The following is a 112,519-nucleotide window of genomic DNA, read 5'->3' on the forward strand; positions in this document are numbered from 1 at the left end:
AGCACGCCTTCGCACGCATGCACGCGGGCGATGTCCTGCGCTCGGTGGTGACGCTCTGATGACGGCCCGTATCGACCACCTCGTCACCTCGGGGACGTTCTCACTCGACGGCGGCACCTGGGACGTCGACAACAACGTGTGGATCGTCGGCGACGACGTCGAGGCGGTCGTCATCGACGCCGCGCACGACGCCGACGCCATCCTGGCGGCCCTCGGGGGCCGCGCACTGCGCGCCATCATCTGCACCCACGCGCACAACGACCACATCGACGCCGCCCCGGCCCTGGCCGCCCGTACCGGCGCCCTGATCCACCTGCACCCCGACGACCTGCCGCTGTGGAAGCAGACCCACGCCGACCACGCCCCGGACGCCCACCTGGCCGACGGTCAGGTACTGACCATCGCCGGTACGGATCTGACCGTGCTGCACACCCCGGGGCACGCGCCGGGCGCGGTCTGCCTGCACGCCCCCGAACTGGGCACGGTCTTCACCGGTGACACCCTCTTCCAGGGCGGCCCCGGCGCCACCGGCCGGTCGTTCTCACACTTCCCGACGATCATCGACTCGATCCGGGACCGGCTGCTGACCCTGCCGCCCCGGACCGTGGCCCGCCCCGGCCACGGCGAGAGCACCACCATCGGGGACGAGGCCCCGCACCTGGCGGAGTGGATCAGCAGAGGCCACTGAGCCGTCACGCCTCGCCGGCCGCCCGCTCCAGGATGCGGGCGGCCACCGCGGGGGAGTCCACCAGCGGATGCAGCGCGAGCGCCCGCAGCGCCGCGCGCCGGTCCTTGAACGTCGCGGCCTCCACGGTCGCCCGCTCCACCGCCTTGACCTGGAGCATCAGCCCCAGCTGGTCCTCCTGCAACGGTGCGCAGGGCAGCGGGCGGGCCCCCTGGGACGTCACCTCGCACACCGTCTCCACGATCGCGTCCGGTGCCAGCTGAGGCACCGTCGAGCCGTTGCGGACGTTGAGGATGAGCCGGCTGCCCCGGTCGGCCGTGATGGCGTGCATCAGGGCCAGCGCGACCCGGTCGTAGCCGCCGCCCTCCAGGTCGTGGCTGTCGCGCTGCCAACCGCCGCTCGCCTCCCGGCTGTGCGCCAGGTACGTCTCCTCGCGCTGCAGCCGGGTCCGCTCCCACAGCTCGTACACCGCCTGCGGCCCGTCCGCGGTGGCGGCCCGCTCGAAGAAGCCGCCCTGCTGCTGGTCGAGGTACTCGCCGCGGGTCTCGCGGGTGTCCCGTATCGAGGCCAGGCTCTCGCGTCGGAAGTAGTAGTAGTGCAGGTACTCGTTGGGGAGCGCGCCCAGCGTGCGCAGCCACTCGGCGCCGAACAGCCGGCCCTCCTCGAAGGAGCCGAGCGCGGCCTCGTCCGCCAGCAGCCCGGGCAGCAGCTCGGTGCCGTCCACGGTCAACGACCGCAGCCAGCCCAGGTGGTTGAGCCCCACGTAGTCGTACGTCGCCCGGCCCGGGTCGGTGAGCGCCGCAGGGTCCGCGCCGGCCGCGCGGATCGCCCGGCGCACCAGCCCCACCGGTGAGTCGCAGATCCCGATGACGCGGTCGCCCAGCACCTGCGACATCGCCTCGGTGACCGTGCCCGCGGGGTTGGTGAAGTTGATGACCCAGGCCTGCGGGGCGAGCGCGGCGACCCGCTCGGCGATGTGCAGCGCCACCGGGACGGTCCGCAGGCCGTAGAGGACGCCGCCCGCGCCGACCGTCTCCTGGCCCAGCACGCCCTCGGAGAGCGGGATCCGCTCGTCGCGCACCCGGCCCGCCGTACCGCCCACCCGGATCGCGGAGAAGATGAAGTCGGCGCCCGCCACGGCCTTGTCCAGGTCCGTCTCGACACGTACGGTCACCGGCCTCGGGTGACCCTGCGCCTGCCGCGCCAGAACGTCGGCGATCACCGCTGTCCGGCGTGGGTCGGTGTCGTACAGCGTCACTTCGGAGACGGAGCGTGCCGGGTCGTCCAGCAGCGCGCGGTGGACCAGCGGCACCCGGAAACCGCCACCGCCGAGAATCGTGAGCCTCATGGGGCGGAACGTACCGCAGCATCGGGCAGACTGGCGGCACGTGCCCAGAGGAGAGGGGAGAGCGCGGTGAGCAGTGGCCGACGCGATGTCCAACCGCCGGCGGGCCCGGCCGGTGTGCCCACGGACCTCGACCCGCTGGCCGAGGTGCGCCACGCGGGCGATCCGCGCACGGACGTCTATCTGACCGGCACGGTCTTCCTCGACATCATCTTCACCGGCCTGGATTCCGCGCCGGTGCGCGGCACCGAGTCCTGGGCCCGCGGCATGGGCTCCAGCCCCGGCGGCGTCGCCAACATGGCCACCGCGCTGGCCCGGCTCGGGCTGCGCACCTCACTGGCCGCCGCGTTCGGCGACGACATGTACGGCGAGTACTGCTGGGAGGCGCTCTCCCAGGGCGAGGGCATCGACCTGTCGATGTCCCGCACGGTCCCCGGCTGGCACTCCCCGGTGACGGTCTCCATGGCGTACGAGGGCGAGCGCACGATGGTCTCGCACGGCCACGAGGCCCCGCCGCCCGAATCCGCCTTCGACGGCGCGCACGCGCCGGGCTGCCCGCCGCCGTCGCGCGCCTGCGTCGCCTCGCTGGTGCCCGGCCGCCGGGAGGGCTGGCTCGGCTGCGCGGCCGGCCGCGGCAGCCGGATCTTCGCGGACGTGGGCTGGGACGACAGCGGCCGCTGGGACCCGGCCGACCTCGCCGACCTCGAACACTGCGAGGCCTTCCTGCCCAACGCCGAGGAGGCGATGCGCTACACCCGCACCGACTGCCCGCGCGCGGCTGCCCGCAAGCTCGCCGAACGGGTGCCGCTCGCGGTGGTCACCATGGGTGCGCAGGGCGCCTGCGCCGCGGACGGGCGCACCGGCGAGACCGCCGAGGTCCCCGCGATCGCGGTGGAGGCGCTGGACCCGACCGGCGCGGGCGACGTCTTCGTCGCCGGATTCGTCACCGGCACCCTCGCCGATTGGCCGCTCGCCGACCGGCTGGCCTTCGCGGGTCTGAGCGCCGCCCTGTCGGTGCAGGAGTTCGGCGGCTCGCTCTCCGCGCCCGGCTGGGCCGAGATCGCGGCCTGGTGGCAGGGGGTGCGGACCTGCCAGGCGGCGGACCCGGCCGTGCTGAGCCGCCGGTACGCGTTCCTGGACGACGTGCTGCCCGCCGCCTACCGGCCCGCGCCGCTGGCCCGCGCGGTCCCCACGATCGGCTTCCGGCGCCCGGCCTGACCGCGGGCCTCGTCTCACGGCGAACCGGCGCCGGACGCCGGCCCGGCGTCCGGCCCCGGCCCGGCGCCCGGCCTCTGCCGCCCGGCCTCTGCCTTCCGGCTTGCTCCGGGCCGGACGGCAGGGGCCGGGGAAAAGCCCTCGGACCTGTCAGTGGGCCGTCGTACTCTGGTATTCCAGGGAGAGACAGGCCGCAGGCACCCCTTCAGGGGCTGCCGGCACCTCTTGACGAGCAAAGGATGGGGGTTGAGCAGGCCACCGAGCCGGCCCATGACGCAGACACCCACGCACCCGCAGGCGAGCGCCCAGTTCACCGTCCCGGCCAAGCACCCGATGGTGACGGTGCTGGGATCCGGGGACTCGCTGCTGCGGGTGATCGAGAAGGCCTTCCCGGCGACCGACATCCATGTCCGGGGCAACGAAGTCAGCGCTGTCGGCGACGCCCGGGAAGTGGCCCTCGTCCAGCGCCTGTTCGACGAAATGATGCTGGTGCTCCGCACCGGACAACCGATGACGGAGGACGCAGTGGAACGCTCCATCGCCATGCTGCGCGCGGCAGAGGACGGCGAGGGCGCGGGGGGCGAGACACCCGCCGAGGTGCTGACCCAGAACATCCTGTCCAACCGCGGGCGGACGATCCGGCCCAAGACCCTCAACCAGAAGCGCTACGTCGACGCCATCGACGAGCACACCATCGTCTTCGGCATCGGCCCCGCCGGCACCGGCAAGACGTATCTGGCGATGGCCAAGGCCGTCCAGGCGCTGCAGGCCAAGCGGGTCAACCGCATCATCCTGACCCGCCCCGCGGTCGAGGCCGGCGAGCGGCTGGGCTTCCTGCCCGGCACCCTCTACGAGAAGATCGACCCGTATCTGCGCCCGCTCTACGACGCGCTGCACGACATGCTCGACCCCGACTCCATCCCGCGCCTGATGGCCGCGGGCACGATCGAGGTGGCGCCGCTGGCGTACATGCGCGGCCGTACGCTCAATGACGCCTTCATCATTCTCGACGAGGCGCAGAACACCAACCCCGAGCAGATGAAGATGTTCCTCACCCGCCTCGGCTTCGAATCGAAGATCGTCATCACCGGTGACGTCACCCAGGTCGACCTGCCGGGCGGCACGAAGAGCGGCCTGCGCCAGGTCCGGGAGATCCTTGAGGGCGTCGACGACGTGCATTTCTCTCTGCTCACCAGCAAGGACGTCGTCCGGCACAAGCTCGTGGGCCGTATCGTCGACGCATACGAGAAGTACGACAGCCGCAACGGCCGCGACGGCCGGTAGGCCGCGAGGCCGGTAAGCCACCGCCGCACCCGACCGGCACGCACGAGAAGCGAGACGAAACCCCTCCATGTCGATCGACGTCAACAACGAGTCCGGAACGGACATCGACGAGCAGGCCGTCCTGGACGTCGCCCGCTATGCCATCGCCCGGATGCGTATCCACCCGCTCTCCGAGCTGTCCGTCATCGTCGTGGACGCCGAGGCCATGGAGCAGCTCCACATCCAGTGGATGGATCTGCCGGGTCCGACCGATGTCATGTCCTTCCCGATGGACGAACTGCGCCCGCCGGCCAAGGACGACGAGGAGCCCCCGCAGGGGCTCCTCGGTGACATCGTGCTGTGCCCCGAGGTCGCCAAGAAGCAGGGCGAGGAGGCCCCGACCGGGCACACCATGGACGAAGAGCTCCAACTGCTCACCGTCCACGGCGTCCTGCACCTGCTGGGGTACGACCACGAGGAGCCCGACGAGAAGGCCGAGATGTTCGGCCTCCAGGCGGCGATCATCGACGGCTGGCGGACCGAGCGGGGCCTGACCGGCCCCTCGCCGGCCCCCACCGTCTCCTGACCGGGACGCCTCGATGACCACGCAACTGATCGCGGTCGCCGTCCTCCTCGTCGTGATCGCCTGGCTCGCCGCCTGCGCCGAGGCGGGCCTCGCCCGGACGACGAGCTTCCGCGCCGAGGAGGCCGTCCGCTCCGGCCGCCGCGGCAGCGCCAAGCTCGCCGCCGTCGCCGCCGACCCCACCCGCTATCTCAATGTCGCCCTCCTCGTGCGGGTCGGCTGCGAGATGGCCGCCGGCGTCCTCGTCACCTACACCTGCCTGCGCTCCTTCGACCGGACCTGGCAGGCGCTGGCCGTCGCCATCGCCGTGATGGTGCTGGTCTCCTATGTCGCCGTCGGCGTCTCCCCGCGCACGATCGGCCGCCAGCACCCGCTCAACACCGCGACCGCCGCCGCGTACGTCCTGCTGCCGCTGGCCCGCATCATGGGCCCCATCCCGCAGCTGCTGATCCTGATCGGCAACGCCCTCACCCCCGGCAAGGGCTTCCGCAAGGGCCCGTTCGCCTCCGAGGCCGAGCTGCGGTCCCTGGTGGACCTCGCGGAGAAGGAGTCGCTGATCGAGGACGAGGAGCGCCGTATGGTGCACTCCGTCTTCCAGCTCGGCGACACCCTGGTGCGCGAGGTCATGGTGCCGCGTACGGACCTGGTGTCCGTCGAGCGCTTCAAGACCATCCGCCAGGCGCTGACCCTCGCGCTGCGTTCCGGCTTCTCCCGCATCCCGGTGACGGGCGAGAACGAAGACGACGTCGTCGGCATGGTCTACCTCAAGGACCTGGCCCGCAAGGTGCACATCAGCCGGGATGCGGAGACCGAGCTGGTCTCCTCGGCGATGCGCCCGGCGGTCTTCGTCCCCGACACCAAGAACGCCGGTGATCTGCTGCGCGAGATGCAGCAGGACCGCAACCACGTCGCGGTGGTGATCGACGAATACGGCGGCACGGCCGGCATCGTCACCATCGAGGACATCCTGGAGGAGATCGTCGGCGAGATCACCGACGAGTACGACCGTGAGCTGCCGCCCGTCGAGGACCTCGGCGACGGCCGCTACCGCGTCACCGCCCGGCTGGACATCGGCGACCTCGGTGAGCTCTACGGCCTGGCCGAGCTGGACGACGAGGACGTCGAGACGGTCGGCGGACTGCTCGCCAAGCTCCTGGGTCGGGTGCCGATCGCGGGCGCCACGGCCGAGGTCGATCTCTCCGACGACACCTACGACCCGGGGCTCAAGGCGCTGCGGCTGACCGCGGAGTCCCCGGCCGGCCGCCGCAACAAGATCATCACGGTGCTGTGCGAGCCGCTCCGCTCGGAGGGCGGCGGCGCCGACGAGCAGCACGTCGAAAGCTGACTCCGCGCCGCCCCCGCAGGCGCTCCCCGGCACGTCCTTTCCGCCGCCCCCGTTTTCCTTTCCCGCTACTGATCCCGAGTGCACCGCAACTTTTCTGCATTCCATGTTTTGAGATGCTGGAATCCGCCACGACCACCGTGGAAAGATCGCTCGGGCGGTTGCCGATAAACGCCGGCCGCTCCGTGCGAGAGGAAAGTTCCAGGAAATGCGTGCACTTCATGCGGCGGTGGGAGTGGTCGCCGTGGCGGCTCTGTTGACCGGTTGTTCCGGTGGCTCCGACGGCCCGGCCGACAAGAAGTCCGGCAGCTCCCGGAGCGCGGACGGTACCGCGGGGAGCGGGAACGGGAGCGGGAGCGGGGGCGGCGGGGGCGGCGGCGGAAAGGTGTCCGTCCACTTCACGGTGACCTCGAATCTGCCGCTGAACATCTCACTGTCCGGCGCCACGGGTGCGAGTGGGCACACCGAGGAATTCAAGAACGTCAAGGCGCCCTGGTCCAAGACCGTCGAGGTGGAAAAGGGCCGCTATCCGGCGATCGCGGTAGCTCCGGTGGACGCCGCACAGAAGGGGAAGGTGGCCTGCGAAATGCTGGTGGGCGCCAAGCGGGCCGCCCATGATTCCGGCAAGGGCACCGGATCCTCCCTCGTCGTGGACTGCAGCAGCGCCACCTGACGGCTGCTGCCGGCTGAAGAGCGGTTGCCCCGGCGCAGGGGAGCGGGGCAACCGCCGTCTTCAGTTTCCGGCGATCCGGACCCGCCGAGCGGCGCCGGCCGCGCGCAGCCCGGTGGCGACCAGCACCGCGACCACCGCGACCACGGCCGCGTCCACCCCCAGGGCCAGCTTGATGCCGCCGAGCGTGGCGTCCGCGAAACCGCCGCCCGCCGCGCGCAGGGCGGCGCTGTGTGCCGCGGCGACCGCGCTCAGCAGCGGAATGCCCAGGGTGATGCCCATCTGCTGCGAGCTGGTGACGAGTCCGGTCGCCAGCCCCTGTTCCGTGTCCGCGAGGCCGGACGTCGCGATCACGCCGTACGACACGATCACCCACAGGTGGAAGAGGCCGGCGAGCGTCACAGCGGCCAGCGCCAGCCACACTCCGCCGGCGCCGGCGCCCAGGCCCAGCAGCGCTGCGGTGCCTCCGGCCTGCAACGCCAGCCCGGTGACCAGGGTGTTCCGGGCGCCGAGCCGGGCGATGACCTTCGGCGCGACGATCCCGGACACCGCCGAGACCACCCCCTGCACGCCGAACACCAGCCCGGTCCACAGCGCCGACAGCCGCAGCACCTCCTGCAGGTACAGCGTCAGCAGGAAGACGACGGTGCTCATCATCGCGAAGGTCGTCAGCCCCGCCAGGTTGCCCCAGGCGACGCTGCGGCGGCGCAGCATCGGCAGCGACACCAGCGGCTGGTCGGCCCGCGACTCGACGACGACGAAGAGGGCCAGCAGCACCAGGCCGGCCACCAGGGCCGCCACCACGTCGGGGCGGCCGAAGCCCTGCTCGGCGGCGGTGGACAGGGCGTAGATCACGGACAGCAGGCCGCCGGTGACGGTGACCGCACCGGGGATGTCGATCCGGGGGCGCGCAGGGTGCCTGGACTCGGTCAGCAGCACGGGGGCGGTGACGAGGACGGCGGTCCCCGCCACGGCCAGCACCCCCATCGTCGAGCGCCAGCCCAGCAGGTCCGTCAGCACACCGCCCAGCACCATGCCGATGGTGAAGCCCATCGAGAGCAGCGTGCCGCTGATGCCCAGCGCGCGCTCGCGCTGCGGGCCCTCGGCGAAGGTGGTGGTCAGCAGCGACATCCCGGTCGGCACGATGACCGCAGCGCCGAGGCCCTGGAGGGCCCGCCCGGCCAGCAGGGCCGCCGGCCCCTGGGCCAGGGCCGCCAGCACGGAGGCGGCGGTGAACAGCGCGAGGCCCGAGAGGAACAGCCGGCGCCGCCCGTAGAGGTCGGCGATCCGGCCGAACAGCAGCAGGAAGCCGCCCGCGGGCAGCGCGAACGCGGTGACCGCCCACTGCAGATCGCCCTGGCCCATGCCGAGGTCCGTGCCGAGTGCGGGCAACGCCACGTTCAGGACGGAGAAGTCGAGCGCGACGATGAACTGCGCTGCGCACAGGAGAAGCAGGATGAGCCGGGAGCGGGTGGTCATCCGCGCGGCGGCGGGCGCGGCCGGGTGGGTACCGGCGGGAGCCGGGGTGTCGATGACTGGCATGCAACGAGCCTGCGGCGGCGGAATACACGGTGGGGAGCGGCAACTTATCGTGGTGTCCGCACCACCAGCCACGCAGACAGGGGGCAACACGTGGCCACGCCGTCATCCGCATCCGCCCGGGACACCTCGCGCCGCCGTCAGGACCTGCGCGACTTCCTGGTGAGCCGCCGGGCCCGGGTCACTCCTCTCGAGGCGGGCCTGCCCGACGGCGGCCGCCGCCGGACACCGGGCCTGCGCCGCGAAGAGGTCGCCGTGCTCGCCGGCGTCGGCGCCTCCTGGTACCAGTGGCTGGAGCAGGGCCGCGACATCACCGTCTCGCCGCAGGTGCTGGACTCGGTCGCCCGGGTGCTGCGCCTCAGCGGCGCGGAGCGGCGGCATCTGTACGCGCTGGCCGGGCTGAACCCTCCGGTGCGGCAGGGGGCCGAGGACCTGCAGCTGGGCGTCACCGACGTCTGCGCGGGCCTGCAGCGGCTGATCGACGCCTGGATGCCGTTCCCGGCGCACATCATGGACCCGTACTGGAACGCCGTGGCCCACAACGAGGCCGGCGCCCTGGTCCTGGGCCACGGTCGCGCCGGTGTCTCGCACAACTGCCTGGTCGCCTTCTTCACGGACCCCGTCTACCGCGTACGGTCCCTCAGCTGGGAGCGCAACGCCCGCTCGCTCGTCGCCCAGTACCGCGCCGCCTGCTCCGCACGCCCCGGCGACGAGGGCTTCGACGAGGTGGTCCGGGAGGCCGCCGCGGCCAGCGAGGAGTTCGCCGCACTCTGGGCGCTCGGCGACGTGCAGGACGGCGGCCAGCTCCAGAAGGAGATGGAGCACCCGCTCGCCGGGACCCTCGCCTTCGAGACCACGCAGCTCCAGGTCCCGGTCCGCCCGGACCTGAACATCGTGCTGCACAACCCGCGCCCCGGGACGGACACCGCGCAGAAGTTGGAGTGGCTCGCCTCACCCGAGGGCCGCCGCGGGGGGATGTACTCGGTGGCGGGCTGACCGGGGGCCCCGCATATGCTCGCCGGTATGACCGACTCCGCAGCACTGGACCCCGAAGACCGCAAGATCATCACGCTCGCGCGTTCGGCGCGGGCCCGTAACGGCGTGCCCGAGGGTGCGGCCGTGCGGGACGAGACCGGCCGTACCTACGTCGCCGGGACCGTCGCCCTGGACTCGCTGCAGCTCAGCGCGCTCCAGACGGCCGTGGCGATGGCCGTGGCCAGCGGCGCGGCCTCCCTGGAGGCGGCCGCGGTGGTCACCGAGGCCGAGCAGGCCGCCGACGCCGACCGCGCGGCCGTCCGGGACCTCGGCGGTCCCGCTGTGCCGGTGCTGGTCGCAGGCCCCGACGGCACGCTGCGCAGCACCGTCCCCGCGGGCGGGCCGGCTGCCTGAGCCCGCCCGATGGTCGGCGCGGCCCCGGCGATCGGGGAGAATGGGCGCCATGAGCGTTCGTACAGACTCCTCCGCCCCGCACCGCGCCGGCTTCGCGTGCTTCGTCGGCCGCCCGAACGCGGGCAAGTCCACCCTCACGAACGCTCTCGTCGGCACGAAGGTGGCCATCACCTCCAACCGGCCGCAGACCACCCGCCACACCGTGCGCGGCATTGTGCACCGCCCCGAGGCGCAGCTGGTCCTGGTGGACACCCCCGGCCTGCACAAGCCACGCACGCTGCTCGGCGAGCGGCTGAACGACGTCGTCCGGACCACCTGGTCCGAGGTGGACGTCATCGGCTTCTGCCTGCCCGCCGACCAGAAGCTCGGCCCCGGTGACCGCTACATCGCCACCGAGCTGGCCGGCATCAAGAAGACGCCCAAGGTCGCCATCGTCACCAAGACCGACCTGGTCGACTCCAAGGCGCTGGCCGGACAGCTGATCGCCATCGACCAGCTCGGCAAGGAGCTGGGCATCGAGTGGGCCGAGATCATCCCGGTGTCGGCGGTCGGTGACACCCAGGTCTCCCTCCTCGCGGACCTGCTGGTCCCGATGCTTCCCGAGAGCCCGCCGCTCTACCCGGAGGGCGACCTCACCGACGAGCCCGAGCAGGTCATGGTCGCCGAGCTGATCCGGGAGGCCGCGCTGGAGGGTGTACGGGACGAACTGCCGCACTCCATCGCGGTCGTGGTGGAGGAGATGCTGCCCCGCGAGGACCGCCCGGCCGACCGTCCGCTCCTCGACATCCACGCGAATGTCTACATCGAGCGGCCCAGTCAGAAGGGCATCATCATCGGCCCCAAGGGCAAGCGCCTGAAGGAGGTCGGGATGAAGTCCCGCAAGCACATCGAGGCGCTGCTCGGTACGCCCGTCTTCCTGGACCTGCATGTGAAGGTCGCCAAGGACTGGCAGCGCGACCCCAAGCAGCTGCGCAAGCTCGGCTTCTAGTGCCGCGTCTCGGTTCGACCTCCGGGTAATCGATCATTCGTTCGTCGCGGGGTGGGCGGCTTCCAGGTCGTGATGAATGGAGCGGGGGACGCCCCGGGGCGATCAGTGGCGGGGTGCGCGAGCACATCTGCCTGATCGCACGGACGTTCCCCGTCGACCGGCGCATCACCGCCTTCTCCACCTGGTGCCTGGACCAAGCCGGCCGGGCACCTGGTGAAACAGTCGGTCGTCCCGGCGGTCGGCCGCGAGACCCTGCGGCGGATACTGCGCGAGGGCAGCGTGTCCTGGCGGTCGACCACCACCTGGACACCCCTCCACACGGACCCGGTCGGTCATGCCGAACGAGCCCGCACATAAGGATCAATGGATGCCCCGAAAGCTACCTGACCAGGAAGAACAAGTGGTCGACCGGTTGGCAAAGCCCCCCGCCGGGCCCAGACCGCATCCCACCCCGGCCCACGCCTGAGGGCCATCCATTACCCGTCCAACGATCCGAGACGAGCCACTAGCCCCTCTTTCCAGGGCTCCGGCAGGGGCCCGGGCACCGTCTCGCCGTCTCGCCGTCAGGCCGGTCGCGGACGGCGGTGGAGGAGGTGGGTCTGTCGCGTCGGTGGGCCTGTCGCGTGGGTGGATCACGTCGCGCTCCATGGGAATACCGCCCCCGGCGCGCCGAGTTGTGGCCCCGTAGGGGGCACTCCGACCCCCTACGGGATCCGTTCCCCCGCCCCCTAGGTGTGCTCTCCGCCCCCCCCCACCCCACGGCTCACGTTCCGCCCCCCCCGCCCCGCCCCCACCGCTCACGCCACCCCGCGGATCCGTCGCACCAGCAGCGCCCCGGCCAGTCCGGTGGCCGCCGCGACCGCGTACAGCACCCGGTAGCCGCCGAGCTCGCGGACGATCGGTGCGGCCAGGGCCGGGGCCGCGACCTGGGGGAGGGCGTTGGCGATGTTGATGATGCCGAGGTCCTTGCCGCGGTGTGCCGCGGCCGGCAGGACGTCCGTCATCAGCGCGAAGTCGACGGAGGTGAAGACGCCGAAGCCGACGCCGAGCAGGGCGGCCGCGCACAGCGCCCCGGTCCAGGTCTGCCAGGCTCCCAGCAGCAGCGTGGCCGCCGCCATGATCACACCCGCGTGGACGACGAACGGCTGCCGGCGGCCCACCCGGTCCGACCAGATGCCGCTGACGACCACGGTGGCCAGCAGTGTCGCGCCGTTGACCGCGGTCAGCACCAGCACCCCGCCGTCCGGGTCCGGATGGTGCAGGGCGTCCCGCAGGTAGTACAGGAGATACAGCAGGGCCAGCGCGTTGCCGAGGTTGATCAGGAAGCGGGTCAGCCAGGCCCAGCCGAAGTCGGGGTGGCGGCGGGGGCTGAGCCAGAAGCCGGCGAGGAAGGCGCGCAGGGTCAGGGGTGGGCGGGCGACGGCGGGCAGGGCCGGGTCCCGGTGCAGCAGGGGATAGGGGAGGGCGGCCAGGACGGTGAAGGCGGCGCACACGAGGTAGCCCGCGGCGATGCCGCCGGCGGAGGTGGCCAGCCCGGTGCCGACGACGACGCCGAGGATCTGGGCGGCGCCCAGCCAGCCGCCCACCGTGCCGCGCCGGCGCTGCGGGACCCGGTCCGGGACGGCGGCGGTGATCGCCGCGAACGCCGCGTTCAGCGTCAGCTGGACCAGGCACCAGCCGGCCGCCATCAGCCAGACCGTGTGGGCCGCTGCCAGCAGCGCCAGCGCCGCCGCCCCGCCCAGCACCCCGGCCAGGATCCAGGGCGTTCGGCGCCCGTACCGCGAGGTCGTCCGGTCGGACAGGGCGCCGAACAGCGGGTTGGACAGCAGCGAGACCCCGGCTCCCAGGCCGGTCACCCAGGCCAGCACCGACTCCTTGGACGCGCCGGGCGGCGCGAGTTGGGCGGCCTGGAGGGCGAGCAGGATCTGGAGCGGGCCGTACCAGCCGGCCCAGATCGCGCCGTTCGCCAGGGAGAGGGAGAGCGTCCAGCCGCGGCCGACCGGCTCGACCGGTTCGCCCGGCTCCACCGGTTCGGCCGGCCCGGCCGTCGGTGCGGGCGTGCTCACCCCCGGGCCTGGTCCCGCAGCGCGCCTCGCAACCAGTGGTAGGACGCCTTCGGGGTGCGGGCCAGGGTGGCGTAGTCGATGTGGACGAGGCCGAAGCGCCGGGCGAAGCCCTCGGCCCATTCGAAGTTGTCCGTCAGCGACCAGACGAAGTAGCCGCGGACGTCGGCCCCGGCGGTCATCGCGTCGTGCAGTGCCCGCAGATGTCCGTCGAGGAAGGCGATCCGGTCGGTGTCCTCGGTGCCCTCGTAGGAGCAGCCGTTCTCGGTGATCATGAGGGGTGGCAGGCTCGGGCCGTAGCGCTCGCGGAAGGCGTCCAGCAGTTCGGTGAGCGCGTGGGGGACCACGGGCCAGCCGAAGTCGGTACGCGGGTAGCCCTCGATCCTCCGTGGGGAGAAGGGGAGTTCGGGGGGCAGGGCGATCCCGCCGAAGTCGGCGGGGGCGGCGGTGTCCGGCTGGGGGGCGCCGATCAGGGTGGGCTGGTAGTAGTTGATGCCGTACCAGTCCAGCGGCTGGGAGATGACCTTCAGGTCGTCGGTGACGGGTCCGGGGAGCTGCTCCGCGATGCCCTCGGGGTAGCGGCCGAGCAGGAGCGGGTCGGCGAACAGCCGGTTGAGGAGGAGGTCGTAGAAGTCGGCGGCCCCGGTGTCGGCCTCGGAGCCGGATGCCGCCCAGGTGGGGCCGTGGGAGTTGGCGATGCCGATGTCGGTGGCGCCGCGGGCGCGTAGCGCCCGGACGGCCAGACCGTGGCCGAGGAGCTGGTGGTGGGCGGCCGGCAGCGCGTCGAAGAGCAGGGTGCGGCCGGGGGCGTGCTGCCCCAGTCCGTAGCCCAGCAGGGTCAGTTCGGCCGGTTCGTTGAGGGTGATCCAGCGCTTCACCCGGTCCCCGAGCCGGGCCGCCACCGCGTCCGCGTACGCGGCGAAGTGCTCCGCGGTCTCCCGTACGAGCCAGCCGCCGGTCTCCTCCAGGGCGTGCGGGGTGTCCCAGTGGAACAGCGTCGGTACGGGCTCGATCCCGGCCGCCAGCAGCGCGTCCACCAGTCGGTCGTAGAAGTCCAGTCCGGCCGCGTTGACCGCCCCGCTGCCGTCCGGCACCACGCGCGGCCAGGCCACGGAGAAGCGGTACGCGCCGACGCCTAGGTCCGCCAGCAGTCCGACGTCCTCGCGGTAGCGGTGGTAGTGGTCGGTGGCGACCCGGGCATCGCTGCCGTCCTTGATCCGCCCGGCCTCCGCCGTGAACACGTCCCAGGCGGAGCGGCCCCGTCCGTCCTCGGCCACCGCGCCCTCGGTCTGCGCGGCGGAGGTCGACACGCCCCACAGGAAGTCGCGGGGGAAGCGGGGCAGGGGCGGCGCCGGCTCGGATGTCATGCGCCGGATCTTCTATTACCGCCGGTAACAGCGTCAAGGGGGCGGACGGGGAGGGGAGTTGAGGCGCACCGAGTGGACAACGGCTGGCCAGGTGCTCTATTTTTTGGCCATGCGGTCAAAAAATAATCCCGGTGGCCAGGACGGCGTCGGGACGGGGGAGCGGGAGCCGGGGGAACCGGAGCGCTCGTTCATCGAGAAGGCGCGGCGCGCCCAGATCATCGACGCCGCCGTCGAGACCATCGCGGCACGGGGGTTCGCGAAGGCTTCGCTGGCGCAGATCGCGGAGCGGGCGGGGATCAGCAAGGGCGTGATCTCGTACCACTTCGCGGGCAAGGGCGAGTTGATGGAGCGCCTCGTCGAGCAGGTCTACGACGACATCGGTGCCTTCGTCGGCGCCCGGCTGGCGGAGCACGCCGGGGCCTCCGGATGGCTGCGCGTCTATGTCGAGTCGGTCGCCACGTACATGCACGGCCACCGGACCCAACTCGCGGCGCTGGGCGAGATCTTCAGCAACTTCCGCACCGCCGACGGCACCCCGCGCTATGGCGTCGCATCGAGCGAACCGCTCTACACCGCACTGGAGGGCGTCCTCCTGGAGGGCCGGCGCACCGGCGAGTTCCGTGCGTTCGACGTCCGCGTCATGGCCGTCAGCCTCCAGGCGGCGATCGACAGCATGTTCGCGTACTGGAGCGCCTACCCCGAGCACGACCTGGCGGCCCATGCCCGCGAGCTCGCCGACCTCTTCGAGCACGCCACACGCGCGCCGGCCCCGCCACCCGGCACCACACCTGAACCGCACCACACCTGAACCGCACGGCACCTGAACCGCACGGCACCTGAACCGCACGGCATCGCACTGAACGGGGGAGTATTGATGACGGACGAACCGCACCGCACGGCAGTACAGGCCGGGCCCGAACGGGCCGTCGCGCGCCCGCCGCGCGCCCGGCTGCACTACGTGGACAACCTTCGGATCGCGCTGACGGCACTGGTGGTGCTGCACCACACCGCCGTCACCTACGGCAACATCCCCGCCTGGTACTACACCGAGCCCGCACGGGACGGCTCCGGGCTGCTCCTGGACGTCTTCGTCATGTTCAACCAGGCGTTCTTCATGGGCTTCTTCTTCATGATCGCCGGGTACTTCACACCGGCCTCCTACGACCGCAAGGGCACGCGGCCGTTCGTCCGGGACCGCCTCAAGCGGCTCGGCATTCCGCTGCTCGCCTTCCTGCTGCTGCTCCGTCCGCTGACGGGCTTCGGCGGGTACGCCGCCATGCGGGACTCCTTCGCCGAGCGCGGCGCGTCCCTCCCGTACTGGATCTACTACCTGCTGAGCTGGGACGCGGGCCCGCTGTGGTTCGTCGAGGTGCTCCTCGTCTTCGTCGCGCTCTACGCCCTCGTCCGCCACCGCGCCGCACGGCGTCCTCCCGCCCTCGGCACGGCAGCCGGCCACGAGCCGGCGCGGCCCCCGCGGCCCCTACGTCCGCGCGCCGTCGTCGGCTTCACCGCCGGCCTGGCCCTCGCCACCTACCTCTGGCGCTTCCTGGTACCGGACGGCAGCTATGTGCCCTTCCTCGGCCTGCCCACCCCCAGCTACCTTCCGCAGTACGCGAGCTTCTTCGTCATCGGGGTGCTCGCCCACCGCCACGGCTGGCCGGGGGCGCTCTCCCGCCGTGCGGGCCGGGTGGGCTTCGCCGTCGCCGCCGCCGCGACCCTCGCGTATCTGCCCGTCGTCCTGACCGCGCAGCAGGGGGCGCTGGACGGGCACGGCACCTGGCAGTCGCTGGTCTCGGCCGCATGGCTGTCGACGTTCGCCGTCGGTGTCGTGATCGGCCTGACCGTTCTCTTCCGCGAGCGGCTCAACCGGCAGGGGCCCGCCGCGGCGTTCCTCTCCCGCCACGCCTTCGCGGTCTACGTCCTCCACGCGCCCGTGCTCGTCGGCCTCGGTTACGCGTTCCGCTGGCTGCACGCCCCGGCGGCGGCCAAGTTCGCCCTCGTCGGCGCCCTGGCCCTGCCGCTGTGCTGGGCCGTCGCCTACGCCGTCCGCTCGCTGCCGCGCGCCGACCGCGTGCTGTGACGCCCGCCGACCGCATGGGGTGACGCGGTCCGCCCGCCGCCGGACTCGGCGGCGGGCATCGGCGGCCCCAAAGGGCGGCGCGGGAGGCGGCGAGACGGCCATATCCCCTGCACGAGCGCGGTGTTGAGGGCTGAGCCGTGGTGGGCGGAGACGTTCACGGGCCTGCGGATGCGGCGGTTTCGAGCGGTTGTCGTACCTACTTCTGGACCGGCGGGCAGTAGCCGGTCTTCTCGCCGATGGTGTTGATCTCGGCGTTGGGCCTCGGGTCGCCCGCGTAGTCGATCTGGTTCGTGCAGCTCGTCCCGGGCTTCTTGGGGGTCCCCGAGGGCTTGCCGCTCTTCTCCGGTGCCGGGCAGTGGCCGGTCTTCTCGCCGATGCTGTTGATCTCGGCGTTGGGCCTCGGGTCCCCCGCGTAGTCGACCTGATCCGTGCAGCGCACCCCGGCCTTGGTGGGGGTGTCCGTCGGCCCGCTGTCGGCGGAGCCCTGGGTGCTCTTGACGGTGGCGGTGGGGGACTGGGCGCCATGCGCGGAGGAGGCGGACGATGACGAGGAGGCGGACGATGACGAGGCGTCGGTGCCGCTGCCCTGGCAGGCGGTGAGCCCGAATGCGGCGACGGTGACGACCATGGCGGCGGCGGCCTTGCGGGCGTAGCGGAGTGAGGTGTGCGACATGTTCTTTCCGTTCTCTCCAACGAGCGTTCCGGTGCGGGAGAACCAGACTGTCGGCCGCTGCTGATGATCTGTCGCTGTACGACTAACGTCCCACTAATGTCCGAGGTGGACCGTCGGGCCATCGGGCCTGCGAGGGGGCGACGACCCGCACCACCGGCCCTCAGGCGCCCTCCTTGAGCACCCGGTTGATCAGCTCGCGCTGCGCCTCGGTGAGCCGGGGGTCGGCGCAGTGCACCGTCCGCCCGTCGACGGTGAGCTGATAGCGGAAGCCGTCCGGTACGCCGGAGGGGGGCGTGTCCTGGGCGGCGGTGACGGACTGTTCGGCCAGGGTGTGCCACTCGTCGGCATCGGACCGCCCCGAGGTGTCCACCTCGGCGCGGCGCTCGATGCCCGCGAAGCCACCTGTGCGTCGGATCTCAATACGCATGGTGGACTCCTACCCCGTCCGGCGCCGGGGACCGCCCCGGAGGGCGGCCGGTTGCGCTACGGCGTGGTGATCCCGACCTGGGTCCACGCCTTGATGACGGCCTCCTGCTCGTCGCCGGCGCCGAAGCGGGCGCGGGCGGCGGCGACGGTGAGCCCGGCGAAGTCGGTGAACTTCGCGTCCTTGGCCAGCTCGCCCCCGGTCAGCACGTCGTACCAGACCTGCCCGGCCCTCTCCCAGGCGTTGCCGCCCAGGGCCGTGGCGCAGAGGTAGAAGGCGTGGTTGGGAATGCCGGAGTTGAGGTGCACCCCGCCGTTGTCGTCCGTGGTCTCGACGTAGTCCTTCATCTTCGCGGGCTGCGGGTCCTTGCCGAGGACGTCGTCGTCGTACGCGGTCCCCGGCGCCTTCATGGAGCGCAGCGCCTTGCCGGTGACGTTCGGGCCCAGGAGGCCGGCGCCGATCAGCCAGTCGGCCTCGTCGGCGCTCTGGCCGAGGGCGTACTGCTTGATCAGGGAGCCGAAGACGTCCGAGACGGATTCGTTGAGCGCCCCGGACTGGCCCTGGTAGTCGAGGTTGGCGCTGTACTGGGTGACGCCGTGGGTGAGCTCGTGGCCGATGACGTCGACCGGGATGGTGAAGTCGAGGAACAGGTCGTTGTCGCCGTCGCCGAAGACCATCCGCTCGCCGTCCCAGAAGGCGTTGTCGTACTTGCGGCCGTAGTGGACGGTGGCGTCCAGCGGCAGCCCGGCGCCGTCGATGGACTTGCGGCCGTACACCTTGAGGTAGAGCTCGAAGGTGGCGCCGAGGGCAGCGTGGGCGCGGTTGACGGAGACGTCCTTGGAGGGGCCGTCGGACTCGGCGTGCACCTTGGTGCCGGGCACGGTCTCGTGGTGGCGGGCGTCGTAGATGGTGCGCTTCGGCTTGTCGGCGGCGGCGCCGGGCTCGCCGGGGGTCAGGCCGCGGGCGACGATGTCGCGGCGGCGGCCACGGTGGGTGTCGTCGTGCTCCAGGGTGCGGCGGGCCTGCTCGTGGGACTCGGCCAGATTGCTGAGGATGTGCGGGGGGACGATCGTGCAGAACACCGGGGTGGCGGGCGTCTCGTTGAGGTCCATGTGAGTGAGGTCCATGAACAAAATGGTGGCACGCTGTAATCGAGGTGTCACTGCCTGCCGCAGAAGTTCCGGAAAAGGTGTGGTTCGTCGCATTTTGCTCTTTACGTGCCCTCGGTCCCGCATACTGATACGCAACGGTCGGTCGTCGCGATCTTCGGTTACGCTGCTGAGCATCATGCGTTTCGGGCTGCTTCTCCTTAGCTGCCGCGGCGAGGGCCTGTAGTCGTAGGCCGACCCCCTCCCCGCGGAGTTCGGTGTTGCGGAAATCCGCCCCGTCGGCCTCTCCCGAGCTCCTCCGGAGCCGGGAGGACCCCCCAGCGGACACACGAGGAGCCCTACGCACCATGACGAATCCGTCGAGCCCCGCCGAGAACGCCGTCGGCCGCCGCACCCCCATCACGGCCGCGACGCAGCGACAGCGCCCCTCCGGGATGCCGATCCACAAGTACGGCCGCTACGAGGCCGTCGAGATCCCCGACCGCACCTGGCCCGACAACCGCATCACCGTCGCCCCGCGCTGGCTGTCGACGGACCTGCGGGACGGCAACCAGGCGCTGATCGACCCGATGTCGCCGGCGCGTAAGCGCGAGATGTTCGACCTGCTGGTGCGCATGGGCTACAAGGAGATCGAGGTCGGCTTCCCCTCGTCCGGACAGACGGACTTCGACTTCGTCCGCTCCATCATCGAAGAGGGCGCCATCCCCGAGGACGTGACGATCTCCGTCCTGACGCAGGCGCGCGAGGAGCTGATCGAGCGCACCGTCGAGTCGCTGCGCGGCGCCCGCCGGGCCACCGTGCACCTGTACAACGCCACCGCGCCGGTCTTCCGCCGGGTCGTCTTCCGCGGCTCGAAGGACCAGGTCAAGCAGATCGCGGTGGACGGCACCCGGCTGGTGATGGAGTACGCCGACAAGCTGCTGGGCGACGAGACCGCCTTCGGCTACCAGTACAGCCCGGAGATCTTCACCGACACCGAGCTGGACTTCGCGCTGGAGGTCTGCGAGGCGGTCTGCGACGTCTGGCAGCCCGAGGAGGGCCGCGAGATCATCCTGAACCTGCCGGCCACCGTCGAGCGCTCGACGCCCTCCACACACGCCGACCGCTTCGAGTGGATGTCGCGCAACCTGTCCCGCCGCGAGCACGTATGCCTGTCGGTGCACCCGCACAACGACCGCGGCACCGCCGTCGCCGCCGCCGAACTGGCGATCATGGCCGGCGCGGACCGCATCGAGGGCTGCCTGTTCGGCCAGGGCGAGCGCACCGGCAACGTCGACCTGGTCACCCTGGGCATGAACCTGTTCAGCCAGGGCGTCGACCCGCAGATCGACTTCTCGCAGATCGACGAGATCCGCCGCACGTCCGAGTACTGCAACCAGATGGAGGTCCACCCGCGCCACCCCTACGCGGGCGACCTGGTCTACACCGCCTTCTCCGGCTCCCACCAGGACGCCATCAAGAAGGGCTTCGACGCCATGGAGTCCGAGGCGAGGGCCGCCGGCAAGACCGTGGACGACATCGAGTGGGCGGTCCCGTATCTGCCCATCGACCCCAAGGACGTCGGCCGTTCCTACGAGGCCGTCATCCGCGTCAACTCGCAGTCCGGCAAGGGCGGTATCGCCTACGTCCTGAAGAACGACCACAAGCTGGACCTGCCGCGCCGGATGCAGATCGAGTTCTCCCGGATCATCCAGGAGAAGACCGACACCGAGGGCGGCGAGGTCACCCCGACCGCCATCTGGTCCGCCTTCCAGGACGAGTACCTGCCCACCCCGAACAACGCCTGGGGCCGGATCGCGCTGCGCTCCGCGCAGACCTCGTCCACCAGCGACGGCACCGACGCGCTGACCGTCGAGGCCGTGGTCGACGGCGACGACGCGGTCCTGACCGGTTCCGGCAACGGCCCGCTGGCCGCCTTCTTCGACGCGCTGCACGCCATCGACGTGGACGTCCGGCTGCTGGACTACGTCGAGCACACGATGAGCGAGGGCGCCGGCGCGCAGGCCGCCGCGTACATCGAGTGCGCGATCGGCGACAAGGTGCTGTGGGGCGTCGGCATCGACGCGAACATCGTCCGCGCCTCCCTCAAGGCGGTCGTCTCGGCGGTCAACCGCTCGGCGCGCTGACCCGAACCGGTTTTGGTACGGCGCCCCCGCAGCTCCCAAGGAGCCGCGGGGGCGCCGTGCGACCGCCGCGGACAGGCCGCGACCCGTTCGTTCCGGCCAAGCCCGCGGCTTTCTCCGCCCCCGGTGTTCCCCGCCGCCCAGGAGCCCGCACCGCGTCCCGCCGGGCACCCGGCCACCGGCGGCAACGCCCCGGGGAGCGGGGCCGGGCCCGGCCCCGACGGGCGCCCGGCGCCACCCCTTCCCAGGGGCGCGGCCCCCGGCATCCGGCCAGTTGTCGGGGTCGAGGTACTGACGGCGCATCAATGATGTGGCTAACATCACGTCCCAAGTGGCGCCGGAGCCGTGAGGGTATCTCCCGTGCCCTTGAGGCTGCGCGGGAAATACGGAGGGCTGACGTGATGCACAAGATGTGTGTGATGGGCGTGCGCACGTCCTGGCGTACCGTCGCCGACGGAGAGTTCTTCTGCCCGGACTGCGGTGGGGACCGCAACTACCTCCGCCGGTCGGGCCGCCGCCGGCTCACGCTCCTCGGCATTCCCCTCCTCGCGCGCGGCGCCGCCGGCCCCGTCCTGGAATGCTCCGCCTGCCACGGCCACTTCGGCCTGGACGCGCTGGACCACCCCACCACCGTCCGGCTCTCGGCGATGCTCCGGGACGCCGTCCACACCATGACGCTGGCCCTTCTCGCCGCCGGCGGCACCTCGTCCCGGGCCGTGCGGGACACCGCCGTCACCACGGTCCGCGCCTCCGGGTTCGCCGACTGCTCCGAGGACCAGCTGCTCACCCTGCTCGCCGCGCTTGCCGCCGACACCGGGCGGCTGACCGGCACCTACGACGCGCTGACCGGCGCCGGGTGCGGCCACCACGGCCTCGACCCGTGCGGCACGGCGCTGGCCATAGAGCTCCACGAGTCCCTGGAACCGCTGGCGCCCCATCTCGCCCCGGCCGGCCGTGAATCGCTGCTCGTCCAAGGCGCCCGGATCGCCCTCGCCGACGGCTCCTACACCCCGGCCGAACGCGAGGTCCTGACGACCGTCGGCGCGGCGCTGATGCTCCGGCCCGACGACGTCAACCGGCTGCTGGCGTCGGCCCGGACACCGTCCTGAGAGGCCCCTCCAGGCCGCGAGCGGGGCCGTGCCCGGCGCACGCCAAGCACGCCACGCACACCACGCACACCAAGGCCGGCCGCTCGGGGAAACCGAGCGGCCGGCCTTGGCGTGTGAGCTATGAGGAAGGAACTACGGGGGTGGTGACGGTGAACTTCGCGATATACGTCAGTCCGACGCGGGCGTCAGCCGGACCGGAAGGGTGCGGTAGCCGCCGGAGATGAAGCCCTCGATGGGCACCAGCTCCTCGGTCGGGACGGCCAGCTGCAGGTCCGGGAAGCGCTCGAAGAGCGCCGGCAGGGCGATGCGGGCTTCCATCCGGGCGAGGGGTGCGCCCAGGCAGTGGTGGACGCCGTAGCCGAAGGAGAGGTGGTCCTGGCCGGCGCGCTGGATGTTGAACTCGGCGGCGGTGGCGCCGTGCAGCTCGGCGTCGCGGCCGGTGGCCACGTACGACGGGAGGATCGCGTCGCCCTTGCGGATGGTGGGGCCGCCGGGGATCTCGATGTCCTCGACGGCGAAGCGCAGCGGGAGATTGGCGATGCTGGGGTCCCAGCGCAGGGTCTCCTCGATGACGTCGTTCCAGGAGGCCTTGCCGGAGCGGACGAGTTCGAGCTGGTCGGGGTGGGTCAGCAGGGCGTGCACCGCGTTGCCGATCAGGTCGACGGTGGTCTCGTGACCGGCGACGATGACCAGCAGGAGGGTGTCGATGAGCTCCTGCTCGCTCATCCGCTCGCCGTCGTCGTCCCGTGCGGTGACCAGCAGGCTGGTCAGGTCGTCGCCGGGGGTCTCCCGCTTGAGGGCGACCAGCTTGCCGAGCAGCGTGTGGACGTCGACGGCCGTCCGGCCGGCCTGCTCGGGGGTGAGCGTCGGGTCCATGATCGCGTCGGAGAGCCGGGACAGCTCGATCCGGGTCTCGTCGCCCGGCACGCCGAACAGCTCGCAGATGACCTGCATGGGCAGGGGGTGGGCGAAGCCCGCGCGCAGGTCGACGACCGAGCCGGCCGGGGTGGCGGAGAGCTCGCCCAGCAGCGCGTGGGTGATCCGCTCGACGCTGGGCAGCATCGCGTCGGTGCGGCGCGCGGTGAACGCCGGGGCGATCAGCTTGCGCAGCCGACGGTGGTCGGCGCCGTAGGCGGTGAACATGTTCGTCACGCCGACCCAGGTCTGCAGCCAACTGTCCTGGTACTCACCGCGCTGCCAGGCAGGCCAGTGCTTGCGTGGGTCCTTGGAGACCCGGGGATCGGTCAGCAGGTCCTTGAGGAGCGTGTGTTGGGTGATGGCCCAGGCGTGGACACCGGCGGGTATCTCTATGAGGACCGCGGAGCCTAGCTCGCGGAGGCGGGCTGCCTCTCCGTGGATGTCGGCTCCGGTCGGGTCGATGACGACGGGCTGCTGTCCCATGGGGTGGCTCCTGCCTGATCGGGGGTGATGGGGGTGAAACGTGCCGGAAGAGCTGCGAGTGCACGGTGGAATGCACCGGGGCGCCACACCAGTTGCTCCGGCACCACCGCGAGCTCGATGTCCGACAGCCAGGCGGTGAGCCGTTCGATCGCGGTGGTCGCGATCACCAGCGCGTGCCGCTGCACGGGGCAGGCGTGCGGTCCCGACGCCCACGCGAGGTGGGAGCCGCCGCCGGTTCGGGTCTGGTCCAGCGTCGTGACGCCGAACTGTCCGTTGGCGGCCGCGTAGGAGACGAGGACCAACTGTCCCTGCCGCACCCAGGTGCCGTGGAAGAACACATCACGGCGGGCGTAGTGCGGCGAGTAGTTGGTCATCGGCGGGTCGTTCCACAGCACCTCGTTGATGGCGTCCTGAGCGGTGAGGGCGCCGCCGGAGAGGGTGTTGTAGTAACGGTCGTCGGAGAGCATCCGCGAGAGGGCGTTGCCGACGAGGTTGGTGAGCGGTTCGTTGCCCGCGGCCATCGTCAGGATGATCTGCGGGATCACTTCCTCGTCGGACAGCCCGTTGGGGTGGTCCATGAACCACGAGGTGAGGTCCGGCCCGCGCTGGGCCTTCTTCGCCCCGATCAGTTCCATGATGTAGCTCGTGAACGCGGCGTCCGCGGTGGCGGCGTCCTCGGGGTCGGCGGCCTCCATCATCCCGCCGATCGCCGAGATCAGCCGCTCGCTGTAGGAGTCGGGCATCCCGAACAGGTCGTTGAAGATCATCAGCGGCAGCAGTCGGGCGTACTCGCCGATGAGGTCGACCTCGCCGTTCGCGCCGAACGCCTGGATGAGGGTGTCCGCCGCGTGCCGGACCTTCTGGCGCAGGATGTGCGGCTCGACGAGTTCGAAGCTGTCGGAGATGACCTGCCGGTAGCGCCGATGCGTCTCGCCGTCGTTGTAGAGGGCGTTGGGGCGGTAGCCCAGCATCGGCATGACCTGCGAGTCGGCCGGCACCGTCCGCTGCCAGTCCCGCGGGTCCTTGGACCAGGTGGCGGTGTCGTTCAGCAGGTCCAGCGCGGCCCGGTAGTCGATGACCAGCATCGCCGTCACGTCCGGCGCGATCTCGACCGGCGCCAGCGCCCCGTACTGGCGCAGGTGGTCGTAGAAGCGGTTCGGGTCGGCGGCGAACTCCGGCCCGTACAGCCGCAGGGGCGCGTAGGGGTCCGGCCGCCCGAGCGCGGGGCCGGGGTGCGGCACATCTGCGGCGTCGGGGCCGCCGTGGGCGTGTGCCGGGCAGCCCGGCGGCGGGGTGGCACCGGGAGGGTGCGGGGAAGTCACGAGTTCTCCTGGTACTGGGAGGGGGAGGTCACGGGGCGGCCGTCCCGGGCGTCACGACGTCCGTGGGCCCTGGACGGTCTTCCTGGCCCTCACTGGCTTTCCTGGGCGGTCACGGAATATGTGCGCCCTACGGGGATTCCTGTGGCGTGTGGGCCAGCACATGCGTCACGAGCGAGATCAGCGCATCGACGGACTGTTCCCGGTCCCGGGCGTCGCACAGCACGAGTGGCGTGTCCGGGTGCAGGTCGAGCGCCTCCCGGAGCTTGTCCACGTCGTAATGGGGCGCGTCCGGGAAGGCGTTGACCGCGACGGCGTAGCGCAGCCCGGCCTCCTCCACGATGTCCATCACCTCGAAGGAGTCCGCCAGCCGGCGGGTGTCCGCGAGGACGAGGGCGCCCAGGGCGCCGCGCGCGATGTCCGACCACAGGGGGCGGAAGCGCTTCTGCCCGGGGGTGCCGAACAGATACAGCACCAGGTCTCCGGGCAGCGTCAGGCGCCCGAAGTCGATCGCGACGGTGGTGGTGGTCTTGTCGCGGACCCCGGCGAGATCGTCGACGATCGCGCCGGTCTGCGTCATGACCTCTTCGGTGTGCAGCGGCGGGGTCTCGGACAACGTCCGGATGAGCGTGGTCTTGCCGACTCCGAACGGCCCCGCGACCAGGAGCTTGACGAGTGTCTGGTCGGCGCCGGACAGGTACATGCTGCCGGTGCTAGGACTTGAGAGAGCGGAGTCCATCGAGAACCCTCTCCAGGATCTGCCGGTCGAATTGCTCGGCTTCGGGAATGGGGACACGGGCGAACAGCCGCCCGGCATCGACGAGATCGGCCACCAGCACCTTCACCACGCTGACGGGCAGGTGAAGGTGGGCGGCGACCTCCGCCAGAGACAGTGCTCCCGGCTGCAACAGTTCCAGGATGCGGCGCTCTTCAGGGCGGACCTCACTGGTGACCGGCATGTCCGCGCTGTGCAGCAGGGAGAGCCGGTCGAGGGTGTTGCGGCTGGGGCGGGCGCGGCCGCCGGTGGCCAGATAGGCCGGTACGAGGCGCCTGTTGCTCTGGCGGGGGGTCATGCGGAGTTGCCGAGATCTCGCGCCGGGCTGTTCATGACCTTGCTGCCCAGGGTGGACACCTGGACCTGCATGTGGTGCGCGACCACGCCCATGTTGACCTCGGGCGCCGCGAAGACGGCCAGGCAGGTGTTCTCGCCGGCCGGGATCGCGAAGACCCAGCCTTCTTCCGACTCGATGACGGTCTGCCGCAGCTTGGCGTCGTTCTGCTCGGTGAACGCCGCGGTGACCGCTCGGCCGGCGCCCTGGAGCGCGGACATCATGGCCGCCACGCCCTCGGCGGCGTCCCGCTTCAGGCCCGGCGAGGAGCCCTCGATGAACCCGTCGCCGGAGATGACGGCGGCGTGGATAACATGCGGCAGCTCCAGGAGAGGCGCCAGCACCCAGGACTTGTCCTCGATGCTACGGCGACGAGCGGGGGTGGGGGTGTTCATTACTGGGGATTCCCTTCGGGACTGCGAGGGGGCTGTGACTGTTGTACTGCGGCCCGGCCGGACTCGGTGCCGTGCTGGAGCGCGGCCCAGCGCGAGGCGGTCTCTTCCGGGGTGCGCGCGGCCTGCGGCTCGGAGCGCGGCATGTCCTGGTCGAGCTCGGACACCGGCTTACGGCGCCGCCGGCGCGGGAGGTCGGGCTCCTCGGCGGCGGGCGCCGGAGCGGGCTCGGCGGCCGGCGCCGCACCGGTGAGGGGGCCGCTGTCGAACAGGTCCGCCGGGTCGGGGGCCGGCGGCGAGGACGGCGCGGAGGCGGCGGGTGCGGGTGTGGGTGCGGGAGCGGGGGCCGGGGTCTGGGGCGCGGCGTGACTCGGGTTGCGGGTCGGCAGCGTGCCCCGGTCCTGCGCATTGGACCGATGCGGGATCGGCGCCATCACGGACATGGGCTGTTGGCTCTCGTCGAGGATGGTGAGCAGGGGGTCGCCGGGGACGTACACGATCGCGCGCACACCGCCGTACGGTGACGCTTCGACGTGCACCCGGTAGCCGTACTGCCGGACCAGCTGGCCGGCCGCCGCGAAACCGGAGCGCGGCGGGTCGCCGAGCTGGGTGAGCAGCAGGTTCTCGTCGCCGGACAGCAGTTTGGTGGCGTTCTTGAGCTCCTCCTCGTGCATCCCGACGCCGTAGTCGTCGATGATGACCGAGGCGCCGCGGTTGCCCTGCTGGAGGGTGACGCTGACGGGCAGCTCCTGGTGGGAGTGGTGCAGCGCGTTGGCCAGCAGCTCGGTGATGGTGATCGCGATCGGTTCGACGGCGCGGGCGACGACGGCGATCGGGTCGCGCAGCTGGTTGGTGACCTGGACGCGCTCGTAGCCGCGCAGCCGGGAGGTGGCGCCGACGACCAGCTCGGCGAGGTAGGAGTCCTCACGGGTCAGGCCGGGCCAGGCGCCGCAGACGACACCGGTGGCCTGAATGCGCCGCAGCGCCTGCTCGTTGAGGAAGTCCGCCGAGAGCAGGTCCTGGGCGACGTTGGGATCGTCGTAGCGGTGCTGCATTCCCTGGAGCTGCGTCTGGAGCTGGTAGAGCAGCGCCTGGATGGTGGTGGTCGCGCCGCGCAGCGTGGACTGCGCGGCCGCGTCGACCCGCTCGCGCTCCTTGGTGACGGCCTCGGCGATCTGCTCCAGCACGGCGTTCAACGCCTGATCGGTGTCCGACCCGGCGAACCGCGAGTCCAGCAGCCCCCGTACGGGCACGTGCGGGTGTGCCAGTGCCAGGGTCAGGTCGGGTAGACGGGCCCCCGCCAGATGCCGGATCTCGGCCTCGGTCGCCCGCAGCCGGGCCGTCAGCTCGGTGTTGGCGTGCAGCGAGGCGGAGTTCTTCTCCTCAGCCGCGCCGAGGCTCTGTCTCAAGGCGGCGCTGTTCATCCTCGCGCGGATCACAAAAGCCGCGAGCACCAAGGCGGCGGCCGTTCCAGCGCTGAGGCACCACAACAGCGCCTCGGGTATGGATGTCATCGGGATCCTCGGGTGGGGAAATATGGCGACCGGCAGTTCACAGCGATGTGTTGCCGATCATCACGCGATGCTACCGGCCACCTGACGTCCTGTGAGGCCCTCGTCAATGCCGGTGTGAGAAATGTAGAAGGTCGCGTTCCGCCTGATCTGGCATGGACGAATACGTGTTGCGGCCCCGCGATCGTGGAGGCGATGGCGGGGCCGTGAAGGTTTTTTGATGAGTTGTTAACTACCGTGCAAGGTGCCCGACTTGAGTGCACTCACGAAGTCGGTCCAGCCTGTGGCCGGAATCACCAGCGCGGGTCCGTACGGGTCCTTGCTGTCCCGGACGGGGACGACGCCGGGGAGGGCGTCGGAGACCTCTACGCAACTACCACCGTTGTGGTCGCTGTAACTGCTCTTGCGCCACTGAGCGGCGCTCAGGTCGTACTCGCACATTGTCTGTAGTCCTCAGCCGCCGATTCGATCAGGGGGAGGGACGCCTCCGGGGGCAGGGCGGCGGCCCTAATCAGATCGTAGCCCTCTCGTACGCGCTTCACTATGGCTGGATCGTCCAGAAGGTTCCCGGAATACACGCCCTCTGTATAGGCGACTGGTGGTGCGTCATCGAACTCCAGAAGCGTCAGCATCTTGCCCATGAAGGGGTACGGCCCGGCCGCTAATGGGAGCACCTGCAGCAGGATCTTCCGCTCTCGCGCGAGGCGCGCGATGTGTTCCAGTTGATCAGCCATTACTGCCGAGCCGCCCACCGGCACACGCAGCACGGCCTCGTGCAGAATCGGCCAATACCCGGGGCGTGTGGCGTCTTTGAGGATGACCGCCCGGTCGAGTCGGGCGCGGACCTTCTCCTCGACGTACTCGTCCGGTGCGAACGGATTGCCCGTGAGCATGATGGCGCTCGCGTACGCCGCCGTCTGTAGCAGGCCGGGCACGATCATCGACTCGAAGTCGCAGATCTTGGTGGTCAGTGGCTCCAGCTCCGCCGTCTTCGCAAAGTAATCCGCATAGCGCCGATCATCGATCAACTTGCGCCAGGTCCGCTCGAAAAAACCCTCGGTTTGTAGTGCGTCATCGATCCGCACCGCAACATCCAACTGCGGCTTGCGGATGGCCTGCTCGAACTGGCCGATGTAGCCGCCGGAGACGAACACCATGCGCCCCAGTAATTCCTGGGTCAGTCCGGCGTCCTCCCGTCGGCGTTTGAGTTCCGTGCCCCAGAACTCCCAGGCCGCATGCCGTGAAGTATTGGCCATGGGCTACTCCCTTTCCCTGCCGGGCAGTTGCTGCGCCCGGGTCATTGCCCACTCTAGTTCCGCACCGTCACGCTGTGAATGCGAACAGTGAAAACCCCTCCCCGAAAGGCGTGACGATCATGGACCCGATCGAAGAAGTGGAAACCGTGACCGCGGAATTGCAGGCGGCTCTCACCCGGGCCGGAATCGTGCTGCCGTCGCTCTGCCCCGATCCGGTGTCGTGCGCGCATCAGGTCATGAACCCGCTCGTGGAACTGGGGCGCTGCAACATGGAGACCGCCCGGCTGCTGGCGCGGGCCCTGGACGGCGGCCGGTGACCGCCCTCGCGCCGCCGGCGTCCGGCGCGTACGTCGTCGATACGCGTACGGGGCGGGTGGGTCAGGTGCGGGGCGGCGCGGGTCCGTACCTCCGGCTGCGGCCGGTCGGCGGCGGGCGGGAGTGGGAGTGTGCGCCCGCCGCGGCCCGGCCCGCCACCGCCGTCGAGCGGCTGCGGGCGGCGACCGCGTACGTCAACACCCGCAGCCGCGGGGAGCGGGCCTGAGGGACCGGCGTCCGCGGCCATGCGGGAGAATGGCCGCATGAGTCTGTTCCGCGACGACGGCATCGTGCTGCGCACCCAGAAGCTGGGTGAGGCGGACCGGATCATCACGCTGCTCACCCGGGGCAACGGACGGGTGCGGGCCGTCGCCCGTGGCGTGCGGCGTACCAAGTCGAAGTTCGGGGCGCGGCTGGAGCCGTTCTCCCACGTCGACGTGCAGTTCTTCGCGCGGGGCGGCGAGCTGATCGGGCGCGGGCTGCCGCTGTGCACGCAGAGCGAGACGATCGCGGCGTTCGGCGGCGGCATCGTCATGGACTACGCCCGCTACACGGTCGGTACGGCGATGCTGGAGACGGCCGAGCGGTTCACCGACCACGAGGGCGAGCCGGCCGTTCAGCAGTACCTGCTGCTGGTCGGCGCGCTGCGGACGCTCTCGCGGGGCGAGCATGCGCCGCACCTGGTGCTGGACGCCTTCCTGCTGCGCTCGCTCGCGGTGAACGGCTACGCGCCGAGTTTCGACGGCTGCGCGCGGTGCGGAATGCCCGGTCCGAACCGGTTCTTCTCGGTGGCGTCCGGCGGAGTGATCTGCGGCGAGTGCCGGGTGCCCGGGAGCGTCGTACCCTCCTCGGAGGCCATCGGCCTCCTGAGCGCGCTGCTGACCGGCGACTGGGAGACGGCGGACGCCTGCGAGGCGCGGCATGTCCGGGAGGGCAGCGGCCTCGTCGCGGCATATCTCCAGTGGCATCTGGAGCGGGGCCTGCGCTCCCTCCGGTACGTGGAGAAGTGACGCGGCGCACGACCCTCGGCAGACGCAACGAACACACAGATCCACAGATGCACAGATTCACCGGTACACGGATACAAGGAGACGTGGGGCGCATGGCACGACGCGGCATTCTGGGGCGCAACCGGCGCGAGTACGAGGCGCCCGAGCCGCACCCGTCCGGTGCGCGTCCGCCGAGGATTCCCGGCGAGCTCGTCCCGAATCACGTGGCGGTCGTGATGGACGGCAACGGCCGCTGGGCCAAGGAGCGCGGCCTGCCGCGCACCGAGGGCCACAAGGTCGGCGAGGGGGTCGTCCTCGACGTCCTCAAGGGCTGCATCGAAATGGGCGTGAAGAACCTTTCCCTCTACGCCTTCTCCACGGAGAACTGGAAGCGGTCGCCCGACGAGGTCCGCTTCCTCATGAATTTCAACCGCGATGTGATCCGGCGGCGCCGCGACGAAATGGACGCGCTCGGTATCCGTATCCGCTGGGTCGGCCGGATGCCGAAACTGTGGAAGTCCGTCGTCCAGGAACTCCAGATCGCGCAGGAGCAGACCAAGAACAATGACGCCATGACGCTGTATTTCTGCGTCAATTACGGCGGCCGGGCCGAGATCGCGGATGCGGCGGCGGCGATCGCGGCGGATGTGCGGGCCGGAAAGCTGGACCCGTCGAAGGTGAACGAGAAGACCATCGCGAAGTACATGTACTACCCGGACATGCCGGATGTGGATCTCTTCGTGCGCCCGTCCGGCGAGCAGCGGACGTCGAACTACCTGATCTGGCAGAGCGCCTACGCCGAGATGGTGTTCCAGGACATTCTTTGGCCGGACTTCGACCGTCGGAACCTGTGGGAAGCCTGCCTGGAGTACGCGAAGCGGGACCGCCGCTTCGGGGGTGCACAGCTGGGGGACGGCGAGACCGCCACGTAAGCGGGACGACGACACGGCAACGGGCCGCCTCCGGGACATCGGAGGCGGCCCGCGCCGTTTTCGGGTGCCGCGGGGCCATCCTCGCGCCTGGCTACTGCTTCGGCGCCGGCTGCTCGCGCTCGGCGCACTCTCCGCACGTCCCGAAGATCTCGATCGTGTGCGCCACATCGCGGAAGCCGTGCTCGGCGGCGATCTGGTCGGCCCACTTCTCCACCGCGGGCCCTTCGACCTCCACGGCCTTGCCGCAGGCTCGGCACACCAGGTGGTGGTGGTGATCGTCCGTGCTGCACCGGCGGTAGACGGCCTCGCCCTCGCTGGTGCGCAGGACGTCGACCTCGCCCGCGTCGGCGAGTGACTGAAGCGTCCGGTAGACGGTGGTCAGACCCACCGAATCGCCCCGGTGCTTGAGCATGTCGTGGAGTTCCTGCGCACTGCGGAACTCGTCGACCTCGTCGAGTGCGGCCGACACCGCGGTCCGCTGCCGCGTCGACCGGCCGCGTACCGGAGATCCCGCGCTCGTCGCCACCGTTGCCTCCCTAGGACGTCAGGACTGTCAGGAATTTCCCCCTGCACGTGCGTCGGCCATTGTGCCAGGTGATGCCCGGAACCCCGGGTGAGCGCCGACGCCGGTATCCCTGACCGTGTCCGTGCCGGTCTCGGTGTCCCTGTCGGTCCCCGTGTCGGTGTCCCTGTCCGTGCCCCGGTCCGTCCGTCCCTCAGACGCTCACGTCGTCCGCGGTGCGGGAACGGCTGCCGGGTACCTCCAGGGTGCACCCCTTCCCGGCTTCCGTGGCCGCCCGTGCGCGTTTTTTCGCGAGCGGCGCGGCCAGGGCCGTGAAGACCACGAAGAGGGCGATGGCGAAGAGGACGATGGTCGCGCCCGAGGGGACGTCCACGTAGTACGAGGTGGCCGTGCCGGTGAGGGTGACCGTGACGCCGATCGCGACGGCCGCCACCAGTGTCACCGCGAAGCTGCGGCTGATCTGCTGGGCGGCCGCGACCGGGATCACCATCAGGGCGCTGACCAGCAGCAGGCCGACGACCCGCATCGCGACGGTGACGGTGACCGCCGCGGTGACGGCGACCAGGAGGTTCAGCAGCCGGACCGGCAGGCCCGTCACCCGGGCGAACTCCTCGTCCTGGCAGACCGCGAACAGCTGGCGGCGCAGCCCGATGGTGATCGCCAGCACCAGGGCCGCCAGCACACAGATCGTGATCATGTCCTGCTGCGAGACCGTCGTGATCGAGCCGAAGAGATAGGTGCTGAGGTTGGCGTTGGAGCCGGCGTCGGAGAGGTTCATCAGCATCACGCCGCCCGCCATACCGCCGTAGAACAGCATGGCCAGCGCGAGGTCGCCGCGGGTCCTGCCGTACCAGCGGATCAGCTCCATGACGACGGAGCCGACGACCGCGACGGCGGTGGCGACCCAGACGGGGCTGGTGTTGAGCAGGAAGCCGAGGCCGACGCCGGTCAGCGCGACGTGGCCGATGCCGTCGCCCATCAGGGCCTGGCGGCGCTGGACGAGGTAGATGCCGATGGCGGGTGCGGTGACGCCGACGATCAGCGCGGCCAGCAGGGCCCGCTGCATAAAGGCGTAGTCGAGGATTTCCATCAGGTCAGCAGCCCCGTCCGGATCGGTTCCGCGGCCGGGTCGGCGTGCGGGTGGACATGGTCATGGCCGGGCAGCGCGTGCTGGCCCACGGCCTCGGGCGGCGGGCCGTCATGGACGACGCAGCCGTCGCGCAGGACCACCGCGCGGTCGATCAGCGGCTCCAGCGGGCCCAGCTCGTGCAGGACGAGCAGGACGGTCGTGCCGCGGCCGACCTGTTCGCGCAGCGCCCCGGCGAGCACCTCCTGGCTGGCCAGGTCGACGCCGGCCATCGGCTCATCCATGATCAGCAGCTCCGGTTCGCCCGCCAGGGCGCGGGCTATCAGCACCCGCTGGTGCTGGCCGCCGGAGAGCGCGTTGACGGAGTCCTTGGCACGGTCCGCCATGCCGACCAGCTCCAGGGCGCGGTGCACGGCGGCCCGGTCGGCCTTGCGCAGGATGCCGAGCTTCGTACGGGCCAGCCGGCCGGCCGTGACGACCTCGCGGACGGTGGCGGGGACGCCGCTGGAGGCGGTCGTGCGCTGCGGGACGTAGCCGATGCGGGCCCAGTCCCGGAAGCGGCGGAAGGGCGTGCCGAAGAGCGCCAGCTCGCCGCCGGTGAGCGGGACCTGGCCGATGACGGACCGGACGGCGGTGGACTTGCCGGACCCATTGGCGCCGAGCAGGGCCACGACCTCGCCGCTGCGCACGGCGAGGTCGACGCCGCGCAGGACGGGCCGGGCACCCAGCGAGGCGGTGGCCGCGCGCAGGTCGATGACCGGTGTCCGGGTGTCGTCCGACGAGTTCGGGGCCGGCGGGGCGGTGCGTTCCGTGGCCTGCTTCATGGTGACCTCCGTCACTTGGTGCCGAGCGCCTTCTGGAGGGCGGCGAGGTTGGCCCGCATCACGCCGAAGTAGTCCTTGCCGCGGGACTTGCCCGTGATCCCCTCCAGCGGGTCGAGGACATCGGTCTTCAGGTGCAGATCGCCGGCCAGCGACTTCGCCGTGGCCGGGTTGGCGATCGTCTCGAAGAAGACCGTCGAGACGTGGTGCTCGGCGGCGAGGGCGTGCAGGTCCTTGATGCGGTGGGCGCTGGGCTCGGACTCCGGGTCGAGGCCGCTGATGGCCTCCTCGGTCAGCCCGTAGCGCTCGGCGAGGTAGCCGAAGGCCGCGTGGGTGGTGAGGAAGGTGCCGGATGCCTTGTTCCGCAGCCCGTCGCGGAATGCGTCGTTCAGCCCGTTCAGCCTCTTCACCAGGGCGTCGGTGTTCTTGCGGTAGTCGGCCTTGTGGTGCGGGTCGGCCTTGGCGAGGGTCGCGCCCACGCCCTTGGCGACCTCGGCGAACTTCACGGGGTCGAGCCAGACGTGCGGGTCGTTGCCGCCGGCCTCGTCGGAGTGGCCGGCGTGGTTGTCGCCCGTGGTGTGGTGGTGGCCGTCGACCTCGGTGCCGTGCTTCTCGAGGCGGGTGAGGGAGGCCGCGTCGGCGACGTTCTTGGCGCCGGACTGCGCGACGGCGTCGTCCACGGCGGGCTGCAGGCCCTTGAGATAGACGATCGCGCCGGATTCGCCGAGCTGGGCGGTCTGCTTCGGGGTGAGGGCCAGGTCGTGCGGCTCGGCCCCGGGCTTGGTGAGGTTGGACACCTCGACGTGCTTGCCGCCGATCTGCTCGGCGAGGAACTGCAGGGGGTAGAAGGACGCCGCCACCCGCAGCCTGCCGTCCGCCGTGCGGGCGCCGCCGGAGGTGGAGCAGGCGGAGAGGACCAGCAGGCCGAGCGCCGCGGTCGAGGCGACCGCTGCGGTGGATCTCCGACGGCGTATGTTCATGACACTCATTTTCAACAAAGGTGGAAACGATTGTCAACAGCGCCAGGGCGGGTGTGAGCGGGCCGACAGGGGGAGCCGGAACCGATTTGATCCCGGGGGTACGGCCGCCGGTACCCTGAACTATTCGCCCGCCCGTCTCTCGACCACCACCCCCCGCTGAGACGCCAGGGCGGCGCCCATTCATCGTTCGTCGTCGTAATGAAGAGAGCACCGTGGCCGCCGACAAGATCGATACCATCGTCAGCCTGAGCAAGCGCCGTGGCTTCGTTTACCCCTGCAGTGAGATCTACGGCGGCTCCCGCGCTGCCTGGGACTACGGTCCGCTGGGCGTCGAGCTCAAGGAGAACATCAAGCGCCAGTGGTGGCGCGCCATGGTCACCTCGCGCGAAGACGTCGTCGGTATCGACTCGTCCGTGATCCTGGCGCCCGAGGTGTGGCAGGCGTCCGGCCACGTCGCCACCTTCACCGACCCGCTCACCGAGTGCACCTCCTGCCACAAGCGCTTCCGTGCGGACCACCTGGAGGAGGCGTACGAGGCCAAGCACGGCAAGCTTCCCGAGAACGGCATGGCGGACATCAACTGCCCGCACTGCGGCAACAAGGGCGGCTTCACCGAGCCCAAGCAGTTCTCCGGCCTGCTCTCCACCCACCTCGGCCCGTCCCAGGACACCGCCTCGGTCGCCTACCTGCGCCCCGAGACCGCCCAGGGCATCTTCACCAACTTCGCCCAGGTGCAGCAGACCTCGCGCAAGAAGCCGCCGTTCGGCATCGCGCAGATGGGCAAGTCCTTCCGGAACGAGATCACTCCGGGCAACTTCATCTTCCGCACGCGCGAGTTCGAGCAGATGGAGATGGAGTTCTTCGTCAAGCCGGGCGAGGACGAGCAGTGGCAGGAATACTGGATGGAGCAGCGGTGGAACTGGTATCGCGACCTCGGTATCCGCGAGGAGAACATCCGCTGGTTCGAGCACCCCGCCGAGAAGCTCTCGCACTACTCCAAGCGCACCGCTGACATCGAGTACCGCTTCAACTTCGGCGGCACCGAGTTCTCCGAGCTGGAGGGCGTGGCCAACCGCACCGACTACGACCTGACCGCGCACTCCAAGGCGTCCGGCCAGGACCTCTCGTACTTCGACCAGGAGGCCGGCGAGCGCTGGACTCCGTACGTCATCGAGCCGGCTGCCGGTGTGAACCGCGCGATGCTCGCCTTCATGCTCGACGCGTACATCGAGGACGAAGCGCCCAACGCCAAGGGCAAGATGGAGAAGCGCACGGTCATGCGCCTCGACCCGCGCCTGGCGCCGGTCAAGGTCGCGGTGCTGCCGCTGTCCCGCAACCCGCAGCTCTCCCCGAAGGCCAAGGGGCTGGCCACGGACCTGCGCAAGAACTGGAACATCGAGTTCGACGACGCGGGCGCCATCGGCCGCCGCTACCGCCGCCAGGACGAGATCGGCACGCCGTTCTGCGTCACGGTCGACTTCGACACCCTCGACGACAACGCCGTCACGGTGCGCGAGCGCGACACCATGAAGCAGGAGCGGGTCAGCCTGGACCAGATCCAGTCGTACCTCGGCGGGCGACTGCTGGGCTGCTAGGCCCTCGCCTGCTGGTTGTGTGAAAGCGCCGGCCGGGCCCGATGCCACATCGGGCCCGGCCGGCGCTTTTGCATGCCGAGCGGCGTGCCGCAGGTCAGTCGGCGGTGCGCGATGCCGTGGCCGGGCGCGCCGCGAGTACCGCGCACAGCCCCGCCAGCGGCAGCTCCGCGGCGACGGCCATGGCTATGGCGGTGGCCAGTTCCACACCGGGGGCGGCGGTGGCCAGGTCGATGCAGGCGTCGGCCAGGAGGAGAACGGCCGCGGCGGCCGCGGGGGCGCGGTAGCGGGTGTCGGCGGCCAACAGGCGGGTGCCGGCGGTCAGGAGGCAGGCGGCCTCCAGGGCGTCCAGGACCACCCAGGCCGCCGCCTCGGCGGGCGGAAGGGTGCCGGCGAGGTAGCCGAGCCAGGGGAGGAGCGCGAGCCCGGCGCCGGTCAGGATCCGGCCCTGCCGGCGGCGCGCGGTACCGGTTCGTACGGCGCCTGTTCGCACGGTGCTCCCCGCGCCGCCACGGGTGACACAACTGCCTTCTGGTGCTGGTGAGTCGAAGGCGAGGAGGGTCATGTCGGATGCCTCTTTCGGCTGTCACGGGCCCGGCCTTCGGGCTCGTGATCAACACTCCTCGCCAGGGCGGTCACAGTCGGTAGTGCGGCTTTCCGACCTGGGGTGGCACCAGTTGCACCCCAGGTCCGGGCATTGCCTTCATGGTCACGTCGGCAACACCCCGCATACCGTTGGGCCATGACCCTCCCGCCCCGAACGCGCCGTGCTCTCGTGCGGCTGCGGCGCGACATCCTCTTCCTCGCCGCGGGGGCGCCACTGCACCTCGTGGTGGCGCCCCCGCTCTTCTGGGCGGCGTACCTCACGGGCCGGACCGTCGCCGGGACCTCCTCGGAGGCCCCGGTGTTCCTGGCCGCTCCGTTGGCGCTGCTGGCGCTCGCCGGATACGGGCTGACGGAGGCGCAGCGGTGGCGGTTCCGCGCGCTGTGCGGGGTGGACCTGCCCCGGCTGCGACTGACCCAGGCCAAGCGGCAGTTCGGCTACAACTGGCTGATCGGACCGCTGCTCGGCGCCCTGGAACTGCTGCTGCTCGCCCTGCTGTCGATAGGGGTCGCGGCGGCGCTGATCCTGGTGTGGATCTGGCTGGTGCCCGACGAGTGGCGGATCGCCCACCACGGCTACACCACCCAGGCCACCTACGTCACGGTGGCGGGGCTGGCCGCCCTCACGGCTGTGCCGCCGCTGGCCGCCGGCCTCGTCCGGCTGGAGAACCTCGTCGGGCGTGCGGTGCTGGGGGTGAGCCGGTCCGACGAGCTGGCGCGGCGGGTCGAGGACCTGACCGAGAGCCGGGCCGGGGCCGTGGACGCCGCCGACGCCGAACGCCGCCGCATCGAGCGCGATCTCCACGACGGCGCCCAGCAGCGGCTGGTCTCGCTCGCCCTGAACCTGGGGCTGGCCAAGGCCACGCTCACCGATCTGCCGCCGGAGGCGCGGCAGGCCATCGACGCGGCGCACCGCGAGGCGAAGGACGCGATCGAGGAGCTGAACAACCTCGTCCGCGGGCTGCACCCCGCCGTCCTCGACGAACTCGGTCTGGACGCCGCGCTGTCGGGGCTCGCTGCCCGCGCCCCGCTGCCCGTACGGCTGCGGGTCGACCTGCCGCCGGACCTTCCGCAGCGGGCCTCGCCCGCGGTGGAGGCCGTCGCCTACTTCGTCGTCTCCGAGGCGCTGACGAACCTGGCCAAGCACGCACCGGAGGCGACCCGGGCGGACGTGACCGTCACCCGGCTCGGCGGGATACTGCGGGTGGTGATCGCCGATGACGGTACGGGCGGGGCCGACCCGTCCCGGGGGACCGGACTGAAGGGGCTCGCCCAGCGCGTGCGCTCAGTGGACGGGACCTTCCGGATGAGCAGCCCTGTGGGGGGCCCGACCATGATGAGCGTGGAGCTGCCGTGCCCGATGTGAGCCCTGAGTCAAGCCCTGAGTCAAGCCCCGAGACAAGCCCCGAGCCGGGGGCCGCCGTGCGACGTGCGGTGATCGCGGAGGACTCCGTCCTGCTGCGGATCGGGCTGGTCAAGGTGCTGGAGATGGCCGGTTTCGAGGTGGTGGCCGAGGCGGGGGAGGCCCAGGGGCTGCTGGCGGCGGTCGAGGCGCACCGGCCGGACATCGCGGTGGTCGACGTCCGGATGCCGCCCGGCTTCACGGACGAGGGGGTGCGGGCGGCGCTGGCGATCCGCCGGGAACGGCCCGGGACCGCGGTGCTGCTGCTGTCCCAGTACGTCGAGGAGCGCTACGCCGCCGACCTGCTGGCGACGAACACCAGCGGTGTGGGATACCTCCTCAAGCAACGGGTCGCGGACGTCGAGGAGTTCATCGAGGCGCTGCGGCGGGTGGCGGCGGGCGGTACGGCCCTGGACCCGCAGGTCGTGGCCCAACTGCTGGTACGGCGACCGAGCGACCCGCTGGAGAGGCTCACCGCCCGCGAACGCGAGGTCCTGTCCCTGATGGCCGAGGGCCGCTCCAACGCGGGCATCGCCGCGCAGCTGGTGGTGAGCGAGAGCGCGGTGGCCAAGCACATCAACAGCATCCTGGCGAAGCTGGATCTGCCGAAGGCGGACGCGGATCACCGGCGGGTGCTGGCGGTGCTGCGGTTCCTGGGGATGGGGGAGTAAGGCGATCCGGAGAGCGCGGACGGTCCGGTCATCTCGTCCAGGAGGGGGCGTACTCCACATGGAACGGCTCTCCGTCGCGTGGGCCCAGGTCCCGCCAGTCGTCGAGGGAGCGGCAGACGTGGTAGTTGCAGCCGCCGTTGATGTAGAGGCTGCTCGCCGCGGCGGGCGGTCCGTCCTTGGTGACGGCGAACACCTGCCGGGCCGCTGTCCGGAAGGCCGCCGTACTGCCCGTCAGCAGCAGCGTCTCGGCGTGGAGGTGCCGGCGCAGCCTGTCCGTGCCCTGCGGGGCGAACCGGGCGGCCGGTGCCGCGCCGTCGCCCTCGCTCCCGTCCCGTAGGTCCGTGTCCGGCAGGCGCGCGGTGCGGAGCTCGCGGGGAGCACTCCCCGCGGCGATACGCTCCCGCAGCCGTTTCCAGCGGGAGGGCCGGAGCTGCACCGCGCGGTGCACCAGGACGAGGTCCAGCGGCTGTTCGTCACCCCGGCCGAACCAGGGCTCGGGCGCGGTGGCCCGCATGGGCAGGTGGATCAGGGAGCGGGGGAAACGCGCCGCGAGCAGCATCAGCGTGCCGATGCGACGGCCGTCCGTCCGGTCCACCAGCAGGTCGTATGGGTGGCCGGCTTGGTACAGCGCGCCGTTCTTGAGCGGTCCGGCCGGCCGGATCACCCGATACTCCGCACCGGCCAGCCGCACCCGCTGCACGATGATCTTCACCCGCAGACCGTCGCGGGTGAGGGGGGCTCTCGACGCGGTCACGCAGGTGGCTCCTGCCGGGGCGGGCCCACCGGGCCGGGCGCACCGATCACAGCTCCCACGACCTGGACCGCTCCAGCCCCTCCCACTCCTCGCGGAGCAGGGACAGCAGCGCCAGGTCGTGGCGGCGACCGCGGTGCAGGCACACCGAGCGGCGGACGCCCTCCCGGACGAAGCCCGACCGGGCCAGGACGGCCAGCGCGGCGGCGTTGTCGGTGTGGGTGTCCGCTTGGAGGCGCTGCAGCGGAAGTTCGCCGAAGGCCAGGTCGACGAGGGCGTCGAGGGTGTCCGCGCCGAGGCCGCGGTGCCGGTGCTCCGGGGCCAGCATCAGCTCGGCCTCCGCCGTGCCGTCGACGAAGTCCTGGGCGGTGAGCGCCGCATGACCCACCGGCGTGCCGTCCGGGAGCAGGACGAGGAAGTCGTCGCGGTCGTACGTGCCGATATGGGTCTCGATGCGCTCGCGGAGCGAGGACAGGGGGCGTGGCCAGTAGCCGATCTCGCGGACGGCCTTGGGGTCGGACCGCCATGCGTGCAGCAGCTCGGCATCGTCGACGTCGAGCGGGGCGAGGCGGATGTGCCGGCCCCGCCAGCATGTCTCCCGACCCGTCCTCGCGGGTCGCTGTGCCGTCGCGTCCGACTCTTCCCCCGTGTTCTCTGCCACGGGGGGATGCTACGGGCCGAGCGGGCGCCGGGCCATGGGATTTCGGCGGCGGGACGCACAACTCGGCCTGGGGGCAGAGGGTTTCAGTCAGGGCGTGGTGGGCTTGCGGGCCTGCCCGGGCCCGCCTGCCCGGGCCCGCCTGCCCGGGCCCGCCCGCACGGGCATGAACCCGCACGGGCATGAACCCGCCCGGGCATGAACCCGCCCGGGCATGAACCCGCCCGGGCATGAACCCGCCCGGGCATGAACCCGCACGGGCATGAACCCGCCCGGGCATGAACCCGCCCGGCTGCGCCCGCGGTCCCCGCCCGGCCCGCCTCGCTACGCCTGCAACCCCCGCAGCACCAGCTCCCGTACCGCCTCGAAGTCGTCCGTGATCTCCGGGCGGGACCACTCGGGGGCGTAGCAGGGATCGTGGAAGCGGCCGGTGGCGGCGAAGACGGCGTGGGCGGTGGTGGCGGGGGCGGAGGTGTGGAAGGTGCCCTGGGAGACGCCGGCTTCGATGATCGTGGTGAGCTGGGATTCGAGGTCGGTGATGTGGCGGTCGACCGCGCCGCCGCTCTCGCCGATCAAGGTCATATAGGTGGCGAAGAGTTCGGGGTCGTCGCCGGCCTTGTGCCGCTTGGCCTCGAAGAGCGCGGCGAGCCAGCGGCGCAGGCGGTCCTCGGCCGGGCCCTCGTCCGTGACGATGGCGGACAGCTCCCGGCTCGTGCGTTCCAGCCAGCGTTCCGTGACCGCCTCCCGCAGCGCCGCCTTGGTGCGGAAGTGGCGGTAGACGCTGCCGTGGCTCACCCCCAGGGCGCGTGCCACGTCCACGACCGTGGCCTTGGCCGGGCCGTAGCGGCGCAGCACCTCCTCGGTGGCTTCGAGGATGCGCTCGGGGGTCAGTGTCTCGGGGGCCATGGGACGGGGCCGGCCTTTCGGGGGAGCGGGCGGGGCGACGGGCGGGACACCTGGCCGGTGCGCACGCCGGGTGCGGGGCCGCCAGGTACTACGGACCGTACCCGGCGCGTACGCCCGTCGCCCCGGGCGGTCATCGCTCGCTGTCCAGGTGGGCCATCTGCTCGGCCGGGTAACGCTCGCCTGCGGCGGCGTCCGCCGGGACGGCGCGCTCGATCGCGGCCAGGTCGTCGGCGTCCAGCGTGAACTCCAGGGCGCCCAGCGCCTCGCCGAGGCGGTCGCGCCGCCGGGCGCCGACCAGCGGGACGATGTCCGCGCCGCGCGAGAGCACCCAGGCGATCGCGGTCTGCGCCACCGAGACGCCCTTCTGCTCGGCGATCTTGCGGAGCGCGTCCACCAGGTCGAGGTTGCGGTCGAGGTTCTCGCCCTGGAAGCGCGGCGACATCCCGCGGAAGTCGCCTGCGGCGAGCTTGCGGTCGCGGGAGAAGTGGCCGCTGATCAGGCCGCGGGACAGGACGCCGTACGCCGTGATGCCGATGCCCAGCTCGCGGGCGGTGGGCAGGATGTCGTCCTCGATGCCGCGGGAAATGAGGGAGTACTCGATCTGGAGGTCGGAGATCGGGGCGACGGCGGCGGCCCGGCGCAGGGTCTCGGCGCCCACCTCGGACAGGCCGATGTGGCGGACGTGTCCGGCCTCGACCAGCTCGGCGATGGCGCCGACGGTCTCCTCGATCGGGACGTCCGGGTCGATGCGGGCGATGCGGTAGATGTCGATGTGGTCGCGGCCCAGGCGCTGGAGGGAGTACGCGGCGAAGTTCCGCACCGCGTTCGGCCGGCCGTCGTAGCCGGTGAAGCCGCCTTCGACGGTGCGCAGGGCGCCGAACTTGACGCTGGTCAGGGCCCTGTCGCGGGCGGCGGCGGGGGCGGTCCTGAGGGCTTCGTTGATGAGGAGTTCGTTGTGGCCCATGCCGTAGAAGTCGCCGGTGTCGAGCAGGGTGATGCCCGCTTCGAGGGCGGCGTGGACGGTGGCAAGGGATTCGGCGCGGTCGGTGTCGCCGTAGAGGGCGGACATGCCCATGCAGCCGAGGCCGAGGGCCGAGGTCTGCGGGCCGGTGGTGCCGAGGGTGCGGGTCTGCACGGCGTGCTCCTGACGGGAGAGGGGGGATGGGGAGGGGTAGCGGCGGCCGTGCCTTCACTATGGCATGACGACTGACAGATATCAATATCTGTCAGTCGTCATGTGGGGGTCGAGGTGGTGAGCGGTGCGGACCGGCGTGGCCCGGGGCGGCCCGGCGTCGTCAGCGCAGGGTGCGGGGCAGTCGCAGGGCGAGCAGCGTGGTCCCCAGCACGATCACCAGCTGCGTCAGGAGCGCTGCCAGCAGTGCGTCGCGGATGCCGAGCGAGGGGAGGAGGGTCAGGAAGAGGGTGCCGAGCGTGGCCACACCGAGGGCCAGCCCCGACTGCTGGGTGGTGACCATGACGCCACCGCCCACCCCGGCCTGGGCCGCCGGCAGCTCGCTCAGGATGATGCGCAGCAGGATCGGCAGCACCATTCCCTGCCCCCACCCCAGGACGGCCATGCTCGGCGCGAGGTCGGCCACCGACACGCCGGGCCAGCCCGCGTGGACGGTCAGCGCCAGGGCCGCCAGGCCGGTGGCCTGTATCAGCGAGCCGGTCAGCACCACCCGGCGCCCGAAGCGCCGCACCAGACGCGGGCCCGCCAGGGAGGCGAGGAAGTAGGTGAGGCAGAGCGGAACGAGGGACAGGCCGCCCGTGAACGGGCCGTAGTGGAGACCGGCCTGGAGGGCCACGGCCACTACGAACATGAAGCCGCCGAAGCCGATCGAGAACGGCACGATCATGGCCAGGCCGCTGCGGACCGAGGGGATGTGCAGCAGCGAGGGCGGCACGAGCGGTGTGCGGCCCCGCCGTTCGGCGCGGCGCTCGACGACCACGAACGCGGCGGCGGCGAACGGGAAGCCGGCGAGCAGTAGCCACGACCACAGCGGCCAGCCGGCGGCCCGGCCCTCGGTCAGCGGCAGTAGCAGGGCGATCAGGGAGACGGCGAGCAGCGCGGTGCCGGGGCCGTCCACCCGGCTCGGGTGCGGGGACCGGGTCTCGGGGACGGTGCGCACGGCCAGCAGCCACGCCACGGCCGCGATCGGCACGTTCACCAGGAACACCGCGCGCCATCCGGTGCCCGCCAGGTCGACGGAGACCAGCAGCCCGCCGAGCACCTGGCCGAGCGCGCTGGAGACGCCCGCCGTACCGCCGTACAGGCTCACCGCCCTGGCCCGCCGGGAGCCGGTGGTGGCGGCCTGGATGGTGGCCAGCACCTGCGGCAGCAGCAGCGCGGATGCGGCACCCTGGGCCACCCGGGCGGCCACCAGCGTCCAGGCGTCCGGCGCCAACCCGCAGGCGAGCGAGGTCAGTCCGAAGGCGGCCAACCCCCACAGGAACAGCCGTCGGCGGCCGATCATGTCGCCCAGCCGGCCGCCGAGGACGAGCAGCATGGCGTAGGCGACGCCGTAGCCCGCCACCACCATCTCCAGCAGCGCCGGGCCCGCGTGCAGGTCGTGGTCGATGGTGGGCAGCGCGACGTTGACGATGAAGAAGTCGATCATCGGGAGGGCCGCGCCCAGGAGGACGGTCAGCAGGCCGGCCGCGGTCAGCAGCGGGGTGGCCGCGGCGGGCTGCCGGACGGCGGAGGGTGGGGCCATGGGGGCGGTGGTCTGAACTCGGGTATCGCTCACGGCATCGACGATGCTCGCTCGCTCAGACGGGTACCAGAGTGTCCTTATCCTGGTACCGGTGCTACCTGGCAACCGGCTGGGGCCTGCGGCACCCTGGAGGCATGACCGTCGACGCGACTCTGCCGCAGGCTGCCACATCCGCCGGTGCCGCCGACCGGCCGGGCGGTGTCGCGCCACGCGACGCCGCCCGGCGGGCCGAGCTGGCCGCGTTCCTGCGCAGCCGGCGGGAGCGGATCACACCGGAACAGGTCGGGCTGCCGAGGGGCGCCCGGCGGCGTACCCCGGGGCTGCGCCGCGAGGAGGTCGCCCACCTCGGGGCGGTCGGCGTCACCTGGTACACCTGGCTCGAACAGGCCCGGAACATCCATGTCTCGCCGCAGGTCCTGGACGCGGTGGCCCGCGCGCTGCTGCTGGACCGCACCGAGCGCAGCCATCTGTTCGCGCTGGCCGGAGCGGTCGACCCGCTGCCCGGCACCGAGTGCACGGGGGTGTCGCGCGCGATGCGGCAGATCCTGGACCAGCTCGCCCCGTTCCCGGCGGTCGTCCAGAACAGCCGGTTCGACATCCTCGCCTACAACCGCACCTACGGGCAGCTGATGTGCGATCTCGACGCGCTGCCCGAAGAGGACCGCAACTGCATGTGGCTGGCGTTCACCAACGCCGAGTGGCGGGCGGGGGTGGCCGACCTGGACGCCACGATGCGGGTGATGGCCGCCAAGTTCCGGGCGTCGATGGCCGAACACGTCGCCGAGCCCGCCTGGAAAGCGCTGGTCGCGCGGCTGACCGAGGCGTCGCCGGAGTTCCGCGAGATCTGGGCACAGCACGAGGTCGTCCGTCCCGTGAGCGCCGTCAAGGTCTTCCGGCACCCCCGCGTGGGCACCCTCGAACTCACCGCGAGCAATCTGTGGACGGGCCCCAACCCCGGCCCCAGGGTGCTGACCTACACCCCTGTGGACGACAGCTCACGGGAACGGCTGGAGCAGCTGGAGAAGCTGCTGCTCGCCGAGGTGTGACGGCCCCGGCCCACGCCTGCGCCCCGGCCCACGCCTGCGCCCCGGCTGCGCCCGCCCCTGCGCCCGGTCTGCCGCACCCGGTCTACGCCGTCGCCGCGGCGCGCCCGTCGTGCGGCTCGTCCTCGAAGAGCTCCGCCGTGTGCCGGGCGGTGCCCCGCGCCCACCGCCCCGTGCTCACGGCCCCCAGCAGCAGAATGGCCGCGCCGCACCCGGCGATGATCCACCAGGCCGGCCGCCCGGCCGCGAGGAACTCGTCCGCGGTGGCGCCGGCCCCCGCCCCGCTCGCCAGTACGGCTCCGATCACCGCGACGCCCAGTGACTGCCCCACCTGGCGGCTGGTCGAGGCGACCGCGGCCGCCACCCCGGCCTGGGTGCGCGGCATGCCGGACACCGCGGTGTTGGTGATCGGCGCGTTGACCAGCCCGAAGCCGATGCCGAACAGCACGTACCCGGTGAACAGCAGCGCCGTGGTCGCCTGCGCGTCGAACGCGGCGAAGAGCAGCCCGCTGGCCCCCATGAACAGGCCCGCCAGCAGCAGCGAGAGCCGGGGCCCGCGGCTGCCGACCAGCCGCCCCGACAGCGGCGCGAAGATCAGCGTCATGCTCGCCATGGGGATCATGTACAGACCCGCGTCCAGGGCGGACAGCCCGCGCACATTCTGCAGATACAGGGTGTTGAGGAAGAGGAAGCCGCCGAGCGAGGCGAAGGCGCAGACCGCCACGACCGTGGCCCCGCTGAACGGCACGCTGTGGAAGAACCGCAGGTCGATGAGGGGTTCGCGGCGGCGTCGCTCGTAGCGGATCAGGGTCCCCAACGAGACCAGTGCCACCAGCACGAACGCCAGGATCTCCGGTGACCGCCAGCCCGCCTCCGGGGCCTCGATGATCGCGTACGTCAGCGACCCGAACAGTGCGATCACCAGCAACTGGCCCACCGGGTCGACGCGGCGGGGCCGGGGGGCCCGCGACTCGGGGATGTAGCGCAGGGTGAGGAAGAGCGCCAGGGCGCCGATGGGGACGTTGATCCAGAAGATCGAGCGCCAGCCGACGGTCTGCACCAGCAGCCCGCCGATCACCGGGCCGGCCGCCATACTGACGCCCACGACCCCGCCCCACACCCCGATGGCGCGCGCCCGCTCCCGTGGCTCGGTGAAGGTGTTGGTGATGATCGACATCGCGACGGGATTGAGCATCGAACCGCCCACCGCCTGCACCATCCGGAACACCACCAGCCACTCCAGGCCGGGCGCCAGGCTGCACAGCAGCGAGCCGATCGCGAAGACCACCAGCCCGACCAGGAAGACCCGCCGCCGACCGAGCCGGTCCGCGGTCGATCCGGCCAGCATCAGCAGCGAGGCCAGGACCAGCGTGTAGGCGTCGATCGTCCACTGCATGTCGGAGACCGAGGCGCCCAGGTCGTGCTGCATCGAGGGCAGGGCGACGTTCAGGACGGTGTTGTCGAGGCTGACGATCAACAGGCTCATACAGCAGATCGCCAGCACCAGAAGACGTCGGCGACGGCTGAGCTCAGGCATGGTTGAACGCTACAACGATCCGGGACCGGGACCCTGGCAGGGGCACCCGCGCGGTGCGGGACAATGGGCTCCATGACTTCGCTGCAGATCGGACCGCATGCGGTGCAGCCCCCCGTGGTGCTCGCGCCGATGGCCGGGATCACCAACGCCCCCTTCCGGACGCTGTGCCGGGAGTTCTCCGGGGGCAAGGGCCTGTTCGTGAGCGAGATGATCACGACCCGGGCACTGGTCGAACGCAACGAGAAGACCATGCAGCTGATCCATTTCGACGCGACCGAGAAGCCGCGCTCGATCCAGCTGTACGGCGTCGACCCGGCCACCGTCGGCAAGGCCGTCCGCATGATCGCGGAGGAGGACCTGGCCGACCACATCGACCTGAACTTCGGCTGCCCGGTCCCCAAGGTCACCCGCAAGGGCGGCGGCTCCGCGCTCCCGTACAAGCGCCCCCTGCTGCGCGCCATCCTGCGCGAGGCGGTCACCGGCGCCGGCGACCTGCCCGTCACGATGAAGATGCGCAAGGGCATCGACGACGACCACATCACGTTCCTCGACGCCGGCCGGATCGCCGTCGAGGAGGGCGTGACCGCGATCGCCCTGCACGGCCGCACCGCCGCCCAGCACTACGGCGGCACCGCCGACTGGGACGCCATCGCCCGCCTCAAGGAGCACGTCCCCGAGATCCCGGTGCTCGGCAACGGCGACATCTGGTCGGCGGCCGACGCCGTCCGGATGATGCGCGAAACCGGCTGCGACGGCGTGGTCGTCGGCCGCGGCTGCCTGGGCCGCCCCTGGCTCTTCGGCGACCTGGTGGCCGCCTTCGAGGGCACCGGCGCACCCAAGGCGCCCGGCCTGCGCGAGGTCGCCGCCGTCATGCTGCGGCACGCCGCGCTCCTGGGCGAGTGGATCGGCGACGAGACCCGCGGGGTCATCGACTTCCGCAAGCACGTGGCCTGGTACCTCAAGGGCTTCTCCGTCGGCTCCGAGATGCGCAAGCGGCTGGCCATGACGGGCTCGCTGGCGGAGTTGGCGGACGGCGTCGGCGAGCTCGACCTCGATCAGCCGTGGCCGCAGGGCGCGGACGGCCCCCGCGGCCGGACCTCGGGCAACAACCGGGTGGTGCTCCCCGACGGCTGGCTCAAGGACCCCTACGACTGCGCCGGTGTGAGCGAGGACGCGGAGCTGGACACCTCCGGCGGATGACGCCCGGCGGGTGACTTCGGGCGGGTGACTTCGGGCGGGTGATCCGGCCCGGAGCGCCCCGGTCGCGGTATCGATGGGGCTCGTACGGGTCCCGTCGGCGGACCGGGCGCGAGCGAGGAGATGCCGTGGTCAGTGGGCACCGTCCCATCGGGGACACGGAAAAGGCGGTCCAGGCCAAGCTCGGCGACACCCCCGTCCGGCGCCAGCAGATGGCCGCCGTGGCCGGCATCTACCGTGCCGCGGCCACCGTCCGACAGCACTTCGAGAACTCCGTCCTGCGCACGGTCGAGCTGACCTGGACCTCCTTCGTCGTGCTGTGGGTGGTGTGGATCCGGGGCGAGACGGAGACCCGCCGGGTGGCCGAGGAGGCCGGTATCTCCAAGGGCACGCTCACCGGCGTCGCCCGTACGCTCCAGGGCCGCGGCCTGCTGGAGCGCACCACCCACCCGACCGACGGCCGCCTCGCGCTGCTCGCGCTGACACCCGCGGGCGAGACGCTGATGGCGCAGGTCTTTCCGCAGTTCAACGCCGAGGAGTCCTTCGTCACCGGCCCCCTGAGCGACGACGAGGCGCTGGACCTGGCGGATCTGCTGCGCCGCATCGTGGTGCAGGTCGAAACGCACGGCGAGGACCGCCGGCTGGAGCTGCTGGGCGGTCAGGACCCGCGGCCCCGGCGCAGCGGCCGGCGGCCGAAGGTCTGAGTTGTGGTGCCGGGCACCGTGGTCGTCGTGCCACCCGTCGCGCTGATGCCGACTTCGCCCCGTACACCGTCCGGAACGTCTTGCGGTGCGCCGGCCGGCGCACCGGCGGTGGTGCCGCCGTCGCGCGGACGGGGCCGGGACGCGGTTGCCCGGGGGGATGCCCGCACCGCCCCGGGCACTATGGCCGGATGACGACGCACGGCACCGGGTGACGTGGGCGGCACCACGGGATCGAGGCGGAAGCGACGTGGACGCATTCCTTGATCATCCAGCCGAAGTGGGTCCAAATGATGGAACCCGCTCACACATGAGCGCGTGATTCTCGCCACCCCTGATAGGGGGTGCGCTCACATGAGCATTTAGATCACGACTCCACCTCTCCAATGATGGCACTGGGTGCCAGGTGTCATGTGTTCAGTTGATCGAGGTAATCATTGCTCTGAGTGGCGCAATGCGCCGGATGTGGACACGTAGCGGAGCGGTGCGTTCAGGTATTGAAAACACTCAATGGCGGAAGATCACCTGCGATCCGCTGGCGGACGCCCGGTTACGTGCGTATGTCGACCGAGTGGACGTACCCATGTGCCTTCGATCTGGGTATGTTCCTCGCCGTCAGGGCAGCCCGTCGGCGAGGAGTAGGTCCCGTGCCGGAAACACAAGATCCCCACGTAAGCCAGTCTGCGTCCGCGTCTGCGTCGGTGAAGTTCGTCTATGACTTCACCGAGGGCAACAAGGACCTCAAGGACCTCCTCGGTGGCAAGGGCGCCAACCTCGCGGAGATGACCAACCTGGGGCTTCCCGTCCCTCCCGGCTTCGTCATCACCACCGAGGCCTGCAAGGTCTACCTCGACAGCGGCAGCGAGCCCGCGGCACTGCGTGCCGAGGTCTCCCAGCACCTCGACGCCCTCGAGCGGAAGATGGGCAAGAAGCTCGGTCAGGCCGATGACCCGCTGCTCGTATCGGTGCGTTCCGGGGCGAAGTTCTCCATGCCCGGCATGATGGACACCGTCCTCAACATCGGCCTCTCGGATGCGTCGGTTTCCGGCCTTGCCAAGCAGGCCGGCGACGAGCGGTTCGCGTGGGACTCCTACCGCCGCCTGATCCAGATGTTCGGCAAGACCGTGCTGGGTGTCGACGGCGACCTCTTCGAGGAGGCGCTGGAGGAGGCCAAGCAGGCCAAGGGCGTCCGCGTCGACATCGACCTCGACGCCGCCGACCTCAAGGACCTGGTCGCGCACTTCAAGGACGTCGTCGCCAAGGAGACCGGCCGCGACTTCCCGCAGGAGCCGCGCGAGCAGATGGACCTCGCCGTCCGCGCGGTCTTCGACTCCTGGAACACCGACCGCGCCAAGCTCTACCGCCGCCAGGAGCGCATCCCCGGCGACCTCGGCACCGCGGTCAACGTCTGCTCGATGGTCTTCGGCAACCTCGGCCCCGACTCCGGCACCGGCGTCGCCTTCACCCGCGACCCCGCCAGCGGCCAGGAGGGCGTCTACGGCGACTACCTGCAGAACGCGCAGGGCGAGGACGTCGTCGCCGGTATCCGCAACACCGTGCCGCTCGCCGACCTCGAGAACATCGACAAGGCGTCGTACGACGAGCTGATGCAGATCATGAACACGCTCGAGACGCACTACAAGGACCTGTGCGACATCGAGTTCACCATCGAGAGCGGCAAGCTCTGGATGCTGCAGACCCGGGTCGGCAAGCGCACCGCCGGTGCCGCCTTCCGGATCGCCACGCAGCTCGTCGACCAGGGCCTGATCGACGAGGCCGAGGCCCTCCAGCGGGTCAACGGCGCGCAGTTGGCGCAGCTGATGTTCCCCCGCTTCGACCTGGGCGCGCAGTCCCGGACGATCGGCCGGGGCATCGCCGCCTCCCCGGGCGCGGCGGTCGGCAAGGCCGTCTTCGACTCCTACACCGCCGTCAAGTGGTCGCGGTCCGGCGAGAAGGTCATCCTGATCCGCCGCGAGACCAACCCCGACGACCTCAACGGCATGATCGCCGCCGAGGGCATCCTCACCTCCCGCGGCGGCAAGACCTCGCACGCCGCCGTCGTCGCCCGCGGCATGGGCAAGACCTGTGTCTGCGGCGCCGAGGAGCTGGAGGTCGACACCAAGGCCCGCCGGATGACGACCCACGAGGGCACCGTCATCGAGGAGGGCGACGTCGTCTCCGTCGACGGCTCCACGGGCAAGGTCTACGCCGGAGAGGTACCCGTCGTACCGTCCCCGGTCGTGGAGTACTTCGAGGGCCGGATGCACGCCGGCGCCGAGGACGCGGACGACCTGGTCAAGTCCGTCCACCGGATCATGGCGTACGCGGACCGGATGCGCCGACTGCGCGTACGGGCCAACGCCGACAACGCCGAGGACGCCGCGCGCGCCCGCCGGTTCGGCGCCCAGGGCATCGGCCTGTGCCGCACCGAGCACATGTTCCTCGGTGAGCGCCGCGAGATGGTCGAGCGCCTCATCCTCGCCGACACCGACACCGACCGGGACGCCGCGCTCAGCCAGCTGCTGCCGCTCCAGAAGGCCGACTTCATCGAGCTGTTCGAGTCGATGGACGGGCTGCCGGTGACCGTACGGCTGCTGGACCCGCCGCTGCACGAGTTCCTGCCCGACATCACCGAGCTGTCGGTCCGGGTCGCGCTCGCCGAGGCCCGCCAGGACGCCAACGAGAACGATCTGCGGCTGCTCCAGGCCGTGCACAAGCTGCACGAGCAGAACCCGATGCTGGGTCTGCGCGGCGTGCGCCTCGGCCTGGTCATCCCCGGTCTGTTCGCCATGCAGGTGCGAGCCATCGCCGAGGCGGCCGCCGAACGCAAGAACGCCAAGGGCGACCCGCGCGCGGAGATCATGATTCCGCTGGTGGGCACCGTCCAGGAGCTGGAGATCGTCCGCGAGGAGGCCGAGCAGGTCATCGCCGAGGTCGAGAAGTCCCACGGCGTCAGCCTCAAGCTCACCCTCGGCACGATGATCGAGCTGCCCCGCGCCGCCCTCACGGCCGGCCAGATCGCCGAGTCGGCCGACTTCTTCTCCTTCGGTACGAACGACCTCACGCAGACGGTCTGGGGCTTCTCCCGCGACGACGTCGAGGCCAGCTTCTTCACCGCGTACCTGGAGAAGGGCATCTTCGGCGTCAGCCCGTTCGAGACCATCGACAAGGACGGCGTGGGCTCGCTCGTCCGCAACGCCGTCGCGGCCGGCCGGGCCACCCGCCCGGACCTCAAGCTCGGCGTCTGCGGCGAGCACGGCGGCGACCCGGAGTCGGTCCACTTCTTCCACGAGGTCGGCCTGGACTACGTCTCCTGCTCCCCGTTCCGGATTCCGGTCGCGCGGCTGGAGGCCGGCCGCGCGGCAGCCGAGTCCCAGGGCAGCGACAGCCGCTGACCCCACGGGTGCCGCGGACACGGGCGCGTCCGTGCCCGCGGCACCACCGGAGCCGGTACGCCCGGCACCCCAACCCTCAGCCGCCCGGCTGTCGGCTCCGGCACCCCGAAGAGGGCGGCACCTTGTGCGGAGGTGCCGCCCTCGCCCCTTGCCGCCGTCAGGCGCTGCCCTCCCTCCTGTCCTCCCTCCTGTCCTCCCTCGGCTGCACCGGACGGGCCGGCGGCCACGGAACCTCGGCCAGGAGGGGCAGAATCGACGCTTCCTCGTAGTCGAGGTGCGCGTTCAGCTCCGCCGACATCGCTTCCAGGTCGGTACGGAAGCGCTGAGGATCGGCGATGTCGATGTCGGCCAGCAGAGCCACCAGCGCGCTCTGGATGCGCGCGACCGTGCGGTGTTCCTCGCCGAGCCGGTCGAAGGTCTCGACCAGGTGGGGGTGATAGCGGGCCATGCCGGGGAAGACGTGCGCGTCCTCACTGGTGTGGTGGAACTCCAGGGCCTGGCAGAAAGCCAGGCAGCGCTGCCGGATCTGCAGTCCGAGACTCGGGGCCGGCGGCTCACCGGGCCCTTGGTGGGCCGCGCGGGCGGCGAAGTGGGCATCGACCTCCGCGGTCACCTGACGCAACTGGCCGCGCAGCCAGGTATGGACCTCCATGATCTTGTCGGCCAGGGTGCCGACCTCGCGGGGACCCTCCCAGCCGTCGGGCTCCGCGCGCTCCAGCACGACGACCGGCAGGAGTCGGGTGGTCCGGGCCTGGTGGTCGCCGTAGCCGGGAGCCACCTGCACGATGTGCGCGAACAGCTCCTCGCGCCGGGCGCCCTCGGCGGGGACCGCGAGAGCCGGGAAGGTCTCGGTGCCGACCTCCACCTGCACCACGGGGTGGGCGAGCAGGTTGTGGTACCAGCCGGGGTGCCGCGGGGCACCGAGGTGGGACCCGACGAGCAGGAGTGCCTCGCCGTGCCGGACGTATCCGAGGGGCGTGGTCCGCGCGGTACCCGACTTCGCGCCGGTGGTCGTCAGCAGGAGCAGGTTCCCGCCTTCGAAGGGGCCACCGACCTTGCCGCCGTTGGCGCGGAACTCCTCGATGACGGACTGATGGAAAGACGTGGACATACGGTTCTGTGTCTCCGGAAGAGGCAGTGCGTCCGCAGCGGCTGCGGACGGGACATGACGGATGGTGAGGTGCGCAGGGCGGAGCGAGGGCACGGCTCTCGCCGGACACGGGCCGCGGACGGGTGGATGCCCGCGGCCGCCGAACTCGCCGCGGTGCACGAGCGGTTGGGCAAGGCGACGCGGACGGCATGCGGACGGCATGCGGGACGGTGCCGGGAGGTGTGGAGGGCGAGAGGCGACGTGCGGCTGCGCTACGTCATGTACAGGGCGCGGAGGATGAACTCATGGCGGGCCCCTCGAGTGAAGGGTGTTCGCCCGATCGCCGACCGGCCCACTGCTCTTTGGTCGGCGTCACGCGACACCGCGTCCATTACAGGCACCGGGCGGCCGCCTGTCAACGCGGCGCCTCACGCACCTGCGGCGGGCTGCCTTCGTGCGTTCTCGCGAACGGCCCGTTGCCCGAGCGGATCACGCGGCCGCCGGACCGGCCGGCGGCGGGCAAGGGCGGCACCTGTGCGGAGGCACCGCCCTTGCTCTTTCTCCGGGCTCCCCCCTCGGGAGCTGCCGCCACCCCGGTCGGCGCGGGAAGGCGGCTCCTCAACGGGATCGCAGAACGGCCGGTTGTGTTGCCCATCACCCCCCACGGGATCGAGCAATCCGTTCCGTTCGCTTCGCCGTTGAATTGAGTACAGCATTCACGTTGCCCGCCCGGTGGCGCGACACTTTTCAACTCTGGCCAAAAGGGCATGGTGACCGCGCGTGTTGGCGTGCATACTCAGGGCGTACCGGGGGGTCGACCGTGGAAACCAAGGTGGGGGTTCGGTGTTACGCGTCCATTTCAGTGGCCTCGATCTGGCCCGGGTACGCATAGCTGCACGCCCTGACGCGCTGTGGGAGACCGTTCTGAGCTTTCACCGGCTACGCGACCGACGTGACGATTCGGCATTCGGCAGATGGCGATCGGAAACACGTGGAAGGTTGAATGGCGAAGCGCGTCTGCTGGCACCACTGGTGCCCACCCGGGGCTATTTCCCCGATTTTCTGACGCCCGCCGAAGGGCTCCTCGGCATGGACGAGGCGCTCGCCGCGCTGCGGGAGACCCCCGACGCCCGGCTGCACGACGAGCTCGCGCGGCTGTCCACCGCCGCCCGCCCGCTCCCGTCCTGGATATCCGACATGGCCCAGGGCGGCACCCGCTCGCTGGGCCGCCTCGCCGGCGTCCTGCAGCGCTACTACGAGGCCGCCGTCGCCCCGTACTGGCCGCGCGTCCAGGGCCGTATCGAGGCCGACCGGGCCGCCCGGGGCCGGGCCATCCTGGACGGCGGCGCGGACCGCCTGCTCGCTTCGCTGCCGCCGATGATCCGCTGGCGGGCGCCCGTCCTGGAGGCCGACTACCCGGTGGACCGCGACCTCCATCTGAACGGCCGCGGCCTCCTGCTGCTGCCGTCGTACTTCTGTCGCCGCACCCCGGTGACCTTCCGCAATCCGGACCTGACGCCCGTTCTGGTCTATCCCGTCGAGCACCCGGCCCCGCGCCCGGACCCGCCCGTGCCGTCCGAACGCTCCCTGGGCCGGCTCGTCGGGCAGACCCGTTCCGCGATCCTCCAGGGCATCGGCGTCGGCTGCACCACCAGCGAACTCGCCCGCCGCGTCGATGTCTCGCTGGCCTCCGCCAGCCAGCACGCGACTGTACTGCGCGACGCCGGGCTGCTGCTCACCCTGCGTCAGGGCAACGCCGTACTGCACACCCTCACCCCACTGGGCGCGGCACTGCTGAGAGGAGCGCACCCGGCGGGGCTCCAGGGGTGAGACGGCGAGGCGCGGCGGCGGCCCGCCGGATCAGTGCGGCCGATCGCCCGCGATGGCCACACGTTCGGCGACCCTGCGGTGCGTGCCGTAGTCGTTCACCGCGTAGTGCTGGGTGGCCCGGTTGTCCCAGAAGGCGATGTCGCCCGCCTGCCACCGCCACCGCACCTGGAACTCGGGCACCTGAGCCTGCTGGAACAGCACCCGCAACAGCCGGTCGCTCGCCGCCTCCGCGAGCCCCGCGATCCGGGTGGTGAACGATGCGTTGACGAACAGCATCCGCCGCCCGGTCTCCGGGTGCCGCCGCACCACCGGATGTTCCACGGGCGGGAACTCCGCCTGGAATGGCGCCAGTTGGGCGGGAGAGTAGAAGCGGGCGAAGCCCGGGAGATAGTCGTGCACCGCCCGCGCCGAATTGATACGTGCCCGGATTTCCGCCGGCAAATTGTCGTATGCGGCAGCCATATCGGCCCACATCGTGTCCCCGCCCGACGGCGGTACCTCGCGCAGCTGCAACACCGCGCCCATCGCCGGACGTTCGCGGAAAGTTACATCCGTGTGCCATACATTTTCGAACGTCGGGACCGCACCGGCCGCCTTGTCGAACCGCACCACATCCTTCGCATCGCCCCGCGCCAGCAACGGATTGGTCTCCAGCTCTCCCCAATTCCGCGCGAATTCCCGTTGCGCCGCCGAGGAGAGATGCTGCCCGCGGAAGAACAGCACCTTCCACTCCAGCAACGCCCGGTTCAGCTCCGCCCGCAGCGTCCCGGCGAGCGGCCTGGACAGGTCGAGCCCGCGGATTTCGGCCCCGATGGTGGCGGCCTGCGGAACCACCTCGAAGAGCTCGTACGGCCGGTCCGCCCAGCCGTCGGGGGTCCGGCGCAGGATGCGCTGCCCCTCGTAGAGGCCGTCGGCGGGGATCCGGTGGGGGCGCAGGGCGGGGGCGGCGGTCGTGGTGTGGTCGGCGATGGCCGTCAACTGGTCCTCCTGAAAGGGGAGAAGGGGAGAAGGGGAGAGGGCAGGGCAGCGGGGGCGGCGGGGGCGGCAGCGGCAGCGGCAGTGGACGTACGGCGAAGCGCGGTGCGGCTGCCCCGGGGCGGAAGCGGGAAGGAGACGTCACCGGCCGGCGGCCGGACGGACGCCGAGGACCGCTGCGGGCCGCCTACGGACATCCCACGGGCGCACCCGTACGGACGTGTCCGTCAGGCGCGCTGCGGGCAGCCCGTCAGGACGTACAGGAACAACAGGCCGGGGGAGACCCCACCCGGCCGCGGCGGCGCAGGAAGCTCAGGCCGCGGGGCGCGCACTCGCCGTGGGGGCCGCCGTAGGGCGGCTCCGTCACACGGAGGAACGAGTACCTGCTCATGCCTCGCACCGTACCGCATGCCTCCCGCCACCGGCCATGGGCGGCCTCAGTCGTCGATGCCGCTGCGCTCCACACCCGCCACGATGTACCGCTGGAGCAGCAGGAACACCACCACCAGGGGCACGATCGACACCCCCGCTGCCACGAACAGCTCGTGCAGATTGAGGTTCTGCGCCGTGGTGAACGTCGACAGCGCGACCTGCACCGTCCAGGACTCCTGGTCCTGCCCGATCACCAGCGGCCACAGGAACGCGTTCCACGCCCCGATGAAGACGATGGTGCCGACCGCCGCGAAGACCGGCCGGGCGTTGGGCACCACGATCCGCCAGTACGTCCGCCAGTACCCGAGGCCGTCGACCCGCGCCGCGTCCTCCAGCTCCCGGGGAAAGCCGAGGAAGTACTGCCGGAAGACGAAGCAGGCGAAAGCGCTGAACAGCGTCGGAACGACCAGCCCGCGCAGCGTCGAGATCCACCCGAGCGACGACACCAGGACGAAGCTCGGCACGAACGTCACGGCCGCCGGCACCATCAGCGTGCCCAGGACGGCGTAGAAGACGGCATTGGCGTGCTTGTACGGGATCCGCGCCAGCCCGTACCCCGCCAGTGAGGCCAGTACCACCGTGCCGGCGGTCGTGGACACCGCGATGAGCGTCGAGTTGAGGAGCGCCCGTCCCATGGGCAGGGCGGGATCCCGGAACACCTCGGTCAGGTTCGACCACTGGAGCTCCTGGGGCAGGAGCGTCCAGTCGGGCGACGTGATCTCCCGCTCGGTCGCCAGACCGTTGCGCAGCAGCAGATAGAACGGGACGAGGAAGACCAGGGCGAGGACGACGAGCAGCACCACCCGCAGTGCCCGCCCGGCCCGCGTCAGGGCATCGTGCATACGCTCAGTCCTCCTTGCGGCCCAGGCCGAACCAGCGGGCCTGGACGACCGTCGCCAGCGCGATGATCACGGCCAGGATCACCGCCCCCGCACTGCCCAGCCCGAGATTCTGATCCCGCCCGAGGGCCGTGTAGTAGAGATAGACCAACGGCGGCCGGGCGTACGGCGGATAGCCCCGGGCATCGCTCAGCAGGTTGTAGAACTCGTCGAACGCCTGGAACGCATTGATCACCAGCAGCAGCACCACCGCCACCGACGTGGCCCGCAGCTGCGGAAAGGTGATGTAGCGGAAGACCTGCCACCCCGGCCGTGCCCCGTCCACCGCGGCCGCCTCGTACAACTGCGGGGAGATTCTCTGCAGCCCGGCAAGGAAGAGGATCATGTAGAAACCGGCCTGCAGCCACAGCCGTACGGTCACGATGACCAGCCAGTACCACGGCGGGTGCGTCGTCGACAGCCAGGCCGTCTGATCCGCGCCGAACCAGCCGAGCACGGTGTTGGCCAGCCCGAACCGGACCCCGTTGAAGATCGACAGCTTCCAGATCAGCGCCGCCACGACATACGAGCAAGCCGTCGGCAGGAAGAACACCGACCGGAAGAACGCCTGGGCGAAGCGCAGCCGGTTGACCATCAGCGCCAGCGCGAGCGAGAGCGCGTAGGTGGCCGGCACGATGAAGAGGGTGAACACCGCGAACGTCCCCAGGCTGCCGAGGAACGCATCGTCGCCCAGCATCGAGGTGTAGTTGCCCAGCCCCACGAAGTCCGTGGAGCGGGGCGTCACGGTGTTGTGGGCGTCGAAGAAGCTGAGGTAGAGGCTCCAGGCCAGCGGCACGTACGTGAACAGCCCCAGCCCGATCGCGAACGGCCCGACGAAGACCCAGAACCACAGGTTCCGCCGCTGCGGCCCGAGCAGCCGGGCGACCCGTCCGGGGGTGGCGCGCCCGGCGGCGGCAGGTGCCCGGGTGGCATCTACGGGGGTCGCGCTCCCCGGGGCCCGTACGCTCACGCCCCGGACTTCTTCCTGACCCGCCGCAGCTCGGCGTTGACCTTGCGCACCACGCTCTTCAGCTCACTCTCCGGATTCGCGCCGTCCTTGATGATCCGGCTCAGCGCGTCCTGATAGGCGGTACGGTCCGCGCTGGTCCACAACAACGGCTCGGCATGCCCGTACTCCGTCGCGAACCGCACCGCGTCCGCCGCGACACCCTGCTGCAACTCCTTGGCCTTCTTCGCGAGCGAGAGCCGCGCCGGGATGTGGAAGCCGTACGACAGCGCGAAGTCCTGCTGGAAGTCGCTGCGGTCCACCCACAGCCACTTCGCGAAGGCCTTCGCCTCCTCCTTGCGCCTGCTGTGTGCACTGACGGCGGAGCCGTAGGCACCGACCGGCACGGCAGGCTTCCCGCCCGACCCGTCCTTCGGGAACGGCAGTACCCCGAAGTCGTCCCCCAGCGCCTTCTTGATCCCCGGCAGCGCCCACAGCCCCGACCACTGCATGGCGGTCAGGCCCTGGACGAAGGCGGCCGGATCGGACCAGTCCGTCGGCGCACCGAGCAGCAACGACTTGTCCGCGTACAACTGCCGGATCTTGCCGAACGTACGCGCCGCAGCCGGGTCGTCGAACCCGACCTTGCCGTCGTCATCGATCAGACTCAGCCCCGCCGCGTGCAGCGGGGTCGCGCTGAGCACCCCGACCCCGCCGTCGTTCCCGAGGAACAGCCCCTTGGTCCTGCGGTCGGTCAGCTTCTTCGCCGCGTCCACCAACTCGTCGAGCGTTCGCGGCGGTTGGACTCCCGCGTCCTTCAGCAGACTCTTGCGGTAGTACAGCATCTGCATGTCAACGACCTGCGGGATGCCCCAGATCTTGTCCTGCCAGATCTTCGGAGCCAGCGCCGCCTGGTGGAAGTCGTCCTTGACCGGCTCGACCTCGGCCGTGAGATCCACGACCTGCCCGCCCTGGATCTGCTCCAGCAACGGCCCGTTGACCTCGAACACATCGGGCCCGGAGTCGGTCAGCAGCGCGGCCGCCGTCTGCCGGTCGTAGTCGCCCGGCCGCCACTGCACCCGTACCTGGGCCTTGCGGTACGCGGCGGCATACCGCTGTACGGCCCGCTCGGTCCCGGGCTCGCCGTACTGGTGGTACCACTGGCTGATCGCCGGCCCCGAACCGCCGCCGCCACGCCCGGTGTTGGACCCACAGGCGGCCAGCGCCCCGGCTGCCGCGATGCCGCCGGTGGCGGCCAGCAGCCGCCGCCTGCCGATGCCGCTGCCGGTTTCGGCGCTGCTGCTGCTGCCGTCGCTGCCGCCGCTCCCGCTGCCGCTGTCGTTCGCCCTGGAGTTGGCCATGGCCGTATCCGCCCCCTGTGGTCGTAGCCCCGCAGTGATCGTTGATCAACGGTGGTGCGCCCGACCACTGTGCCCCACGCACGTGAAGAACGCATTGCACCTTCACGAATCGACCCGCCGAAGCCCCCCCGGCCGCACGGTTGCGGCTCACGCGGCACGGCCCACCCGGTTCCGGCTGCGGCTGCGGCTACGGTTGCGGATAGGCGACCGCCACCTGCATCCCGCATGCGTCACACCAAAACGCCCAGCCGTTGGCGTCCACGGCGTGCGAGCCGCACCCCATGCACGGGTCGGACACGAAGTTGGCCATCTGCGTCCCCTGCCCCGTCCGCCGCGGAGCCGCCTGGCGCTCCAGCGCGTAGCACGGAATGCACAGTCCCCCGGCCGTGCCCGGCAGCTTCATGGTCCGCAGATCGCAGTGCGTACAGCGCACCCTGTCGACGTACTCCGTGGGCAGCGCCCGCAACCGGTTGCCCTCACGCGGGGTCGTCACGTCCTCGTCCGCCTCCTACGCCGGGATCGTCCCGGTGCCCATGCACCGGGTGCACTGCGTTGTGGTGGTGTTGCCGCCCTGGGTCTCCCACTCGACGGTGCCGGTCCCCCGGCACTCCGCGCACGGCACTTCGGGAGGCATCGTCATACGCCAAGAATTCCACGGGTGGTTACCCCCCGTCAGCGCATTGTCACTACCGGACCAAGCTCTGTGGGAACGGACAAGGGAGGTCGACCCGCCACCTGCGCCGCGCCCCGGAATCCCGTGCACGACAAAGAGGTTGAATGCCCTCATGCCCCCCGAGCCGCCCACATCCTCCACATCCCCCACACCCGCCACCTCCCCCTCGCACGCCATGGGGAAGCTCCGCGGCTCGGTCGTCACGCTCCGACCGACGACCGATGCCGACACCGCGCCACTCGACCGCATCGTCCGCGAACCGGCGGTCGCCGCTTGGTGGTCCGCACCGGACGACTACGCGGACATGCTCGCCATCACCCCCGCCGACGAGCCCGACGAGGTCATCGGCGCCATCCAGTTCTCCGAAGAGACCGACCCCGAATTCCGCCACGCCGGCATGGACATCTTCCTCACCACAGCCCGGCATGGGCAGGGCCTGGGCACCGACGCCGTCCGCACCCTCGCCCACTGGCTCATCCACGACCGCGGCCACCACCGCCTCACCATCGACCCCGCCGCAGCCAACACCGCCGCCATCGCCAGCTACCGCAAGGTCGGTTTCAAGCCAGTCGGCATCATGCGGGCGTACGGACGCGACCCGCGCACGGGGCAGTGGGCGGACGGGCTGCTGATGGATCTGCTGGCGGACGAGCTGACGTGAGGGCGAGGGCCGGCCGACAGGGAAGCGGATATCCGGAACCCCGGAGTTTACAAGATTCCCGTGATCGGTTCCGTTCGATGGTGGTTAGAAAATCTCAGGGTTGTCCCACGCGCCAAGGAAGATGGCCCCCAGTGCGAGTGGTTCAGACTGGCCGAACAGATCTGCCCACACCAGTGACGCAGGCTTCGCCTGGCGTCTCGAGATTCCTCAGGAAGAGTAAAATCGCTGCGACGTACGAGCCAGTAAAGAGCAAGCATCGTAAGCTGGTCCTGTACCGATGGGGATGAGTTCACGGTCGGCTTCCGGTCGGCATCACGAGGGTCCTACGACGGCTGACGGTTTCCCGGATTCTGCTTTCGAGACCGGGCTCTGATCCCCCTGGCCTGTTTCTCGTTGACTGCCGCGCCTCAAATGGTTATTCCGCGCCCCATGAATCGAGGTCACCGTTGAGTACGTGCTCCCAATGGTCAGCGTCTTCCACTAGGGAATCGACCTGTTCGGCCCATATTCTTACGCTGTTCCGGGCGTCCCTGTGCTCGTGTGGCGTGTTGAAATTGCTGATCAGAAGCTCGTGGTACAGGCGAAGCAGGGTGCAGAACTGTCGAAGGCTGTTAGCCAGCGCGACGGATCGGTAACCGGTGTTGTAGTCCTGAAGTACGGTCCCTGTAGCGCCGTCCAGAAAAATGGTGCCGCCCGTCCATTCTCCCAGGAGGTAAAACGGGCCGTCGCTGTCGGGCTTCCACGACTCCTCGGGCCAGGAGGTCTCGACAAGTCCCATTTCTCGCAGGTCCACGGTGGACATGAAAGGGAGCTGATCGGACAGCGCTGGTAGTCCTGTCGTAGCGAGGAATCGCCGTGCGTCGGCGTCGCGGAGTCCGTCAGACAAATCGGCCTCCGATAGCGTTCGGCAGCTATGGGGTCCGAATGTAGCCTCCAGCCACGATTGTGAAGGCGCGTCATGAGCGAGTGCCGGAGTGGGAATCTCCCACTCGGCCGCTGTGGTGATCGGGCCGACGAAATGATCTGTCATCGCCTCAAGGTGGGCGCTTTCCCCTTGGTTTGTGTCCATGGCCACGGCAAAGGACCCCGTGGGTCCCGCAATGAGCCACTCCCCATCGGCCTTCCGTTTGGCTCTGAAAGGGTGGGCTGCTCCGAGGGCATTTCGGACAGGAGGTGCGGTTTCGCCGTGCGGCCATGACCGGCTGACTGGGATTCCCTCAGAATCTTCTTCGTACGGCGGCGCTGAGAAGCCGAATGCGCCGAAGGGGCGACAGCGTGACCAGACTGTCCGCCACGGCAGACCGACACTCGCTGCGGCCATCGGCCCGGCGAGCGCCTCGTTGCCGCGGCTGACCGTGGCCTGGTGCAGCCACGCCACCCATTCCTGATGTGGTGCTGAGGCCAGGCCCAACTCCCCCAAGTAGTGGGCATCGATCGCGATACCACCCTGAGGGACACCACGCGGCCAGGCGAGGGCCATGCCCTGAAGCAGCCCATATGCGTTGAGGTTCGCCAGCGCTGCGCCGTCACTCAGCACTGACTCCAGCACTCCCGCATGAGCGGCGTGGAGAGGCAATGCCCTTGTCGTGTAGTGGCCGAGCGGACCCAGCGCATCCCAGGCCTGCATCGTTCGGCCGGACATTCGTTGTCTCAAGTAGCCGACGATGGCCTCGTGGTCGACGGGGTGCAGAGCCCGTATCCGATGGCGGGTCGACTCGGCCCGGAAGGCGACGCGTCGGTCAACACCAACGCCATCCGACACACTCAGCACATCGCCGAGCGAGTCCGTCAGTTCGGCCAGCTCGTGCAGCGAACATGGCACATCCAGGGCACGGCACAGTTCCGCCCACACGGACAACGGCACGCTCCGGGTTTCCGCTGCCGCCAGAGCCTGCAGTGCCGTGTGCGTCTCGAGCAGCTCTGCGAGAAGCGCAGCATGCTCTGATGAATCGAAGCCCTCTGAAAGAACGAGTTCGTTCCGGGTCGGGGCGAGCACCCAGCTCTTGGCTGTGGATCGCTCCACGACGAAGCGGACGTCTGGCCGGGCGGCCATTTTGAGGGTCCGCAGCACGTTTTGTGTGATCCGGCTGGATTCGTTCGAGGAGACGAGTCGGCCGGCCCACTGAACGTTGGCGAGCAACGCCACACCGCCATCTTTGATCCTGCGTGCGGCATGGAAGAGGGACTCCGATCCGCACTCCACCTGCCATGCCTTCAGCAGGCGCAGTGCCACACTCTCTGCTGTCAGGCCCTGGCAGTCGATGAAGACGGAATTCGGAATTCGGACCGCCAGGGCCTGCAGCAGTTGCGTCTTCCCACTGCCTGCAGCGCCGCGGATCGCGAAGGTTTCGTACAGCCGGTGCGGCTCGTCCAGCCATGACTCGATGCGAGCCATGGCGTTGTCCGTCGTCATCGCACTCGATCATCGATTGGTGGAGCGTTGCTTGTCGGTCGTCAGTGGTCAGACTGTAGTGGGCTCGGATGCGGGGACGCGTGGGTGGGGTCGACCGCGTTCATCAACGTAGATGTGTCCTGATGCTCCGTCCAGGAGCAAGTCGACACTGGTCCAGTGGCCCAGACGGAAGAACGGGCCGGAACCGGCAGAGGACGGCAAGGCGGGCGGGCGACTTCTGCAAGCGCCTCTGGACGGACGAAGGAGACGTAGGGGAGTTCCTCATCAAGGTCGGGAAGTCCGACCTCGGCGAGGAATTGGATGGACTCGGCGTGCGTGATGCCGGCCGGAAGTTCGCTGGGGGACGCGACGTGACAGGAATCGGAGCCGAACACTGCCTCGTACCAGGACTGTCCAGGTGAGGCGCTCCCCTGCAGTGCCTCTGGCAGCGGCCACTCCGCAGAGCTGAGGCGTGCGTTGAGCAATGGACGCTTAAGCCATTGCGGGCTTGACGTCACGCGTGCCGGATCGAATACATGGAGGGCGAGGATACCTCCGATGCCGCCGTAGACCAGAGTTCCATCCGGTGCCTCGATGCGGCATGTAGCGGTGGACGGTACTCTCGGCGCAGGCGTCCGCTGCGCGGCATCGGGCTCCTCCACAGGCTCGAAGGCCCGGCCGCTTGCCCGGACGGTGACACCGGCGTCCAAGTAGAGCTGCACCTGAGCGGCGCCGCCGAGTGGTGTTCCGTCATCGAGGCGCCACAGACTTTCCAGGACACACAAGTTGGACTCGGGGTCCACATCGCCGTCCATCTCGCTGTCTTCGATTTCCCGCGCACTGACGACGACATCGACCCCGTTCGCGACTCCGATTTCGAGCCAGTCGGGGACCGAAGATGCCGTACGGGCGCCAGCGCGACCAGCGGGTGAGCCACGGCAGTTCGCCGGCCGAACGCGCCAGCTCCTCGGCGAAATCGGTGGCGCCACGGTTCATCGATGCCCAGTGGAGCCAGCAGATCCACTCTTCGTGGGTAGCGGGTTCGACGCCTGCTGCCTCTAGGTAGTGGACATCGGATGCGGGATTTCCGGTAGGAATACCGTGGGGATGGGAGAGTTTGAGCCCGGTGACCAGGGCGTGCCGGTCTACGTTCGCGAGAAATCGAGGGTTCTGCGAAAGAGCAATCAGCATATCGGCCGCGGCGCTGTGAATGGGGAGCGCGTGGAATGCGTACTCCGCGGCCGGGCCCTGCGTGCGCCATGGGCCGGTGGTTCCGAGGTGAAGCGACTCGGCCAGCAGGGCATGGGTGATGTTGCTGTGTTCCTGCAGGCTGAGCGGCAGTTGGGCGCGCAGGAGATGACGCACGCCTTCCACGCGGAACCTTACGTATTCAGCTCCCGCGCTGTCGGTCCGCATCGACAACATCTGCGGCAGGGCGTTCACCGTCCTGTGCAGATCGGCAGGAGCCCTTTGAAGTCCGAGGGCCGTGCAGAGGACCGACCAGGCCGGCAAGGGAACTTCCCGGGTCTCGGCAGCGGCGAGCGCCCGCAACTGCGGGAAATGTGCGAGGTGCTCGGTTGAAGAAGGTCGTGAGAACTCGGGGGACTCGGGCAGAGAGAGGGCTTTCTCCTGCAGGTCCGACGTCAGGCGGACCCGTTCCTGTTCCTGATCGACTTCGAATGCCACGGCAACTGGGTATTTGTTTTTCCTGAGCATGCGGGTGATGACATACGGCAGTAGACGCTCGGGTTCCTTCGACGTAGCCGTTCTTCCCGCCCATTGCACGTTGGTGAAAAGGATGATTGCCCTTTCCCTGTCAGCGCTCCAGTATGCGAATGCTTCGCCAGGGCGGTGCTGCCGTGGGTGTGCAGAAAGCGCGCGTCGAAACCCCAGTTGCCGATCAACTGGATGGCCACCTCGTCGGCGGTGAGGCCAGTACAGTCGATATACGTGGAAATGCCTTCAAGTGTCTCTGCTGCTTGCCTGAGGCAACGCGTCTTACCGGAACCAACCGGCCCGGTAACGGGAAGCTTAATGCGACGCTGATCCGGCGCTTGGGGCCACTCGGTCAGCTTGCTGGCGAGAGTATCGCGGGACACGTTACTTCGCTCCGATCGTTCGCGAGTTTCTCCGGGGGCACGTGGGCGGCAAGATTACTACGTGGTTGGCTAGGCGTGCACCTTGAGCCAAATGCGCAGCAATTCACCCCGAACGCGGTCCATCTCGTCATGCCAGGCCTTCTTACGAGCTTCTTGTGCCTCCTTGGTGAGTTCTGGCCTATCCTCTTCCGGAGCTGCATCTATTTCGTCCTAGTGTTGGAGCCATCGGCGAACGGCCCGTAGCGATAAGTAGTTCCGTACGAGACCTCCATTTCCGATTTGCTCTCCGGGGCGGCCAGTCCAGCCTTCATTTCGCCGTGGGATTTGCGCTCTATGACGTCTTTCGGGCGATCCAGGTGCTCGCCGGGGTAGTGGGCGCAGGCGGCGCCTCCTAGGGCGCCAGTGTTACCGCACGGTTCGTACTCGGTGAACATCGCCGTGCGTTTGAATTTTTTGTCATCGAGCTTCCTGAGGTCTTCTCCGGCGCCGGGTTCTGAGTGATCTTGGCCCGAAACGGAGGTGCCGATGGCAAAATGTATCGACTTTACATTTCCATGGTCGTCGAGTTCCGCCACTTCGTAAACTGCGTAATTGCGGCCCGAAAATTCGGGAAGGGTCGATAATGGAGGGTGCTGACAGGTCGACAGGTGCTACCACCTGCGGCGGCCGCCGCACCGACAGGCGACCGGAAGCCGGCAGTCGCCGCCTCTCCTTCCCCCTCGGGAGTGTGGGCGAGGGCTCCCTCGGCGGAGGGGCGGCCCCGAACGGCCTGCAGTCGTTCCCGCCCCCGCGGACCTCTTATCGCGTCACGCGAAAATGACCCGCGACAGCCAGAAGTCCAGTAGTTCCGCGTCACCGTCGATCTCGAAGGCGTCGGTGTCGGCGGGCCGGCGGCCGTAGACCAGCAGCAGGAGTTCGGTCAGGGGTGCGTCGACCCTCACGGCCGCCGGCTCGGCGGAGCGGCGCCAGGCCAGGGAATCGCCGGTGAGGTCGACGAGCCAGTCGGCGGCGGCCTCGGGTGGGGTGTCCGTGGCGTGGAAGTGGAGGGTGCGGCCGGGGCCGAGGAGGTCGCGGCGCTCGGGGTGGTGGTCGAACATCTCGGGCAGGGAGCCCAGTTCCATCCACTCGTCGAGGGCGTCGAGGGCGACCCGGTGCTCGACGGTGAAGTCCCTGCCGAGGGCCAGGGCCGCGTCGGCGCGGTGGACGACCGTCTCGTGGGCCATCCGGCGGGCGAAGAAGCGGGGGGACCCGGAGGGGAGCGGGGTCCAGATTTCGGCGTCGGGGCCCGCGGCGCGGAGGGTGTCGGCGAGCAGTCGGGCGCCTTCGGTGAGCCAGTCGGCGAGCTCGGCGGGGGTGTCGGGGGTGTCGCGGGGCAGGGCGCGCAGCGCGGTGTCCGGCGGGGGCTGGGTGGCCCGGGTGCGGACGATCTCCGCCACCCAGCGGTGCGCCTCGCCCAGATGCCGCAGCAGCTGGGCGAGGCTCCAGTCCGGGCAGGAGGGCACGGAGATGGCGAGGTCGGCGCCGTCCGTGAGCGAGGACGCCAGCAGGGCGGCCTGATGGGGGATCTCGGTGCAGTGGTCGTCGTAGCTCAGTGTGAGGCCCATGACGTCACGGTAGAGCGCGTCACTGACAACGGCCCGTCATCACGTCCGGGACGCCCGTGCGAGACGGAACCGCAGTCGGCAGATGACCGCGTCGGTGTCGCGGCGCACCGCGTGGGCGACGACCGCGCCCCGTTGGTTCTGGAGCAGGCGCTGCCACAGGTGGGCGGGTTCGGCCTCGGGTATGAGGACGGTGATGCGGGTGCCGGTCCGGCGGGCGGCCAGGGCGCGTACGTAGTCGGCCACGGGGCGGCCGACGGAGCGGGTCGCGGAGGGGAGTTCGAGGAGTTCCACGCCGGGGTTCCACAGTTCCCAGTCGCGGCGCAGGGCCTCGGCGGCGGGGCGGTCCTCGGGGTCGCCGTGGGTGACGGTGACCGCCACCACCTCGTCGCCCAGGGACACCGCGGCGTTCAGGGCCTCGGCGGTCAGCAGGGAGAGGTGCGACACCGGGACGACGACGAGGGAGCGGGCGGCCTGGGGCGGTTCGGGGACGCGTCCCAGGCCCAGACGTTCGCCGATCCGGCCGTAGGCGCGGTGGACCGCCTCGAAGGCGACCACGAGGAGCGGCAGCGCGACGACGATCAGCCAGGCGCCGGCGGTGAACTTCGTGGCCGTGACGACCACGGCCGAGACCCCGGTGAGCAGGGCGCCGAGGCCGTTGAGGGCGGCCCTGGCGCGCCAGCCGGCACCGCGTGCGCGGCGCCAGTGCCGGACCATGCCGGCCTGGCAGAGGGTGAAGCCGACGAAGACGCCGATGGCGAAGAGCGGGACGAGGGCGTTGACGTCGCCGCCGGAGAGGACGAGCAGGGCCGCGGCAGCGGCGGCCAGCGCCAGTACGCCGTGCCGGTGGACCTGGCGGTCCGCCTTCAGGCCGAAGACGTGCGGCAGGTGGTTGTCCCGGGCGAGCAGGCCCATCAGGACGGGCAGGCCGCCGAAGGAGGTGTTCGCGGCGAGGGCCAGCAGCACCATGGTGGCGAACTGCACCACGTAGAAGGCCCAGTTGTGGCCGAGGGAGGCGTCCGCCAGCTGGGCGAGGACGGTGACGCCCTCGACCGGCCGGAGGTGGAAGCGGCCGATGAGGACGGACAGGCCGATCAGCATCACGCCGAGCAGGGCGCCGAGCGCGACCTCGGTGCGCTGGGCGCGCCGGGCGGCCGGGGCCCGGAAGGAGGGCACCGCGTTGGCGACGGCTTCGACGCCGGTCAGCGCCGAGCAGCCGGACGCGAACGCCTTGAGCAGGAGCAGCGCGCCGACGGCCGTCGCGTTCCCGGCGAGGACGGAGGGGTGGCCGTCGGCGGTGGCCGTGGAGGCGGGGGCGTCACGGAGGAGCCCGACCACGATCATGGCCAGGATGGCGCCGATGAAGACCGCGGTGGGGACGAGGAACGCCTTCGCCGAGTCGGCGATGCCCCGCAGGTTGATGACCGTGATGAGGACGAGGACCGCCAGGCAGATGGCGACGCGGTCCGCGTAGAGCGCGGGGAAGGCGGAGGTGAGCGCGGCCGTGCCGGCCGTCACGGAGACGGCGACGTTCAGGACGTAGTCGAGGACGAGCGAGGCCGCCGCGACCAGGGCGGGGCGCCGGCCCAGGTGGGTCTTGGCCACTGCGTAGGAACCGCCGCCGTCGGGGAAGGCGGCGATCACCTGGCGGTACGACGCGACCAGTACGGCCAGCAGCGCGGCGATGGCGAGGGTGACCGGGAGGGTGAAGCCGAGGCCGTAGCCGCCCGCCGCCGCCAGGACCAGCACGATCGACTCGGGGCCGTAGGCGACGGAGGCCATGGCGTCGAGGGAGAGGGCGGCCAGGCCCTGGAGGGCGGTGAGCCGGTGGCGGGCGTCGGGTCCGGAGTCGGGTCCGGAGTCGGTGGGCGTCGTCCGGGCCGCGGGCGGCTCGCCGGCCCGACCTGCGGTATCGGGTGGCTCTTCGGGGCGGCTGTCGGGCCGGGACACCATCGACATCGTTCTGCGTACCTCCGTGCGGCACTGGGGTGGGACCACCTCAGGGTGTGGGGCGTGCCGCCCGGCCGCTCACCGCCCTGGCGTCCTCTTGGCGGTGCGAGGGGAGATCTTCACGGAATCCTGACGCCCGCACCCCGCACCCCGCACCCCGTCCCCGCGCCCGTCCCCGCGCGGCCCCGGTGGCGCTGCGCCCCGATGCCCGGCCCGTCAGCCCGCCGCGGGGCTCTCCTCGAACGCGAAGCGCACTCCGGTGCACTCCTCCGAGACGTTCCACAGCCGCTCGGCGTTGGCGTCGTTCCTGGTCCACGGGGCGCGGAAGCACGGTGCCGGAGCGCCGCGCAGGCCGCTGCGCGGACCGATGAAGGAGTCGGGGCGCATGTGCGGTGCGGTGGCCGCGCAGAGGCTGCCCAGCGCGCCGCCGTCCGCGGGCTGGGCGATGAGGCGGCTGCCGATGTCGGCGAAGCGTTCGGCGCCGGAGCGGCCCTCCATCCGAGGGCCCGTGGTCTGCAGGTTGGTGGCGGCGTAGCCGGGATGCGAGGCGACCGCGAGGGCCCCCGAGCCGGCCGCCGCCAGGCGCCGGGACAGCTCGCGGGTGAAGAGGAGGTTGGCGCTCTTGGAGCGGGCGTAGGCGATCCAGCGGCGGTAGGAGCGCTCGCCGTTGAGGTCGGCGAAGTCGAGGTCGGAGAGGGCGTGCAGCATGCTGGAGACGGTGACGACGCGCGCTCCCGGAGTGGCGAGGAGCCGGGGCAGCAGCAGCCCGGTCAGCGCGAAGTGGCCCAGGTGGTTGGTGCCGAACTGCATCTCGAAGCCGTCGGCGGTGGTGCGGTACGGCAGCGCCATCACGCCCGCGTTGTTGACGAGCAGGTCGAGGCGTGCACTGTCGAAGGTGTCGAGGCCGGCCGCGAAGTCCTGTACGGAGCCGAGGTCGGCCAGGTCCAGTGGTCGGAACTCGGCCTCGGCGGTGGGGACTTCGCCGCGCAGCCGGTCCAGCGCCGCAATGCCGCGTGCTTCGTTGCGGCAGGCCAGCAGCACGCGGGCGCCACGCCGCGCCAGTTCGCGCGCCGTGACGTACCCGATGCCGCTGTTGGCGCCTGTCACGACCACCGAGCGGCCGGTCTGGTCGGGGATGTGGCTGGTGTTCCACCGGGTCACGCCGTACTCCTCGGTAGGGGAGCACCAGCGTACGCCCCGGGCGTCACTTCCCTTCCGCCAGGCGCTTGATGGCCGCCAGCCGGGAGTCCCAGTCCGCGGCGATCCGGTCCATCCACCGGGCGGTGGTCCCCAGTCGCTCGGGTATCACCCGGTAGCGGGACTCGCGGCCCTCCCGGCGGCCGGCCACCAGACCGGCCCGGTCGAGGATGCCCAGGTGCTTGACGATGGCCTGGCGGCTGACCGGCAGTTGTGCCGCCAGGGCCGTGGCGGTCGCCTCGCCGCGGTCGGCGAGGGCGTCGAGTATCCGGCGGCGGGTCGGGTCCGCCAGTGCGGACAGCACCTCCGCCACGGCGTCCGCGTGGCCCTCGGGCTCCCGCGTCATGCCGCCAGCCGCTCCGCGTACCGCTGGATGTTCTCGACCTGGCCGGACCAGCCCTCGCTGTGGCTCTCGTAGGAGGCGGTCTTTCTGCGCTCCTCGGGGATGGTGAGGGCGGCGAATCCGGTCTCCACCACGCGCAGGCGGGTGCCGTCGCCCTCCGGGGTGAGGGTGAACTCCACGAGGGTGGAGTTGCGCTCGGTCGCCACGTCGCCGGGGTACGCGCTGGCCCAGCGGTACGCGAAGTGGTGCGGCGGGTCCACCTTCACGACGACCGTGGGGAACTGGCCGTGCTCGCCGTGGTCGAGGTGCATGATGCCGCCCGGCCGCAGGTCGACCGGGGTCGGCTCGCCCTGGCCGAACCACGAGCCGACGTGCTCGGGCTCGGTCAGTACCGCCCAGACGCGTTCGACGGGTGCGGCGATGCTGATCTCCCGCTCGATGCGGTCCTTGTTGCTGTCGCTGGTCATGGGGGCCTCCTGCCCGTTGCGTGCCATTGCGCGCCATTGCGTGTGGAGCGTCCTTACGTGCTACTCGATGGTTGCACGTACGGACAGGAGGTGCAACCCGGCGGTTGCGTGAACGAGAGGGGAGTCAGGCGCCCCGCTCCCCCCGGGTGCGCACGCGAAAGGCCGGTACGGACACCGCCGGGTCGTCCAGGCAGTCCCCCGTGATGAGGTCGAAACGCTGCTTGAGCAGCGGCGACGCCACGAACGGCCGGTCTGCGGCGGAGCCCGTCAGGCCCCGGGAGAGGACCTGGGCGCCGGTGAACGGGTCCCGGTTGCCGATGGCGTACGCCCGGCCGCCGCGGTCGACGAAGAGAGCGGCCTGGGAGCCGTCGGGGAGGAGCGCGGCGACACCGCGGCCCGGGGTGAGGTCGTCCAGGGTGCAGACGGCGAGCCAGCCGTCGGGGCCGAGGATCTCGACGGTGGTGGTGGCGGTGTGGGTGGGAGCGAGGGCAGTGGCGGTGGTCATCGTGCGGAGGTCCCTTCCAGGGTGCGAACGGGCAGGGTCGGGCCGGCCAGCAGCGTCAGGTCCGGCTTGACCTGGTCGCGCTCGGGCACGAAGCGGACGGAGGGGTCCGGTGCGTCGGGCGCGTTGACGAAGGAGACGAAGCGGGCCAGCCGCTCGGGGTCGTCGAGGGTCTCGGCCCATTCGTCGCGGTAGTGGGAGACATGGGCGGCCATCAGGGCCTCCAGCTCGTCGCAGAGGCCGAGGGAGTCGTGCACGACGACGTCGCGGACGTGGTCCAGGCCGCCCTCGATGCGCTCCAGCCAGGCCGAGGTGCGCTCCAGACGGTCGGCGGTGCGGATGTAGAACATCAGGAAGCGGTCGATGAGGCGCACGAGTTCGGCGTCGCTGAGGTCCTGCGCGAGGAGGTCGGCGTGGCGCGGATCGGCGCCGCCGTTGCCGCCGACGTACAGGTTCCAGCCGTTGGAGGTGGCGATGATGCCGAAGTCCTTGCCGCGCGCCTCCGCGCACTCCCGCGCGCACCCGGAGACCGCGGACTTGAGCTTGTGCGGGGAGCGCAGCCCCCGGTAGCGCAGCTCCAGATCGATGGCCATCCGGACCGAGTCCTGGACCCCGTAGCGGCACCAGGTCTGCCCGACACAGGACTTCACGGTGCGCAGCGCCTTGCCGTAGGCGTGCCCGGACTCGAAGCCGGCGGCCACCAGCCGGGCCCAGACCTGCGGCAGCTGGTCGACGCGGGCACCGAAGAGGTCGATCCGCTGGCCGCCGGTGATCTTCGTGTACAGGCCGAAGTCGCGGGCGACCTCGCCGATGACGATCAGCTTCTCCGGGGTGACCTCACCGCCGGGGATGCGCGGCACGATCGAGTAGGAGCCGTTGCGCTGGAGGTTGGCGAGGAAGTGGTCGTTGGTGTCCTGGAGCGCGGCCTGTTCGCCGTCCAGGACGTAGCCGTCGGCGCCGACGGAAGGGGCCAGGGAGGCGATGATGGAGCCGACGGTGGGCTTGCAGATCTCGCATCCGTCGCGGTGGCGGGCCGACGGGCGGCCGTGCGAGTCCAGCAGTTCTGCGAAGGTCGTCAGGCCCAGCGTGCGGACGATCTCGTAGAGCTCGGCGCGGGTGTGCGGGAAGCAGCCGCACAGGCCCGTCTCGACGCTGACGCCGCTCGCCTCCAGCTCGTCGTTGACGAGGGTGGTCAGCACCTTGACGCAGGAGCCGCAGCCGGTGCCGGCCTTGGTGCACTTCTTGACCTCGGGGACGGTGCCGCAGGAGTGCTCGGTGACCGCGGAACGGATCGCGCCCTTGGTGACGTTGTGGCAGTTGCAGACGACCGCTTCATCGGGGAGCGCGCCGGGGCCGAGCGCTGCCGGGGCCCCCGCCCCGGCGGGCAGCACCAGTTCCTCGGGCGCCAGCGGCGGGACGCTGCCGGTCAGCGGTCGCAGCATGCCGTACGCCTCGGCGTCGCCCACCAGGACCCCGCCCAGCAGCTCGCCGCCCTGCCCGATCACCAGCTTCTTGTAGACGCCGCTGCGCGCATCGGAGTAGACGACGTCCAGGGAGCCCTCCGTGGCGCCCTGCGCATCGCCGAAGGACGCGACGTCCACGCCCAGCAGCTTGAGCTTGGTGGACAGGTCGGCGCCGGTGAAGCCGGCGGGCTGCCCGTGCCCCCCGCCGAGCTGCCGGGCGATGCCGTCGGCCGCCACCCGGGCCATGTCGTAGCCGGGCGCGACCAGCCCGTAGACCCGGCCGTCGCCGGCCAGCGCGCACTCGCCGACGGCGTACACGGCGGGGTCGTCGGTGCGGCACCACTCGTCGACGACGATGCCGCCGCGCTCGCCGACCGGCAGCCCGCAGTCCCGGGCGAGCTGGTCGCGGGGGCGGACACCGGCCGAGAAGACGACCAGGTCGGTGTCGATACGGGAGCCGTCGGACAGCCCCATGGCGGTGAGGGCTCCGGCGCCGTCCGCGACGATCTCCGTGCCGCCGACGCCGGTGTGCACCTCCAGCCCCATCCCCTCGACGGTACGGCGCAGCGCCCGGCCACCGCCCTCGTCGACCTGGAGCCCCATCAGCCGCGGGCCGAACTCCACGATGTGGGTGCGCAGCCCGAGCCCCTTGAGCGCACCGGCCGCCTCCAGGCCGAGCAGCCCGCCGCCGACCACCACACCGGTGCGGGCGTCCTTGGCGTACTCCTCGATGGCGAGCAGGTCCTCGATGGTGCGGTAGACGAAGCAGCCCGCGCTGTCCTTGCCCGGCACCGGAGGAACGAACGGGTACGAGCCGGTGGCCAGCACCAGGGTGTCGTAGCGGACGGTCCGGCCGGAGCGGGCGGTGACCGTGCGGGCGGCGCGGTCGACGGCGGTGGCCGGGTCGCCGAGGAGCAGTTCGATGCCGTGCCGGGCCATGAAGTCCGGTTCGACCAGGCTCAGCTCGTCCGGGGTGCGCCCGGCGAAGTACGACGTCAGCCGGACCCGGTCATAGGCCGGGCGGGGCTCCTCGCACAGCACGACCACCCGCACCCGCTCGGTGACACCGCGGTCGGCCAGCTCCTCCAGGAAGCGCTGGCCGACCATGCCGTGGCCGATGAGGGCGAGGGTGGGGATGCTGCCTGGCGCGGGCTCGGGGTGCGGCGGTGTGGAGGTCATGCCGGTCAGCCTGCTTCCCGGCTGTTACCCGCCCGCATCTGCTCTGTTTCCCGGGCGGAACGCTGCCCTCAGTGCGCGGGCGGGCACCGTGTGAGGGGCGCCGGCCCGGCCGGGCGGCCGGTCCGGCGCCGCCCCGCCGTCAGCCGTTCGGCTGCGCCGGGCACAGCCGGCGCGGCTGCTCGTCGCCGCGCAGCCGGGCGTCGACACAGCCGCCGGGCAGGCCGTCGTGGGCCTTGGTGCCGAAGTTGGCGGTGACGGTCAGGGCGCCCTTGCCGAAGACCGTGTGCTGGACGGTACGGTCGCCGGTCAGGTACCGGAACGAGGTCATCTGCTCGGTGCCGGCGGCGCGGTGCAGCGGCGCGAAGTACTTCTGCAGCGCGGCGAGTTCGGGACCGTCCTTGGTCAGCGTGGCACCGTCGAGGACGTAGTTGAGCGGGGTGTTGTAGAGCATGGCGAGCAGGGCGCGGGTGGTCTTCTGGGCCGGCAGCTTCTCGTACGACAGCTCCCAGCGCTCGGCGTTGACCAGCGAGCCGTGCAGCGCGGTCTCGTAGAGGGGCGCCCGGTACTTCGGGTCGTACATGGCGGTGGCCAGGCCGGCGGGCAGCCGCACCGGCTTGAAGAAGATCTTCGGCGCGTTCTCCGGGAAGTAGCCGCCCCACTTCTCCCGGTCGCGCTGCAGCTTCCACAGGCCGTCGGCGACCGGGGTGCCCGAGCCGTGGTCGTAGGCGATCACCTTGTTGGCCCAGGGCTGGGCGGACTCCGAGCCGAGGACGAGGTTCTTCGACAGCCGCCGCATCCGGGCCAGCCGCGCCGCGCGGTCGCCGTCCTTGGTCATCTCGTGGCCCTTGGCGTGGTCGCGGAACACCTCACCGGTCGCGTCGACGTCGAGGAAGTAGCTGTCCGCGCCGTTGGCGACCATCGAACGGGTGCGGTCGGCGAGATAGTGCTTGTTCGGCTCGGCCTTTTCGAAGGCGCGCGAGCTGAGGTAGCAGCCGCGGCCCCCGAAGCCGGTCTCGGCGGTGCCGTCGGCCCTGCGTATGCAGAAGTCGGGGTAGACCCGGCCGGGCCAGGCCGAGGTGGGGCTGTCGGCGGTCTTGGGGTCCTGCCCGTTGGCGAAGGAGTCGTACGGGCCGACGAGGTAGCCCGCCTTCTTGGCGGCACGCACCGCCCCGGCGCTCATGGGGTCGGGCCCGGAGTCGTAGCCGAGCCACATCCGGTCCACCCCGAGCTTCTTGAGCTCGGCGATCCCGGCCGCGGTCCGGGCCTCGCCCCACACATAGGCGTGGAAGGCGCCGAGCAGCTTGCCGTTGGCCGGGTTCTGCTCGATCTTCTTCCGCAGGCTGCCGAGCTGCCCGTGCTGGGAGAGGTAGGAGCGGTAGTCGGCGGCGGGGGCGACGGGGTTGCCGTCGGTCAGCGCGAACGAGACGTCGTAGTCGCGGGTGCCCTCCCCGGCGTCGAAGGCGTGCGCGGCGGTCGCGCGCAGCCGGCCTCCGGTGGAGGCGAAGCGCAGCGAGGTGCCGATGTCGGTCGGGGTGAGGTAGCTGACGCCGTGCCCGCCGCCGGACCCGTTGGCCCCGCCCAGCGAGTAGCCCCACAGGGGGAGCGCGAGTTCGGCGCCCACGTCCACGGTGCTGCCGTCCAGGCCGCCCTTCTCGGACCCGGCATTCCAGAACGCGTCGCGTACGGGGATGTCCAGGCCCTCGCCGCGCGGCAGCTGGACGGCGGAGGCGGCCCGGTCGGTGCCGGTCACCGGCCAGCTCACCGAACCGTCGCGGTCCGACCGCAGCCTGATCCGCAGCCGTCCGTGCTCCGAACTCGCGGTCACGTTCAGCCCCTTGGCGGGGTAGCTCCAGCGCGCGCCGTCCGCCGTACGCGTCACCGGGCCGGGCTTGCCGAGCCCGCCCCCGGCCGCCGCCTCGGACAGCACCAGGCGCCGCCCGTCGCCGGTGCGTGCGCTCACCGCGAGGGAGGCGGTGTCGACGACGGCGGTGCCGCCGCTGACGGGCAGTTCCAGCTTGCTGCCCTCCAGGGTGCCCGCGGCGGCGCTGTCGCATCCGGCGACGCCGAGGCCGGTCGCGGTGAGCGCGAGGGACGCGGCGAGCATGCGGGTGGCGCGGCGACGGCCGGTGCGCCGGGGGGTTTTGGGGAGCGGGGGGATGGTGGATGTCATGGGGACTGGATATGTGGGCGGCTTAAGAACGTTCTAAGAACCGACCGGTGAAGCGGCACCCACGAGCATGCTCAGGCGGCGAACTGCCCCTGCTTCACTGCGGAGATGAAGGTGGCCCAGCCGCCCGCGGGGAAGACCAGCACCGGGCCGTCCGGATCCTTGCTGTCCCGAACGGGGACCGCGCCGTGCGCCTCGGTCAGAGCCCGGGAGAATTCGAGGCACTGGCCGCCGTCGCCATCGCTGTGGGATGACTTGGTCCATGCGAAGTCGCGGGAGAATTCCACGCAGTTCCCGCCGCTGGCGTCGCTGTGGGACGACTTGATCCAGGCGAAGTCGGGGGAGAATTCGACGCAGTCGCCGCCGTTGGCGTCGCTGTAGGAGGACTTGATCCATGTGGCGTTGGCGAGATCCAAGTCGGAGCTCATGCGCGGTACTCCTTCAGCAGCTTCTTGATCAGGGAGACGGACCGATCAGGGGACAGTGCGTGTGCCCTGAGCAGATCGTAATCGTCCAAGGCGGCGTCGACCGTTTGTGCGGAGTCGTGCATTCTGCCTCCTACCCGGGTCTCGGTGTAGAGCACCGTGGGGGAGTTCGTGAAACGCAGCACAGTGAAGGGCCTCGTAGATGCGGCCGGTGCACCTGCCGCAAAAGGCATGACCTGAAGCTTGATGTGAGGCGACGCGGCGGCCGACAGTAAGTACTCAAGCTGCCCGACCATGACTTCGGAGCCCCCTACGACGGTCCGTAGGCACGCCTCATGCACGATGGTCCATAGATACGGCGGGGTGACCAGCTCGAACACTTCGCGTCGCCGCAGACGTACCGCCACCTTGCCTTCGATCACCTCTGCATCTTCCCGGGAGAAGTACGCCTGGAAAATGGCTCGTGCGTAACCCTCCGTCTGGAGGAGACCTTTCACGATATTCGTCGAGTAGTCGAGTATCCGCGACGCCTTCCGCTCCAGGTTGAGATATGGAACGAACCACGACGGGTGGTCGCCTTCGTCGATCCTCCGCAGCAGCTCCGTGAACAGCTCACCGGTCCCGAATGCGGTGTCGCAGCCCTTCGCGAACCTCTCGGCGGGACGGGGCAGCATCTTTCCGGCCTCGACCCTGCTGACGTACGCCTCGGAGTAGCCCGCCGCCTTGCCCAGGTGCTTCTGCGTCATCTTCCGCGCGAGCCGGACCTGTTTGACGTCGCTGCCGAAGCGCTCGAGTGGGTTCAAGTGCTGGGGTGGGGTTGTCTCGTCCAACGCTGTGACCTCTCGCCATGTGATCGCGGCCGGCATCACGGCAGGCAGGAGACTTGTGCGCTGCCGCTAAAGTCCCCCGATCCTATTGCCCGTCGGCGCTTCCGCGTGACCGAATGACTACATCCGGTCACCCCGGGAGACCTCAAGGAGGCGGACGACATGACGGACGCGACGGACACCACGCGGCTCCTGCCGTGGGCGAGTGTGGACGGCAAACCGTGCTTTCTCGCAGGCGACGGCACCGGCTTCGTGTCCCGCGTCGCCGACACGGTCGAGGCGGCACAACTGGGCCTGGCCGCCGAGCTGATCGCGGAGGCGCGGCGCGTGCTGGCGGGGCGGCGGTGGGTGTCCGGTGAACTGCATCTGCTGACCGTCGAACTGGCCGAATCGCTCGCCGAGGTGTACCGGGTCGCGGAGAGCCGGGGCGTGCGTCTGGCCGCGCGGGACCACGAAGACGACGGGCCCGGCACGCATGACGAGTGAGCGGGGCGCCGCCGCTGCGCCCCGCTCCTGCCGTACCCCGCTACCGCTGCCTCCCGGGCTCCGGTCTACCCCTGGCTCAGCCGCCGCGCCGCCAGCTCCGCGTACACCGCCGACCCGTCGGCCAGCACCGCGTCGTCGAACTCGGCGAGCGGCGAGTGGTTGTTGGCGCTGCGCTCGAAATCGGCTCCCGCGGGCGGGGAGCCCAGGGTCAGCATCGCGCCCGGGACCTCGGCCAGTACCCGGGAGAAGTCCTCCGAGCCGTGCAGCGGCCGCGGCAACGGGGCGAAGCGCTCCTCGCCCAGCGCCTCACGGACCGCGTCCGCCGCGAACTCCGCCTCCGCGTGGTCGTTGACGGTCACCGGGTACAGCTCGGCGAACTCCGCGTCCACGCCGACCCCGTACGCCGCCGCGATGCCCCGGCACACCTCGACCGTGCCGTCCTTGACCCGCGCCTGGGCGGCGTCCGAGAAGCTGCGCACCGTCGCCTCGAAGACCGCGTCCTCCGGGATGACGTTCTGCTGCGTACCGGCGTGGAAGGTGCCCACCGTCAGGATCACCGGGTCGAAGACGTCGAAGGCACGGGTGATCCACGCCTGGAGCGCCGTGACCATCGCGCAGGCCGCCTGCACCGGGTCCTTGGCGCGGTGCGGCATCGAACCGTGCCCGCCCTCGCCGCGCACGGTCACCCGCAGCACATTGGACGCGGCCAGCGCCGGGCCGCCCTTGGTGCCGAAGACGCCGCTGGGCAGGCCGGCGGACATCACATGGATCGCGTAGGCGGCGTCCGGCCGCCGCCCCGCCGCGTCCAGGATTCCCTCGGCCAGCATGTGCCGGGCGCCGTCGAAGCCCTCCTCGCCGGGCTGGAACATGAACAGCACATCGCCCGCGAGCCGTTCGCGGTGCGCCGAGAGCAGCTTGGCGGCGCCGGTGAGCATGGTGGTGTGCAGGTCGTGGCCGCAGGCGTGCATCCGGCCGGTGTCGGACGCGAAGTCCAGGCCGGTGCGCTCGGCGACCGGCAGCGCGTCCATGTCGCCGCGCAGCAGCACCGTCGGGCCCGGCTGCCCGCCGCGCAGGACGGCCGTCACCGAGCTCAGGCCCTCGCCGGTCGACACCTCCAGCGGCAGTCCGTCCAGTTCGGCCAGCACCGCCTCCTGGGTGCGGGGCAGTTCGAGGCCGACCTCGGGGGTGCGGTGGAGCGAACGGCGCAGCCGTATCAGGTCGCCGGACAGGGCACGGGCGTCGTCGCGGAAGTTCATGACAGCTCCTTGGAGGGGAAGGGAGGGGCGGGCGCGCGTACCAGGAATGTGCCCAGGAAGGAGACCGCCGCCGCACCGGCCGCCCACCAGGGCACCAGCGTCAGCTGGCCGGCCCTGCCGAGCGCCTGGGCGAGCAGCGGGAAGGTGCCGCCGAAGAGACCGGTGGCCACGGTGAACGGCACGCCCATCGCCACCACCCGCACCGCCACCGGGAACAGCTGCGCGAAGAGCACGTTGGCCAGCCCGATCGGCGCCGCGATCAGCAGCAGATAGACGACGGTGACCAGCCACATCGGCAGCGTCCGGTGCGCCAGTGCCGCCATCAGCGGCACCGTCGCCAGGGCCAGCAGCGCCAGTCCCGTACGGAGTGTGCGCAGCGCGCCGAACCGGTCCGCGAGCCGCCCGGCGCCGAGCATCGCGGCGATCAGCACCACAAGCGGCAGCAGCATCGTCGCCGCCGACTCGGTGTCCGAGACCACGCCCAATTGCTGGGCGTACTGCGGGAGATAGGTGGTGCCGAAGTAGTAGCCGACGGTCGCGCCGAGGGTGATCAGGAACACTGCGGTGATGTTGCGGGCGCCGGCCCGGTACAGCGCGCGCCGCCCGGCCGCCGTCCCCGCCGGTGCGTCGTCGGCCTGCCGGGCGAACTCCTCGCTCTCCTGGGCGCCGCGCCGGATCCACAGCGCCAGCAGCCCGAGCGCCGCCGCCACCAGGAATCCGATCCGCCAGCCGCCGCCGGTCACCGCGTCCCCGCCCAGTGCGGTCAGCAGCAGGGTCAGCACACCGAAGGAGAGGATGTTGCCGATGACCACGCCGGAGTAGGAGATCGCGCTGTAGAGGAAGCGCAGGGGGCGCGGCGCGGTCTCGGTGACGTACGCGGCGGCGCTCGGGTTCTCGCCGCCCATCGACAGCCCCTGCACCAGCCGCAGCACCACCAGCAGCACCGGCGCCGCGGCCCCGATCACCCCGGCGGTCGGCAGCACCGCGATCAGCACGCTCGCCGCCGAGATGAGGCCCATGCTCAGCGTCAGCCCGAAGCGCCGGCCCCGGGAGTCGGCGATACGGCCCATGACGTACGAGCCGAAGGGCCGCACGACGAAGCCGACCGCGAAGCCGAGGTACGCGCCGATCAGCTCGGTCACCGGATCGTCGCCGGGGAACAGCTGGGGGGCGAAGAACGGCGCGAGCACGGCGTAGATCGTCCAGTCGAAGGACTCGACGACGCCGCCCACGGTCGCCGCGAGCAGTGCCCGGCGGCTGCTCACCCCTGTGTTCAGGGCGTCTTCTGTGCTCCCATGGGGGCTCGTTCGTGCCCCCGTACCGGCGCCGCGGGCGTCGCCCGCCGCGCTGCCTGAGACCGCTGACGTCATCGAGAACCTCTTCCCAACTGGGGCCCGGGGGCCTCCTCGGTCTGCCGTGTCCGGCGTGCCGTGCCCGGCTGGGAGGACATGCTGCTCAGCGCCGTGAGCGGGCCGAACGGAATACCCTTGGAATGCAGGAAAGACACAGCAGGGCGGCCCTCATGCAGGAAACCGGTGTCATCGGCGGTCTCGACGCGCAGCTGGTCCACGCGCTGCAGATCTCCCCCCGCGCGTCCTGGCAGACCCTCGCACCGGTCCTCGGCATCGACCCGGTCACCGCCGCCCGCCGCTGGGGCCGACTGGAGGACGCGGGCCTGGCCTGGGTCACCGGCTATCCCGGCCGCCGTCTCCTGGAGCGGCTGTGCACCGCCTTCGTCGAGATCGACTGCCGGTCGGGCCGCGTCGAAGCGGTCGCGGACGCGCTGGCCGCCCTGCCGCAGGTCGCCACCGTCGAGCACATGGCCGGCGGCCGGGACCTGCTGATCACGGCCTTCGTCCCCGGCCTCGGCGAACTCTCCGAACTGCTGCTGCGGCGGATCGCCGCGCTGCCCGGCGTCACCGCCACCCGCGCCGGTATCGCCACCCGCGTCTACGGCGAAGGCAGCCGCTGGCGGCTCCGCGCCCTGACCAGCGGCCAGAGCGAGCGGCTGCGGAACGCCTCGCCCCCGCCCCGCAGCTCCGCCGCGGCCCCCGACGGTCCCGACCGCGCGCTGCTGCCGCAGCTGTCCCGGGACGGCCGGGGCAGCGCGGTGGCGCTGGGCCGGGCCGTCGGGCTGAGCGCCCCCACCGTCCGCCGCCGGGTGGGCCGGCTGATTGCCGACCACGACCTCGCCCTGCGCTGCGAGGTGGCCCGCGAACTGACCGAGTGGCCGGTGTCCGCCACCCTGTGGGCGGGCATCCCCTCGGACCGCCTGGCGGAGGCCGTACGGGTCCTGCTCACCCTCCCCGAGGTGCGGCTCTGCGCCTCGGTGACCGGGCCGCAGAACCTCCTTTTCACGGTGTGGCTGCACACCATCCGGGACGTCCAGCGGCTGGAGACCCAGCTAGGTGAGCGGCTGCCGCACCTGGTCCTGCGGGACCGTTCGGTGGTGCTGCGGCAGACGAAGCTGATGGGGCGGCTGCTCGACGAGCGGGGGCGGGCGGTGGAAGTGGTGCCGGTGGACCCCTGGGCCCGGTGAGGCTGGCACGCCGGATCGCGGGCGGGCCGCCGGGGCCGAGCGGCCCGGGCGGGCCGCCGGGTCCGAGCGGCCACTCTTAACGGGCGGTCAGCCGTTCCTCAAGGCCGCCTTAAGGTCCGCGAAAACGAGCCTGACCTGCTGTTTCGATAGGACGTGTGGCCGTAGCTTCGGCCTGTGACCACCCCGGCCGACACCCCGCACACCACTCATCCGCTCTACTCGCGACTCACCCCGCAGGCCGTCCCGCCCCGCCCCGGCCGGCCGCCGTGCACCCCGCCGGCCCCCGCGCCCCCGCTGCGGACCCCGCCGCGCGCCCTGCTGACCGGGCTGGCCGCCGGAGCGGGGGCGGTCGGGTTGCTCTGGCTGGTGCAGGCCGCGCCGTCCTTCCGGCTCGACGCGCTCTTCGCCACCTTCGCGCATCTGACCGGACTGCTCGCGGCCTACGGGATCCTGGTCATGCTGCTGCTGATGGCCCGGGTGCCCGCCATCGAGCACGGGGTCGGCGCCGACCGGCTGGCCCGCTGGCACTCCCTCGGCGGACGCCATGTCCTCACCCTCTGCCTCGCCCACGCGGCGCTCGCGCTCTGCGCCGCCGCCGCGCACGGCGGCACCGACCTGCTCGGCGCCGCGGTCGGCCTGCTGGGCTACCCGGGTCTGGCCGCCGCCGCCACCGGGACCGCCGTGCTGGCCGCCGTCGGCGCGACCTCGGCGCGGGCGGTCCGTCGCCGCGTCCGCCACGAGACCTGGCGCGCCGCCCATCTGCTGACCTACCTCGGGGCCGCCCTCGCCTTTGCCCACCAGCTGTCCGGCCCCGACCTGGCCGGCGGCCTGCTCGCCGCCTGGCTGTGGACGATGCTGCACACCACCGTCGGCGTGCTGCTGGTCTGGTACCGCCTGGTCGTCCCCGTACGTCAGGCCCTGCGCCACAGCCTGCGCATCACCGAGGTCCGCACCGAGGGGCCGGACGTCGTCTCGGTCGTCGTGCAGGGACTCGGCCTGGACGCGCTGCGTGCCGAGCCGGGGCAGTTCTTCCGCTGGCGCTTCCTGGACCGGCGCCTGTGGCGCACGTCGCTGCCCTTCTCCCTCTCCGCCCCACCCCGGAACGACACCCTCCGCATCACCGTGAAGGCGTGCGGCGACCACACCCGCCGGATCCGCCGGCTGCGCCCCGGCGTACGGGTCCTGGCCACCGGCCCGTTCGGCGCCCTGACCGCCCACCGGCGCACCCGCCGCAAGGTGCTCCTGCTCGCCGGCGGCGTCGGCATCACCCCGATGCGCGCCCTCTTCGAAACGCTCCCCGGCGCCCCCGGCGACCTCACCCTCCTCTACCGGGCGGGCGACGCCGCCCAGTTGGTGCTCCGCGACGAACTCGAAGCGATCGCCGCGGCCCGCGGCGCCGCCCTCCACTATCTGCTCGGCCCCTCGGACGCCCCCTTCGACCCGCTGGCCCCGCGCGCCCTGCGCCACCTCGTGCCCGACCTGCCCGAGCACGACGTCTATCTGTGCGGCCCGCCCGGCATGACCCGCTCCGCGACCGCCGCGCTGCGCCGGGCGGGCGTGCCGGGATCCCGTATCCACGCGGAGCACTTCACCTTCTGACCCGTACCGTCCCACCCCGAGGACCCGGACTCCCCATGGCCAGACATCGCAAGCCGCACGTCATCCCGACCGCCACCCTGCGGGCCCGCCGTCAGCTCGCGGCATGCCTGGCCGGCGCGAGCGCGGTCACCGCCACCCTGCTCTCCCTCACGGTGGCCCCGGCGGCCCCGCCCGCCCCGGACCGGAGCCCGGCGGTGCCCACGGCGCCCCCGCCGCAGGCCGCGCCGTAGGGGTCACCCGGCCGCGTCCAACTGCGCCATGTCCTGGGCCGTGAGCGCGAGGTGCCCCGCGTCGAGGTTCTCCGCCAGGTGGTCGAGCGAGCCCGTGCCCGGGGTGGGCAGCAGCACGGGGGAGCGGTGCAGCAGCCAGGCCAGTGCGACCTGGCCGGTGGTCGCCCCGTGCCGCCGCGCGACGCCGGTGAGCGCCGCGTCGGCCGCGCCCGTCAACGCCCCGTGCCCCAGCGGGAACCAGGGCAGGAACGCCGTGCCGCGCTCCGCACACCACGCGAGCACGTCCTCCGACTCCCGGTCCATCAGGTGGTAGCGGTTCTGCACGGACGCGATCGGCGCGCACTCCGACGCCCGCGCCAGCTCCGCCACACCGACGCTGTCCAGCCCGATGTGCCGGATCTTCCCGGCCTGTCGGAGCTCCGTCAGCGCCCCCAGCTGCTCGGCCATCGGCACCTCGGGATCCAACCGGTGCAGCTGGTAGAGGTCGATCGTCTCGACCCGCAGCCGCCGCAGGCTTGCCTCGCACATGGCGCGCAGCCGCTCCGGCCGCCCGGCGATGTGCCAGATGTCCGGCCCGGTACGGACCACCCCGCCCTTGGTGGCGATCACCAGCCCCGCCGGATACGGATGCAGCGCCCGCGCCACCAACTCCTCGGCCACGTCGGGCCCGTAGTTGTCGGCGGTGTCGATCAGGGTGACACCGCGCTCCACGGCCTGCCGCAGCACCGCGACGGCCCGCTGCGGGTCCTCGTGCCGCGCTCCCCAGTACCCGGGCCCCACCAGCGCGCCGGTCCCGAACCCGAGGCGCCGCACCGACAGATCCCCGCCGATCGGAAAGAGTCTTTCGTTCCCCATGCGCCCCAGGCTAGAGGGCCGGGCCGACCGGAAACCGTGCGTGGCGGCCGCCCACCGCCCCGCAGAGTGGCGCCGATCACCCCGTCGCGCGGCGGACGTTCGTAGGATCGGCCGGTGCCCTCTGACATATCACTGCTCACGCTGAGCCTGCTGTGCACGGCCGCCCTCGCGGCCGGCTGGATCGACGCCGTGGTGGGCGGCGGCGGACTGCTGCTCCTGCCGGCCCTGCTGGTCGGACTGCCGCACACACCCGCCGCCTATGTGCTCGGCACCAACAAGTCCACGGCGATCGTCGGCACCACCGCGGCGGCCGCCACCTACGTCCGCAGGGCGCCGATCGACGTCCGGATGGCGCTGCGGATCGGTCTCGCCGCGCTCGGCGGATCGCTGGGCGGGGCGTTCTTCGCGGCCGGTATCAACAGCGCGGTGCTCCGGCCGCTGATCATGGCCGTCCTCCTCGCCGTGCTCCTCTTCGTCCTCTTCCGTCCGGCCTTCGGGACCGCCCCCGCGCCGTCCGGGCCGGTCACCCGGCAGCGGATGCTGGCGGCGGTGCTCGTCGCGGGCCTGGGCATCGGCTTCTACGACGGCCTGATCGGCCCCGGTACCGGGGCCTTCCTCATCATCGCCCTGGCCGCGATCCTGCACATGGACCTGGTCACCGCCTCCGCGACCTCCAAGGTCGTCAACGTCTGCACCAACATCGGCGCGCTGAGCATGTTCGCGATCCAGGGCACCGTGCTGTGGCAACTCGGTGCGCTGCTGGCGCTGTTCAACCTCGTCGGCGGCCTGGTGGGAGCCCGGATGGCGCTCAAGCGCGGTACCGGGTTCGTCCGGGGCGTGCTGGTGGTCGTGGTCGTCGGGCTGCTGGGCAAGCTGGCCTTCGACCAGTGGCTGGCCGGCTGAGGCGCGGCGACGCCACGGAACATTCAGCAGACCATGACGGCAGGGAAGGGGGCGGGGCCCCGCACTCCGCCATGCCGGCGCGCCCGCACTCCCGCATGCCGAAAGCCCCCGCGCGAGGCTCGTGCGGGGTGTGTGCGGGGTGAGTGCGGGGCCCGGCCCGGGCTCAGCCGCGAGCCGCCACCGCCGGCGCCGCACCCCGAGGCCGCGGCGCCACCGCCGTCACGGCCGTCAGCAGTACCGCCGAGTCCTCGACGGCCCGCAGGCCGTGCCGCTCGTGCGGGATCGCGATGACCTGACCCGCGGTCACTTCCTGGTCCCCGTGCGGCCGGGTCAGCTGCACCCGCCCCTTCAGGACCTGCAGGCTCGCTGCCGGCGGCGTGTTGTGCTCGTCCAGCGCGGCGCCGGCGATCAGCGCGATCACGGTCTGCCGCAGCGGCCCGTCGTGCAGGAAGAGGTGGGCGCTGCGGCCGTGCGTGGCGGCCCTGGCGTCGTCGAGCTGGTCGCGGGTGAGGGCTTTCAGGTCGGTCATGGTGCGGGCCTTTCGTGCGAACCGGCGGCGGGCCTCCCCTTCCATCCTTGCCGCTGCACGGGTGGACGCAACCGGGGCGTTCCGGTATGGGCCGGTGTGTTCGCTGACGAAGCGGGGCGTCGGGGTGTATTGCCCTCCAAGGGCGGCCCGTCCCGGCAGGGACGATGATCACGACCGTACGATGCGAGGCGATCACCCCGTACGCCGTCCGGGACGACCTCGTCCCCCACCGCGAAGGATGCGCACCCGTGGCCGACCCCGAACCGTTCCCCCCAGCCGAACTGCCGGATCCGGCCGGGCAGTCGGCCCGATTCCTGGCCGTCATGACCACCATCGACAGCGAGCGCAAGGCCGAGCTGCTGGCGCGCGGCGCGATCGAGGGCCGGTTCGCGGCCTGTGCGCAGGTCAGTGCGCCGGTGACCTCGGTGTTCCGGTGGGAGAACGCCGTCGAGACCGGTCAGGAGTGGCAGGTGCTGTTCAAGACGTCGGCCGCGCGCTACGCGGCACTGGAGGCCTACCTCCTCGCCGCCCACGACTACGACACACCCGAGATCATCGCCACCCCGATCACCCGGGGCGGCGCCGGCTATCTGGACTGGATCACCAAGGAGACCAGCTGATGCGACAGCGATGGGGGAGGGCGGCGGCCGTGGCGCTCGGCGTCACACTGGGCCTGACGACGGCCTCGGTCGGCCGCGCGGCCGACGGCGACCACGACGGGCCCGCCCGCAACACCTGGAACAGCAACGACACCGCGGGCGACCACGACGGCCCCGCCCGCGACACCTGGGACAGCCAGGACGCCGCCGCCTTCTGGACACCGCAGCGGATGGCCGCCGCCATAGCGTCCGCGCCCGGCGGGACGAAGCCCCGGCCCTCACCCGCGCCCTCCGCCGCCGCGACCCAGGGCGCCCCCACCGCACGGCACTTCGCGGGCATTCCCTCCGTCGGTGTGCTGTTCTCCGTCGACGGTGACGCCAAGGCACACCACTGCACCGCCAGCGTGGTGCACAGCCCGAACCACAACCTGATCCTCACCGCCGGCCACTGCAACCCGGGCTCCCGCGCCGCCTTCGTGCCGCAGTACACCGCCGGCGCCGACACCCAGCCCTACGGCGTGTGGGCGCTCGGCGAGACCTTCGAGTACGCCGACCGCGGCACCACCGGGGACGCCGCCGACCACGACTTCGCCTTCGCCACCGTCCAACCGGACAACCGGGGCCGCGAGCTGGAGTCCGTCACCGGGGGCAACACCCTGTCGCCGACCCCCGGTTACCGCAACCAGGTCACCGTCATCGGCTACCCCAGCGTCCGCAACGACCCGCAGGACCGGGCGGTCCGCTGCACGACCGGCACCGCCCGGCTGACCGGCACCCGCCAACTGCGCATGGAGTGCGGCGGGTTCTACGGCGGCACCTCCGGCAGCCCCTGGCTGGCGAACTACGACGAGCGCACCCGGACCGGCCGCATCATCGGCCTGATCGGCGGGCTCAACGGCGGCGGCCCGAGCGGCCCGCACAGCGACCGGATCTCCTACAGCCCGTACTTCGGCGCGGACATCCTCACGCTCTACGCCCGCGCCTCCGGGCAGGAATGACGACCCGCGGAGGCGCTATCGCTGCGCCTCCGCAACGCCCTTCTCGTGCGGCCCGAGGAAGTGCGGATCGGGCCGCAGCAGGGCGTCGGCCGCCGCCTTCCCGGCCGCGAAGATCTCCCGCACCCCGCCGTACGCCCAGGTCACGTCGTGCGTGGCCGCGACCCCGACACCGTAGGAGTCGATCCCGGCCGCCCGGCACAGCGCCAGCGCCCGCCGGATGTGGAAGCCCTGGCTGACCAGCACCGCCCGCCGCACGCCGAAGATCCGGCGGGCGCGGCTGCACGAGTCCCAGGTGTCGAAGCCCGCGTAGTCGCTGACGATCTTCCTGGCCGGGACGCCGTGCCGCAGCAGATAGGCCCGCATCGCGTCCGGCTCGTCGTAGTCGTGGCTGCTGTTGTCGCCGGTGACCAGGATGGCGTGCACCGTGCCGCGGCCGTAGAGATCGGCCGCCGCGTCCAGCCGGTGGGCGAGGTAGGGGGACGGCGCGCCGTTCCACAGCCCCGCGCCGAAGACGACAGCCACCGGCGCGGCGGGTGTCTGCGCCACCGTGCGGACACGGGGGCCGGCCGTCGCGTTCATCCAGGTCGCGGGCGCCAGCGCGAGCACCACCAGTGCCACGACCGCCTGGAAGGCGCGGCGCTGTCCGCGCCGCGTCCGCGGCAGCCGTACGCGGCGCACCCCGCTGCGTATGCGCCGCGCCACATCCGGCACCTTCCTCTGCATCCCTGCCCCGCTCCCGGTCGTGGCGGGTGCCGATGACCGATGTCCCAAGCTGCGACGCCCGCCGGCCGGTGATGGTTGCAACCCTCGCCTGGCAAGGTGGCAGCAGGAGCACGACGCCGCGGCCGCCCAGACACCCGGCACACCGGCACACCGGAGAGGACCGACCGCCGATGACCACCGAGCCCGAACGGCTGCCGTTCTTCGTCTACGGCACCCTGCGCCCCGGCGAGGCCCACCACGCCTGGGCGCTGCGCGGCCGGACCACCGCCGAGGAACCGGCCCGGATCCGCGGCGCGCTGCTCTACGACGGCCCCGGCTATCCGTACGCGGTCCCCGGGCCCCCGGACGCGGTGGTCCACGGCACCCTCGTACGGCCGCGCGACACCGGATACGACGAGGTGTGCGCCGTACTGGACCGGCTGGAGGGCTACACCCCGGGCGACCCGGCGAACCTCTACGAGCGGGTGCCGACCGAGGCCGTGTGCCGCGACGGCCGGACCGTCCGGGCCTGGGTCTATCTGGCGGCCGAACCGCTCGCCGCCCGCCTGCGCGCCACCGGCACCCGCATCGAGGGCGGCCGCTGGCTGTCCGCCCCGGCCCTCGCGCACTCCCGCCGGCCCGCCGGCGAGGGTGCCGCCGCGGCTCCGGAGCACGCCACCGCTAACCTGGACGATCTCCCCCGTACCGCAGAAGACGCTCTCCCCCGAACCGCAGAAGACGATCCCTCCCGAACCGCAGAATCAGGTGTGACCCGCGTGCCTTCCTCCCCCTCCGCCTCCGCTGCCAGGCGCCCGCTGCCCAAGGCGGAACTGCATCTCCACATCGAGGGCACCCTCGAACCGGAGCTGGCGTTCGCGCTCGCCGAGCGCAACGGCGTCACGCTCCCGTACGCCACCCAGGACGAGCTGCGCCGCGCCTACTCCTTCTCCGACCTGCAGTCCTTCCTCAACCTCTACTACGCGCTGATGGCCGTACTGCGCACCGAGGACGACTTCGCGGACCTGGCCGACGCCTACCTCGCGCGCGCCAGGGAGCAGGGTGTCCGGCACGCCGAGATCTTCTTCGACCCGCAGGCCCACACCGCCCGCGGCGTCCCGATCGGCACCGTCATCCGCGGCCTGGCCCGCGCGCTGGACGCCGCGCCGGAGACCTACGGCATCACCACCCGGCTGATCATGTGCTTCCTGCGCGACGAGAGCGCCGAATCGGCCCTGGCGACCTTCGAGGCGGCCCGCCCCCACCTCGACCGGATCACCGCCGTCGGCCTGGACTCGGCGGAGGTCGGGCACCCGCCGTCGAAGTTCAAGGAGGTCTACGCGCTGGCCCGCGAGGCCGGACTCAAGTGCGTGGCACACGCGGGGGAGGAGGGGCCCGCCGCCTATGTGTGGGAGGCCCTGGATGTCCTCGGCGTGGACCGCGTCGACCACGGGGTGCGCTGCCTGGAGGACGAGCGGCTGGTGGCCCGGCTGGTCGCCGACCAGGTCCCGCTCACCGTCTGCCCCCTGTCCAACGTCCGGCTCCGCGTCATCGACGACCTCGCCGACCACCCGCTGCCCGCCATGCTGGACGCCGGCCTGATGGTCACCGTCAACTCCGACGACCCCGCCTACTTCGGCGGCTACGCGGACGACAACTTCACCGCGGTCCGCGACGCCCTCGGCCTCGACGACGAGACGTTGCGCACCCTGGCCCGCAACTCCTTCAAGGCGTCGTTCCTGGACGAGGCGACCCGCGCCGCCTACCTCAAGGAAGTCGACGCGCGCTGAGGCCGCGGCCCCCGCCCGCCCGGCCCGCGACGGGCGGGCGGGCGGCGGGGGCGTGTCCGGGCACGTGTCCGGGCACCGGGCCGCCTCGGGCCCCGCACGCCGGCGCCGCCCCTCTCACGGTCGCCGCGGTCCCCGGCGGCCGGACGGTACACGCAGTTCCCCGCGGGGAAACGGAACCGCAACGCCCCGGTGCCAGGCTCCCGCCATGACGGAGTCGATACCGCACCAGCCCGCCTCGCCGGCCGCCCCGACCCGCCCCGCCCCGTGCGACGACGCCACCGCCCAGGCCGACCCCGACCGGACACCCCTGGGGGCGGCCGGCCTCGCCACCGAGATCACCACCGAGCTCAGCACCCGGCTCAGCCGCGTCCGGCTGCACGGCTTCCGGCGCCCGCCACGCCCCGCCGCCACCGCCCCCGAGCCACCCGCGCTCGTCGCCGTCGCCCACGGCAGCCGCGACCCGCGCGCCCTGCCCGCCGTCCGCGCGCTGCTCGACCGGGTCCGCGCCCTCCGCCCCGGCCTGACCGTACGGCTCGCCCACATCGAGCTGAACCGGCCGCTGCTCGCCGACACCCTCGCCGAACTGCGCGGCGCGGCCGTCCTCGTACCGCTGCTGTTCGGCCACGGCCACCACGTCACCCACGACCTGCCCGCCGCTCTGGCGGACGCGCCCCATCTGACGGGCCGCACCGCCGCGCCGCTGGGCCCGCACCCCCTCCTCGCCCGGGCGCTGCACGACCGCCTCCTGGAGGCCGGCTTCCCCGCGGCCCCCGACCCGCGCCGTACCGCCGTCGTCCTGGCTTCGGCCGGCTCCCGGGCGGCGCGCTCCACCGCCGACACCGGGCACATCGCCCGGCTCCTCTCGGCCCGCCTCGGCGGCATCCCCGTCCTGCCGGCCCATGCCTCCGCCGCCACCCCCACCGTCCCCGAAGCCGTCCGACTGCTCACCGCCCGCGGCCACGACCGGATCGCCGTCGCCGCCTGCTTCACCGCGCCCGGCCGCTTCGCCGCCCAGTGCGCCGCGCACGCCCCCGGCATCGCCGCCGAACCCCTGGGCGACCACCCGGCGCTCGCCCGTCTCGTGCTCCACCGCTACGACCGGGCGCTCCTGGCACGTAGCGGATCCGACCCGCACGGCAGCAGGGCGGCTACCGTCGCTGTATGACGGGCACACCATCGACAACCGGCCAGGCCCCCGGCACCCTGGGCTACACCGAGACGGACGCCGAACGCTGGGTCGCCGAACCCGACAAACGCCCCGGGCGCACCGCCTTCCAGCGTGACCGGGCCCGGGTCCTGCACTCCGGCGCGCTGCGTCGCCTCGCCGGCAAGACCCAGGTCGTCACCCCCGGCACCCTCACCCACGCCTGGGACGCCAGCCCGCGCACCCGACTGACCCACTCCCTGGAATGCGCCCAGGTCGGCCGCGAACTCGGCGCCGCACTGGGCTGCGACCCGGACCTCGTCGAGGCCGCCTGCCTCGCGCACGACCTCGGCCACCCGCCCTTCGGGCACAACGGCGAGCAGACGCTCAACCAAGTGGCCGCGCCCTGCGGCGGCTTCGAGGGCAACGCCCAGTCGCTGCGGCTGCTGGCCCGTCTGGAGCCCAAGCGGTTCGTGTCCGCCCCGGACGGCGCCACCGTCAGCGTCGGCCTCAACCTCACCCGCGCCGCCCTGGACGCCGCCACCAAATACCCCTGGTCGCGCGGCGCGCACCCCACCGACCCGGCGTCCCCGAAGTTCGGCGTCTACGCGGACGACCTGCCGGTCTTCGACTGGTTCCGGCAGGGCGCGCCCGCCGCCGCGCGCAGCTTCGAGACGCAGGTCATGGACTGGTCCGACGACGTGGCGTACTCCGTGCACGACGTCGAGGACGGGCTGCACGCCGGCCACCTCGACCCCAACCTCCTGCTCGCCGACGCCGAACGCGCCGAGATCTTCGCGGTCGCCGCGGAGCGCTACGCGCCCGGCGCGGACCCCCAGGAGCTGGCCGCCGCCCTCGACCGCCTCCTGGAGCAGGAGTGGTGGCCGCACGGCTACGACGGATCCGCGCTCGCCCAGGCCCGGCTCAAGGACGCCACCAGCCAGCTGATCGGCCGCTTCTGCCTGGCCGCCGAGACCGCGACCCGGGCCGAGTGGGGCCCCGGGCGACTCACCCGCTACGCGGCCCAGCTGGTGGTTCCGGCCGAAACCCGGCTGGAATGCGCCGTTTTGAAAGCCGTCGCCGACCGGTACGTGATGCAGCGTCCGGACCAGGAGGCGGTACGCGCCGACCAGCGCGTGGTGATCTCCGAACTGGCCGAGGCGCTGCTCGCCCGCGCCCCCTACGGCCTTGATCCGCAGTTCCGTTCACTGTTCGACACCGCAGCGGACGACACCGCCCGGATGCGCGCCGTCATCGACCAGATCGCGTCCTTCACCGACGCCTCCGCGCGCTCTCTGCACGCCCACCTCACCCGCCCCCCTGGTAACGCCCAGCGCAACCCAGGGTGACCCTGGGGAGGAAGCCCCCCCTTCCCCCATCACCCTCCGTGCGGGACGCTCGAACACGACTGTTTCGGACGGGGAACCCTGACCACACCCGGATCATCGAACGGGGACAAGGAACAGACGGGGCAGCACCGGGGCGTTCACGGACGCGGAAGCGGCCGTACGGCACCGCAACGAGGAGGAAACAAGTGGTCGACGCACACCAGACGTTCGTCATCGTCGGGGGTGGCCTGGCCGGCGCGAAGGCCGCCGAGACACTCCGCTCGGAGGGCTTCACCGGCCGGGTGATCCTCATCTGCGACGAGCGCGACCACCCCTACGAACGCCCCCCGCTCTCCAAGGGGTACCTGCTGGGAAAGGAGGAACGTGACAGCGTCTTCGTCCACGAACCCGGCTGGTACGCCCAGGCCCACATCGAACTCCACCTGGGCCAGCCCGCCGTCCACCTGGACACCACGGCCAGGACCGTACGCCTCGGCGACGGCACCCTCATCGCCTACGACAAGCTGCTGCTTGCCACCGGCGCCGAACCCCGTCGTCTGGACATCCCCGGCACCGGCCTGGCCGGGGTGCACCACCTGCGCCGCCTCGCCCACGCCGAACGGCTGCGCGGCGTACTCGCCGCCCTCGGCCGCGACAACGGCCACCTGGTCATCGCGGGCGCCGGCTGGATCGGCCTGGAGGTCGCCGCCGCGGCCCGCTCCTACGGTGCCGAGGTGACCGTGGTGGAAGCCGCGCCGACCCCCCTGCACGGCGTCCTCGGCCCCGAACTCGGCGGCCTCTTCACCGACCTGCACCGGGAACACGGCGTCCGCTTCCACTTCGGCGCCCGCTTCACCGAGATCGTCGGCCAGGACGGCATGGTGCTGGCCGTGCGCACCGACGACGGCGAGGAACACCTCGCCCACGACGTGCTCGCCGCCATCGGCGCCGCCCCGCGCACCGCCCTCGCCGAACAGGCCGGACTCGCCCTGGCCGCCCCGGAGAACGGCGGCGGCGTCGCCGTGGACGCCGCCCTGCGCACCTCCGACCCGTACATCTACGCCGCGGGCGACGTCGCCGCCGCCGACCACCCCCTCCTCGACAGCCGCATCCGCGTCGAACACTGGGCCAACGCCCTCAACGGCGGCCCGGCCGCCGCCCGCGCCATGCTCGGCCAGGACGTCGGCTACGACCGCATCCCCTACTTCTTCTCCGACCAGTACGACGTCGGCATGGAGTACTCCGGCTACGCCCCGCCCGGCTCCTACGACCAGGTGGTGTGCCGGGGCGACGTCGCCAAGCGGGAGTTCATCGCCTTCTGGCTCGCCGAGGGCCGCGTGCTCGCGGGCATGAACGTCAACGTCTGGGACGTCGCCGCAACGGTCCAGCAACTGATCCGCAGCGGCCGGCCGTTGGACCCCGACGCGCTGGGCGATCCGGACGTACCGCTCCAGTCGCTGCTCCCGTAGCGTGCCCGCATGACCCGCAGCCCCGCCGGCGCCGCCGTCCCGGCCGTCACCCTCGAGGACGTCCGGGACGCCGCCGGCCGGCTGTCGGGCATCGCCCACCGCACGCCCGTGCTGCGCTCGCGGACGCTGGACGCGCTGGTCGGCGCGGAGGTCCACCTCAAGTGCGAGAATTTCCAGCGGGTCGGCGCGTTCAAGTTCCGTGGCGCCTACCACGCCGTCTCCCGGCTCGCACCGGAGCAGTTGGCCCGCGGTGTCGTCGCCTACTCCTCCGGCAACCACGCCCAGGCGGTCGCCCTGGCCGCCAGGGAGCTGGGCAGCCGGGCCGTCATCGTGATGCCCGAGGACACACCGCGCGAAAAACTCGACGCCACCGTCGGATACGGCGCCGAGATCGTCACCTACGACCGCTACACCGGCGACCGCGCCGCCCTCGGCCGCCGGCTGGCCGAGGAACGCGGCCTGGCCCTGATCCCGCCGTACGACCACCCGCACGTCATCGCCGGACAGGGCACCACCGCCCTCGAGCTGATCGAGGAGACCGGCCCGCTGGACGCGCTGCTGGCGCCGATCGGCGGGGGCGGCCTGATGGCGGGCGCGGCCACCGTCGCCACCGCCCTGGTGCCCGGCATCCGCATGATCGGCGTCGAGCCGGAGGCGGGCGACGACACCCTGCGCTCGCTGGCCGCCGGCCACCGGGTCGCCGTCCCCGTGCCGCGCACCATCGCCGACGGCCAGGCCGTCGACGTGCCCGGCGAGCTGACCTTCGCCATCAACCGCCGGCTCCTCGACTCCGTCGTCCTGGTCAGCGACGACGAGATCCGCGCCGCGATGAAGCTGGCCTTCGAGCGCCTCAAGATCGTCATCGAACCCAGCGGCGCCGGCGCCCTGGCCGCCCTGCTGGCCCGCCGCGTCGACCTTCCCGCCGTGCCCGGGCGGTACCCCCACCTGCACCGGATCGGAGTGATCGTCTCCGGCGGCAACATCGGCCTCGACCGCTTCGCGGAGCTGATGACGGGCTGCTGAGGGGCCGCCGCCGGACCGGCCGGCAGCGGTGCGACCGGACGGGCGGCGGAGACTGTCCGACCCCGGCCGTAGAATTCCCCCGTGGCTGGCAGGATCAACGATGACGATGTGAAGGCGGTACGGGACGCGGTCCCGATCGACGCCGTCGTGTCCGAGTATCTCCAGCTCCGCAACGCCGGCGGCGGCAACCTCAAGGGCCTGTGCCCCTTCCACGACGAGAAGTCCCCCTCCTTCCACGTCAGCACCGCCAAGGGGCTCTACCACTGCTTCGGCTGCCAGGAGGGCGGCGACACCGTCGACTTCATCATGAAGATCGACCACCTCTCCTTCGCCGAGACCATCGAGCGCCTCGCCTCCCAGGCCGGCATCACCCTGCGCTACGAAGAGGGCGGCTACACCCCCGGCCGCCAGCAGGGCGAACGCACCCGCCTGGTGGAGGCCCACAAGGTCGCCGCCCAGTTCTACATCGAGCAGCTGGACGGCCCCGAGGCCGAGATCGGCCGGAAATTCCTCGCCGAGCGCGGCTTCGACCAGGCCGCCGCCCAGCACTTCGGCGTCGGCTACAGCCCGGCCGGCTGGGACCACCTCACCCGCTTCCTGCGCGGCCGCGGCTTCAGCGACAAGGAGCTGATCCTCGCCGGCCTCGCCCAGGAAGGCCGCCGCGGCCCCATCGACCGCTTCCGCGGCCGCCTGATGTGGCCCATCCGCGACATCTCCGGCGAGGTCGTCGGCTTCGGCGCCCGCAAGCTCCGCGACGACGACAATGGCCCCAAGTACCTCAACACCCCCGAAACCCCCATCTATCGCAAGTCCCAGGTCCTCTACGGCATCGACCTCGCCAAAAAGGAGATCGCCCGGACCAGCCGCGCCGTCGTCGTCGAGGGCTACACCGACGTCATGGCCTGCCACCTCGCCGGCATCACCACCGCCATCGCCACCTGCGGCACCTCCTTCGGCGAGGGCCACATCAAGATCCTGCGCCGCCTCCTGATGGACCACTCCGGCTCCGAGGTCGTCTTCACCTTCGACGGTGACGCCGCCGGCCAGAAGGCCGCCCTGCGCGCCTTCGAGGACGACCAGAAGTTCGCCGCCGAGACCTCCATCGCCATCACCCCCGGCGGCATGGACCCCTGCGACCTGCGCCTCGCCAAGGGCGACGCGGCCGTCGCCGACCTCGTCGAGACCCGCACCCCGCTCTTCGAGTTCGCCCTGCGCCATGTCGTCTCCCGGCACAATCTCGACACCACCGTGGGCCGCGCCGCCGCCCTCGACGAAGCGGCACCGATCGTCGCGAACATCAAGAACAGCTCCATCCAGCACGAGTCCGCCGTCCAGCTCGCCGGCATGCTCGGCATCCTCGACACCCAGTTCGTCGTTCGCCGGGTCGGCCAGCTCGCCCGCTGGGCCCGCGAGCGCGGCCGTGACGGCGGCCCCGACCAGGGTCGCGGCCAGGCGCGCCGCGGGGGCCAGGCCCCGGCTCCCGAGCAGGCCCGTCCGGCGCCCGGCCCCCGCGGCCCCGCCCTCAACCTCCGCAGCCCCGCCCACCGCGTCGAACGCGAGCTCCTCAAGCTCGCCCTCCAGCGCCCCGACCTGGTCTCCCCGGCCTTCGACGCCTACGGCGTCGACGAGTTCACCGCCCCGCCGTACGCCACGGTCCGCCAGTGCATCGAGGACGCCGGCGGCGCCGCGGCGGGCGCGGCCGACGGCGGGTACGTCCCCCGGGTCCGCGAGGCCGCCGCCGACGACACCGTCCGCGCCATGGTCACCGAGCTCGCCGTCGAGCCCCTGCACACCCGCCGCGATCCCGACGACGCCTATGCGGGCGTCCAGTTGGTCGCCGTCCGCCTCGCCGCCGTCAACCGCCGCGTCACCGAAATCCGCGGCACCCTCCAGCGTCTGGGCCCCCGCGCCGACCCCGAGCACCTCACCGCCGTCCAGAACGAACTCTGGGTCCTCCAGCAGTACGGCCAGTCCCTGCGCGAACGCGGCTACGCCGCCCTGTAACACCCACCTCCCGGCCACCCACCTCCCGGCCACCCACCCCGGCCGTGCCGCACCCCTCCCGCCGACGCAGCCGCCTCGTAGTGCCCACCCTGCCCCGGCCCTGCAGCGCCTGTCCCCCCGGCGGCCCTGCAGCGCCCGTTCCCCAGGTGCGGCCGTGTTGTTGCGCCCTGCCCCGGCCCTGCAGCGCCTGTCCCCCCGGCGGCCCTGCAGCGCCCGTTCCCCAGGTGCGGCCGTGCCGTAGCGCCCAGCCCGGCCCGCGGCGCCTGCCCCGTCGGTGCGCCCACCCTGGCGCACGCGCCCGTCGACGCGCCCGCATTGGCCGCGCGCCCCGCCGACGCGGCCCCTGCAGCGGCTACAGCAGCCACCCCGCAGGCCACACCGCGACCCCGCCCATCAGGAATACCGCCCCGCACCCCCGCGTTGCGGCCTCGCAGGGGGCGCCGCCAACCCCTACGGGATCTGTTCCCCCGCCCCTTACGGCCCTTGGGACGCACGCGACCCCCCGCCGTAGCCGCTCGGTCACGGAACGAACTCAGAAAGTGGTCGCACGCCCCTCGTGGCGGGCATGTGTCGTACTCCACACTGAGGAGCGGTGCCTGAGTCCTCGGAGCGCGGCGGATCCGCCCGGACGGATCGTGGATCTCCCGCGCGGCCGCCCGCGACATGACGGGGCGGCGTGCGGCTCGGCCGCAGCCGTTCCCGGCCTTTCTGCCGCTTCAGCCGCGATCACCCTGGAGGTCGCCCCCGTGCAGAGCCAGACCCTCTCCGACGCGCCCGCCCATCCCGAGACGTCCCGGGCCGAACCGCCCCCGGGGCCGGCCGGGCAGGTCACCGTGGAGCAGCAGCCCGGATCGCCGGCCGCCGAGAGCCTCACCGAGGAGATCCCCCCGGAGCCCCCGAGGTCCGCGTCTCGCCCCGACACCGGCAGCCCCTCGTCCGACCTCTTCCGCCAGTACCTCCGCGAAATCGGTCGGATCCCGCTGCTCACCGCCGCCGAGGAGGTCGAACTCGCCCGCCGCGTCGAGGCCGGCCTCTTCGCCGAGGAAAAGCTCACCAGCACCCCCGACCTCGCCTCCCAACTCGCCCACGACCTCGACCGGTTGGTGGTCCTGGGCCGGATCGCCAAACGCCGCCTCATCGAGGCCAACCTCCGCCTGGTCGTCTCCGTCGCCAAGCGCTACGTCGGCCGCGGCCTGACCATGCTCGACCTCGTCCAGGAGGGAAACCTCGGCCTGATCCGCGCCGTCGAGAAGTTCGACTACGCCCGCGGCTACAAGTTCTCCACGTATGCCACCTGGTGGATCCGTCAGGCGATGTCCCGCGCCCTCGCCGACCAGGCCAGAACCATCCGCGTCCCGGTCCACGTCGTCGAACTGATCAACCGCGTGATCCGCGTCCAGCGCCGGATGCTCCAGGAACGCGGCTACGAACCCACAGCGGAAGAAGTCGCCGCCCACCTCGACCTCACCGAGGAACGCGTCAGCGAGGTGCTGCGCCTGGCCCAGGAACCGGTCTCCCTGCACGCCCCTGTCGGCGAGGAGGACGACGTCGCCCTCGGCGACCTCATCGAGGACGGCGACGCCGCCTCACCCGTCGAATCCGCCGCGTTCCTCCTGCTGCGCGAACACCTCGACGCGGTCCTGTCCACCCTCGGCGAACGCGAACGCAAGGTCGTCCAGCTCCGCTACGGCCTCGCCGACGGCCGCCCCCGCACCCTGGAGGAGATCGGCCGGATCTTCGGAGTGACCCGCGAACGGATACGGCAGATCGAGTCCAAAACCCTCAACAAACTCCGCGACCACGCCTTCGCCGACCAGCTCCGCGGCTACCTGGACTGACGGCCGGCCGCTGCCCCGAACGGCTCAGGACTCCGCCCCGAACGCCCCCGGGTGGGTCTCGTCACGCACCGACACGTACTGCTGGCGCACCGCCTGGCCGACGGCCAGCTCGTCACCCGGCTCGAAGACCTGGCTCGCGGCAGCCGGCCACACCGGCGGGTCGACCCAGGCGGAACCGCCGCCCGGCACGTGTTCCGTGGCCCGGGCGAGCGTGCCGTGCGCGACGCCCCAGGCCCATGCAGCCTGCCGTGCCGCGCCCAGCGCCGCGTAGTCGGCCGGCTGCGGCACCACGACCTGCACCCCGAACAGCCCAGGCGCCGCCGCCTGCACCGCGCCCAGCTCCGCGGCCGCGCCCAGCAGGAACACCCGGCGCACCGCCACACCCCGCCCGCGCAGCACGTCCAGCGCATCCGCGAGGCCGCACAGCATGCCCTCCACGGCCGCCCGCGCCAGATGCTCCGGTCGCATGCTCTCCCGCCGCATCCCGTGCAAGGACCCTGCGGTGTGGGGCAGATACGGCGTCCGCTCACCCTCCAGATACGGCAGCATCACCATGCCGTACGCACCGGGTGACGACTTCAGCGCCAGCTCGGACAGCCCCTCCAGATCCGTCCCGAGCATCTCCGCCGCACCCCGCAGCACCCGCACCGCATTGGTGGTGTGCACCACCGGCAGATGGCGCCCGGTGGCGTCCGCGAACGAGGTGATGGTGCCGGACGGATCCGCCAGCGCCTCGTGATGGATCCCGAAGACGGACCCCGAGGCGCCCAGCGACACCACGGCGTCCCCTTCTCCGACGCCGAGCCCGAACGCGGCCGCCATCGTCTCGCCCGTCCCCGCCGAGATCAGCAGCCCCTCCGGGGTGAAGCCGGCCGTCCCCGACGGCCCCAGCACCTCCGGCAGCCGCACCTGATGGCCCAACGCCAACTCGATCAGATCGGGCCGGTACGACTCGGTCGCCGCCGACCAGAAGCCCGTCGTCGAGGCGCCGCCCCGGTCCGTCGTGCGCCGCGCCGGCCGGCCCAGCAGCTGCCAGGCCAGCCAGTCGTGCGGCTGCATGACCTCCACGATCCGCGCCGCGTTCTCCGGTTCCGTACGTGCCAGCCAGCGCAGCTTCGTCACCGGATGCGCCGCCTGCGGCACCGCCCCCACGGCCTGTGCCCACGCCGTGCGCCCGCCCAGCGCGTCCACCAGGTCCGCGGCCGCGCTCTGCGCGCGTTTGTCGTTGCCGACCAACGCCGGCCGGACGAGGTTGCCCTCCGTGTCCAGCGGTACCAGTCCGTGCTGCTGCGCCGAGACGCCGATCGCCTGAACGCCTTCCAGCAGGCCGTTGCCCGCCGCCTCGCCCAGCGACATCAGCCATGCCTGCGGATCGACCTCGGGTCCCTTTTCGACAGGGTGTGGCGCATACCCCTGCCTGATGACGGCACCCGTCTCCGCATCGCAGACCACGATCTGTGTGCTTGCGGACGAACTGTCCAGCCCGGCGACTATCCCCATAACCCCAGAATGCCCCATGGGACGCATGAGGAGAGAGTCAGGGTTTGCCCCGGAGGCCACCCCGGCAGCCGCGCCGTCCGCCGCCCGCCGCGCGGTCCCCGACGGGCTCAGGTGTTGGTGGTGCCCCAGTCGTCCTCGTCGGACGAACGCTGCTCGCGCAGCGAGCGGACCCGGTCCGTGACGGACGGCGGCAGCCGGTCGCCGACCTTGGCCGAAACCGTTCCGAAGGCGCGTGACGCGGCATGGCGTCCGCTCAGCGCCGCGGACTCCGCGGTGTTCCGGACGGCGGGGTTCTGTGCGATCCGCTGGGCGCCCTTGCGCAGCTGCTCGTACCGCTCCCGGCCGGCCCGCGCGCCGAACACATATCCGATGGTCAGTCCCGCGATGAACGTGAGCCGGTAGCGCATCGCTCCACCTATCCCTCTCGTCGCTCCCGCGCGCCGCTGCCGAAGCCGCCGCGCTCCGATGCCGCTCGATCCCGTCCGGTACCGGTATGCGCCGGACCGCCGGGCTGTGTCGCCCGCCTACCCTGCACAGCCGGAGATCACCCGAGGTCTCCCGGGGGATACCGATTGGCGGAGCACCCCCCTGCTTGCGCTAATGTATGTGTCGCAGCGAGCGCGCGCCGTCCGGAGGCCCGGACGGGGACGCATTCGAGGCACACAGAGCATTCCCCTGTAGCTCAATTGGCAGAGCAGCCGGCTGTTAACCGGCAGGTTACTGGTTCGAGTCCAGTCGGGGGAGCTCGGTCCCCTGTAGCTCAATTGGCAGAGCATTCGGCTGTTAACCGGAGGGTTACTGGTTCGAGTCCAGTCGGGGGAGCAGAAAGAACGAGGACCCCGGAAGGGGTCCTTTTTCTTGTGCCGTGGAACCGAACCGGCGGTGATCGAAGTCCTCTTGGGCATGCATGGTCGCAGCGGGCAGCCCAACGGAAGCCCACACGGGCAGCAGATCGTATGAGCGGCTATGCTGCGGCAGACGGCGCGCACAAATGTGCGCGGCGCGCCGTGAGGGGGCGGTAGCTCAGCCGGTTAGAGCAGCGGACTCATAATCCGTCGGCCGTGGGTTCGAGTCCCACCCGCCCCACCACAGCCCGGTAGCGAAGAAACGATCAGACCGGGCGAAGCGCACGGAAGAGGGTCGTCACGCATCGCGTGGCGGCCCTCGATTCTGTTCGGGCCACTTTGCGGCTGCCGCGCACCTCCCTTCACGTCGTTACGTATGGTCACGCATCGGCTACCCAGTGCAATGTCGGGGTAACCCCGTGTCGAAGATGTGACGCCGGTACAACGAGCGGTCGCCGTGACGGAAGCGCCCCGGTCGCGCGCCGCGGACGTCGTGGTGCGTCAGTGCGCCGGGCCGCACCATGACCGCCGGGGTGCGGGGCGGAGAGATGGGCGGTCATCGCCGCGGTCGGGCGGGTGGGCTGACGGCATGTCGCCTCGGCGCCGAGGCGGCCCCGGCCGTCGGGGCGCCGCCGGGGGCGTGGCCCTTCGGCGGTAATGGGGGAGGGGCCCGCGCGGCGCCGTGCCCGTGGCTCCCTCGAAGGGGACGTGGACCTCAATTGCCCGACATGCGGGGAGTGTTGGGTGGGGGGTGTTGGGTGGGGCATGTGGGATGGGGCGTGTGGTGGAGTCGCTCAGGGAGGGCGACGGGCATTCGGACGGGTGGCGCCCCATTCAGTGGCGGTGCGAGCCGGGGGCGGCTGTGGCGCTCCTGTGGCCCGGCGATCCACCGCGGCGCACCATGGAAGCACCGGCGGGAGAGGAGCTTTCCTGATGGTCGAGGTCATCGTGATCGTCCGGATGAACGGTGGCCGGACGGCCGGAGGGCCGGAAGGCGGGAAGGGCGGAGTCGGGGCGGCGGTGCCCTCGCCGGCACTGCCGCGCACGGCGCCGGCGGGCGGCTCGGGTCGGGGGGCAGGGGCAAACCCGAGGTCCGGTGGCTCTGCTGATGTGGCATCGGGCGGGGGCTCGGCCGTTCGGTGGTCAGGGGGATGCGCGGGCCGGTGGGCGTGGCCTTGCGGGCGCCGTCGGGGAGGCGGTCGCGAGGGGTGTCGGCCGGCGGCCGGCGGAGTGGGGTTCGCCACCCGGATCGGATGTCTAGGACGGTGTGCGATGGGCAGGGGTGCGGGACGGTTCGGTATGCGGAATACGGCACGGAAGGTGGCCGTTACCGCAGCTGGACACCAAACGGACATCGAACGCAGACCGGAAGCAGGGAAGCACGCATGAGCACGGTAGAGCTCACCAAGGAAAACTTCGACGAGATCGTCTCCGGCAACGGCTTCGTCCTGATCGACTTCTGGGCCGAGTGGTGCGGTCCGTGCAAGCAGTTCGGCCCGGTCTTCGAGCGGTCCTCCGAAAAGCACGACGACCTGGTGTTCGCCAAGGTCGACACCGAGGCGCAGCCCGAGCTGGCCTCGGCGTTCCAGATCCAGTCCATCCCCACCCTGATGATCGTCCGCGACAACATCGCGGTGTTCTCCCAGCCCGGAGCTCTGCCGGAGGCCGCCCTGGAGGACGTCATCGGCCAGGCCCGCGGTCTGGACATGGACGAGGTGCGCGCGTCGGTGGCCGAGGCCCAGCAGTCCGAGCAGGCCGAGCAGGGACAGCAGGCGCAGGAGAAGTGAGCGAACTGCTCCTGATCCGGCACGGTGAGACCGAGTGGAGCCGGAACGGCCGGCACACCGGCCGCACGGACCTGCCGCTCACCACGGCCGGCGAGGAGCAGGCCCGCGCCCTGCGCCCGCTCCTGTCGGATCGGAAGATCCGGCAGGTCTACGCCAGCCCGATGCGGCGAGCGCTGCGCACCGCCGAGCTCGCCGGGCTGGCGCAGCCGCAGGTCGAACCGGGCCTGCACGAATGGGACTACGGCGGCTACGAGGGCATCTCGACCGCCGAGATCCACCGCAGCAGGCCCGGTTGGTATCTCTTCAGTGATGGCGTCGCCCCCGGGCCTGCCGAGCACCCGGGGGAGTCGCCCGAACAGGTCGGGGCGCGTGCCGACCGGGTGCTGGCGCGGATCGTGCCGCAGCTGGAGGCGGATGAGGGGGACGTGGCGCTGGTGGGGCACGCCCACTTCCTGCGCGTGCTGACCGCTCGTCGGCTCGGCCTGCCGGCCGCCGCGGGCGGGCTGTTCACGTTCGAGACCGGGGCGGTCGGCGTCCTGGGGACCGAGCACGACCGGCCGGCGGTCGTCGCCTGGAACGCCCGGAGTCTGTGATCGGCGCCCGGAGTCGTCGGCGTGCAGAGCCGGTGATGCGGACGGGCCGGCGGTGACGTCCTAGGGGGCCATCGGGTCGAGGTGCAAGGGCTCCACCTTGCCCTCGATCATGGCGCCCACCCCGTGCACGGCGCAGGTGTCGGGGCGGTCCGCGACATGTACGGGCATGCTGGTGGCCTGCTGGAGCATCGGCTGCAGGCCGGGGGTCAGCGCGCAGCCGCCCGCGAGCATGAGGCCGCGCTCCCCGAGGTCGGCCACCAGGTCCGGCGGGCAGTTGCGCAGCACGGCGCCGATGCCGTCGAGGATCGCGGTCAGCGGGGTGGTGATGGCCTTCAGGACCCGTTCGGTGTCCACGCGTACCGAGCGCGCCAGGCCACTGACCACGTCCCGCCCGTGCACCTCGGCCGAGGAGGCGAGGGCGTCGTCGCCGGCCAGCATCATTTGGAGGGGGCGTACGGCCTGACCGGGCAGCATCAGTTCGTGGTGCAGCCGCATGTGCTGGATGACCGCGTGGATGATGGCGTTGCCGCCCACCGGTACGGTCTCCGCGGCCACTATCGAACCGAGCGAGAGCACCGCGATCTGTGTGGTGGCCGATCCGCACACCGCGATCATGGTCGCTTCCGGCTGCTCCACCGGCAGGCCGCTGCCGACGGCCGCCGCGATCAGGGTGTCGACCAGTTCCACCCGGCGGGCGCCGAGGCCGGTCAGTGTCTCCACGGCGGCCCGCTGTGCCAGCGGCTCGCTGCCGTGCGGCATGCAGACCGCGGCCCGCATCGAGGGCCGGCGTCGCCAGGTCCTGCGCAGTTTGTCGCCGACCAGGTTGCGCAGCAGCCGCTGGGCCATTTCGATGTCCACCACCGTGCCGCCGGAGATCGGGTGCACGACGCGGATGTGGTCGGGGGTGCGGCCGTCCATCACCTCTGCCTGTGCGCCCACGGCCAGTAGTGCTCCGGTGCGTACATTGACGGCGGCGACCGACGGTTCGTCGACGATCATTCCTTGGTTCTTGACATACACCCGCGTGCGGGCCGCGCCGAGGTCGACGGCGACGGAGCAGCGCCGCAGCTGGGCGATGCTTATGCTCATGACGGATTCCTCCCCTTTGGGCCGGATGGGTGGAGTGTTCACAAAGGTCACTCCCGGCCATCTTGTGGCGGGCGGCCGTCGGCTGCGCGCCGGGGAGGTCCGGTCGAGGGACGCGGTGGGCCGGTGGTGGCGGCGTCAGTCCACCAGGCGCTGGAACAGGCCCCAGGTGAATTCCGTGACCAGGGCGTGCGGCTCGGCATCCGGGTCCGGGTCGGGAACGGTGCAGGCCAGGGCCCAGCGGGTGGGGGCGCTGCCTTCCATCGGGCGGGCCGGGGCAAAGGCCCGGGCGACCTCGTCGACCGTGCAGGACCAGGGGGTGAGGTCGGCGGTCGTGCGGAGGGCAGGGGCGGCGGCGCCGGGGGCTCGGACGAGCCAGGCGTTCCAGACGGCGCCCCGGGCGGCGGTCAGGACCTCGAACCGAAGATCGGGCCACAGCGGTACCGGCCAGGTCAGGGCCTCGCAGGTCAGATCGCCGAGGCGGCGGGCAGCGACCTCCTCGGGGGCGCCGAGCAGGGCGCGGTAGGGCTGGAGGCCGCCCGGTGCCCGTGGCGCGTGCATCCGCGCCTGCCAGCGGCGGTTGGCCTCGTGCAGATCGGCGCGGGAGACCCGCAGGGTGCGCAGCGCGTCCTCGACGAGGCCGGGCTGGTGGTCGGCCATGCGGCGCAGCAGCACGAGCTGGAAGGCGACGGGTCCGGACGGGCCGGACGCGGCGGCGGAGCCGGCCGGCGGGGCGTTGTCAGAGGTGGGGGCCATGAGGGACATGGTCGTGGAAGCCGGCCGCGCGGGGCGACCGGGCACCGGCGGGCCAGGAGGGCTCGACGCCCAACTGCCTCAGGGGGAGGGGGCGGTGGTCCGATGCCGGGGAGGGGGAGGGCGGCCGCCTTACGAGGGTCGGGGCCGGTGGGCGGTGGTGGGCTCAGGCGGGTCCGCCGGGGCTCGGTGCCCGGCCCTCGACCAGCGTCTCCATGCCGTCCAGGAGGCGGGCCAGGCCGAACTCGAAGAGCGTTTCCAGGGTCACCTCGTCCCCTTCGGTCCCGTCGATTCCCGCGTACATGGGATACGCGCCGGACCGGAGGATCCCGTCGAACACCGGCTCCATGGAGGCCATCCACTGGTTCCGGTCCATACCGGACTCCTGCTCGGCCTCCCGGTCGTCCTCGAATCCGGCCGCCGTGGCTCGGACGTAGTTCAGCAGCGTGATGGCCATGTGAATCAGCGTCAGCGGAGCCATCCCCGCCACCCTCGCCATCGTCCACTCGATCAGTGCCATCCCCCGCGGCGTCGGCTGCGGCCGGGTGATCGAGAGATACTGCGCCAGCCAGGGGTGCCGCTGGTAGAGCGCCCACTGCAGCCGCGCACCCGCCTCCATCCGGTCCCGCCAGCCGTCCGGCGCGGGGTCGGGGAGATCGACACCGTCGAACGCGGCGTCCGCCATCAGCAGCACCAGCTCGTCCTTGTTGGCCACATGGCGGTAGAGCGCCATCGACGACACCCCGAACTCGGCGGCGACCCGGCGCATCGACAGGGCCCGCAGCCCCTCGGCGTCGGCGATCTTGAGCCCGGCCCGTACGACGGCGTCGCGGCTCAGTCCCGTGTCACCCTCGCGCGGCCGCCGCTCGCGCACCGGCTCGACGCGCGCGGCCCGCCGCTCCTCGGCGACCACCGTTCCCACCCCGGGGACGACGGTGACCAGTCCCTCCTGCCGCAGGGCCGTCAGCGCCTTGGTGGCGGTCGCCATCGCCACACCCCACTCCTGAGTGATCCGCCGGGTCGAGGGCACCCGGTCGCCCGGTGCCAGCTCGCCGATGTCGATGCGGCGCCGGAGCTCGTCGGTGATCCGGCGGTAGGGCGGCGGGGCGGACTGGTCCACGGGGCGTCCTCCGTACTAGTGCACCAGGGGGATTCACTGGCTGTGAGCGTAACAGTGGGCCTTCCGTCAGGGTCGCCGGCAATGCGCCGTCAGCAATGGGCCGCCCGCAATGAGTCGCACTGGTGTGACGCACTGCCGATTCCCTTGCTGTGCCTGATGTTTGCACCGTGAGCGGAGCCTGCTTACCGTGTCACCCCTGTCGTTTACCCCGTACGCATCAGATGTCCCGTCGTCCGTCGAGCCGTACGGGGCGCAGCGGGCGTGATGGTGGGCGCGGCCGTACCGGCGTCGACGCTGCTGCGCGGGGTGCGGACGGCGGGTGGCGCGGACATGGGGGCGAACGGCGCGGGCACGGCGTCGAGCGGCGCGGGCACGGGGACGGCCGGCGGATCCGTGCCGGCCGCCCCCGAGGGCGTCAGCTGAAGTCGAACTCCCCGGTGCGGGTCCGCTTGAGCTCGAAGAACTTGTCGTAACCGGCCAGGAGGCGGGCGCCGTCGAAGATCCGTGCCGCCTCCTCGCCGCGTGGGATGGCCATCAGGACCGGGCCGAAGAACGCCGCGCCGTCGATGTGGAGGGTCGGGGTGCCGACGTCCTCGCCGACCGGGTCCATGCCTTCGTGGTGGCTCTTGCGCAGCGCATCGTCGTACGCGTCCCGCTCCGCGGCGCCGGCCAGGGCGGCCGGCAGCCCGACCTCGGCGAGTGCCTCCGCGATGACGGCGTCGGTGTCCTCGCGGCCGTTGTTGTGGATGCGGGTGCCGAGCGCCGTGTACAGATCACGCAGCACCTCCTCGCCGTGCTCCTGGGCGGCCGCGATGCACACCCGCACCGGGCCCCAGCCCTCGTCCAGCAGCGCGCGGTACTTCTCGGGCAGGTCCGCACGGCCCTCGTTGAGCACCGACAGGCTCATCACCCGGAAGCGCAGGTCCAGGTCACGGTGCTGCTCGACCTCCAGGATCCAGCGGGAGGAGATCCAGGCGAACGGGCAGATGGGGTCGAAGTAGAAATCGACGGCGGGGCGCTCGGGATTCCGGGCGCCTTGCGCACTTCGGGAGTCGTGGGACGTCATAGGGATCAGGTTAGAGCGCGTCCGGCCCGGCCACCTGGGACATTCGCCGCCTTCCGGCATGGGCCAATTCCCGCCCCGGGGCGGTGCCCGGAGGAGGGGCCGGGGAGGGCGCGAGGCTACTGCGGAGCTATGCCCAGCATTCGCTGGAGCAGCTGCTTGAGGAGGGTGCGCTCGGCCACGGTGAGCTGGCCGAGCGGCTCGCGCGCGAAGTCCAGGGAGGTGCGCAGCCGTTCGGCCGTGCGGACGCCCTCGTCGGTCGGTGCGGCCAGCTTGACGCGGCGGTCGGCCGGGTCGGGGCGGCGCTCCACCAGGCCGCGGGACTCCAGGCGGTCGACGATGCCCGTCACGTTCGACGGCTCGCACTTCAGCCGCTGGGCGACCTTGCGCATGGGCAGGGGCTCGACGGTGAGCAGGCTGAGGACCCGCGCCTGCGCGCCGGTCAGGGAGTGCTCGGCCGCGGCGTGCTCGTACTCCTCGTAGTAACGGGCGACGACGGTGCCGATCAGGTCGACGACCTCGACGGTCAAGGAGTCTGCGCGGGCTGTCATGGCTCCAGGATAACCAATTACTTGACAACATGAAATATCGAGGAGCATCATTGTTTCAGCACCTGAAGCTTTTGGAGGATCGCGTTATGTCCGCTCTGCCCGCAACCGGCCGCGAATGGCACCTCGTCGCCCGCCCGCACGGCTGGCCCACCCCGGACGACTTCGCGCTGCGCGAGGCCGCGGTGCCGGAGCTCGACGAGGGCCAGATCCTCGTCCGCAACCTGCACTTCTCCGTCGACCCGTACATGCGCGGCCGGATGAACGACGTGAAGTCCTACCTCCCGCCGTTCCGGCTCGACCAGCCCATGGACGGCGGCGCGGTCGGTGAGGTCATCGCCTCGCGCGCCGACTCCGTCGCCGTCGGTGACCATGTGCTGCACGGTCTCGGCTGGCGCGAGTACACGGTCGTGGACGCCAAGCGCGCCGCCGCGGTGGACCCGTCGCTGGCACCGCTCACCGCGTACCTCGGCGTGCTGGGCATGCCGGGCCTGACCGCCTACGCGGGCCTGCTGGAGGTCGCGTCCTTCAAGGAGGGCGACGCCGTCTTCGTGTCCGGCGCGGCCGGCGCGGTGGGCAGCGAGGTCGGCCAGATCGCCAGGCTCAAGGGCGCCTCCCGGGTCATCGGCTCGGCCGGTTCCGACGAGAAGGTCAAGCTCCTGGTCGAGGAGTACGGCTTCGACGCCGCCTTCAACTACAAGAACGGCGACGTCGCCAAGCAGTTGAAGGAGGCCGCGCCGGAGGGCATCGACGTCTACTTCGACAACGTCGGCGGCGACCACCTCGAAGCGGCCATCTCCGCCCTCAACGTCCATGGCCGGGTGGCCATCTGCGGCATGATCTCGATGTACAACGCCACCGAGCCGACCCCGGCGCCGCGCAACCTCGCCATGGTGATCGGCAAGCGGCTGCGCCTCCAGGGGCTGCTGGTCAGCGATCACGCCGCGCTGCAGCCGCAGTTCGTCGAGGAGGCCTCCGCCTGGATCCGCTCCGGCGAGCTGAAGTTCAGCGAGACCAAGGTCTCCGGCATCGAGAACGGCGTCGAGGCGTTCCTGGGGCTGCTGCGCGGCGAGAACACCGGCAAGATGATCGTGAGCATCGACGGCTGACGACCGCGGGGCACACCGCCGTCCGGCCGCGACCGACCGGTGACGGGCGGCGGCGCGGCCGACCGGCCAGGAGTGGTGGGGCCTCCCACCCGCGGCCGATCGGCCGGGAGTGGTGGGGTCTCGCACCCCGTGCCGGCTCCGCCTGGCCGTGCTCCCTTGCCGCTCGGCGCTCCCCTTCCGTGCCGCCTCTGCCGGTCCACGGGCCTCCCTCCCCGAGCCCCCTTGCTCCGGCCCGTTAGGCTCGTCGGCAGGCCGCCGCGATCCGTGGGCGCGAGTCGCGGCGAATCACAGGAGGATTCTGTATGTCCATCCCGACTGTCGACGTCGTCTACACCGCCGTCGCCACCGCCGAGAACGGCCGCGACGGCCGCGTCGCCAGCGACGACGGCAAGCTCGACGTGGTCGTCAACCCGCCCAAGGAGCAGGGCGGCAGCGGCGCCGGCACCAACCCCGAACAGCTCTTCGCGGCGGGCTACAGCGCCTGCTTCCAGGGCGCGCTGAGCGTCGTCGCCCGCCAGGAGAAGGCGGATGTCTCCGGTTCCCGGGTGACCGCCAAGGTCGGCATCGGCAAGACGCCCGAGGGCGCCTTCGGTCTCACGGTCGAGATCTCCGCCTCGATCCCCAACGTCGACGCGGACACCGCCAAGGCGCTGGTGGAGAAGGCGCACCAGGTCTGCCCGTACTCGCACGCCACCCGCGGCAACATCGAGGTCAAGCTGACCGTCGCCTGACGCGTCCGGCCTGCTGCCGTAGAGCCCGAAGTCGAGGGCCGCACTCCTCTCCGGAGTGCGGCCCTCGGCCGTTTGTGACACAGGCCACTTTCGCGATGTCTTGACGCAACCGCCGTGTAATCGATTACGTAGCTCTCGCGAAACCCGCGGAATCGATTACACAGCGGTCACGGACAGCGGCCGGCAGTCGGTTTCGCGCGAAAACCGGTCACCCACAGCAGCCGATCCCGCAACGCAGCGGATCGCCCGGACAGGACGGCAACGGCGCCATGGCGAACATCAAAGATGTGGCGGAGCGGGCGGGCGTCTCCGTGGCCACCGTCTCCCGGGTCCTCAACGGCCACAGCCCGGTCGCCGAGACCCGGGAGCGGGTGCTGGCCGCCGTACGGGACCTGGGCTACCGGCCCAACAACGTCGCCCGCGCGCTGCGCACCGCGCGGACCGGGGCGCTCGGTCTGATCATCAGCGATCTCACCAACCCCTTCTTCACCGAACTCGCCGACGCCGTCGAGGAGGAGGCCCGCAGCCTCGGCTACAGCCTGGTCATCGGCAACGCCGGCGAACGCCCCGACCAGCAGGACGACTACATCCGCACCCTGCTCGACCGCCGGATCGACGGCCTGCTGGTCAGCTCGGCCGGCACCGGCTCGGCGATGCTCGGCGAGGTCGTCGCCTCCGGCACCCCGCTGGTCCTGCTGGACCGCACCGTGCCGGGCATCGACGCCCCCTGCGTACGCGCCGACGGCCGCGCCGCGATGACCGATCTGGCCGCCCACCTGGCCACCCTCGGCCGCCGCCGACCCGCGATCATCGTCGCCCCGGCCGGTACCCCCACCGGCGACGAGCGCCTCGACCTCTTCCGCAGCGCACTGGCCGCCCACGGCATCGCCCTGCCCGACGAACGCGTCGGCGTCACCCCCGACCTCCAGCACACCGGAGGCCGCCGGGTGATGAGCGCCCTTCTGGACCTGCCCCAGCCGCCGGACGCGGTGCTCGCCACCGACAACCTCATGGCGCTCGGTGCGATGGACGAGCTCAAGGCGCGCGGGCTGCGGGTCCCCGACGACGTCGCGCTGGTGGTCTACGACGACGTGCCGTGGTTCGCCCACACCGACCCGCCGCTGACCGTCATCGCCCAGCCCACCCGCGAACTGGGCCGGGCTGCCGTGCACACCCTGCTGGAGCGCATCGGGGGCCGACCGGCCGACTCGGTGCTGCTGCCCGCCCGGCTCGTGACCCGCCGCTCCTGCGGCGAGTCGCCCGCCCCCTGACCAAGCCGTACGAACAGCCACGTACGAGGAACCGGACCCGGAAGGAAGAGAGGGCAGCGCATGACCGGCGTCAACGACGACGTACCGGGCGGCCGCGAACTGCTGCGCGTGGAGGGGGTGGCCAAGTCGTTCCCGGGCGTGCGCGCGCTGGACGGCGTGGACCTGAGCCTGCGCGCCGGTGAGGTGCACGTCCTGCTCGGCGAGAACGGCGCAGGCAAGAGCACGCTGATCAAGATGCTCTCCGGCGCCCACCGCCCCGACGCGGGCCGCATCCTGGCGGCCGCCACAGGCACCGGGGCCGCCTCGGACAGCGAGGGAACCGCGGATGCCACAGGACCCGCGGACGCCACGGGCGCCGCCGACGGTCTGCGCGAGGTGCACATCCGCTCCGCGCAGGACGCCGAACGCCTCGGCATCGCCACCATCTACCAGGAGTTCAACCTCGTCCCCGGCCTGACCGTCGCCGAGAACATCTTCCTGGGCCGCCAGCCACGCACCCGCCTCGGCCTCGTCGACAGGAAGACGATGCGGGCCCGCGCCGCCGAACTCCTGCGCCGCGTACGCCTCGACGTCTCACCGGACACCCCGGTCGCCGAACTGGGCATCGCCCGGCTCCAGATGGTCGAGATCGCCAAGGCCCTCAGCCTCAACACCCGCGTCCTGATCATGGACGAACCGACGGCCGTCCTCACCTCCGAGGAGGTCGAGACGCTCTTCGCGATCGTCCGCGAACTGCGCGCATCCGGCGTCGGCATCATCTTCATCACCCACCACCTGGAGGAGATAGGCGCCCTCGGCGACCGCGTCACCGTCCTGCGCGACGGCCGCTCGGTCGCCGAGGTGCCCGCCGCCACCGCCGAGGACGAGCTGATCCGCCTGATGGTGGGCCGGGACATCGCCGAGCAGTACCCGCGCCGCCGCCCCGACGCGCCGGGCGCTCCGCTGCTGAAGGTCCGCGGCCTGACCCGGCACGGCGGCGCGGCCGGGCCGGTCTTCGAGGACATCGGCTTCGAGGTGCGTGCCGGCGAGGTGGTGGGCCTGGCCGGACTGGTGGGCGCGGGCCGTACCGAGGTCGTCCGGGCCGTCTTCGGCGTGGACCGCTACGACGCCGGCACGGTCGAGATCGACGGCAAGGCGCTCGCCCGCGGTGACGTCCGCGCCGCGATGCGCGCCGGGCTCGGCCTCGTCCCGGAGGACCGCAAGGGCCAGGGTCTGGTCCTGGACGCGTCCCTCCAGGACAACCTCACTCTCGCCCGTCTCGACCGTGACACCCGCGGCGGGCTGGTGGACCGCGGCACCCAGCGGCGCGAAGCGGCCACCGTCGCCGCGCAGTTGAAGGTGCGCATGAGCGGCCTGGCGCAGCACGCCCGGACGCTCTCCGGCGGCAACCAGCAGAAGATCGTCATCGGCAAGTGGCTGCTGACGGACACCAGGCTGCTGATCCTCGACGAGCCGACGCGCGGCATCGACGTCGGCGCGAAGGTCGAGATCTACCAGCTCATCAACGATCTGACGGCGTCCGGGCACGCGGTCCTGATGATCTCCAGCGATCTGCCCGAGGTGCTCGGGATGAGCGATCGGGTGCTGGTGA

Annotated in this window: 107 protein-coding genes, 3 tRNA genes and 1 pseudogene (2 of these 111 running past the window's edge); 52 read left to right on the forward strand and 59 right to left on the reverse strand. The window is 71.6% G+C overall.

Translation table 11 applies throughout. The features are described 5' to 3' along the window. Both ACGFML_RS11410 and ACGFML_RS11415 read left to right on the forward strand, forming a co-directional pair. A protein-coding gene (locus tag ACGFML_RS11410) for an S-(hydroxymethyl)mycothiol dehydrogenase (protein ID WP_393542397.1) crosses the window boundary here: on the forward strand, positions 1-59 show its final stretch. The gene continues 1,027 nt to the left of window position 1, outside the view; the window shows 59 of its 1,086 coding nt (coding positions 1,028-1,086); its start codon lies beyond the left edge, outside the window; its stop codon occupies positions 57-59. After that, on the forward strand, positions 59-688 hold the full coding sequence (locus ACGFML_RS11415) for an MBL fold metallo-hydrolase (RefSeq protein WP_393542399.1): 630 nt from the start codon (positions 59-61) through the stop codon (positions 686-688). The genes ACGFML_RS11410 and ACGFML_RS11415 overlap by 1 nt, the downstream gene beginning before the upstream one ends. Positions 689-692: 4 nt before the next feature. Here ACGFML_RS11415 and ACGFML_RS11420 read toward each other — a convergent pair whose 3' ends face one another. After that, complete coding sequence (locus ACGFML_RS11420; protein WP_393542401.1) at positions 693-2,033, reverse strand: 6-phospho-beta-glucosidase; 1,341 nt, start codon at positions 2,031-2,033, stop codon at positions 693-695. Between the two features lie 66 nt (positions 2,034-2,099). Here ACGFML_RS11420 and ACGFML_RS11425 point away from each other — a divergent pair, with 66 nt between their 5' ends. The 5 genes from ACGFML_RS11425 to ACGFML_RS11445 all read left to right on the forward strand — a co-directional run bounded on the left by ACGFML_RS11425 (position 2,100) and on the right by ACGFML_RS11445 (position 7,106). Beyond that, entirely contained in the window at positions 2,100-3,248 is a 1,149-nt protein-coding gene (locus ACGFML_RS11425; protein ID WP_393542403.1) for a carbohydrate kinase family protein, read from the forward strand. Between the two features lie 267 nt (positions 3,249-3,515). Next, positions 3,516-4,529: a PhoH family protein gene (locus tag ACGFML_RS11430; protein ID WP_393542405.1), complete on the forward strand. Its 1,014-nt coding sequence runs from the start codon at positions 3,516-3,518 to the stop codon at positions 4,527-4,529. Between the two features lie 67 nt (positions 4,530-4,596). Next, complete coding sequence (gene ybeY, locus ACGFML_RS11435) at positions 4,597-5,094, forward strand: rRNA maturation RNase YbeY (protein WP_393542407.1); 498 nt, start codon at positions 4,597-4,599, stop codon at positions 5,092-5,094. Positions 5,095-5,107: 13 nt separating this feature from the next. After that, positions 5,108-6,436, forward strand: coding sequence for a hemolysin family protein (locus tag ACGFML_RS11440; RefSeq protein ID WP_393542409.1), 1,329 nt, complete (start codon positions 5,108-5,110; stop codon positions 6,434-6,436). Between the two features lie 205 nt (positions 6,437-6,641). Continuing rightward, entirely contained in the window at positions 6,642-7,106 is a 465-nt protein-coding gene (locus ACGFML_RS11445) for a hypothetical protein (protein WP_393542410.1), read from the forward strand. 60 nt (positions 7,107-7,166) lie between these two features. Here ACGFML_RS11445 and ACGFML_RS11450 read toward each other — a convergent pair whose 3' ends face one another. After that, positions 7,167-8,645 carry an MFS transporter gene (locus ACGFML_RS11450; RefSeq protein ID WP_393542412.1) on the reverse strand — a complete coding sequence of 493 codons (1,479 nt, stop codon included), beginning with the start codon at positions 8,643-8,645 and terminating at the stop codon, positions 7,167-7,169. A gap of 90 nt (positions 8,646-8,735) precedes the next feature. Between ACGFML_RS11450 and ACGFML_RS11455 the strand changes: the two genes are divergently transcribed. The 3 genes from ACGFML_RS11455 to era are packed head-to-tail and all read left to right on the forward strand — an operon-like array spanning position 8,736 to position 11,019. Then, the gene (locus ACGFML_RS11455; RefSeq protein WP_393542414.1) at positions 8,736-9,638 is read left to right on the forward strand and encodes a helix-turn-helix transcriptional regulator; all 903 of its coding nucleotides are present in this window, start codon (positions 8,736-8,738) and stop codon (positions 9,636-9,638) included. 27 nt (positions 9,639-9,665) lie between these two features. Continuing rightward, positions 9,666-10,031, forward strand: coding sequence for a cytidine deaminase (locus tag ACGFML_RS11460; RefSeq protein WP_393542416.1), 366 nt, complete (start codon positions 9,666-9,668; stop codon positions 10,029-10,031). A 49-nt stretch (positions 10,032-10,080) separates the two neighbouring features. Next, entirely contained in the window at positions 10,081-11,019 is a 939-nt protein-coding gene (gene era / locus ACGFML_RS11465; protein ID WP_393542418.1) for a GTPase Era, read from the forward strand. 797 nt (positions 11,020-11,816) lie between these two features. Here era and ACGFML_RS11470 read toward each other — a convergent pair. Beyond that, positions 11,817-13,085, reverse strand: coding sequence for an MFS transporter (locus ACGFML_RS11470; protein WP_393542420.1), 1,269 nt, complete (start codon positions 13,083-13,085; stop codon positions 11,817-11,819). Next, positions 13,082-14,449 carry a GH1 family beta-glucosidase gene (locus tag ACGFML_RS11475; RefSeq protein WP_393542422.1) on the reverse strand — a complete coding sequence of 456 codons (1,368 nt, stop codon included), beginning with the start codon at positions 14,447-14,449 and terminating at the stop codon, positions 13,082-13,084. The genes ACGFML_RS11470 and ACGFML_RS11475 overlap by 4 nt, the downstream gene beginning before the upstream one ends. 109 nt (positions 14,450-14,558) lie before the next feature. On the opposite strand from ACGFML_RS11475, the gene ACGFML_RS11480 reads away from it, so the two are divergent. Both ACGFML_RS11480 and ACGFML_RS11485 read left to right on the forward strand, forming a co-directional pair. Beyond that, positions 14,559-15,257 (forward strand): TetR/AcrR family transcriptional regulator, encoded by a 699-nt coding sequence (locus ACGFML_RS11480; RefSeq protein ID WP_393542424.1) that lies wholly within the window; start codon positions 14,559-14,561, stop codon positions 15,255-15,257. 66 nt (positions 15,258-15,323) lie between these two features. Next, the gene (locus ACGFML_RS11485) at positions 15,324-16,529 is read left to right on the forward strand and encodes an acyltransferase (RefSeq protein ID WP_393542426.1); all 1,206 of its coding nucleotides are present in this window, start codon (positions 15,324-15,326) and stop codon (positions 16,527-16,529) included. Positions 16,530-16,725: 196 nt separating this feature from the next. On the opposite strand, the gene ACGFML_RS11490 is transcribed toward ACGFML_RS11485, so the two are convergent. From ACGFML_RS11490 to ACGFML_RS11500, 3 genes are all read right to left on the reverse strand, one after another. Beyond that, the gene (locus ACGFML_RS11490) at positions 16,726-17,202 is read right to left on the reverse strand and encodes a hypothetical protein (RefSeq protein ID WP_393542428.1); all 477 of its coding nucleotides are present in this window, start codon (positions 17,200-17,202) and stop codon (positions 16,726-16,728) included. A gap of 160 nt (positions 17,203-17,362) precedes the next feature. Then, entirely contained in the window at positions 17,363-17,629 is a 267-nt protein-coding gene (locus tag ACGFML_RS11495; protein WP_393542430.1) for a protealysin inhibitor emfourin, read from the reverse strand. A gap of 56 nt (positions 17,630-17,685) precedes the next feature. Then, a complete protein-coding gene (locus ACGFML_RS11500) occupies positions 17,686-18,753 on the reverse strand; it encodes a M4 family metallopeptidase (protein ID WP_393542432.1) in 1,068 nt (355 codons plus the stop codon). A 329-nt stretch (positions 18,754-19,082) separates the two neighbouring features. Between ACGFML_RS11500 and leuA the strand changes: the two genes are divergently transcribed. Together leuA and ACGFML_RS11510 are read left to right on the forward strand one after the other, a co-directional pair. Next, complete coding sequence (gene leuA, locus ACGFML_RS11505; protein WP_393542434.1) at positions 19,083-20,861, forward strand: 2-isopropylmalate synthase; 1,779 nt, start codon at positions 19,083-19,085, stop codon at positions 20,859-20,861. 398 nt (positions 20,862-21,259) lie between these two features. Then, positions 21,260-21,967, forward strand: coding sequence for a TerB family tellurite resistance protein (locus ACGFML_RS11510; RefSeq protein WP_393542736.1), 708 nt, complete (start codon positions 21,260-21,262; stop codon positions 21,965-21,967). Positions 21,968-22,135: 168 nt separating this feature from the next. On the opposite strand, the gene ACGFML_RS11515 is transcribed toward ACGFML_RS11510, so the two are convergent. From ACGFML_RS11515 to ACGFML_RS11550, 8 genes are all read right to left on the reverse strand, one after another. Continuing rightward, entirely contained in the window at positions 22,136-23,368 is a 1,233-nt protein-coding gene (locus tag ACGFML_RS11515) for a cytochrome P450 (RefSeq protein ID WP_393542436.1), read from the reverse strand. After that, entirely contained in the window at positions 23,293-24,690 is a 1,398-nt protein-coding gene (locus tag ACGFML_RS11520) for a cytochrome P450 (RefSeq protein WP_393542438.1), read from the reverse strand. The genes ACGFML_RS11515 and ACGFML_RS11520 overlap by 76 nt, the downstream gene beginning before the upstream one ends. A 127-nt stretch (positions 24,691-24,817) precedes the next feature. Continuing rightward, positions 24,818-25,390 carry an ATP/GTP-binding protein gene (locus tag ACGFML_RS11525; RefSeq protein WP_393542440.1) on the reverse strand — a complete coding sequence of 191 codons (573 nt, stop codon included), beginning with the start codon at positions 25,388-25,390 and terminating at the stop codon, positions 24,818-24,820. Positions 25,391-25,400: 10 nt separating this feature from the next. Next, on the reverse strand, positions 25,401-25,760 hold the full coding sequence (locus tag ACGFML_RS11530) for a DUF742 domain-containing protein (protein ID WP_393542442.1): 360 nt from the start codon (positions 25,758-25,760) through the stop codon (positions 25,401-25,403). Next, positions 25,757-26,191 carry a roadblock/LC7 domain-containing protein gene (locus ACGFML_RS11535; protein ID WP_393542444.1) on the reverse strand — a complete coding sequence of 145 codons (435 nt, stop codon included), beginning with the start codon at positions 26,189-26,191 and terminating at the stop codon, positions 25,757-25,759. The genes ACGFML_RS11530 and ACGFML_RS11535 overlap by 4 nt, the downstream gene beginning before the upstream one ends. Next, positions 26,191-27,702 (reverse strand): ATP-binding protein, encoded by a 1,512-nt coding sequence (locus ACGFML_RS11540; RefSeq protein ID WP_393542445.1) that lies wholly within the window; start codon positions 27,700-27,702, stop codon positions 26,191-26,193. Before ACGFML_RS11540 ends, ACGFML_RS11535 begins: the two co-directional genes overlap by 1 nt. Positions 27,703-27,927: 225 nt before the next feature. Then, on the reverse strand, positions 27,928-28,140 hold the full coding sequence (locus ACGFML_RS11545; RefSeq protein ID WP_393542447.1) for a DUF397 domain-containing protein: 213 nt from the start codon (positions 28,138-28,140) through the stop codon (positions 27,928-27,930). Then, positions 28,122-28,955, reverse strand: a complete 834-nt coding sequence (locus ACGFML_RS11550) for a Scr1 family TA system antitoxin-like transcriptional regulator (RefSeq protein WP_393542449.1) — start codon at positions 28,953-28,955, stop codon at positions 28,122-28,124. The genes ACGFML_RS11545 and ACGFML_RS11550 overlap by 19 nt, the downstream gene beginning before the upstream one ends. Positions 28,956-29,074: 119 nt before the next feature. On the opposite strand from ACGFML_RS11550, the gene ACGFML_RS11555 reads away from it, so the two are divergent. The 4 genes from ACGFML_RS11555 (at position 29,075) to ACGFML_RS11570 (ending at position 31,191) form a co-directional block, all read left to right on the forward strand. Beyond that, entirely contained in the window at positions 29,075-29,272 is a 198-nt protein-coding gene (locus ACGFML_RS11555; protein WP_393542451.1) for a hypothetical protein, read from the forward strand. Beyond that, a complete protein-coding gene (locus ACGFML_RS11560) occupies positions 29,269-29,496 on the forward strand; it encodes a hypothetical protein (protein WP_393542453.1) in 228 nt (75 codons plus the stop codon). The genes ACGFML_RS11555 and ACGFML_RS11560 overlap by 4 nt, the downstream gene beginning before the upstream one ends. 37 nt (positions 29,497-29,533) lie before the next feature. Further along, the gene (gene recO / locus ACGFML_RS11565) at positions 29,534-30,280 is read left to right on the forward strand and encodes a DNA repair protein RecO (protein ID WP_393542455.1); all 747 of its coding nucleotides are present in this window, start codon (positions 29,534-29,536) and stop codon (positions 30,278-30,280) included. Between the two features lie 92 nt (positions 30,281-30,372). Continuing rightward, positions 30,373-31,191 (forward strand): isoprenyl transferase, encoded by an 819-nt coding sequence (locus ACGFML_RS11570; protein WP_393542457.1) that lies wholly within the window; start codon positions 30,373-30,375, stop codon positions 31,189-31,191. Positions 31,192-31,282: 91 nt separating this feature from the next. Here the strand turns inward: ACGFML_RS11570 and ACGFML_RS11575 are convergent, their stop codons facing one another. The 4 genes from ACGFML_RS11575 to ACGFML_RS11590 all read right to left on the reverse strand — a co-directional run bounded on the left by ACGFML_RS11575 (position 31,283) and on the right by ACGFML_RS11590 (position 34,602). After that, on the reverse strand, positions 31,283-31,717 hold the full coding sequence (locus tag ACGFML_RS11575) for a Fur family transcriptional regulator (RefSeq protein WP_393542459.1): 435 nt from the start codon (positions 31,715-31,717) through the stop codon (positions 31,283-31,285). Positions 31,718-31,907: 190 nt separating this feature from the next. Then, positions 31,908-32,804 carry a metal ABC transporter permease gene (locus tag ACGFML_RS11580; protein ID WP_393542460.1) on the reverse strand — a complete coding sequence of 299 codons (897 nt, stop codon included), beginning with the start codon at positions 32,802-32,804 and terminating at the stop codon, positions 31,908-31,910. Beyond that, entirely contained in the window at positions 32,804-33,625 is an 822-nt protein-coding gene (locus tag ACGFML_RS11585) for a metal ABC transporter ATP-binding protein (RefSeq protein WP_393542462.1), read from the reverse strand. The genes ACGFML_RS11580 and ACGFML_RS11585 overlap by 1 nt, the downstream gene beginning before the upstream one ends. A gap of 11 nt (positions 33,626-33,636) precedes the next feature. Further along, the gene (locus tag ACGFML_RS11590; RefSeq protein ID WP_393542464.1) at positions 33,637-34,602 is read right to left on the reverse strand and encodes a metal ABC transporter substrate-binding protein; all 966 of its coding nucleotides are present in this window, start codon (positions 34,600-34,602) and stop codon (positions 33,637-33,639) included. A 212-nt stretch (positions 34,603-34,814) separates the two neighbouring features. On the opposite strand from ACGFML_RS11590, the gene ACGFML_RS11595 reads away from it, so the two are divergent. Then, positions 34,815-36,197, forward strand: coding sequence for a glycine--tRNA ligase (locus ACGFML_RS11595; RefSeq protein WP_393542466.1), 1,383 nt, complete (start codon positions 34,815-34,817; stop codon positions 36,195-36,197). Positions 36,198-36,291: 94 nt separating this feature from the next. On the opposite strand, the gene ACGFML_RS11600 is transcribed toward ACGFML_RS11595, so the two are convergent. Beyond that, a complete protein-coding gene (locus ACGFML_RS11600; protein ID WP_393542468.1) occupies positions 36,292-36,687 on the reverse strand; it encodes a hypothetical protein in 396 nt (131 codons plus the stop codon). 249 nt (positions 36,688-36,936) lie between these two features. Here ACGFML_RS11600 and ACGFML_RS11605 point away from each other — a divergent pair, with 249 nt between their 5' ends. Together ACGFML_RS11605 and ACGFML_RS11610 are read left to right on the forward strand one after the other, a co-directional pair. Further along, positions 36,937-38,163 (forward strand): sensor histidine kinase, encoded by a 1,227-nt coding sequence (locus ACGFML_RS11605; protein ID WP_393542470.1) that lies wholly within the window; start codon positions 36,937-36,939, stop codon positions 38,161-38,163. A 68-nt stretch (positions 38,164-38,231) separates the two neighbouring features. Then, a complete protein-coding gene (locus tag ACGFML_RS11610; protein WP_393542738.1) occupies positions 38,232-38,870 on the forward strand; it encodes a response regulator in 639 nt (212 codons plus the stop codon). A 28-nt stretch (positions 38,871-38,898) separates the two neighbouring features. Here the strand turns inward: ACGFML_RS11610 and ACGFML_RS11615 are convergent, their stop codons facing one another. The 5 genes from ACGFML_RS11615 to ACGFML_RS11635 all read right to left on the reverse strand — a co-directional run bounded on the left by ACGFML_RS11615 (position 38,899) and on the right by ACGFML_RS11635 (position 43,902). After that, positions 38,899-39,624, reverse strand: coding sequence for a hypothetical protein (locus ACGFML_RS11615; RefSeq protein WP_393542472.1), 726 nt, complete (start codon positions 39,622-39,624; stop codon positions 38,899-38,901). A gap of 46 nt (positions 39,625-39,670) precedes the next feature. Then, positions 39,671-40,282, reverse strand: a complete 612-nt coding sequence (locus tag ACGFML_RS11620) for a GNAT family N-acetyltransferase (RefSeq protein WP_393542474.1) — start codon at positions 40,280-40,282, stop codon at positions 39,671-39,673. A 321-nt stretch (positions 40,283-40,603) separates the two neighbouring features. After that, positions 40,604-41,185, reverse strand: coding sequence for a TetR family transcriptional regulator (locus ACGFML_RS11625; protein ID WP_393542475.1), 582 nt, complete (start codon positions 41,183-41,185; stop codon positions 40,604-40,606). Positions 41,186-41,315: 130 nt separating this feature from the next. Beyond that, positions 41,316-42,320 carry an aldo/keto reductase gene (locus tag ACGFML_RS11630; protein WP_393542477.1) on the reverse strand — a complete coding sequence of 335 codons (1,005 nt, stop codon included), beginning with the start codon at positions 42,318-42,320 and terminating at the stop codon, positions 41,316-41,318. Between the two features lie 160 nt (positions 42,321-42,480). Next, entirely contained in the window at positions 42,481-43,902 is a 1,422-nt protein-coding gene (locus tag ACGFML_RS11635; protein ID WP_393542740.1) for an MFS transporter, read from the reverse strand. Between the two features lie 134 nt (positions 43,903-44,036). Between ACGFML_RS11635 and ACGFML_RS11640 the strand changes: the two genes are divergently transcribed. Further along, positions 44,037-44,948 carry a helix-turn-helix transcriptional regulator gene (locus tag ACGFML_RS11640; RefSeq protein WP_393542478.1) on the forward strand — a complete coding sequence of 304 codons (912 nt, stop codon included), beginning with the start codon at positions 44,037-44,039 and terminating at the stop codon, positions 44,946-44,948. Positions 44,949-45,030: 82 nt separating this feature from the next. Here the strand turns inward: ACGFML_RS11640 and ACGFML_RS11645 are convergent, their stop codons facing one another. Then, the gene (locus tag ACGFML_RS11645; RefSeq protein WP_393542480.1) at positions 45,031-46,482 is read right to left on the reverse strand and encodes an MFS transporter; all 1,452 of its coding nucleotides are present in this window, start codon (positions 46,480-46,482) and stop codon (positions 45,031-45,033) included. 63 nt (positions 46,483-46,545) lie between these two features. Between ACGFML_RS11645 and dusB the strand changes: the two genes are divergently transcribed. The 3 genes from dusB (at position 46,546) to ppdK (ending at position 51,775) form a co-directional block, all read left to right on the forward strand. Next, positions 46,546-47,682: a tRNA dihydrouridine synthase DusB gene (gene dusB / locus ACGFML_RS11650; protein ID WP_393542482.1), complete on the forward strand. Its 1,137-nt coding sequence runs from the start codon at positions 46,546-46,548 to the stop codon at positions 47,680-47,682. Between the two features lie 125 nt (positions 47,683-47,807). Further along, on the forward strand, positions 47,808-48,383 hold the full coding sequence (locus ACGFML_RS11655) for a MarR family winged helix-turn-helix transcriptional regulator (RefSeq protein ID WP_393542484.1): 576 nt from the start codon (positions 47,808-47,810) through the stop codon (positions 48,381-48,383). 698 nt (positions 48,384-49,081) lie between these two features. Continuing rightward, positions 49,082-51,775 carry a pyruvate, phosphate dikinase gene (gene ppdK / locus ACGFML_RS11660; RefSeq protein WP_393542485.1) on the forward strand — a complete coding sequence of 898 codons (2,694 nt, stop codon included), beginning with the start codon at positions 49,082-49,084 and terminating at the stop codon, positions 51,773-51,775. Positions 51,776-51,932: 157 nt separating this feature from the next. Here the strand turns inward: ppdK and ACGFML_RS11665 are convergent, their stop codons facing one another. Next, positions 51,933-52,886: a nitroreductase/quinone reductase family protein gene (locus ACGFML_RS11665; protein ID WP_393542486.1), complete on the reverse strand. Its 954-nt coding sequence runs from the start codon at positions 52,884-52,886 to the stop codon at positions 51,933-51,935. Between the two features lie 978 nt (positions 52,887-53,864). Here ACGFML_RS11665 and ACGFML_RS11670 point away from each other — a divergent pair. Continuing rightward, positions 53,865-54,695, forward strand: coding sequence for an ArsR/SmtB family transcription factor (locus ACGFML_RS11670; RefSeq protein WP_393542488.1), 831 nt, complete (start codon positions 53,865-53,867; stop codon positions 54,693-54,695). Positions 54,696-54,725: 30 nt separating this feature from the next. On the opposite strand, the gene ACGFML_RS11675 is transcribed toward ACGFML_RS11670, so the two are convergent. From ACGFML_RS11675 to ACGFML_RS11705, 7 genes are all read right to left on the reverse strand, one after another. Continuing rightward, entirely contained in the window at positions 54,726-55,673 is a 948-nt protein-coding gene (locus tag ACGFML_RS11675) for a TauD/TfdA dioxygenase family protein (RefSeq protein ID WP_393542490.1), read from the reverse strand. A gap of 247 nt (positions 55,674-55,920) precedes the next feature. After that, on the reverse strand, positions 55,921-56,061 hold the full coding sequence (locus ACGFML_RS11680; protein WP_393542492.1) for a hypothetical protein: 141 nt from the start codon (positions 56,059-56,061) through the stop codon (positions 55,921-55,923). Between the two features lie 46 nt (positions 56,062-56,107). Then, a complete protein-coding gene (locus ACGFML_RS11685; RefSeq protein WP_393542494.1) occupies positions 56,108-56,944 on the reverse strand; it encodes a carbohydrate ABC transporter permease in 837 nt (278 codons plus the stop codon). A 4-nt stretch (positions 56,945-56,948) separates the two neighbouring features. After that, a complete protein-coding gene (locus tag ACGFML_RS11690) occupies positions 56,949-57,857 on the reverse strand; it encodes a carbohydrate ABC transporter permease (protein WP_393542742.1) in 909 nt (302 codons plus the stop codon). An 89-nt stretch (positions 57,858-57,946) separates the two neighbouring features. After that, positions 57,947-59,287, reverse strand: a complete 1,341-nt coding sequence (locus ACGFML_RS11695) for an ABC transporter substrate-binding protein (RefSeq protein WP_393542495.1) — start codon at positions 59,285-59,287, stop codon at positions 57,947-57,949. Positions 59,288-59,474: 187 nt separating this feature from the next. After that, on the reverse strand, positions 59,475-59,780 hold the full coding sequence (locus ACGFML_RS11700; RefSeq protein WP_393542497.1) for a hypothetical protein: 306 nt from the start codon (positions 59,778-59,780) through the stop codon (positions 59,475-59,477). A 15-nt stretch (positions 59,781-59,795) separates the two neighbouring features. Beyond that, positions 59,796-59,927 carry a hypothetical protein gene (locus ACGFML_RS11705; protein WP_393542499.1) on the reverse strand — a complete coding sequence of 44 codons (132 nt, stop codon included), beginning with the start codon at positions 59,925-59,927 and terminating at the stop codon, positions 59,796-59,798. 208 nt (positions 59,928-60,135) lie between these two features. On the opposite strand from ACGFML_RS11705, the gene aac(6') reads away from it, so the two are divergent. After that, the gene (aac(6'), locus tag ACGFML_RS11710) at positions 60,136-60,621 is read left to right on the forward strand and encodes an aminoglycoside 6'-N-acetyltransferase (protein WP_393542744.1); all 486 of its coding nucleotides are present in this window, start codon (positions 60,136-60,138) and stop codon (positions 60,619-60,621) included. A gap of 415 nt (positions 60,622-61,036) precedes the next feature. Here aac(6') and ACGFML_RS11715 read toward each other — a convergent pair whose 3' ends face one another. From ACGFML_RS11715 to ACGFML_RS11775, 13 genes are all read right to left on the reverse strand, one after another. Further along, positions 61,037-63,034 carry an SUKH-4 family immunity protein gene (locus ACGFML_RS11715; protein WP_393542501.1) on the reverse strand — a complete coding sequence of 666 codons (1,998 nt, stop codon included), beginning with the start codon at positions 63,032-63,034 and terminating at the stop codon, positions 61,037-61,039. A gap of 729 nt (positions 63,035-63,763) precedes the next feature. Continuing rightward, on the reverse strand, positions 63,764-64,699 hold the full coding sequence (locus tag ACGFML_RS11720) for a hypothetical protein (RefSeq protein WP_393542503.1): 936 nt from the start codon (positions 64,697-64,699) through the stop codon (positions 63,764-63,766). Positions 64,700-65,312: 613 nt separating this feature from the next. Beyond that, complete coding sequence (locus ACGFML_RS11725) at positions 65,313-65,687, reverse strand: hypothetical protein (protein WP_393542504.1); 375 nt, start codon at positions 65,685-65,687, stop codon at positions 65,313-65,315. Between the two features lie 231 nt (positions 65,688-65,918). Beyond that, positions 65,919-66,716 (reverse strand): maleylpyruvate isomerase family mycothiol-dependent enzyme, encoded by a 798-nt coding sequence (locus tag ACGFML_RS11730; RefSeq protein ID WP_393542506.1) that lies wholly within the window; start codon positions 66,714-66,716, stop codon positions 65,919-65,921. 39 nt (positions 66,717-66,755) lie between these two features. Further along, positions 66,756-68,672 (reverse strand): APC family permease, encoded by a 1,917-nt coding sequence (locus ACGFML_RS11735; RefSeq protein ID WP_393542508.1) that lies wholly within the window; start codon positions 68,670-68,672, stop codon positions 66,756-66,758. Between the two features lie 207 nt (positions 68,673-68,879). Further along, positions 68,880-69,824 (reverse strand): oxidoreductase, encoded by a 945-nt coding sequence (locus tag ACGFML_RS11740; RefSeq protein ID WP_393542510.1) that lies wholly within the window; start codon positions 69,822-69,824, stop codon positions 68,880-68,882. A 43-nt stretch (positions 69,825-69,867) separates the two neighbouring features. Then, positions 69,868-70,206 (reverse strand): ArsR/SmtB family transcription factor, encoded by a 339-nt coding sequence (locus ACGFML_RS11745; protein ID WP_393542512.1) that lies wholly within the window; start codon positions 70,204-70,206, stop codon positions 69,868-69,870. Further along, positions 70,203-70,670, reverse strand: a complete 468-nt coding sequence (locus ACGFML_RS11750) for an SRPBCC family protein (protein WP_393542514.1) — start codon at positions 70,668-70,670, stop codon at positions 70,203-70,205. Before ACGFML_RS11750 ends, ACGFML_RS11745 begins: the two co-directional genes overlap by 4 nt. A 124-nt stretch (positions 70,671-70,794) precedes the next feature. After that, a complete protein-coding gene (gene nirD, locus ACGFML_RS11755; protein WP_393542516.1) occupies positions 70,795-71,175 on the reverse strand; it encodes a nitrite reductase small subunit NirD in 381 nt (126 codons plus the stop codon). Then, positions 71,172-73,814 carry a nitrite reductase large subunit NirB gene (gene nirB / locus ACGFML_RS11760; RefSeq protein ID WP_393542518.1) on the reverse strand — a complete coding sequence of 881 codons (2,643 nt, stop codon included), beginning with the start codon at positions 73,812-73,814 and terminating at the stop codon, positions 71,172-71,174. The genes nirD and nirB overlap by 4 nt, the downstream gene beginning before the upstream one ends. Before the next feature lie 139 nt (positions 73,815-73,953). Next, on the reverse strand, positions 73,954-75,918 hold the full coding sequence (locus ACGFML_RS11765; RefSeq protein ID WP_393542746.1) for a glycoside hydrolase: 1,965 nt from the start codon (positions 75,916-75,918) through the stop codon (positions 73,954-73,956). Positions 75,919-76,055: 137 nt separating this feature from the next. Next, a complete protein-coding gene (locus ACGFML_RS11770) occupies positions 76,056-76,409 on the reverse strand; it encodes a DUF397 domain-containing protein (protein WP_393542519.1) in 354 nt (117 codons plus the stop codon). Next, entirely contained in the window at positions 76,406-77,236 is an 831-nt protein-coding gene (locus ACGFML_RS11775; protein ID WP_393542521.1) for a Scr1 family TA system antitoxin-like transcriptional regulator, read from the reverse strand. Before ACGFML_RS11775 ends, ACGFML_RS11770 begins: the two co-directional genes overlap by 4 nt. Positions 77,237-77,395: 159 nt before the next feature. Between ACGFML_RS11775 and ACGFML_RS11780 the strand changes: the two genes are divergently transcribed. Continuing rightward, positions 77,396-77,719 carry a hypothetical protein gene (locus tag ACGFML_RS11780; RefSeq protein WP_393542523.1) on the forward strand — a complete coding sequence of 108 codons (324 nt, stop codon included), beginning with the start codon at positions 77,396-77,398 and terminating at the stop codon, positions 77,717-77,719. A 65-nt stretch (positions 77,720-77,784) separates the two neighbouring features. On the opposite strand, the gene ACGFML_RS11785 is transcribed toward ACGFML_RS11780, so the two are convergent. Then, entirely contained in the window at positions 77,785-78,975 is a 1,191-nt protein-coding gene (locus ACGFML_RS11785; protein WP_393542524.1) for a M20 family metallopeptidase, read from the reverse strand. Then, complete coding sequence (locus ACGFML_RS11790) at positions 78,972-80,240, reverse strand: MFS transporter (RefSeq protein ID WP_393542526.1); 1,269 nt, start codon at positions 80,238-80,240, stop codon at positions 78,972-78,974. Before ACGFML_RS11790 ends, ACGFML_RS11785 begins: the two co-directional genes overlap by 4 nt. Positions 80,241-80,497: 257 nt before the next feature. On the opposite strand from ACGFML_RS11790, the gene ACGFML_RS11795 reads away from it, so the two are divergent. The 3 genes from ACGFML_RS11795 (at position 80,498) to ACGFML_RS11805 (ending at position 83,343) form a co-directional block, all read left to right on the forward strand. Then, a complete protein-coding gene (locus tag ACGFML_RS11795) occupies positions 80,498-81,514 on the forward strand; it encodes an Lrp/AsnC family transcriptional regulator (protein WP_393542528.1) in 1,017 nt (338 codons plus the stop codon). 294 nt (positions 81,515-81,808) lie between these two features. Continuing rightward, positions 81,809-83,113 (forward strand): ferric reductase-like transmembrane domain-containing protein, encoded by a 1,305-nt coding sequence (locus tag ACGFML_RS11800; protein WP_393542748.1) that lies wholly within the window; start codon positions 81,809-81,811, stop codon positions 83,111-83,113. Between the two features lie 35 nt (positions 83,114-83,148). Next, on the forward strand, positions 83,149-83,343 hold the full coding sequence (locus ACGFML_RS11805) for a hypothetical protein (protein WP_393542530.1): 195 nt from the start codon (positions 83,149-83,151) through the stop codon (positions 83,341-83,343). Positions 83,344-83,346: 3 nt separating this feature from the next. Here ACGFML_RS11805 and ACGFML_RS11810 read toward each other — a convergent pair whose 3' ends face one another. Next, positions 83,347-84,198, reverse strand: a complete 852-nt coding sequence (locus ACGFML_RS11810; protein ID WP_393542531.1) for an aldo/keto reductase — start codon at positions 84,196-84,198, stop codon at positions 83,347-83,349. Positions 84,199-84,312: 114 nt separating this feature from the next. Here ACGFML_RS11810 and ACGFML_RS11815 point away from each other — a divergent pair, with 114 nt between their 5' ends. Beyond that, positions 84,313-85,101: a sulfite exporter TauE/SafE family protein gene (locus tag ACGFML_RS11815; protein ID WP_393542533.1), complete on the forward strand. Its 789-nt coding sequence runs from the start codon at positions 84,313-84,315 to the stop codon at positions 85,099-85,101. Positions 85,102-85,264: 163 nt separating this feature from the next. On the opposite strand, the gene ACGFML_RS11820 is transcribed toward ACGFML_RS11815, so the two are convergent. Beyond that, entirely contained in the window at positions 85,265-85,630 is a 366-nt protein-coding gene (locus tag ACGFML_RS11820) for a cupin (RefSeq protein WP_393542535.1), read from the reverse strand. 323 nt (positions 85,631-85,953) lie between these two features. Here ACGFML_RS11820 and cutA point away from each other — a divergent pair, with 323 nt between their 5' ends. Further along, the gene (cutA, locus tag ACGFML_RS11825; RefSeq protein WP_393542750.1) at positions 85,954-86,250 is read left to right on the forward strand and encodes a divalent-cation tolerance protein CutA; all 297 of its coding nucleotides are present in this window, start codon (positions 85,954-85,956) and stop codon (positions 86,248-86,250) included. Next, positions 86,250-87,227 carry a trypsin-like serine peptidase gene (locus ACGFML_RS11830; protein WP_393542537.1) on the forward strand — a complete coding sequence of 326 codons (978 nt, stop codon included), beginning with the start codon at positions 86,250-86,252 and terminating at the stop codon, positions 87,225-87,227. Before cutA ends, ACGFML_RS11830 begins: the two co-directional genes overlap by 1 nt. 15 nt (positions 87,228-87,242) lie before the next feature. Here ACGFML_RS11830 and ACGFML_RS11835 read toward each other — a convergent pair whose 3' ends face one another. Next, positions 87,243-87,905: a vancomycin high temperature exclusion protein gene (locus ACGFML_RS11835; protein WP_393542752.1), complete on the reverse strand. Its 663-nt coding sequence runs from the start codon at positions 87,903-87,905 to the stop codon at positions 87,243-87,245. A 215-nt stretch (positions 87,906-88,120) separates the two neighbouring features. Here ACGFML_RS11835 and ACGFML_RS11840 point away from each other — a divergent pair. From ACGFML_RS11840 to ACGFML_RS11875, 8 genes and pseudogenes are all read left to right on the forward strand, one after another. After that, a pseudogene (locus ACGFML_RS11840) lies at positions 88,121-88,525 on the forward strand (gamma-glutamylcyclotransferase family protein); the annotation flags it as partial. 171 nt (positions 88,526-88,696) lie between these two features. Further along, entirely contained in the window at positions 88,697-89,716 is a 1,020-nt protein-coding gene (locus ACGFML_RS11845; RefSeq protein WP_393542754.1) for an adenosine deaminase, read from the forward strand. A 205-nt stretch (positions 89,717-89,921) separates the two neighbouring features. Continuing rightward, positions 89,922-90,881 carry a sirohydrochlorin chelatase gene (locus ACGFML_RS11850; RefSeq protein ID WP_393542539.1) on the forward strand — a complete coding sequence of 320 codons (960 nt, stop codon included), beginning with the start codon at positions 89,922-89,924 and terminating at the stop codon, positions 90,879-90,881. Beyond that, complete coding sequence (locus ACGFML_RS11855) at positions 90,878-92,209, forward strand: deoxyguanosinetriphosphate triphosphohydrolase (RefSeq protein ID WP_393542540.1); 1,332 nt, start codon at positions 90,878-90,880, stop codon at positions 92,207-92,209. Before ACGFML_RS11850 ends, ACGFML_RS11855 begins: the two co-directional genes overlap by 4 nt. A 185-nt stretch (positions 92,210-92,394) precedes the next feature. After that, positions 92,395-93,657 carry an NAD(P)/FAD-dependent oxidoreductase gene (locus ACGFML_RS11860; RefSeq protein ID WP_393542541.1) on the forward strand — a complete coding sequence of 421 codons (1,263 nt, stop codon included), beginning with the start codon at positions 92,395-92,397 and terminating at the stop codon, positions 93,655-93,657. Between the two features lie 9 nt (positions 93,658-93,666). Continuing rightward, entirely contained in the window at positions 93,667-94,680 is a 1,014-nt protein-coding gene (locus ACGFML_RS11865; RefSeq protein ID WP_393542543.1) for a pyridoxal-phosphate dependent enzyme, read from the forward strand. A gap of 81 nt (positions 94,681-94,761) precedes the next feature. After that, entirely contained in the window at positions 94,762-96,684 is a 1,923-nt protein-coding gene (gene dnaG, locus ACGFML_RS11870; RefSeq protein WP_393542545.1) for a DNA primase, read from the forward strand. Between the two features lie 635 nt (positions 96,685-97,319). Further along, positions 97,320-98,522, forward strand: coding sequence for a sigma-70 family RNA polymerase sigma factor (locus ACGFML_RS11875; RefSeq protein WP_393542547.1), 1,203 nt, complete (start codon positions 97,320-97,322; stop codon positions 98,520-98,522). A gap of 24 nt (positions 98,523-98,546) precedes the next feature. Here ACGFML_RS11875 and ACGFML_RS11880 read toward each other — a convergent pair whose 3' ends face one another. Both ACGFML_RS11880 and ACGFML_RS11885 read right to left on the reverse strand, forming a co-directional pair. Further along, a complete protein-coding gene (locus ACGFML_RS11880; protein WP_393542549.1) occupies positions 98,547-100,022 on the reverse strand; it encodes an FGGY family carbohydrate kinase in 1,476 nt (491 codons plus the stop codon). 107 nt (positions 100,023-100,129) lie between these two features. After that, entirely contained in the window at positions 100,130-100,429 is a 300-nt protein-coding gene (locus tag ACGFML_RS11885) for a YtxH domain-containing protein (protein WP_393542551.1), read from the reverse strand. A 264-nt stretch (positions 100,430-100,693) separates the two neighbouring features. On the opposite strand from ACGFML_RS11885, the gene ACGFML_RS11890 reads away from it, so the two are divergent. The 5 genes from ACGFML_RS11890 (at position 100,694) to ACGFML_RS11910 (ending at position 103,247) form a co-directional block, all read left to right on the forward strand. Then, a tRNA-Asn gene (locus ACGFML_RS11890) sits at positions 100,694-100,766 on the forward strand. Positions 100,767-100,771: 5 nt separating this feature from the next. Beyond that, positions 100,772-100,844 (forward strand) — tRNA-Asn (locus ACGFML_RS11895). A gap of 190 nt (positions 100,845-101,034) precedes the next feature. Then, positions 101,035-101,111, forward strand: a tRNA-Ile gene (locus tag ACGFML_RS11900). 1,141 nt (positions 101,112-102,252) lie between these two features. Then, positions 102,253-102,654, forward strand: coding sequence for a thioredoxin (gene trxA / locus ACGFML_RS11905; RefSeq protein ID WP_393542553.1), 402 nt, complete (start codon positions 102,253-102,255; stop codon positions 102,652-102,654). Further along, positions 102,651-103,247 (forward strand): histidine phosphatase family protein, encoded by a 597-nt coding sequence (locus ACGFML_RS11910; RefSeq protein ID WP_393542554.1) that lies wholly within the window; start codon positions 102,651-102,653, stop codon positions 103,245-103,247. The genes trxA and ACGFML_RS11910 overlap by 4 nt, the downstream gene beginning before the upstream one ends. A gap of 60 nt (positions 103,248-103,307) precedes the next feature. Here ACGFML_RS11910 and ACGFML_RS11915 read toward each other — a convergent pair whose 3' ends face one another. The 3 genes from ACGFML_RS11915 to ACGFML_RS11925 all read right to left on the reverse strand — a co-directional run bounded on the left by ACGFML_RS11915 (position 103,308) and on the right by ACGFML_RS11925 (position 106,206). After that, positions 103,308-104,336: a rod shape-determining protein gene (locus ACGFML_RS11915; RefSeq protein WP_393542556.1), complete on the reverse strand. Its 1,029-nt coding sequence runs from the start codon at positions 104,334-104,336 to the stop codon at positions 103,308-103,310. A 135-nt stretch (positions 104,337-104,471) separates the two neighbouring features. Continuing rightward, the gene (locus ACGFML_RS11920) at positions 104,472-105,089 is read right to left on the reverse strand and encodes a hypothetical protein (protein ID WP_393542557.1); all 618 of its coding nucleotides are present in this window, start codon (positions 105,087-105,089) and stop codon (positions 104,472-104,474) included. 163 nt (positions 105,090-105,252) lie between these two features. Continuing rightward, positions 105,253-106,206, reverse strand: coding sequence for a TetR/AcrR family transcriptional regulator C-terminal domain-containing protein (locus tag ACGFML_RS11925; RefSeq protein WP_393542559.1), 954 nt, complete (start codon positions 106,204-106,206; stop codon positions 105,253-105,255). 261 nt (positions 106,207-106,467) lie between these two features. Between ACGFML_RS11925 and ACGFML_RS11930 the strand changes: the two genes are divergently transcribed. Next, positions 106,468-106,629: a hypothetical protein gene (locus ACGFML_RS11930; protein WP_393542561.1), complete on the forward strand. Its 162-nt coding sequence runs from the start codon at positions 106,468-106,470 to the stop codon at positions 106,627-106,629. Here the strand turns inward: ACGFML_RS11930 and ACGFML_RS11935 are convergent. Beyond that, entirely contained in the window at positions 106,622-107,272 is a 651-nt protein-coding gene (locus ACGFML_RS11935; RefSeq protein WP_393542563.1) for a disulfide bond formation protein DsbA, read from the reverse strand. The genes ACGFML_RS11930 and ACGFML_RS11935 overlap by 8 nt on opposite strands. Before the next feature lie 116 nt (positions 107,273-107,388). Beyond that, positions 107,389-107,820 carry a MarR family winged helix-turn-helix transcriptional regulator gene (locus tag ACGFML_RS11940; protein ID WP_393542565.1) on the reverse strand — a complete coding sequence of 144 codons (432 nt, stop codon included), beginning with the start codon at positions 107,818-107,820 and terminating at the stop codon, positions 107,389-107,391. 86 nt (positions 107,821-107,906) lie between these two features. Here ACGFML_RS11940 and ACGFML_RS11945 point away from each other — a divergent pair, with 86 nt between their 5' ends. The 4 genes from ACGFML_RS11945 to ACGFML_RS11960 all read left to right on the forward strand — a co-directional run. Then, entirely contained in the window at positions 107,907-108,926 is a 1,020-nt protein-coding gene (locus tag ACGFML_RS11945) for an NADP-dependent oxidoreductase (protein ID WP_393542567.1), read from the forward strand. 302 nt (positions 108,927-109,228) lie between these two features. Further along, complete coding sequence (locus ACGFML_RS11950) at positions 109,229-109,657, forward strand: organic hydroperoxide resistance protein (RefSeq protein WP_393542569.1); 429 nt, start codon at positions 109,229-109,231, stop codon at positions 109,655-109,657. Positions 109,658-109,926: 269 nt separating this feature from the next. Continuing rightward, entirely contained in the window at positions 109,927-110,928 is a 1,002-nt protein-coding gene (locus ACGFML_RS11955; RefSeq protein WP_393542571.1) for a LacI family DNA-binding transcriptional regulator, read from the forward strand. Positions 110,929-110,988: 60 nt separating this feature from the next. Beyond that, positions 110,989-112,519 carry the 5' portion of a sugar ABC transporter ATP-binding protein gene (locus tag ACGFML_RS11960; RefSeq protein ID WP_393542573.1) on the forward strand. 131 nt of this gene lie beyond the right edge of the window, so 1,531 of the gene's 1,662 nt are visible here — the first part of the coding sequence; its start codon is at positions 110,989-110,991; its stop codon lies beyond the right edge, outside the window.

The sequence above is a fragment of the Streptomyces sp. NPDC048650 genome, assembly GCF_043199095.1.
Taxonomy (GTDB): Bacteria; Actinomycetota; Actinomycetes; order Streptomycetales; family Streptomycetaceae; genus Streptomyces.

Coding starts and splice junctions, on each gene's coding strand:
- ACGFML_RS11415 (WP_393542399.1), top strand. CDS start 59: ATGACGGCCCGTATCGACCACCTCGTCACCTCGGGGACGTTCTCACTC.
- ACGFML_RS11420 (WP_393542401.1), bottom strand. CDS start 2,033: ATGAGGCTCACGATTCTCGGCGGTGGCGGTTTCCGGGTGCCGCTGGTC.
- ACGFML_RS11430 (WP_393542405.1), top strand. CDS start 3,516: ATGACGCAGACACCCACGCACCCGCAGGCGAGCGCCCAGTTCACCGTC.
- ybeY (WP_393542407.1), top strand. CDS start 4,597: ATGTCGATCGACGTCAACAACGAGTCCGGAACGGACATCGACGAGCAG.
- ACGFML_RS11440 (WP_393542409.1), top strand. CDS start 5,108: ATGACCACGCAACTGATCGCGGTCGCCGTCCTCCTCGTCGTGATCGCC.
- ACGFML_RS11445 (WP_393542410.1), top strand. CDS start 6,642: ATGCGTGCACTTCATGCGGCGGTGGGAGTGGTCGCCGTGGCGGCTCTG.
- ACGFML_RS11450 (WP_393542412.1), bottom strand. CDS start 8,645: ATGCCAGTCATCGACACCCCGGCTCCCGCCGGTACCCACCCGGCCGCG.
- ACGFML_RS11460 (WP_393542416.1), top strand. CDS start 9,666: ATGACCGACTCCGCAGCACTGGACCCCGAAGACCGCAAGATCATCACG.
- era (WP_393542418.1), top strand. CDS start 10,081: ATGAGCGTTCGTACAGACTCCTCCGCCCCGCACCGCGCCGGCTTCGCG.
- ACGFML_RS11475 (WP_393542422.1), bottom strand. CDS start 14,449: ATGACATCCGAGCCGGCGCCGCCCCTGCCCCGCTTCCCCCGCGACTTC.
- ACGFML_RS11480 (WP_393542424.1), top strand. CDS start 14,559: ATGCGGTCAAAAAATAATCCCGGTGGCCAGGACGGCGTCGGGACGGGG.
- ACGFML_RS11485 (WP_393542426.1), top strand. CDS start 15,324: ATGACGGACGAACCGCACCGCACGGCAGTACAGGCCGGGCCCGAACGG.
- ACGFML_RS11490 (WP_393542428.1), bottom strand. CDS start 17,202: ATGTCGCACACCTCACTCCGCTACGCCCGCAAGGCCGCCGCCGCCATG.
- ACGFML_RS11495 (WP_393542430.1), bottom strand. CDS start 17,629: ATGCGTATTGAGATCCGACGCACAGGTGGCTTCGCGGGCATCGAGCGC.
- ACGFML_RS11500 (WP_393542432.1), bottom strand. CDS start 18,753: ATGGACCTCACTCACATGGACCTCAACGAGACGCCCGCCACCCCGGTG.
- leuA (WP_393542434.1), top strand. CDS start 19,083: ATGACGAATCCGTCGAGCCCCGCCGAGAACGCCGTCGGCCGCCGCACC.
- ACGFML_RS11510 (WP_393542736.1), top strand. CDS start 21,260: ATGCACAAGATGTGTGTGATGGGCGTGCGCACGTCCTGGCGTACCGTC.
- ACGFML_RS11515 (WP_393542436.1), bottom strand. CDS start 23,368: ATGGGACAGCAGCCCGTCGTCATCGACCCGACCGGAGCCGACATCCAC.
- ACGFML_RS11525 (WP_393542440.1), bottom strand. CDS start 25,390: ATGTACCTGTCCGGCGCCGACCAGACACTCGTCAAGCTCCTGGTCGCG.
- ACGFML_RS11530 (WP_393542442.1), bottom strand. CDS start 25,760: ATGACCCCCCGCCAGAGCAACAGGCGCCTCGTACCGGCCTATCTGGCC.
- ACGFML_RS11535 (WP_393542444.1), bottom strand. CDS start 26,191: ATGAACACCCCCACCCCCGCTCGTCGCCGTAGCATCGAGGACAAGTCC.
- ACGFML_RS11540 (WP_393542445.1), bottom strand. CDS start 27,702: ATGACATCCATACCCGAGGCGCTGTTGTGGTGCCTCAGCGCTGGAACG.
- ACGFML_RS11545 (WP_393542447.1), bottom strand. CDS start 28,140: ATGTGCGAGTACGACCTGAGCGCCGCTCAGTGGCGCAAGAGCAGTTAC.
- ACGFML_RS11550 (WP_393542449.1), bottom strand. CDS start 28,955: ATGGCCAATACTTCACGGCATGCGGCCTGGGAGTTCTGGGGCACGGAA.
- ACGFML_RS11555 (WP_393542451.1), top strand. CDS start 29,075: ATGGACCCGATCGAAGAAGTGGAAACCGTGACCGCGGAATTGCAGGCG.
- recO (WP_393542455.1), top strand. CDS start 29,534: ATGAGTCTGTTCCGCGACGACGGCATCGTGCTGCGCACCCAGAAGCTG.
- ACGFML_RS11570 (WP_393542457.1), top strand. CDS start 30,373: ATGGCACGACGCGGCATTCTGGGGCGCAACCGGCGCGAGTACGAGGCG.
- ACGFML_RS11580 (WP_393542460.1), bottom strand. CDS start 32,804: ATGGAAATCCTCGACTACGCCTTTATGCAGCGGGCCCTGCTGGCCGCG.
- ACGFML_RS11585 (WP_393542462.1), bottom strand. CDS start 33,625: ATGAAGCAGGCCACGGAACGCACCGCCCCGCCGGCCCCGAACTCGTCG.
- ACGFML_RS11590 (WP_393542464.1), bottom strand. CDS start 34,602: ATGAACATACGCCGTCGGAGATCCACCGCAGCGGTCGCCTCGACCGCG.
- ACGFML_RS11605 (WP_393542470.1), top strand. CDS start 36,937: ATGACCCTCCCGCCCCGAACGCGCCGTGCTCTCGTGCGGCTGCGGCGC.
- ACGFML_RS11625 (WP_393542475.1), bottom strand. CDS start 41,185: ATGGCCCCCGAGACACTGACCCCCGAGCGCATCCTCGAAGCCACCGAG.
- ACGFML_RS11635 (WP_393542740.1), bottom strand. CDS start 43,902: ATGGCCCCACCCTCCGCCGTCCGGCAGCCCGCCGCGGCCACCCCGCTG.
- ACGFML_RS11640 (WP_393542478.1), top strand. CDS start 44,037: ATGACCGTCGACGCGACTCTGCCGCAGGCTGCCACATCCGCCGGTGCC.
- ACGFML_RS11645 (WP_393542480.1), bottom strand. CDS start 46,482: ATGCCTGAGCTCAGCCGTCGCCGACGTCTTCTGGTGCTGGCGATCTGC.
- dusB (WP_393542482.1), top strand. CDS start 46,546: ATGGGCTCCATGACTTCGCTGCAGATCGGACCGCATGCGGTGCAGCCC.
- ACGFML_RS11665 (WP_393542486.1), bottom strand. CDS start 52,886: ATGTCCACGTCTTTCCATCAGTCCGTCATCGAGGAGTTCCGCGCCAAC.
- ACGFML_RS11680 (WP_393542492.1), bottom strand. CDS start 56,061: ATGAGCAGGTACTCGTTCCTCCGTGTGACGGAGCCGCCCTACGGCGGC.
- ACGFML_RS11685 (WP_393542494.1), bottom strand. CDS start 56,944: ATGCACGATGCCCTGACGCGGGCCGGGCGGGCACTGCGGGTGGTGCTG.
- ACGFML_RS11695 (WP_393542495.1), bottom strand. CDS start 59,287: ATGGCCAACTCCAGGGCGAACGACAGCGGCAGCGGGAGCGGCGGCAGC.
- ACGFML_RS11705 (WP_393542499.1), bottom strand. CDS start 59,927: ATGACGATGCCTCCCGAAGTGCCGTGCGCGGAGTGCCGGGGGACCGGC.
- ACGFML_RS11715 (WP_393542501.1), bottom strand. CDS start 63,034: ATGACGACGGACAACGCCATGGCTCGCATCGAGTCATGGCTGGACGAG.
- ACGFML_RS11730 (WP_393542506.1), bottom strand. CDS start 66,716: ATGGGCCTCACACTGAGCTACGACGACCACTGCACCGAGATCCCCCAT.
- ACGFML_RS11735 (WP_393542508.1), bottom strand. CDS start 68,672: ATGTCGATGGTGTCCCGGCCCGACAGCCGCCCCGAAGAGCCACCCGAT.
- ACGFML_RS11745 (WP_393542512.1), bottom strand. CDS start 70,206: ATGACGCGGGAGCCCGAGGGCCACGCGGACGCCGTGGCGGAGGTGCTG.
- ACGFML_RS11750 (WP_393542514.1), bottom strand. CDS start 70,670: ATGACCAGCGACAGCAACAAGGACCGCATCGAGCGGGAGATCAGCATC.
- nirD (WP_393542516.1), bottom strand. CDS start 71,175: ATGACCACCGCCACTGCCCTCGCTCCCACCCACACCGCCACCACCACC.
- nirB (WP_393542518.1), bottom strand. CDS start 73,814: ATGACCTCCACACCGCCGCACCCCGAGCCCGCGCCAGGCAGCATCCCC.
- ACGFML_RS11765 (WP_393542746.1), bottom strand. CDS start 75,918: ATGCTCGCCGCGTCCCTCGCGCTCACCGCGACCGGCCTCGGCGTCGCC.
- ACGFML_RS11770 (WP_393542519.1), bottom strand. CDS start 76,409: ATGAGCTCCGACTTGGATCTCGCCAACGCCACATGGATCAAGTCCTCC.
- ACGFML_RS11780 (WP_393542523.1), top strand. CDS start 77,396: ATGACGGACGCGACGGACACCACGCGGCTCCTGCCGTGGGCGAGTGTG.
- ACGFML_RS11785 (WP_393542524.1), bottom strand. CDS start 78,975: ATGAACTTCCGCGACGACGCCCGTGCCCTGTCCGGCGACCTGATACGG.
- ACGFML_RS11795 (WP_393542528.1), top strand. CDS start 80,498: ATGCAGGAAACCGGTGTCATCGGCGGTCTCGACGCGCAGCTGGTCCAC.
- ACGFML_RS11805 (WP_393542530.1), top strand. CDS start 83,149: ATGGCCAGACATCGCAAGCCGCACGTCATCCCGACCGCCACCCTGCGG.
- ACGFML_RS11810 (WP_393542531.1), bottom strand. CDS start 84,198: ATGGGGAACGAAAGACTCTTTCCGATCGGCGGGGATCTGTCGGTGCGG.
- ACGFML_RS11820 (WP_393542535.1), bottom strand. CDS start 85,630: ATGACCGACCTGAAAGCCCTCACCCGCGACCAGCTCGACGACGCCAGG.
- cutA (WP_393542750.1), top strand. CDS start 85,954: ATGACCACCATCGACAGCGAGCGCAAGGCCGAGCTGCTGGCGCGCGGC.
- ACGFML_RS11830 (WP_393542537.1), top strand. CDS start 86,250: ATGCGACAGCGATGGGGGAGGGCGGCGGCCGTGGCGCTCGGCGTCACA.
- ACGFML_RS11850 (WP_393542539.1), top strand. CDS start 89,922: ATGACGGAGTCGATACCGCACCAGCCCGCCTCGCCGGCCGCCCCGACC.
- ACGFML_RS11855 (WP_393542540.1), top strand. CDS start 90,878: ATGACGGGCACACCATCGACAACCGGCCAGGCCCCCGGCACCCTGGGC.
- ACGFML_RS11865 (WP_393542543.1), top strand. CDS start 93,667: ATGACCCGCAGCCCCGCCGGCGCCGCCGTCCCGGCCGTCACCCTCGAG.
- ACGFML_RS11880 (WP_393542549.1), bottom strand. CDS start 100,022: ATGGGGATAGTCGCCGGGCTGGACAGTTCGTCCGCAAGCACACAGATC.
- ACGFML_RS11885 (WP_393542551.1), bottom strand. CDS start 100,429: ATGCGCTACCGGCTCACGTTCATCGCGGGACTGACCATCGGATATGTG.
- trxA (WP_393542553.1), top strand. CDS start 102,253: ATGAGCACGGTAGAGCTCACCAAGGAAAACTTCGACGAGATCGTCTCC.
- ACGFML_RS11915 (WP_393542556.1), bottom strand. CDS start 104,336: ATGAGCATAAGCATCGCCCAGCTGCGGCGCTGCTCCGTCGCCGTCGAC.
- ACGFML_RS11920 (WP_393542557.1), bottom strand. CDS start 105,089: ATGGCCCCCACCTCTGACAACGCCCCGCCGGCCGGCTCCGCCGCCGCG.
- ACGFML_RS11935 (WP_393542563.1), bottom strand. CDS start 107,272: ATGACGTCCCACGACTCCCGAAGTGCGCAAGGCGCCCGGAATCCCGAG.
- ACGFML_RS11940 (WP_393542565.1), bottom strand. CDS start 107,820: ATGACAGCCCGCGCAGACTCCTTGACCGTCGAGGTCGTCGACCTGATC.
- ACGFML_RS11945 (WP_393542567.1), top strand. CDS start 107,907: ATGTCCGCTCTGCCCGCAACCGGCCGCGAATGGCACCTCGTCGCCCGC.
- ACGFML_RS11950 (WP_393542569.1), top strand. CDS start 109,229: ATGTCCATCCCGACTGTCGACGTCGTCTACACCGCCGTCGCCACCGCC.
- ACGFML_RS11955 (WP_393542571.1), top strand. CDS start 109,927: ATGGCGAACATCAAAGATGTGGCGGAGCGGGCGGGCGTCTCCGTGGCC.